Annotated in this window: 94 protein-coding genes and 3 pseudogenes; 75 read left to right on the top strand and 22 right to left on the bottom strand. The window is 68.7% G+C overall.

Going from position 1 to position 106,965, the window contains the following annotated elements:
- Window positions 1-31: 31 nt before the first annotated feature.
- The 4 genes from CF8_RS04095 to CF8_RS04110 all read right to left on the bottom strand — a co-directional run bounded on the left by CF8_RS04095 (window position 32) and on the right by CF8_RS04110 (window position 3,503).
- A complete protein-coding gene (locus CF8_RS04095) occupies window positions 32-1,039 on the bottom strand; it encodes a hypothetical protein (RefSeq protein ID WP_010831874.1) in 1,008 nt (335 codons plus the stop codon).
- Window positions 1,040-1,041: 2 nt separating this feature from the next.
- The gene (gene dapD, locus CF8_RS04100; protein WP_010831875.1) at window positions 1,042-1,974 is read right to left on the bottom strand and encodes a 2,3,4,5-tetrahydropyridine-2,6-dicarboxylate N-succinyltransferase; all 933 of its coding nucleotides are present in this window, start codon (window positions 1,972-1,974) and stop codon (window positions 1,042-1,044) included.
- A gap of 114 nt (window positions 1,975-2,088) precedes the next feature.
- A complete protein-coding gene (locus CF8_RS04105) occupies window positions 2,089-2,838 on the bottom strand; it encodes a hypothetical protein (protein ID WP_010831876.1) in 750 nt (249 codons plus the stop codon).
- Window positions 2,839-2,954: 116 nt separating this feature from the next.
- The gene (locus CF8_RS04110; protein WP_010831877.1) at window positions 2,955-3,503 is read right to left on the bottom strand and encodes a DinB family protein; all 549 of its coding nucleotides are present in this window, start codon (window positions 3,501-3,503) and stop codon (window positions 2,955-2,957) included.
- Between the two features lie 185 nt (window positions 3,504-3,688).
- Here CF8_RS04110 and CF8_RS04115 point away from each other — a divergent pair, with 185 nt between their 5' ends.
- The 4 genes and pseudogenes from CF8_RS04115 to CF8_RS22920 all read left to right on the top strand — a co-directional run.
- Complete coding sequence (locus CF8_RS04115; RefSeq protein ID WP_010831878.1) at window positions 3,689-4,267, top strand: hypothetical protein; 579 nt, start codon at window positions 3,689-3,691, stop codon at window positions 4,265-4,267.
- A gap of 229 nt (window positions 4,268-4,496) precedes the next feature.
- Complete coding sequence (ileS, locus tag CF8_RS04120; RefSeq protein WP_010831879.1) at window positions 4,497-7,673, top strand: isoleucine--tRNA ligase; 3,177 nt, start codon at window positions 4,497-4,499, stop codon at window positions 7,671-7,673.
- 119 nt (window positions 7,674-7,792) lie between these two features.
- Complete coding sequence (locus CF8_RS04125; RefSeq protein ID WP_010831880.1) at window positions 7,793-8,932, top strand: hypothetical protein; 1,140 nt, start codon at window positions 7,793-7,795, stop codon at window positions 8,930-8,932.
- A gap of 116 nt (window positions 8,933-9,048) precedes the next feature.
- A pseudogene (locus CF8_RS22920) lies at window positions 9,049-9,699 on the top strand (ABC transporter transmembrane domain-containing protein); the annotation flags it as partial.
- Between the two features lie 807 nt (window positions 9,700-10,506).
- Here CF8_RS22920 and CF8_RS04135 read toward each other — a convergent pair.
- Complete coding sequence (locus CF8_RS04135) at window positions 10,507-11,349, bottom strand: TIGR03619 family F420-dependent LLM class oxidoreductase (protein WP_036490183.1); 843 nt, start codon at window positions 11,347-11,349, stop codon at window positions 10,507-10,509.
- A gap of 84 nt (window positions 11,350-11,433) precedes the next feature.
- Here CF8_RS04135 and dapE point away from each other — a divergent pair, with 84 nt between their 5' ends.
- From dapE to CF8_RS04155, 4 genes are read left to right on the top strand one after another with little or no spacing between them, the layout of a single operon-like run.
- A complete protein-coding gene (gene dapE / locus CF8_RS04140) occupies window positions 11,434-12,504 on the top strand; it encodes a succinyl-diaminopimelate desuccinylase (protein ID WP_010831882.1) in 1,071 nt (356 codons plus the stop codon).
- Window positions 12,501-13,259, top strand: coding sequence for a TIGR00730 family Rossman fold protein (locus tag CF8_RS04145; RefSeq protein ID WP_010831883.1), 759 nt, complete (start codon window positions 12,501-12,503; stop codon window positions 13,257-13,259). Before dapE ends, CF8_RS04145 begins: the two co-directional genes overlap by 4 nt.
- A gap of 4 nt (window positions 13,260-13,263) precedes the next feature.
- Window positions 13,264-13,575, top strand: a complete 312-nt coding sequence (locus tag CF8_RS04150; RefSeq protein ID WP_010831884.1) for a DivIVA domain-containing protein — start codon at window positions 13,264-13,266, stop codon at window positions 13,573-13,575.
- Window positions 13,576-13,590: 15 nt separating this feature from the next.
- On the top strand, window positions 13,591-14,016 hold the full coding sequence (locus CF8_RS04155) for a hypothetical protein (RefSeq protein WP_010831885.1): 426 nt from the start codon (window positions 13,591-13,593) through the stop codon (window positions 14,014-14,016).
- 40 nt (window positions 14,017-14,056) lie between these two features.
- Here the strand turns inward: CF8_RS04155 and CF8_RS04160 are convergent, their stop codons facing one another.
- Together CF8_RS04160 and CF8_RS04165 are read right to left on the bottom strand one after the other, a co-directional pair.
- Window positions 14,057-14,854 carry an enoyl-CoA hydratase/isomerase family protein gene (locus tag CF8_RS04160; protein WP_010831886.1) on the bottom strand — a complete coding sequence of 266 codons (798 nt, stop codon included), beginning with the start codon at window positions 14,852-14,854 and terminating at the stop codon, window positions 14,057-14,059.
- A gap of 46 nt (window positions 14,855-14,900) precedes the next feature.
- Window positions 14,901-15,686 (bottom strand): PaaX family transcriptional regulator, encoded by a 786-nt coding sequence (locus CF8_RS04165; RefSeq protein WP_036490187.1) that lies wholly within the window; start codon window positions 15,684-15,686, stop codon window positions 14,901-14,903.
- A gap of 167 nt (window positions 15,687-15,853) precedes the next feature.
- On the opposite strand from CF8_RS04165, the gene CF8_RS21370 reads away from it, so the two are divergent.
- Genes CF8_RS21370 through CF8_RS04175 form a run of 3 tightly spaced genes read left to right on the top strand, consistent with a single transcriptional unit; the run spans window position 15,854 to window position 17,894 of the window.
- On the top strand, window positions 15,854-16,021 hold the full coding sequence (locus CF8_RS21370; protein WP_084622999.1) for a DUF3117 domain-containing protein: 168 nt from the start codon (window positions 15,854-15,856) through the stop codon (window positions 16,019-16,021).
- A gap of 2 nt (window positions 16,022-16,023) precedes the next feature.
- Window positions 16,024-17,556, top strand: a complete 1,533-nt coding sequence (locus CF8_RS04170) for a leucyl aminopeptidase family protein (RefSeq protein ID WP_010831888.1) — start codon at window positions 16,024-16,026, stop codon at window positions 17,554-17,556.
- Window positions 17,556-17,894, top strand: coding sequence for a hypothetical protein (locus CF8_RS04175; protein WP_010831889.1), 339 nt, complete (start codon window positions 17,556-17,558; stop codon window positions 17,892-17,894). The genes CF8_RS04170 and CF8_RS04175 overlap by 1 nt, the downstream gene beginning before the upstream one ends.
- Window positions 17,895-18,067: 173 nt before the next feature.
- Here CF8_RS04175 and CF8_RS04180 read toward each other — a convergent pair whose 3' ends face one another.
- Window positions 18,068-18,706 (bottom strand): O-methyltransferase, encoded by a 639-nt coding sequence (locus CF8_RS04180; protein ID WP_408635501.1) that lies wholly within the window; start codon window positions 18,704-18,706, stop codon window positions 18,068-18,070.
- A gap of 239 nt (window positions 18,707-18,945) precedes the next feature.
- On the opposite strand from CF8_RS04180, the gene sigE reads away from it, so the two are divergent.
- From sigE to CF8_RS04195, 3 genes are read left to right on the top strand one after another with little or no spacing between them, the layout of a single operon-like run.
- Window positions 18,946-19,539, top strand: coding sequence for an RNA polymerase sigma factor SigE (sigE, locus tag CF8_RS04185; protein WP_010831891.1), 594 nt, complete (start codon window positions 18,946-18,948; stop codon window positions 19,537-19,539).
- The gene (locus tag CF8_RS04190) at window positions 19,536-20,120 is read left to right on the top strand and encodes a hypothetical protein (protein ID WP_036490189.1); all 585 of its coding nucleotides are present in this window, start codon (window positions 19,536-19,538) and stop codon (window positions 20,118-20,120) included. Before sigE ends, CF8_RS04190 begins: the two co-directional genes overlap by 4 nt.
- Window positions 20,121-20,130: 10 nt before the next feature.
- Window positions 20,131-21,567 carry a S1C family serine protease gene (locus CF8_RS04195; RefSeq protein WP_010831893.1) on the top strand — a complete coding sequence of 479 codons (1,437 nt, stop codon included), beginning with the start codon at window positions 20,131-20,133 and terminating at the stop codon, window positions 21,565-21,567.
- Window positions 21,568-21,575: 8 nt separating this feature from the next.
- On the opposite strand, the gene CF8_RS04200 is transcribed toward CF8_RS04195, so the two are convergent.
- On the bottom strand, window positions 21,576-21,818 hold the full coding sequence (locus CF8_RS04200) for a helix-turn-helix domain-containing protein (RefSeq protein WP_010831894.1): 243 nt from the start codon (window positions 21,816-21,818) through the stop codon (window positions 21,576-21,578).
- A 128-nt stretch (window positions 21,819-21,946) separates the two neighbouring features.
- Here CF8_RS04200 and CF8_RS04205 point away from each other — a divergent pair, with 128 nt between their 5' ends.
- From CF8_RS04205 to CF8_RS04215, 3 genes are all read left to right on the top strand, one after another.
- On the top strand, window positions 21,947-22,618 hold the full coding sequence (locus tag CF8_RS04205; RefSeq protein WP_156887142.1) for a hypothetical protein: 672 nt from the start codon (window positions 21,947-21,949) through the stop codon (window positions 22,616-22,618).
- Window positions 22,619-22,631: 13 nt separating this feature from the next.
- The gene (locus CF8_RS04210; protein WP_010831896.1) at window positions 22,632-23,885 is read left to right on the top strand and encodes an AAA family ATPase; all 1,254 of its coding nucleotides are present in this window, start codon (window positions 22,632-22,634) and stop codon (window positions 23,883-23,885) included.
- Between the two features lie 75 nt (window positions 23,886-23,960).
- Window positions 23,961-25,226, top strand: a complete 1,266-nt coding sequence (locus tag CF8_RS04215; protein WP_010831897.1) for a calcium-binding protein — start codon at window positions 23,961-23,963, stop codon at window positions 25,224-25,226.
- Here the strand turns inward: CF8_RS04215 and CF8_RS04220 are convergent, their stop codons facing one another.
- Together CF8_RS04220 and CF8_RS04225 are read right to left on the bottom strand one after the other, a co-directional pair.
- Entirely contained in the window at window positions 25,227-26,549 is a 1,323-nt protein-coding gene (locus CF8_RS04220) for a hypothetical protein (protein ID WP_010831898.1), read from the bottom strand.
- A 1-nt stretch (window position 26,550) separates the two neighbouring features.
- Window positions 26,551-27,009, bottom strand: a complete 459-nt coding sequence (locus CF8_RS04225; protein WP_010831899.1) for a hypothetical protein — start codon at window positions 27,007-27,009, stop codon at window positions 26,551-26,553.
- Window positions 27,010-27,123: 114 nt separating this feature from the next.
- Here CF8_RS04225 and CF8_RS04230 point away from each other — a divergent pair, with 114 nt between their 5' ends.
- The 5 genes from CF8_RS04230 to CF8_RS04245 are packed head-to-tail and all read left to right on the top strand — an operon-like array spanning window position 27,124 to window position 31,944.
- Window positions 27,124-28,581 carry a WS/DGAT/MGAT family O-acyltransferase gene (locus tag CF8_RS04230; protein ID WP_010831900.1) on the top strand — a complete coding sequence of 486 codons (1,458 nt, stop codon included), beginning with the start codon at window positions 27,124-27,126 and terminating at the stop codon, window positions 28,579-28,581.
- Window positions 28,578-28,910, top strand: coding sequence for a DUF6912 family protein (locus tag CF8_RS04235; RefSeq protein ID WP_010831901.1), 333 nt, complete (start codon window positions 28,578-28,580; stop codon window positions 28,908-28,910). Before CF8_RS04230 ends, CF8_RS04235 begins: the two co-directional genes overlap by 4 nt.
- Window positions 28,911-28,919: 9 nt before the next feature.
- On the top strand, window positions 28,920-30,554 hold the full coding sequence (gene pruA / locus CF8_RS04240; protein ID WP_010831902.1) for an L-glutamate gamma-semialdehyde dehydrogenase: 1,635 nt from the start codon (window positions 28,920-28,922) through the stop codon (window positions 30,552-30,554).
- Complete coding sequence (locus CF8_RS23420) at window positions 30,551-30,682, top strand: hypothetical protein (protein ID WP_269634806.1); 132 nt, start codon at window positions 30,551-30,553, stop codon at window positions 30,680-30,682. Before pruA ends, CF8_RS23420 begins: the two co-directional genes overlap by 4 nt.
- 5 nt (window positions 30,683-30,687) lie before the next feature.
- Window positions 30,688-31,944: a hypothetical protein gene (locus tag CF8_RS04245; RefSeq protein WP_156887143.1), complete on the top strand. Its 1,257-nt coding sequence runs from the start codon at window positions 30,688-30,690 to the stop codon at window positions 31,942-31,944.
- Window positions 31,945-32,005: 61 nt separating this feature from the next.
- Here the strand turns inward: CF8_RS04245 and CF8_RS04250 are convergent, their stop codons facing one another.
- Both CF8_RS04250 and CF8_RS04255 read right to left on the bottom strand, forming a co-directional pair.
- Window positions 32,006-32,506: a DUF2505 domain-containing protein gene (locus tag CF8_RS04250; RefSeq protein WP_232211569.1), complete on the bottom strand. Its 501-nt coding sequence runs from the start codon at window positions 32,504-32,506 to the stop codon at window positions 32,006-32,008.
- Window positions 32,496-32,966, bottom strand: a complete 471-nt coding sequence (locus tag CF8_RS04255) for a DUF2505 domain-containing protein (RefSeq protein ID WP_010831905.1) — start codon at window positions 32,964-32,966, stop codon at window positions 32,496-32,498. Before CF8_RS04255 ends, CF8_RS04250 begins: the two co-directional genes overlap by 11 nt.
- 136 nt (window positions 32,967-33,102) lie before the next feature.
- On the opposite strand from CF8_RS04255, the gene CF8_RS04260 reads away from it, so the two are divergent.
- Both CF8_RS04260 and CF8_RS04265 read left to right on the top strand, forming a co-directional pair.
- Window positions 33,103-38,001 (top strand): NAD-glutamate dehydrogenase, encoded by a 4,899-nt coding sequence (locus CF8_RS04260; protein WP_010831906.1) that lies wholly within the window; start codon window positions 33,103-33,105, stop codon window positions 37,999-38,001.
- A gap of 26 nt (window positions 38,002-38,027) precedes the next feature.
- Complete coding sequence (locus CF8_RS04265) at window positions 38,028-38,933, top strand: SDR family NAD(P)-dependent oxidoreductase (protein WP_010831907.1); 906 nt, start codon at window positions 38,028-38,030, stop codon at window positions 38,931-38,933.
- A 140-nt stretch (window positions 38,934-39,073) separates the two neighbouring features.
- Here CF8_RS04265 and ku read toward each other — a convergent pair whose 3' ends face one another.
- Complete coding sequence (gene ku, locus CF8_RS04270; RefSeq protein ID WP_010831908.1) at window positions 39,074-39,982, bottom strand: non-homologous end joining protein Ku; 909 nt, start codon at window positions 39,980-39,982, stop codon at window positions 39,074-39,076.
- A 46-nt stretch (window positions 39,983-40,028) separates the two neighbouring features.
- Between ku and CF8_RS04275 the strand changes: the two genes are divergently transcribed.
- The 10 genes from CF8_RS04275 (at window position 40,029) to CF8_RS04315 (ending at window position 51,833) form a co-directional block, all read left to right on the top strand.
- A complete protein-coding gene (locus CF8_RS04275; protein WP_010831909.1) occupies window positions 40,029-41,603 on the top strand; it encodes an AMP-binding protein in 1,575 nt (524 codons plus the stop codon).
- Window positions 41,604-41,616: 13 nt separating this feature from the next.
- A complete protein-coding gene (gene ligD, locus CF8_RS04280) occupies window positions 41,617-42,552 on the top strand; it encodes a non-homologous end-joining DNA ligase (RefSeq protein WP_036490190.1) in 936 nt (311 codons plus the stop codon).
- Window positions 42,549-43,442 carry a non-homologous end-joining DNA ligase gene (ligD, locus tag CF8_RS04285; RefSeq protein WP_010831911.1) on the top strand — a complete coding sequence of 298 codons (894 nt, stop codon included), beginning with the start codon at window positions 42,549-42,551 and terminating at the stop codon, window positions 43,440-43,442. Before ligD (CF8_RS04280) ends, ligD (CF8_RS04285) begins: the two co-directional genes overlap by 4 nt.
- A 70-nt stretch (window positions 43,443-43,512) precedes the next feature.
- Window positions 43,513-44,205: a response regulator transcription factor gene (locus tag CF8_RS04290; RefSeq protein WP_010831912.1), complete on the top strand. Its 693-nt coding sequence runs from the start codon at window positions 43,513-43,515 to the stop codon at window positions 44,203-44,205.
- A gap of 138 nt (window positions 44,206-44,343) precedes the next feature.
- Window positions 44,344-44,808: a Flp pilus assembly complex ATPase component TadA gene (locus CF8_RS04295; protein WP_010831913.1), complete on the top strand. Its 465-nt coding sequence runs from the start codon at window positions 44,344-44,346 to the stop codon at window positions 44,806-44,808.
- Window positions 44,809-45,138: 330 nt separating this feature from the next.
- Window positions 45,139-45,417: a DUF4192 family protein gene (locus tag CF8_RS23425; protein WP_010831914.1), complete on the top strand. Its 279-nt coding sequence runs from the start codon at window positions 45,139-45,141 to the stop codon at window positions 45,415-45,417.
- A 35-nt stretch (window positions 45,418-45,452) separates the two neighbouring features.
- A complete protein-coding gene (locus tag CF8_RS04300) occupies window positions 45,453-46,196 on the top strand; it encodes a DUF4192 family protein (protein ID WP_332248901.1) in 744 nt (247 codons plus the stop codon).
- Between the two features lie 357 nt (window positions 46,197-46,553).
- A complete protein-coding gene (locus CF8_RS04305) occupies window positions 46,554-47,480 on the top strand; it encodes a hypothetical protein (RefSeq protein ID WP_010831916.1) in 927 nt (308 codons plus the stop codon).
- A 208-nt stretch (window positions 47,481-47,688) separates the two neighbouring features.
- The gene (locus tag CF8_RS04310) at window positions 47,689-47,871 is read left to right on the top strand and encodes a hypothetical protein (protein ID WP_156887145.1); all 183 of its coding nucleotides are present in this window, start codon (window positions 47,689-47,691) and stop codon (window positions 47,869-47,871) included.
- 230 nt (window positions 47,872-48,101) lie between these two features.
- Complete coding sequence (locus CF8_RS04315) at window positions 48,102-51,833, top strand: N-6 DNA methylase (protein WP_010831918.1); 3,732 nt, start codon at window positions 48,102-48,104, stop codon at window positions 51,831-51,833.
- Window positions 51,834-52,387: 554 nt separating this feature from the next.
- Here the strand turns inward: CF8_RS04315 and CF8_RS04320 are convergent.
- Window positions 52,388-53,656: a DUF1173 domain-containing protein gene (locus tag CF8_RS04320; RefSeq protein ID WP_084622779.1), complete on the bottom strand. Its 1,269-nt coding sequence runs from the start codon at window positions 53,654-53,656 to the stop codon at window positions 52,388-52,390.
- A gap of 365 nt (window positions 53,657-54,021) precedes the next feature.
- On the opposite strand from CF8_RS04320, the gene CF8_RS22925 reads away from it, so the two are divergent.
- The 7 genes from CF8_RS22925 (at window position 54,022) to CF8_RS04350 (ending at window position 65,070) form a co-directional block, all read left to right on the top strand.
- Window positions 54,022-54,297, top strand: a complete 276-nt coding sequence (locus CF8_RS22925) for a hypothetical protein (protein ID WP_010831920.1) — start codon at window positions 54,022-54,024, stop codon at window positions 54,295-54,297.
- Window positions 54,298-54,416: 119 nt separating this feature from the next.
- On the top strand, window positions 54,417-59,603 hold the full coding sequence (locus CF8_RS04325; RefSeq protein WP_232211570.1) for an SNF2-related protein: 5,187 nt from the start codon (window positions 54,417-54,419) through the stop codon (window positions 59,601-59,603).
- 153 nt (window positions 59,604-59,756) lie between these two features.
- Window positions 59,757-60,134, top strand: coding sequence for a hypothetical protein (locus CF8_RS04330; RefSeq protein WP_051204381.1), 378 nt, complete (start codon window positions 59,757-59,759; stop codon window positions 60,132-60,134).
- 48 nt (window positions 60,135-60,182) lie between these two features.
- Window positions 60,183-61,508 (top strand): AAA family ATPase, encoded by a 1,326-nt coding sequence (locus tag CF8_RS04335; protein ID WP_010831923.1) that lies wholly within the window; start codon window positions 60,183-60,185, stop codon window positions 61,506-61,508.
- Window positions 61,509-61,790: 282 nt separating this feature from the next.
- Window positions 61,791-63,200, top strand: coding sequence for a hypothetical protein (locus CF8_RS04340; RefSeq protein ID WP_036490197.1), 1,410 nt, complete (start codon window positions 61,791-61,793; stop codon window positions 63,198-63,200).
- A gap of 146 nt (window positions 63,201-63,346) precedes the next feature.
- Complete coding sequence (locus CF8_RS04345) at window positions 63,347-63,616, top strand: helix-turn-helix domain-containing protein (RefSeq protein WP_051204108.1); 270 nt, start codon at window positions 63,347-63,349, stop codon at window positions 63,614-63,616.
- Window positions 63,613-65,070: a type II toxin-antitoxin system HipA family toxin gene (locus tag CF8_RS04350; RefSeq protein ID WP_010831925.1), complete on the top strand. Its 1,458-nt coding sequence runs from the start codon at window positions 63,613-63,615 to the stop codon at window positions 65,068-65,070. The genes CF8_RS04345 and CF8_RS04350 overlap by 4 nt, the downstream gene beginning before the upstream one ends.
- 248 nt (window positions 65,071-65,318) lie before the next feature.
- Here the strand turns inward: CF8_RS04350 and CF8_RS21375 are convergent, their stop codons facing one another.
- Window positions 65,319-65,636 carry an ArsR family transcriptional regulator gene (locus CF8_RS21375; protein ID WP_010831926.1) on the bottom strand — a complete coding sequence of 106 codons (318 nt, stop codon included), beginning with the start codon at window positions 65,634-65,636 and terminating at the stop codon, window positions 65,319-65,321.
- A 315-nt stretch (window positions 65,637-65,951) separates the two neighbouring features.
- On the opposite strand from CF8_RS21375, the gene CF8_RS04355 reads away from it, so the two are divergent.
- The 21 genes from CF8_RS04355 to CF8_RS04455 all read left to right on the top strand — a co-directional run bounded on the left by CF8_RS04355 (window position 65,952) and on the right by CF8_RS04455 (window position 85,987).
- Entirely contained in the window at window positions 65,952-66,596 is a 645-nt protein-coding gene (locus CF8_RS04355) for a hypothetical protein (RefSeq protein ID WP_010831927.1), read from the top strand.
- A gap of 503 nt (window positions 66,597-67,099) precedes the next feature.
- Window positions 67,100-67,528, top strand: a complete 429-nt coding sequence (locus CF8_RS04360; RefSeq protein ID WP_156887146.1) for a hypothetical protein — start codon at window positions 67,100-67,102, stop codon at window positions 67,526-67,528.
- Window positions 67,529-67,539: 11 nt separating this feature from the next.
- A complete protein-coding gene (locus CF8_RS04365) occupies window positions 67,540-68,271 on the top strand; it encodes a hypothetical protein (protein ID WP_010831929.1) in 732 nt (243 codons plus the stop codon).
- Window positions 68,272-68,275: 4 nt separating this feature from the next.
- Window positions 68,276-69,043: a hypothetical protein gene (locus tag CF8_RS04370; protein WP_036490206.1), complete on the top strand. Its 768-nt coding sequence runs from the start codon at window positions 68,276-68,278 to the stop codon at window positions 69,041-69,043.
- On the top strand, window positions 69,040-70,341 hold the full coding sequence (locus CF8_RS04375) for a CpaF family protein (RefSeq protein ID WP_010831931.1): 1,302 nt from the start codon (window positions 69,040-69,042) through the stop codon (window positions 70,339-70,341). Before CF8_RS04370 ends, CF8_RS04375 begins: the two co-directional genes overlap by 4 nt.
- A gap of 7 nt (window positions 70,342-70,348) precedes the next feature.
- On the top strand, window positions 70,349-71,251 hold the full coding sequence (locus tag CF8_RS04380; protein WP_010831932.1) for a type II secretion system F family protein: 903 nt from the start codon (window positions 70,349-70,351) through the stop codon (window positions 71,249-71,251).
- Entirely contained in the window at window positions 71,248-72,147 is a 900-nt protein-coding gene (locus CF8_RS04385) for a type II secretion system F family protein (protein ID WP_010831933.1), read from the top strand. The genes CF8_RS04380 and CF8_RS04385 overlap by 4 nt, the downstream gene beginning before the upstream one ends.
- Window positions 72,148-72,256: 109 nt before the next feature.
- Entirely contained in the window at window positions 72,257-72,466 is a 210-nt protein-coding gene (locus CF8_RS04390) for a hypothetical protein (protein WP_036490209.1), read from the top strand.
- 58 nt (window positions 72,467-72,524) lie between these two features.
- Window positions 72,525-72,926 carry a TadE family protein gene (locus tag CF8_RS04395; RefSeq protein WP_036492179.1) on the top strand — a complete coding sequence of 134 codons (402 nt, stop codon included), beginning with the start codon at window positions 72,525-72,527 and terminating at the stop codon, window positions 72,924-72,926.
- Window positions 72,923-73,348: a TadE/TadG family type IV pilus assembly protein gene (locus tag CF8_RS04400; RefSeq protein ID WP_010831935.1), complete on the top strand. Its 426-nt coding sequence runs from the start codon at window positions 72,923-72,925 to the stop codon at window positions 73,346-73,348. Before CF8_RS04395 ends, CF8_RS04400 begins: the two co-directional genes overlap by 4 nt.
- Before the next feature lie 36 nt (window positions 73,349-73,384).
- Window positions 73,385-73,813 (top strand): TadE/TadG family type IV pilus assembly protein, encoded by a 429-nt coding sequence (locus CF8_RS04405; RefSeq protein ID WP_010831936.1) that lies wholly within the window; start codon window positions 73,385-73,387, stop codon window positions 73,811-73,813.
- A 72-nt stretch (window positions 73,814-73,885) separates the two neighbouring features.
- Window positions 73,886-77,029 carry a LysM peptidoglycan-binding domain-containing protein gene (locus tag CF8_RS04410; RefSeq protein WP_010831937.1) on the top strand — a complete coding sequence of 1,048 codons (3,144 nt, stop codon included), beginning with the start codon at window positions 73,886-73,888 and terminating at the stop codon, window positions 77,027-77,029.
- A gap of 620 nt (window positions 77,030-77,649) precedes the next feature.
- Window positions 77,650-78,192 carry a hypothetical protein gene (locus CF8_RS22930; RefSeq protein ID WP_232211571.1) on the top strand — a complete coding sequence of 181 codons (543 nt, stop codon included), beginning with the start codon at window positions 77,650-77,652 and terminating at the stop codon, window positions 78,190-78,192.
- Between the two features lie 76 nt (window positions 78,193-78,268).
- Window positions 78,269-78,517: a hypothetical protein gene (locus tag CF8_RS04420; protein ID WP_010831939.1), complete on the top strand. Its 249-nt coding sequence runs from the start codon at window positions 78,269-78,271 to the stop codon at window positions 78,515-78,517.
- Window positions 78,514-79,419 carry a hypothetical protein gene (locus tag CF8_RS04425; RefSeq protein ID WP_036490215.1) on the top strand — a complete coding sequence of 302 codons (906 nt, stop codon included), beginning with the start codon at window positions 78,514-78,516 and terminating at the stop codon, window positions 79,417-79,419. Before CF8_RS04420 ends, CF8_RS04425 begins: the two co-directional genes overlap by 4 nt.
- A 17-nt stretch (window positions 79,420-79,436) precedes the next feature.
- On the top strand, window positions 79,437-79,769 hold the full coding sequence (locus CF8_RS04430) for a hypothetical protein (protein WP_010831941.1): 333 nt from the start codon (window positions 79,437-79,439) through the stop codon (window positions 79,767-79,769).
- Window positions 79,770-79,780: 11 nt separating this feature from the next.
- Window positions 79,781-80,590, top strand: coding sequence for a hypothetical protein (locus CF8_RS04435; protein ID WP_010831942.1), 810 nt, complete (start codon window positions 79,781-79,783; stop codon window positions 80,588-80,590).
- Window positions 80,587-81,975 (top strand): type IV secretion system protein, encoded by a 1,389-nt coding sequence (locus tag CF8_RS04440; protein WP_232211572.1) that lies wholly within the window; start codon window positions 80,587-80,589, stop codon window positions 81,973-81,975. Before CF8_RS04435 ends, CF8_RS04440 begins: the two co-directional genes overlap by 4 nt.
- On the top strand, window positions 81,972-83,510 hold the full coding sequence (locus tag CF8_RS04445) for an SCO6880 family protein (RefSeq protein WP_010831944.1): 1,539 nt from the start codon (window positions 81,972-81,974) through the stop codon (window positions 83,508-83,510). Before CF8_RS04440 ends, CF8_RS04445 begins: the two co-directional genes overlap by 4 nt.
- Before the next feature lie 198 nt (window positions 83,511-83,708).
- Window positions 83,709-85,244, top strand: coding sequence for an ATP-binding protein (locus tag CF8_RS04450; protein ID WP_036492183.1), 1,536 nt, complete (start codon window positions 83,709-83,711; stop codon window positions 85,242-85,244).
- Between the two features lie 428 nt (window positions 85,245-85,672).
- On the top strand, window positions 85,673-85,987 hold the full coding sequence (locus CF8_RS04455; RefSeq protein WP_051204111.1) for an IclR family transcriptional regulator domain-containing protein: 315 nt from the start codon (window positions 85,673-85,675) through the stop codon (window positions 85,985-85,987).
- Window positions 85,988-86,237: 250 nt separating this feature from the next.
- Here the strand turns inward: CF8_RS04455 and istB are convergent, their stop codons facing one another.
- Both istB and istA read right to left on the bottom strand, forming a co-directional pair.
- Window positions 86,238-87,050 (bottom strand): IS21-like element helper ATPase IstB, encoded by an 813-nt coding sequence (gene istB / locus CF8_RS04460; RefSeq protein ID WP_010831946.1) that lies wholly within the window; start codon window positions 87,048-87,050, stop codon window positions 86,238-86,240.
- Window positions 87,050-88,249, bottom strand: a pseudogene (gene istA / locus CF8_RS04465) (IS21 family transposase). The gene istB and the pseudogene istA overlap by 1 nt, the downstream one beginning before the upstream one ends.
- An 18-nt stretch (window positions 88,250-88,267) precedes the next feature.
- On the opposite strand from istA, the gene CF8_RS22935 reads away from it, so the two are divergent.
- Window positions 88,268-88,903, top strand: a complete 636-nt coding sequence (locus CF8_RS22935) for a hypothetical protein (protein ID WP_232211573.1) — start codon at window positions 88,268-88,270, stop codon at window positions 88,901-88,903.
- Here CF8_RS22935 and CF8_RS04475 read toward each other — a convergent pair whose 3' ends face one another.
- Entirely contained in the window at window positions 88,904-90,733 is a 1,830-nt protein-coding gene (locus tag CF8_RS04475; RefSeq protein ID WP_010831948.1) for an AMP-binding protein, read from the bottom strand. It lies immediately after the preceding gene.
- The gene (locus tag CF8_RS04480) at window positions 90,726-91,430 is read right to left on the bottom strand and encodes an IclR family transcriptional regulator (protein ID WP_198016943.1); all 705 of its coding nucleotides are present in this window, start codon (window positions 91,428-91,430) and stop codon (window positions 90,726-90,728) included. Before CF8_RS04480 ends, CF8_RS04475 begins: the two co-directional genes overlap by 8 nt.
- A 175-nt stretch (window positions 91,431-91,605) precedes the next feature.
- On the opposite strand from CF8_RS04480, the gene CF8_RS04485 reads away from it, so the two are divergent.
- From CF8_RS04485 to CF8_RS04515, 7 genes are all read left to right on the top strand, one after another.
- Entirely contained in the window at window positions 91,606-92,457 is an 852-nt protein-coding gene (locus CF8_RS04485; RefSeq protein WP_010831950.1) for an ABC transporter ATP-binding protein, read from the top strand.
- On the top strand, window positions 92,457-94,430 hold the full coding sequence (locus CF8_RS04490) for an AMP-binding protein (RefSeq protein WP_010831951.1): 1,974 nt from the start codon (window positions 92,457-92,459) through the stop codon (window positions 94,428-94,430). Before CF8_RS04485 ends, CF8_RS04490 begins: the two co-directional genes overlap by 1 nt.
- On the top strand, window positions 94,427-95,299 hold the full coding sequence (locus tag CF8_RS04495) for a branched-chain amino acid ABC transporter permease (RefSeq protein WP_036492185.1): 873 nt from the start codon (window positions 94,427-94,429) through the stop codon (window positions 95,297-95,299). The genes CF8_RS04490 and CF8_RS04495 overlap by 4 nt, the downstream gene beginning before the upstream one ends.
- Window positions 95,300-95,393: 94 nt before the next feature.
- Window positions 95,394-96,362, top strand: coding sequence for a branched-chain amino acid ABC transporter permease (locus CF8_RS04500; RefSeq protein ID WP_198016944.1), 969 nt, complete (start codon window positions 95,394-95,396; stop codon window positions 96,360-96,362).
- 90 nt (window positions 96,363-96,452) lie between these two features.
- On the top strand, window positions 96,453-97,595 hold the full coding sequence (locus tag CF8_RS04505) for an ABC transporter substrate-binding protein (protein WP_269634814.1): 1,143 nt from the start codon (window positions 96,453-96,455) through the stop codon (window positions 97,593-97,595).
- A gap of 69 nt (window positions 97,596-97,664) precedes the next feature.
- Window positions 97,665-98,498, top strand: a complete 834-nt coding sequence (locus CF8_RS04510; protein ID WP_010831955.1) for an ABC transporter ATP-binding protein — start codon at window positions 97,665-97,667, stop codon at window positions 98,496-98,498.
- A gap of 72 nt (window positions 98,499-98,570) precedes the next feature.
- Window positions 98,571-99,716, top strand: a complete 1,146-nt coding sequence (locus CF8_RS04515; protein WP_198016946.1) for a phenylacetate--CoA ligase family protein — start codon at window positions 98,571-98,573, stop codon at window positions 99,714-99,716.
- A gap of 12 nt (window positions 99,717-99,728) precedes the next feature.
- On the opposite strand, the gene CF8_RS04520 is transcribed toward CF8_RS04515, so the two are convergent.
- Complete coding sequence (locus CF8_RS04520) at window positions 99,729-100,190, bottom strand: MaoC/PaaZ C-terminal domain-containing protein (protein ID WP_010831957.1); 462 nt, start codon at window positions 100,188-100,190, stop codon at window positions 99,729-99,731.
- Between the two features lie 143 nt (window positions 100,191-100,333).
- Between CF8_RS04520 and CF8_RS04525 the strand changes: the two genes are divergently transcribed.
- The gene (locus CF8_RS04525) at window positions 100,334-100,972 is read left to right on the top strand and encodes a TetR/AcrR family transcriptional regulator (RefSeq protein WP_010831958.1); all 639 of its coding nucleotides are present in this window, start codon (window positions 100,334-100,336) and stop codon (window positions 100,970-100,972) included.
- A 126-nt stretch (window positions 100,973-101,098) separates the two neighbouring features.
- Here CF8_RS04525 and CF8_RS23645 read toward each other — a convergent pair.
- Window positions 101,099-102,684, bottom strand: a pseudogene (locus tag CF8_RS23645) (IS1634 family transposase).
- Window positions 102,685-102,902: 218 nt separating this feature from the next.
- Between CF8_RS23645 and CF8_RS04535 the strand changes: the two are divergent.
- From CF8_RS04535 to paaI, 4 genes are read left to right on the top strand one after another with little or no spacing between them, the layout of a single operon-like run.
- On the top strand, window positions 102,903-103,346 hold the full coding sequence (locus CF8_RS04535) for a cobalamin B12-binding domain-containing protein (protein WP_036490229.1): 444 nt from the start codon (window positions 102,903-102,905) through the stop codon (window positions 103,344-103,346).
- A complete protein-coding gene (locus CF8_RS04540) occupies window positions 103,343-105,055 on the top strand; it encodes an acyl-CoA mutase large subunit family protein (protein WP_269634808.1) in 1,713 nt (570 codons plus the stop codon). Before CF8_RS04535 ends, CF8_RS04540 begins: the two co-directional genes overlap by 4 nt.
- A gap of 35 nt (window positions 105,056-105,090) precedes the next feature.
- The gene (gene meaB, locus CF8_RS04545) at window positions 105,091-106,062 is read left to right on the top strand and encodes a methylmalonyl Co-A mutase-associated GTPase MeaB (RefSeq protein ID WP_232211575.1); all 972 of its coding nucleotides are present in this window, start codon (window positions 105,091-105,093) and stop codon (window positions 106,060-106,062) included.
- Between the two features lies 1 nt (window position 106,063).
- Window positions 106,064-106,486, top strand: coding sequence for a hydroxyphenylacetyl-CoA thioesterase PaaI (gene paaI, locus CF8_RS04550; RefSeq protein ID WP_010831965.1), 423 nt, complete (start codon window positions 106,064-106,066; stop codon window positions 106,484-106,486).
- Window positions 106,487-106,965 lie beyond the last annotated feature (479 nt).

Here is a 106,965-nt window from a genome sequence, read left to right on the forward strand (position 1 = left end):
CCCGACTGACCAACGTGCCTGGACATCACAACTAGTCCATCACGTCGACGTGCACGTGGTCGCGGTGCTCGAGGATCGCCCGGTCGCCACCCGAGGACGACGGCACGTCGTAGTCGGTCCAGCCGTCGCCCGAGCGCGACCCCGCGTGCCAGATGCGGTCGTCGAAGATCAGGGTGTTGATGTCGAGCCGGTCGGCCTGCGCGACGAGGTAGGACGCGATCGCCCACCCGCGCTTGCGGTTGTCGGGGTTGACCGGTCGGACGAAGATGTCGATCGCGCGGCCCTCGTAGTGGGCCGACCCCTTCATGTGGCCGCTGGAGACGCCCTCGGGCTCGAAGCCGCCGAGGGACAGCGTGCCGAAGACCGACTCGACGTCGCGGCGCACCAGCGAGGCCCGCTCGACCAGGCCGGCGTCGTCGAGCCGGTCGCTCGCCTCGTCGGCGTCGCCGTCGGTCTCGCACCAGAAGGCGCGCGGGCTGTTGCCCGTGAGGGCGGAGGCCAGCGCCCGGGCGTCGGCCTCGTGGTCGGCGTACGCATCAGGGAAGCCGGAGCGCTGCACGGCCTGTGCGGCGACGGTGATGTCCATCGCCTCGTAGCCCGCGACCTCGACCAGCTCGTCGTAGAACGCGTTGGTGGCATAGACGGGGTCGAGGAGCTGCTCGACGGTTCCCCATCCCTGGGAGGGCCGCTGCTGGAACAGGCCGACGGAGTCGCGGTCGCCGTAGTCGATGTTGGCGATCTTCGACTCCTGGTAGGCCGTCGCGAGCGCGATGCTCGCGGCGCGGGCCGGGAGCCCTCGCTCGATGGAGATCGCGGTGATCAGGGCGGCGTTCTCCGCCTGCTCCTGGGTCAGCTCGACCGTCACCTCGCCGACCTCGGCCGTGCACCCGCTCGGCCGGATCAGGGGACCGACCCCGCGGTTGACCAGCACCCCGACGACGGCGAAGACGAGCACCCCGGCGAGGCCGACGACCACGGCCTTGCCGAGCAGGGTGAGCCGGGTCCGGGGATGGCGGGCCGGTCGGACCTGTCTGCCCATGGTCAGTTGGCGTGCAGGGCGGCGTTGAGGGCGATGCCCTCGCCCTTCCACGCGACGGCCTCGATCGCGCCGCTGATCGAGTTGCGGCGGAAGAGCACGTTGCTGGCGCCGGACAGCTCGCGCGCCTTGACGACCTTGCCGCCCTCGCCCGGGAGCGTGACCTTGGTGCCGGCCGTGACGTAGCAACCGGCCTCGACGACGCAATCGTTGCCGAGGGAGATGCCGATGCCGGCGTTGGCGCCGAGCAGGCAGCGCTCACCGATGGAAATGATCTCCTTGCCGCCGCCGGACAGGGTGCCCATGATGGAGGCGCCGCCGCCGACGTCGGAGCCGTCACCGACGAGCACGCCCGCGGAGATGCGCCCCTCGACCATCGAGGCGCCGAGGGTGCCGGCGTTGAAGTTGACGAAGCCCTCGTGCATGACGGTGGTGCCCTCCGCCAGGTGGGCGCCGAGCCGGACGCGGTCGGCGTCGGCGATCCGCACGCCGGTGGGCATGACGTAGTCGACGAGGCGCGGGAACTTGTCCACGCCGAACACGGTCACGTGCTGCCCGGAGCCCCGCAGTCGCGCCCGGGTGTCCTCGAAGCCTTCGACCGCGCACGGACCCGCGCTGGTCCACACGACGTTGGCCAGCAGCCCGAAGACGCCGTCCATCGAGATCGTGTGCGGCGTGGCGAGCCGCGTGGAGAGCAGGTGCAGCCGCAGCCACACGTCGGCGGTGTCGACCGGGGCCGCGGCCAGGTCGGCGATCTGGACCAGGCGCACCTCGCGGCGTACGGCGCGGAGCTCGTCCTCGCCCACCAGCGCGGTCAGCGAGGCGGGAGCCTCGCTGCCGTCGTGCTCACCCAGCGCGGGGGAGGGGAACCACACGTCGAGGACGGTGTCGTTGGCGTCGAGGGTCGCAAGGCCGTGGCCGTAGGCAGCAGAAGTCACGGGCAAAGCCTACGGAAGGGCAGATGGACGACTTCTTGCGGATGCACGAGAGCCGCCGCCCGGCTGGGCGACGGCTCTCGGAGCTGGTCGGGTGGACCCCGGTTCAGCGATGACTCAGGCGACGACCGTGATCGCGACGAAGTCGGAGTAGATGTAGTCCTCGTAGGAGGCGTCCGGGGTGTAGAGCAGCTGGACGTTGTGGACGCCGACGCCGAGCTCCTTGACCTCGCTCCAGAGCGTGTCGCAGACGCCGAAGTCGAACAGACCAGCGCCCTCGACCGTGTCGAAGGTCAAGAAGCTCGGGGACTGGCTGCCGCCCTTGATGTCGCCGTTGAGGTAGGCATCGACGTAGCCCTCACTGGGGTGCGAGCCCTTGAAGAGCACCTGGCCGGTGAGGACCGGGTCGGACGTGCTGCAGTTGGCCGACTGGGAGATCGTGACGGCGTTGGCGGACAGGGAGAGCGAGGAGTTGTAGACCACGACCTTGGTCGCGGCCTTGCCGACGCCCTTGACCTTGGCCTTGACCTTGTAGGAGCCGGGCGCCAGCGTCGAGGGGAGCTGGAACTTGGCCTTGCCCCGCTTGAGCTTCTTGGTCTCCTTGATGGGCTGGCCGGCGACGACGAAGGTGATCTTGCCCTTCTTCTTCACGCTCTTGGCCGTGACGATCACGCCGGCCTGGCCGAAGTGGGAGCCCGGCTTGTTCTTGGAGAGCTTGAGTCCGCTCAGCTGCATGGTCCGGGCGGCGGACGCCTCGGCCTGCCCGACCGGGGCGGCGACGGCTGCGGCGCCTGCGAAGGTCAACGCTGGGGCGGTCAGGGCGGCAGCTGCCACCGCGGTCGTAACGAGAGTGGCGAACGTGCGCACGTCTCTGCTCCTCATCTGTGAGTGGATCGTGATCCGGCATGTTCCTTCGCGGCTGCGCAAAGTGACCGGCATGCCTTGACTTCCCCGATCCGGCTCGTTGAAACCTCAGGTGGGGATCACTGCCCCGCGCGGCCGTCGATGCACTCGCGGACCAGGTCGGCGTGCCCGCAGTGGCGCGCGTACTCCTCGATCATGTGCACGACCAGGTCGCGCACCTCACTGGGCTCTCCGTGCACGTCGACGAGGGTGTCGAGGTCGGTGCGGTCGAGTACGGCGCGGGCGTGCTCGACCTCGGCCCGCCAGAGCTCCCAGGAGTCCGCCACGAGCGCGTCGTCGGCCTCGCCCGCCCAGTTGAAGCCGGCGTCCAGATCCTCGTCCTGGAAGAGCCGCGGGATCTCCATGTGGCCCTCGATGACCCGCCGGAACCAGCTCTGCTCGACGCGCGCCATGTGCCGCACGAGCCCGAGCAGCGACAGGTTCGACGGCGGCACCGAGCGGGTGCCGAGCTGGGTCGGGGTCAGGCCCTGGCACTTCAGCTCGAGGGTCGTGCGGTAGGCCTCGAGGTAGCCGACCAGGGTGGCGAGCTCGCCCCTCACCGGGCCTGCCTCCGAGCGGGGGTCCTGGTCCTGGGGGAGCCACATGCCGTCGTACCCGGGGTTCGCCATGGGGGCAGCCTGTCGCGCACGCATGGTTGACGGCAAACGGATTGGCGACACGTCCGCGTCCCAGCTGCAGGCAGTTCGCTTCCCTTCCGGCACACCTGAGCGTGAGGACACGTGCTCATCGCGCGAACTGCCTGCAGTCGGAACGCTCACACCAGGATCGATACCGCGCCGGTAGCCTGCCGCCCATGCATCCGGGGGAGTTGCTGGTTCTGTTCGGGCCTCCGGCGGTCGGCAAGATGACCGTCGGGAGGGCCGTCAGTGCCGACTCCGATTTCAGGCTCTTCCACAACCACCACACGATCGAGCCCTTGCACGAGATCTTCGGCCAGGAGCACGTGGCCTTCGCGACCCTCAACGCCGAGTTCCGCAGGCGCATCATCGAGGAGGCGGCGGCCACCGGTGTCCGGCTGGTCTTCACGACTGTCTGGAATCTCGCCGGGGAGCGCGACGCGGCCTACATCCGCGGCCTCGTCGCGCCGTTCACGGACCGAGGGTTGCCTGTCCGCTTCGTGGAGCTGTGCGCCGATCTGGCTACCCGGTTGGACCGGAATGCCGGGCCTGACAGGTTGGCCGCCAAGCCTTCGAAGCGTGACCTGGAGTGGTCCGAGGACCACATCCGCGAGCGCGAGGCAGCCTTCACCATGAACACGTCACCGGACGGCGCACTGCCCGGTCAGGGCGTGCTGGCGGACTTCCCACACCTCCGGATCGACACCACTCGGTTGAGTGCCGCCGAGGCGGCCGCGCAGATCCTCGTCAACTGATTGGCGCCACGCCGACGCATCGCCGTACGATCGAGGAACAGGCGTCTGAGCCGTCATCAGCGGCGAGCCTCCGGAAGAACAGCCCACGCACGCCGGCGTGGAGCCCACTAGAACCGGGTCAGGACTTGAGTGGCAGCGTCGGGAGACGCCGCAAGCGAGGTGGTACCGCGGTCCCTGTCGGGGATCGTCCTCGTGGGTCAATCGATCACACGAGCAGGAGTTGCCACCCATGACCTATCCCAAGGTCTCGCACACCAACGCGAAGAGCGTCCCCGGCCAGCCGGGCTTCCCCGCACTCGAGGAAGCCGTCCTGTCCTACTGGGACGCCGACGGCACCTTCCAGGCGAGCATCGATGCGCGCGACGCCGAGACCGACGGCGAGTTCGTGTTCTACGACGGCCCGCCCTTCGCCAACGGGCTGCCGCACTACGGCCACCTGCTCACCGGCTACGTCAAGGACCTGATCCCGCGCTACCAGACGATGCGCGGCAAGCGCGTCGAACGCCGCTTCGGCTGGGACACCCACGGCCTGCCCGCCGAGCTCGAGGCGATGCGCCAGCTCGGCCTCAAGACCACCGACGAGATCCACGAGCTCGGCGTCGAGAAGTTCAACGAGGCCTGCCGCGAGTCGGTGCTGAAGTACACCGGCGAGTGGCGCGACTACGTCACCCGCCAGGCGCGCTGGGTCGACTTCGAGAACGACTACAAGACCATGAACCCCGACTTCATGGAGTCGGTCATGTGGGCGTTCAAGCAGCTGCACGAGAAGGGCCTCATCTACGAGGGCTTCCGTGTCCTGCCCTACTGCTGGAACGACGAGACCCCGCTGTCCAACCACGAGCTGCGCATGGACGACGACGTCTACAAGATGCGCCAGGACCCGGCCGTCACGGTCGGTCTCCGGCTCGAGACCGGCGAGCTCGCCCTCGTGTGGACCACGACACCGTGGACCCTGCCGAGCAACCTGGCGATCATGGTGCACCCCGACATCGAGTACGTCGTGGTGCGCTCGGCCACGCCGACCGGCTCTTCCGAGCGCTACATCATCGGCGCCGAGCGGCTGGCGGCGTACAGCCGTGAGCTCCTCGAGGGCGACGGCTCGATCGAGGACCAGGTCGTCGAGCGCGTGCACGGCCGTGACCTGCTCGGTCGCAGCTACACGCCGCCGTTCAGCTACTACCTCGGCCACGAGAACGCCTTCCGCGTCGTCGAGGCCGACTTCGTCACGACCAGCGACGGCACGGGCCTCGTGCACTCCGCCGGCGCCTTCGGTGAGGACGACAAGGTCGTCACCGACCGCGAGGACATCGAGGCGGTCATGCCCGTCGGCAAGGACGGTCGCTTCACCGCGCCCGTGAGCGAGTACGCCGGCATGCTGGTCTTCGACGCCAACCTGCAGATCATCGACGACCTCAAGGGCACGACCGCCTCCGTCACGCCGGGCACCGTGCTGCTGCGCCGCGAGACCTACGACCACTCCTACCCGCACTGCTGGCGCTGCCGCGAACCCCTCATCTACAAGGGCGTCTCCTCGTGGTTCGTCGAGGTGACCAAGGTCAAGGAGCGGCTGCTGGAGCTCAACGAGGACATCCGCTGGGTGCCCGACCACATCCAGCACGGCTCGTTCGGCAAGTGGCTGGCCAACGCCCGCGACTGGTCGATCACCCGCAACCGCTTCTGGGGCTCGCCGGTCCCGGTGTGGAAGTCCGACGACGAGGCCTACCCGCGCCTGGACGTCTACGGCTCCTTCGAGGAGATCGAGCGCGACTTCGGCCGGCTGCCGGTCGACCACGCGGGCAACGCCGACCTGCACCGGCCCTTCATCGACGAGCTGACCAGGCCCAACCCGGACGACCCGACGGGGAAGTCCACGATGCGCCGCGTCACCGACGTGCTCGACGTGTGGTTCGACTCGGGCTCGATGAGCTTCGCCCAGGTGCACTACCCGTTCGAGAACGCCGACTGGTTCGAGGGCCACTTCCCCGGTGACTTCATCGTCGAGTACATCGGCCAGACCCGCGGCTGGTTCTACACGATGCACGTCCTGGCGGGCGCGATCTTCGACAAGCCCGCCTTCTCGACCTGCGTCAGCCACGGCATCGTGCTGGGCAGCGACGGGCAGAAGATGAGCAAGTCGCTGCGCAACTACCCCGACGTGCGCGAGGTCTTCGACCGCGACGGCGCCGACGCCATGCGCTGGTTCCTGATGAGCTCGCCGATCCTGCGCGGGGGCAACCTGGTCGTCACCGAGCAGGGCATCCGCGACTCGGTGCGCCAGGTGCTGATCCCGTTGTGGAACAGCTGGTACTTCTTCAGCCTCTACGCCAACGCGGAGTCCTACGACGCGTCGTACAACACCGCCAGCAGCCACCCGATGGACCGCTACATCCTCGCCAAGCTGCGTGACTACGTCGCCGCGATGACCCACGAGCTCGACAACTACGAGGTCGCGGGTGCGTGCGACTCGACGCGCTCGTTCCTCGACGTGCTCACCAACTGGTACATCCGCCGCTCGCGCGAGCGCTTCTGGAACAGCGACTCGACCGAGGCCTTCGACACGCTCTACACCGTGCTCGAGACCGTCTGTCGCGTCACCGCTCCGCTGATGCCGCTCGTCACCGAGGAGGTGTGGCGTGGGCTCACCGGTGAGCGCTCGGTGCACCTGACGGACTGGCCGATCGTGGACGACCTCCCGGCCGACGAGTCGCTCGTCGCCGCGATGGACTCGATCCGCGAGGTCTGCTCCGCCGGCTCCGCGCTGCGCAAGGGCGCCTCGCTCAGGAACCGGCTGCCGCTGGCGTCGCTGACCATCGTGGTCGCCGACCCCGACCGCCTCGCGCCCTTCACCTCGATCGTCGCCGACGAGCTCAACGTCAAGAGCGTGCGGCTCCTCGACGTCGAGACCGACGAGGCGCACGCCTACGGCGTCAAGCAGTCGCTGACGGTCAACGCCCGCGCCGCCGGCCCGCGCCTGGGCAAGGACGTCCAGCTCGCGATCAAGGGTTCGAAGTCCGGCGACTGGAGCGTCGCCGACGACGGCACCGTCACCGCCGGCGGGCTCGCGCTCGTCGAGGGGGAGTTCTCGCTGGAGACAGTCGCCGCCGACACCGGCGCCGACACCGCGACCGGTGTGCTGCCGGGTGGTGGCTTCGTCGTGCTCGACACCGCGCTCACGCCCGAGCTCGAGGCCGAGGGCGTCGCCCGTGACCTGGTCCGGGCCGTGCAGCAGGCGCGTCGCGACGCCGGCCTCGACGTCAGCGACCGGATCACCCTCACGGTGAACGGCCCCGCCGACGCGCTCGCCGCCGCTCGCACCCACGAGACCCTGCTCGCGCAGGAGACGCTGGCCACGAGCGTGTCGTATGCCGATGCGCCGGACATCGCCGTGAGCGTCACCCGCGCCTGAGTGCCCGTGCGCCGGCCGCCGCCCACCGCGGCGGCCGGCGCTGGGTCAGCGGTGCCGCATGAGGGTCTTCTCATCGGTGTCTCACCGCGACCTCATCGGGCGTTCGTAGCGTCGCGGCCATGACCTCGACAGTGGACACGACCGGCCTTGCCCGCACCGACGACACGCTGGCTCGCCCCAGCCGATCGCACGAGCTCGCCGAGCATCGCGAGCCCCTCGACCCCGCGCGGCTGCGTCGCGCGAAGGTCGCCTACACGACCCGTTTCCTCGCCGAGCACCTGCGCTCGGAGCAGGACCTGACGCTCGTCGCGGGGGCGGCCGTGCAGCCGCGGCCCGGCGACATCACGCTGGCCCGTGTGGTCGAGATCGGCCAGCACAAGCGGCTCGAGAGCCCGACGAGCCGGCGGGCCGCGCTCTTCGTCGGTGACGAGGTCGTGGTCGCCTACGGCCACCGCTACGCCCCCGACCAGTTCGAGGCCGAGGTGCCTGAGGATCTCGCCCCGGCCCACCTCGTCGCCGCCGGGGGCGTCGTCGGCCGGGTGACCGCCCAGCACGCCGCGATCGAGGACGCGACCGTCCTCCAGCCGCTCGGCCTGCTGGCCGACGAGACCGGCGTGCTCACCCTCGAACGGCTGGCCCCCTGCCGGCTGGTGGATCCTTCCAGCGAGCTCGGCCTGCCGCGCCCACGGGTCGTCGCGGTGCTCGGCACGTCGATGAACTCCGGCAAGTCCACCACCTTGGCGTGCCTGGTCCGCGGCCTCGTCGCCTCCGGCCGCCAGGTCAGCGCGGGCAAGGTCACCGGCACCGGTGCCGGCGGCGATCCGGGGATGTTCCTCGATGCGGGAGCCGCTCGGGTCCTCGACTTCACGGACTTCGGGTTCCCGTCGACGTACCGCTTGGCCCACACCCAGGTGCGCGCCCTGCTGGTCTCGATGATCGAGCACCTCAGCGAGCCCACCACCGACGTCGTCGTCCTGGAGATCGCCGACGGCGTCTACCAGCAGGAGACGGCGCGGCTCATCGGTGACCCCGTGTTCGCCGACCTGGTGGACCACGTGGTCTTCGCCGCTGCCGACTCCCTCGGCGCAGCCGCCGGGGTCAGCAGCCTGCAGGCTGCCGGCCTCGACGTCGTCGCCTGCAGCGGCGTCGTCACGGCTTCCCCGCTGGCAGCGGGGGAGGCCCGCGGCGCGCTGGGCGTCCCCGTCATCGACACCTTCGACCTGACCGATCCCGAGGCCGCTGGGCGCCTCCTGTCGTGACCCGCGAGCATGCCGCCCTACCGGCGCTCCTCGTCGGCGCCCGCCGGTCGTTGTTCGCCCGCCTGGTCGGCACCGGCCTGGCGCAGGCGGGACTGGTGGGCGTCACGGCGGTGGCGATGCCGGTCCTGCTGGCCTCGCCGGACGCCGTACGCCGCGGTGCGGCCGCCGCCGTGCTGCTGGCGGGCGCCCTGGCCCTCGGGCTGGTGCGCTCGCGCGAACGGGTGCTGGGCGAGCGGCTGGGTCAGCACTACGTCCAGGAGATCCGGGTCGGACTGGTCGCCTCCAGCCTGGTCGACGACCGGTCCTCGCTGGGCATCACCGTGGCCCGGACCACCAACGACCTCACCTCGGTGCGCAACTGGATCGCCCTCGGCATCACGCCCATCGCCGTCGGGGTGCCGCTCATCGCCGGGACCCTCGTCGCCCTCGCGATGTTGTCACCGATGCTGGCCGTCGCGGTCGCCGTCCCGATGACGGTGCTCGCGGTGGTGCTGCTGCTCCTGGCGCGCGTCTCCTACGACCGGTCGCGACGGCTGCGGCGCCAGCGTGGACGGTTGGCCGCACACGTCAGCGACACCGTCCACGCCGCCGGCTCGATCCGGGCCGGCGGTGGCCAGCGGCGCGAGCTGCGCCAGGTGGAACGCCGCGGTCACCAGGTGATGGAGGCCGCCGTGGAGCGCGCCCGGGTGGCCGGACACATCCGTGGCGCCGCGGTGGCAGCCGCTGCCGTCGCGGCGGTCGCGGTGGCGATGGTCGGCGCGTGGAGCGCCCTCCCCGGCGGCACCATCGCGACCGCGCTCACGGTCGTCGGTGTGCTCGCAGGGCCGGTCACCGACCTGGGCCGGGTGGTGGAGTACCGCCAGTCCTACCGCGCAGCCCGACGCATCCTCGCCCCTGCCCTCGTCGCCGGCAGCGTCCTGCGCCAGCCGCTGCCGCGCGGCACGGCCGGGGGGGACCCCGAGACCTCGACGCTCGAGGTGCGCGGCCTCGTCGTGCGCGGCGCGTCGTTGCCGGACCTGGACGTCGGTCCCGGTGCGACGGTGCTGGTCCGCAGCGCCGACCCGGTCCGCGTCGAGACGGCCATGCGGGCCCTGGCCGGCCTGGACGCCGAGGCCGGGCACGTCCGGGTGGCTGGTCGCTCGCTGGCGGACGTCTCGTCGGACGAGAGGCGCGCCCTGGTCGGCCATGCTGCCCGCGACCTTCCCCTGGAGCGCGGGACGCTCGCGCGCGCAGTGCGCTACCGACGCCCCGACAGCACCGAACCCATCGGTGCTGTGCTGGCCACCGTGGGTCTCGTCGAACGGGTGGCCCGGCTCCCCGACCAGGAGCGCACGACCCTGCGCCGCGGTGGTGAGCCGCTGAGCCCTGCCGAGCGGGCTCAGGTGCGCCTCGCGCGTGCGTTGTACGGCGCTCCGCCCCTGCTCGTCGTCGACCACCTCGACGCCCAGCTCGGCCGAGGTCGGGTGGAGGTGCTCCGCGAGAGCCTGCGCGCGCACGAGGGGGTGGCCGTGGTCGCCAGCGACCATCCGGAGGCATTCCTCGACGACGTCGTCATCTGGGACCTGGACTCCGGGTCAGGGGAGCCGGGAAGCCACCTTGTCCAGGTGCGCGACGACCGTGGCCTCGTCGGCGTCGGGGACGCCCCAGACCAGGTCGGTGACCCCGGCGTCGGTCCAGAGCGCGATGTCGTCGGGCGAGGGCCTGGAGACGATCAGCAGGTGGATCTGGGGTGACCCTGCCCGCCCGGCGTCGGCCCAGGCCGCGTGCAGGAGGGCGGCCGATGCGGCGACGTCGGCCGTCCGCGGCGTCGTCATCCAGCCGTCGGCGTGCGCGGCGATCCACTCGACCGTCCTCGGCCCGGCCTCTGCACCGATCACGAGCGGCACGTGGGCCTGCACCGGCTTGGGATAGGCCCACGACGGACCGAAGGACAGGAACTCGCCGTCGTACGCCGCCTCCTCCTGGGTCCAGAGGGCGCGCATCGCCTCGACGTACTCCCGCAGCACGGTCCGCCGCTTGCCCGCCGGGACGTGGTGGTCCGCGAGCTCGTCGGTGTTCCAGCCGAAGCCGGCGCCGATCGTGACCCGGCCGCCGGAGAGGTGGTCGAGGGTGGCGATCGTCTTGGCCAGCGTGATCGGGTCGGACTCGACGGGCAGTGACACCGCGGTGCCGAGGCGGATCGTCGACGTGACCGCTGCCGCGGTCGCCAGCGCGACCCACGGGTCGAGGGTGCGGAGGTAGCGATCGTCGGGCAGTGACTCGTCGCCGGTGCCGGGGTGGGCCGCGCTCCGCCGTACGGGGATGTGGGTGTGCTCCGGGACGTAGAACGTGTCGAAGCCGCGCTCCTCGGCTGCCCGGGCGCAGGCGGCCGGGGTGATGCCGCGGTCGCTGGTGAACAGGACGACTCCGTTGCGCATGGCGCAAGACTAGAACACGTTCTCCTTTGTGCGGGCTGTGCCGTTGCCGGTCGAGCCGTCGCGGCGGGCTGGTTGGATGGACGCATGCCTGTGCCCGCACCCTTCCTGGACCTCACGCTCGACGTCGTCACGCTGACCGAGCAGCTGGTCAACATCGAGTCGGTGAGCCACGCCGAGGAGGCGATCGCGGACGCGGTCGACGCCGCGCTGCAGTCGCTCCCGCACCTCACCGTCACCCGACGGGGCAACACCGTCGTGGCGCGGACCGACCTCGGCCGCGACGAGCGGGTGGTCATCGCCGGCCACCTCGACACCGTCCCGATCAACGACAACCTGCCCGCGCGCCGTGACGGCGACATCCTGCACGGCCTCGGCACCTGCGACATGAAGGGCGGCGACGCGGTGATGCTCAAGCTCGCCGCCGACGTGACCGAGCCCAACCGCGACATCACCTTCATCTTCTACGAGGCGGAGGAGGTCGACTCCGTCTACAACGGCCTGCGACTGCTCGCCGAGAGCGACCCGGAGCTGATGACGGCCGACTTCGCGATCCTGATGGAGCCGAGCAACGCGGCCGTCGAGGCGGGCTGCCAGGGCACCATGCGCGTCGACGTGCGCACGACCGGCGAGCGCTCGCACTCGGCCCGCAGCTGGAGGGGCGTCAACGCGATCCACAAGGCGGCGCCGATCCTGGCCCGGCTCAACGACTTCGTCGCCCGCCAGCCGGTGATCGACGGACTGACCTACCACGAGGGCCTCAACGCCACCGGGATCCGAGGCGGGGTCGCGGGCAACGTGATCCCCGACGAGTGCGTCGTCGAGGTCAACTTCCGCTTCGCGCCCGACCGCGACGAGGCGAACGCGGAGGCGTTCGTGCGCGACTTCTTCGAGGGCTTCGACGTCACCGTGACCGACATGGCAGCGGGTGCCCTGCCGGGGCTCGACCGGCCGGCGGCGACGGCCTTCGTCGAGGCGGTGGGCGGCCAGGTCGCGCCGAAGTTCGGCTGGACCGACGTCGCGAGGTTCACGGCCCTCGGCGTGCCGGCCGTCAACTTCGGCCCCGGTGACCCGATGTTCGCCCACAAGCAGGACGAGCACGTGCCGATGGAGCACATCACGCGCTGCGAGCAGCAGCTGAAGGAGTGGCTGGCATGAACCAACGCTTCAAGGGCCCGATCATGACGCGACGTGGCCAGGTCGAGGAGGGCTCGACCACCGATCAGCGGCTCCTCGACTCGCGCGGGCCCAGCGACTGGGTGCACACCGACCCGTGGCGAGTGCTCAGAATTCAAGCTGAGTTCGTGGAGGGCTTCGGCGCGCTCGCCGAGCTCGGCCCGGCCATCGGCGTCTTCGGCTCCGCCCGCACCAAGCCCGAGCACCGCGACTACGCCCTCGCCGAGAAGGTCGGCCGGCGGCTGGCCGAGGAGGGCTTCGCAGTCATCACCGGCGGAGGGCCGGGCACGATGGAGGCCGCCAACATGGGCGCCAGCGAGGCAGGCGGCGTCAGCGTCGGTCTCGGCATCGAGCTGCCCTTCGAGGCGGGGCTCAACCAGTGGGTCGACAAGGGCATCAACTTCCGCTACTTCTTCGCCCGTAAGACGATGTTCGTCAAGTACAGCCAGGGCTTCGTCGTCCTGCCGGGCGGGCTCGGCACCTTCGACGAGCTCTTCGAGGCACTGACCCTCGTGCAGACCCAGAAGGTCACGTCGTTCCCCGTCGTCCTCCTCGGCACCGCCTACTGGCAGGGGCTGGTCGACTGGCTGCGCGACACGGTGCTTGCGGAAGGCAAGATCAGCGCGGACGATCTGGACATGTTCACCGTCACCGACGATGTCGAGCTCGCCGTCGAGCTCATGGTCAAGGCCCGCCAGGGCACGGTCGAGACCCCCGCCCCCGAACGACCGGAGTGAGCCGATGATGTGGTTGTTCGCCGTCTTGATCGTGCTCACGATGGGCGGTGTCGCCTTGGTCGCCTCGGGTCGCACAGGCGCCCTGCCGGAGGAGTACGGCGATCGGCCGGACGTGCGCGTCCCCGCCGGCCCCCTCGTGGCCGACGACCTGCGCCGGGTGCGCTTCTCGCTCGCGTTCCGCGGCTACCGGATGAGTGAGGTCGACACCCTGCTCGAGCGCCTCGCCGACCAGCTCGAGCAGCCCTCCTCGAACGTTCCCGACACGGCTGACGAGGCAGCCGACCAGCCCTCCCATGGCGGCCGGACCCTCGACTGAGGCACACTCCCGGTCATGTTCCTCGAAGTTCTCGTCTACATCCTGACCCCGCTGGCGGCGGTCGTCGTGGTCCTGACGCGCCTGCGGCTCAGCGGTGACGGGAGCGCTGCCGGCCGGCTCCAGATCAGTCACCAGCTGCTGTTGGCGCACACGGCCGTGGGCACGCTCGCGTTGTTGTCGTGGGTGCTGTTCCTGCTGTTCGCGCCCGACAGCCTGCTCGGCGGCGCGGGCGCGGGCATCGTCGCGATCGGCCTGTGGTGGATCACCACGATCGTCGGACTGCTGATCCTGGCCCGCTGGTTGCCGGCCCGCGGCAAGCACGCCGAGGCCGCCGCGACCGACTCCTGGAGCGAGGGTCCCTGGCTCTCGGTGCTCGCCCACGTCGGGCTCCTCGTGGGCGTGCTGATCTTCACCCTCGCCTACCTCACCGCAGCCGTCTGACCCGACGGCACCCCGCTGGGTCGGCGCACCTGCACCGAGCTCAGCGGCCGTGGAAGACCGGCTTCTCCTTCGCCACGAAGGCGGCGACCGCGGCGGCGTGGTCCTCGGTGGCGCCGGTGCGGTTCATCGCCTGGCCCTCGTTGGCCAGCGAGTCGGCGAACGAGTTCTGCGAGGAGAACGCCACCGACTGGCGGATGGAGGCGAACGCGACGGTCGGCCCGGCGGCCAGCCGGGTGGCGAGCGCGCTGACGGTCTCGGCGAGCTCGGCCGCAGGCACGACCTGGTTGGCCAGGCCGAGCGTCTCCGACTCCGTCGCGGAGACCGTGCTGGGGAAGTAGAGCAGCTCCAGCGCCTTGGCCTGCCCGACGAGTCGCGGCAGGTGATAGCTCGCCCCCGTGTCGGCCGCGAGGGCGACGCCGGCGAAGGCGAAGTTGAACCCGGCCGTGTCGGCCAGGACCCGCATGTCGCAGGCGAGCGCGAGGGACGCACCAGCGCCGGCCGCGACTCCGTTGACGGCCGCGACGACCGGCTTGGGCATGGTCGCGAGTGCGGTCACGATCGGGTTGTAGTGACGCTCGACGGTCGTGAACAGCTCGTCGCTCGCGCCGCTGCGGAGCAGCTCGATGTGCTCCTTGAGGTCTTGCCCGACGCAGAAGCCACGACCCGTGCCGGTCAGCACGACGCAGCGCACCGCCTCGTCGGCGGCGACCTGCTGCACGATGTCGCGCAGCAGCTCCTTGGTGGCGATGTCGAGGCTGTTCATCGCGTCGGGCCGGTTGAGGGTGATCGTGGCGATGGCGTTCTCGACGCTCAGCAGCACGGGCTGTTCGAGGCTCATTCCCGCAGTCTGCCAGCCGGCTGGGCGGTTGATCTGCGCCGACCCGTCAGGAGGTCTTCAGGGTGCGCGCGACGAACGTGGAGGCGGCCGGTCGCAGCCGCTCGCCCTCGACCTGGAAGAACGCAGTCGCGCGGTGCCCCGGCCAGTCCGTGGGGAGCAGCTCGCTGGGCAGCCCGGGGTCGGTGAAGAGGAACTTGCGCCACTCGTGGACCAGCCGGAAGCGGGCTGCGTAGGCCGCCTCGTCCGGATCCGCGTGCGCGGCGAGGTCGGCTGCCATCCGGTCGGCCGCTTCGCGCATCCAGACGTCGTACGCCGCCGCCAGCGCCTCGAGGTCCCACGCCTGCACCGGCGCGTCGGCGGGGTCGAAGTCCTCGACCACGGCAGTGGTGGCGCTCGCGCCGACGCGGGCCAGCGTGGCCTCGAGCTCGGCGCGGGGGAAGGGGCTCACCCACACCCGGTCGGCGAGCTCTGCATAACCGAGGAACGGCAGGTCGCGCAGCACCGCGGCCCGGGTCGTGCGATCGGCGTACGGCGCCACGAAGACGAGCTGCCACGAGCCGTCCCAGGAACGTGGCTGACGCTGGTAGATCCGCGTGGCCGACTCCTCGAGCCGCCGGACCGCCTGCGTGGTGGCGGCATAGCCGCGCGCGCCCTCGACGGTGGCCGGCGCGAGCCAGCCCTGCGAGACCATCCTGGAGACGGCGGTCCGCACCGCCGGCGCAGCGATGCCGAGAGGCGCGAGCAGGCGCACCAGATCGGCCACCGCGGCCACGTGTCCGTGTGTCCCGAGGTGGTCGCCGTACACATCGAAAAGTGCAGACCTGGCGTGCATGCGAGGAGTCTGCCAGCAGTGCTCGGAGACCTGTGGTCCCCGTCACGCCCGGCATGGGGGATAATGGATTCCTAGAACGCCGTCGAGGAGGCCCCAGCCGCCTCGATTTCGCATGTGGAGCCAAAGACCGGTGATCCACTCCCGCAGAATCAGGAAGAGGTGCGCCGATGGCCGCCATGAAGCCCCGGACGGGCGACGGACCACTCGAGGTGACCAAGGAAGGACGCGGCATCGTCATGCGCGTGCCGCTCGAGGGTGGTGGCCGCCTCGTGGTCGAGCTCAACAAGGACGAGGCCGCCGCGCTCGGCGACGCACTCAAGGACGTCGTCGGCTGATCGTGGCCGCCTCGTTGAAGCTTCCCGCCCAGGTCTCCCCGCCGGAGTTCGCCCTCAGCCCGGCCCTGCCGCACCAGATCGGCGGCGCCGAGGTGTGGGCACTGCCGGTGATCCCCGCGGACGCCGAGGACGGCTCTGTCGCCCTCGGGCCGGGTGCGGAAGAGGTGGGCGAGCTGTTCGGGCTCGACCTGCTCGGTCTCCTCGAAGCCCAGAAGGCCACCGGCCGGACCGGTGAGGTGACCACGGTCCCCGTCGTCCACGACGACGTGCAGGTGCTCCTGCTGGTCGGGGTTGGGGAGCAGACGGTGACCGACTTCCGGCGCGCCGGGGCGACCCTGGCCCGCGCGACCAAGGACCGCGCCAGCGTGGCCACCTCGATCACCGCGATCGCTCCCGACGAGGGCCTCGGTGCCTTCGTCGTCGGCGCGATGCTCGGCTCGTTCGGGTTCCACTGGCGCTCGACCGGGCCCCAGGAACGACCCGTGGCGCGCATCGTCCTCGGCGGCACTGTCGACGAGGTCGCCGACGAGGAGCTCGCCCGCGCCCTGGCCGCCGGCGGTGCCGGCTGGCGCTCGCGGATGCTCGCCTCGGTGCCCTCCAACCTCAAGACGCCGGCCTGGCTGGCCGAGCAGGCCGAGGAGTTCGCCGCCGCTGCAGGTCTCGACGTCACGATCTGGGACGAGCAGCGCCTGGCCGAGGAGGGTTTCGGTGGCGTGCTCGCCGTCGGCGCCGCCTCGGTGTCGCCGCCGCGACTGATCCGTCTGGACTACTCGCCGCGAGGCGCCACGAAGAGCACGCCGACCGTGGTGCTCGTCGGCAAGGGCATCACCTTCGACACCGGCGGCCTGGACATCAAGCCCCCCTCCGGCATGTTGTCGATGAAGCGCGACATGTCCGGTGGTGCCGCGGTGCTGGCCACCATGGCCGCGCTGCGCGACGTCCAGTGCCCCGTCAAGGTGATCGGGCTCGTGCCGGCCGCCGAGAACGCCATCGGTGGTGCCGCGATGCGCCCCGGTGACGTGATCCGGCACTACGGCGGGCGCACCAGCGAGGTCAACAACACCGACGCCGAGGGTCGGCTGGTGATGGCCGATGCGATGGCCTACGCCGTGGCCGACCTTGAGCCCGACGTGCTGGTCGACATCGCCACCCTGACCGGAGCGATGAAGGTCGCCCTGGGGCAGGGCACCGGCGGCTACTTCGCCAACAACGACGCGCTGGCCGGCCGGCTCGCGGAGGCGTCCGAGTTCTCGGGCGAGCTGCTGTGGCGGATGCCGCTCGTGGCGGACTACGAGGAGCGGGTCAGCTCCAAGGTCGCCGACGGCGACAACGCCGCCGGCGGTGCAGGCGCGATCACCGCGGCCCTGTTCCTCCAGCACTTCGCGGGCGACGTCCCGTGGGCGCACATCGACTTCGCCTCCATCGCCGAGGCCCCGGAGGAGCGCTACGAGTGGACCCAGGGGCCGACCGGCTTCGGTCCGCGCCTGTTGCTGGCCTGGCTCGGCTCCGAGGCCCCACTCGAAGGGATCGTGTGATGAAGGGTCTCAGTGTCCGGTGGTCGCTCGCGACGGCCGAGGACGGTGTGGAGGAGCAGCTGTCGACGTACGTCGCGGAGAGCTCCCATGCCCGCTTCACCGGCATGGCCGGGCTCCAGTTCAAGACCTGGCGGATGGTGCCGGGTGAATGGTTCGAAGGTAGCTACGTCTTCTCCTCCGACGAGGTGCGCGCCGAGTTCCAGGCGACCTTCACCGCAGGTGCCGCCGAGTCGCCCGTCTCGCAGCTCGTCGGCTCCGGGCCGGTGCTGATCGAGCCGTGCGACATCGTCGCGATCGCCGAGGGCTGGGACGGCTTCAACGCCGCTCCCCGCGCCTGACTTCTTCTCGCTCCCGCAGCGGTGAGTGAGCCACATTCGAAGTCACTCGAATGTGGGTGTGCCACCGCCGCTCCGGGTGAGTCGTGGCGACACGTCGTACGGCGGTGGGTGAGCCACCTTTTGCTTCGCTCGAATGTGGCTGGGGCACCGCTGCACGTCAGGCTGAGTGTCCCTCAGGTCTCGGGCGTCCAGACCTTCTTCGCGACCAGCAGTCCGTCACCAACGGGCAGCAGCACGGGCACGAGCGACTCGTTCTCCGCGATCGTGCGACCCAGGTCGCGGATCGCCACGGTCTCCTCGTCGCGCTGGGCGGGGTCGGCGACCCGGTCGTGCCACAGGGCGTTGTCGAAGGCCACGACGCCGCCGGGACGCAGCAGGCGCAGGGCCTCCGCGAGGTAGGCGGGGTATTCGCGCTTGTCACCGTCGCAGAACACGATGTCGTAGTGCCCGTCGGTGAGGCGGGGGAGCACGTCGAGGCCGGCGCCGGCGATCGTGCGGGCGCGGTTGGCCGAGATGCCGGCGTCGCTGAAGGTCTCCTTGGCGAGGCGCTGGTGCTCGGCCTCGATGTCGACCGTGGTCAGCACGCCGTCGGCGCGCATGCCGCGCAGGAGCCAGAGGCCGGAGACACCGGTGCCGGTGCCGATCTCGACCACGGCACGCGCGTCCAGCACGGAGGCCAGGAAGCGCAGCGCAGCACCACCGCCGGAGCCGATCGGAGCGACCCCGACCTCCTCGGCACGGGCACGCGCAGCGGCCAGGATGTCGTCCTCCGCCACGAACTCTTCGGCGTAGGTCCAGCTCGCGGGCTTGATCGGGGTGGTGATGATGATCCTCCTGGAGACGGGACGCGCGCGTGCGCACAGCGTGGCAGCGACTCTATCGCTCCCGGCGGGGACTTCCGGGAACACACGAGCTGACCCGTCCGTTGTGCACGAAGAGTCCCAATCCTGAGCAGGCTCGCGGTGCTTTCACAGGGTCCTCTCAGACCCGGTCCCTAGGTTGAGGAGGTCAGACACTGTTCGGTCAGCAGCTCAAGCGCCAGGGGGCACCGATGATGGACCAGAGTGAAGCCACCGTCGGCGTGCCGACGTGGGACGAGGTCGTCGAGAACCACTCCGACCGCGTCTTCCGCCTCGCCTACCGCCTCACCGGCAACCGGCCCGACGCCGAGGACCTCACGCAAGAGGTCTTCATCCGGGTCTTCCGCTCGCTCGACACCTACACGCCCGGCACCTTCGAGGGCTGGCTGCACCGCATCACCACCAACCTCTTCCTCGACGGCGCCCGCCGCAAGCAGCGGATCCGCTTCGACGCCCTCTCCGACGAGCGTGCCTCGCGGTTGGAGAGCACCGACGTCGCCCCCGAGACGTCCTACGCCGACCAGCGCTTCGACGACGACATCGAGCTGGCGCTGGCGACCCTGCCGCCCGACTTCCGCGCAGCCGTCGTGCTGTGCGACGTGGAGGGCCTGACCTACGAGGAGATCGCCGAGATCCTCGACGCCAAGCTCGGCACGGTCCGCTCCCGGATCCACCGAGGCCGGGCGATGCTGCGCCGTGCGCTGGCGCACCGGGCCCCCACCGAGGGCCGCGAACGCTACGCCGGCCCCGTGCTCGGGCCCGATGTCCCGGGACATCGGTCGTGATGCACCTCGGGTCGCGCGTCAGCGCGCTCCTCGACGGCCGGCTGCCGGCAGCGGAGGAGGAGCGGGCCTGGGCCCACGTCCACGAGTGCCACCCCTGTCGTGACCTCGTCGAGCGCGAGGGCTGGATCAAGACCCGGCTCGCCGGGCTCTCCTTCTCCGACCGGGCTGCGTGCGAGGCGCCCGACGGGCTCAAGAGCTCGCTGCTCGCAGCCGCAGGCTGCGGGTCGGCGCTGGCCCCGGCGCCGTTCCCGACCGCGTCGAGCACCTTCCGCTCGCGCCATCGTTCCCTGGTCGCCATCGGCGGTGGTGCCGCCGGCGCTGCCGTCGTCGGCGTGCTCGCCCTCGGCGCCGTCAGCACTCCCCAGCTCGAGCGCAGGGCCCCCGTCAGCGATCTGTCGCGCCCGACCGAGACGTCGACGCCGGTGCTCGACGACCGGACCGGCGGCCGGACCGGTGACCGGACCAGCGACCGTGCGGCAGACCGGGCCCAGCGTGCCGAGCGGCAGCGTGCCCGGCGCCAGGAGACCGCGCCGACCGATCCCACCCCCCACGTCGTAGTGGTGCGTGAGCGCCTCGGGTGAGAATGGGCCCGTGAGCGACCAGACCTCCGGACCCAACTCGCCCGATCCAGACGCGCAGCCTGCCGTCGAGCCCGATGGCGAGCCCGACGCCGAGCCCACGCAGCCGATCACCGGAGCGGGCTGGACCTCACCGTCGCAGTCGCACCGTCCGCCGGCTCGACCGGTGGAGCCCGCGCCGGCTCCCGCGGAGCAGCTCGCCCACCAGCCGGCCCCGTCGCCGATCCCGCCCCAGCAGTCGCCGTGGGGTCCGCCGCAGGACACCGCGCAGCTCCCGGGCCAGCCCTACGGTGCCTCCGGGCCGACGACTCCGATGCAGCAGCACCGCGATGATGACCGGCCGAGGGGCCGCGTCTCCGGCTGGGTCTGGCCGGTCGTCGCGACGATGTCCCTCCTGCTCGGCCTGATGGGCGGCTTCCTCGGTGCCCTGGGCTACGACGAGTGGGAGGACAGCTCCTCGACGTACGACGACGGGCTCGACGCCGTCCAGACGCAGGACTCCGCTCCGCTGGAGGCCGACAACGGCTCGGTCCCGGCCGTGGCCCAGGCACTGCTGCCCAGCACCGTGCAGATCCTGGCCGCCTTCGAGGGTGAGGACGAGGGTGCCACCGGCTCCGGCTTCGTGCTCGACCGCGAGGGCCACATCGTCACCAACAACCACGTCGTGCAGGCGGCCGCCGAGGACGAGGGGCCGATCAAGGTGGTCGACTTCGAGGGCGTGCGCCACGACGCGACCGTTGTCGGTCGCAGCCCCGTCTACGACCTCGCGATCTTGAAGATCACCGACGCCGGCGCCCTCGAACCGGCCGCTCTCGGCTCCTCGGTGGGCCTGCGCGTGGGTGACCCCGTCGTCGCCTTCGGCTCGCCGCTCGGGCTCAGCCAGACGGTGACCTCGGGGATCGTCAGCGCCCTGGACCGGCCGGTCACCACCGGCGACGAGGACAACGTCTCGTCCTACATCAACGCCGTCCAGACCGACGCGGCGATCAACCCCGGCAACTCCGGCGGCCCGCTCGTCAACCTCGCCGGCGCGGTCGTCGGGGTCAACTCGGCCATCGCGACCACCGGTGGGGGCAGCCTCGGCGGCGGGGGCTCGGGCAACATCGGCGTCGGCTTCGCGATCCCGATCGAGCAGGTCCGCACCACGGCCGACCAGATCCTGCGCAACGGCGAGGCGCAGTACCCCGTCATCGGTGCGCAGGTGCGCACGGGCGGCGCCGAGTCGGTCGGCGCCCTCATCACCGAGGTCAACGAGGGCACGCCCGCCGAGGACGCCGGGCTGCGCAAGGACGACGTCGTGACCCAGGTCGACGGCAAGCCCGTCACCGACGGCATCGCGCTGATCGTGGCCATCCGCACCCACCAGCCGGGCGACACCATCGAGTTCACCGTCAACCGCGACGGGTCGGAGCAGGCCTTCGAGATCACCCTCGACGGCGAGGTCGGCTGAGTCGCACCTCAGCCGTCGTCGCGACCGGCTTCGCTCTCCACGAACGGGTGGGCGGTGACGAAGGTCTTCGTCTCGTCATACATCCGCTCGATGTACTTCTCCAGCTCCGAGCCCTCCACGCGCCACTGTCCGCGGCCGCCGATCTTGATCGCGGGCAGGTCGCCACGGCGCACCAGGGCATAGACCTGGGCGCTGGACGTGTTGAGCACCTCGGCCACGTCGGCCAGCGTGAGGAAGCGGGGGGAGGCCATGGCGACATGGTGCCACTCGAGACGCAGCCGGAGGTACGGCGCCTCGCGGGCTGTGGAGAACTGTTGAGCCCTGGTGCACCTGTGGACAACGACTCGTGCCGGATGGCATCTGAGGTCATGATGTGTCGGTGTCTCGGACCCACGCTGCCATCGACGTCCCCACCGCCACCCGCGCCCAGCCTCCGGGGTGGCGCGATCCTCGTCTCTGGATCGGGATCGCGATCGTCGCCGTGTCGATCATCGCCGGTGCTCGCATCCTCGGTGCGGCCGACGACTCGGTGAGCGTGTGGGCCGCCGCGCGCGACGTCGCGCCGGGCGACACGGTCGGTGTGGACGACCTGGTCTCCACGTCGGTGCGTTTCGGTGAGAGCACCGACGCCGCCCGCTATCTCCTGACCTCCTCGCCGTTGCCCGACGACCTCACCCTGGTGCGGGCCCTGGGAGAGGGCGAGCTCGTGCCGGCCGCGGCCCTCGGCTCGGGTGATGAGGCCGACACGGTGATCGTGTCGCTGGCCTTCCCGCACGAGCTGATCCCGACCAACATCGGGACTGGATCGTTGATCGAGCTCTTGGTGATCCCGGCGGACGGCGCGAGCGACGACAAGCGGGGCAGCATCGAGCCGACCACGGTGCTCTCCGACGTCGTGGTCATCGACGCTCCGTCCGCCGCGGACTCACTGGGCAGTGTCAGCCGCGGCCGCCAGCTGGTGCTGGGGATCCCGGAGACGGACTCCGACGCCCTGGCGGAGATCCTGTCGGCCAGCGAGGACGAGCGCGTTCGCGTCCTCGTGCGCGGTTGAGGGCGGCGGCGCGATGATCTGCGTCCTGATGATGGCCTCCGGGGCCGCCTGGGAGTCCGACGCCTTCGCCCGGCTGACGAGCGCCGGTGGTGTCGTGGTGCTCAAGCGCTGTGTCGACGTCGACGACCTGCTCGCCACCGCGACCAGCGGCCAGGCCGACGTCGCCGTCATCGGCCTCGACGCCCCGGGCCTCGACCCGTCGGCCGTCACCCACCTGAGGCGCTACGCCGTCCGGCCGGTCGCCGTCGCCTCGACGTCCGCCGACGACCTGGACGTCCTCGCGCGGGCCGAGCGCCTCGGCATCGCCGCCCTCGTCGCTGCCGACGACCTCGACTCGTTGCCGGAGGTCGTCTCGACCGTGGAGGACCTCGGCGACACCCAGGTCCGGGGCGGCGAGGACTTGCCGTCCGCCGTCGTCACGACACCCGCCGACGAGCACCGGGTCGTGGCCGTCTGGGGGCCGGGCGGTGCTCCGGGACGCACCACGGTGGCGGTCTCGCTGGCGGCCGAGCTCGCGCGCCGGGGCAGCCCGGCCGTGCTCGTCGACGCCGATCCCCACGGTGGGGGCGTCGCCCAGCAGCTGGGCATCCTCGACGAGGTCTCCGGCCTGCTCTCCGCGGCCAGGCTGGCCGGTGCCGGCCAGCTCGGCGACCGTTTCCTGTCCACCACGCGCGCGGTCGGTGACCAGCTCACGGTCGTCACCGGACTGCCGCGCGCCGATCGGTGGATCGAGGTCCGCGCCAGTCACCTGGAGTCCGTCGTCGACCGGGCACGCGAGCTCGGCGACGTCGTCCTCGACACCGGGTTCAGCCTCGAGGACGACCCGGGCGGCGACTTCGGCGCCCGACCGGCGCGCAACGCGATGACCCTGACCGCGTTGGGAGCCGCCGACGAGATCGTCGTCGTGGGCGCGGCCGACCCCGTCGGGCTCTCGCGCCTCGCGCGAGGGCTCGTGGAGCTGCGTGAGATCACCGGTGGAGCGCCGGTGCGGGTAGTGGTCAACCGCATGCGTTCGAGCCTGGGCTGGTCGGAGCGTGAGATCGCGGGCATGGTCGAGGGCTTCTCCCGGGTCTCCGGCCTGCACTTCCTGCCCGACGACCAGTCGGCCGTCGATCGCGCACTCGTGGCAGGCAGGTCGCTCGTCGAGGGCGGGGACGGCCAGCTGGTGCGCGCGCTCGGCGGCGTCGTCGATGCGGTGTTCCCGACGACCCTGGTCGGTCACGAGCCCCGGCGCCGCGGCGCCCGTCGCAGGCTCGCCCGAAATTGAGGTTTCCACCCCGAGAGTTGGTCCGTGGGGTCAAGATGGTGGTCCCCCCACCCTCTTGATCAAGGACCTCCCACCATGATCCGCACTCTCGGCCGCTGCGTCGCGCCCGCCCTCCTCGCCGTCTGCCTGGCAGCTCCCGCCCTGGCCGCGTCCAACGGCCCGACGAGGGGCAACGACAACATCCAGGGCACCAGCGGGCGCGACCGGATCGTCTCGCTCAGCGGCAACGACAAGATCGCCAGCCGGGGCGGCAAGGACACCGTGCTGTCGGGTCCCGGTCGCGACCGGGTCGACGCCGGTGGCGGCAGTGACATGGTCCAGGCCGGGCCCGGCAACGACACGATCGAGGGCGCCAACGGTCACGACCGCCTGGCCGGCAGCTCCGGCAACGACTCGATCTCGGGCGGCCTCGGCAACGACCGGCTGCTCGGTGCGGTCGGTCTCGACACGATCGACGGCGGCGACGGCAACGACACGATCCAGGGTCAGGGCAGCGACGACCGGCTGTTCGGCGGGTCCGGCGTGGACACGATCCTCGGCGCGGAGGGCAACGACGCCATCGACGCCGGGATCGGCGACGACGTGGTCGACGGCGGCACGGGCAGCGACAGCATCCTGGGCGGGGACGGCAACGACGACCTCGACGGCAATGGTGACCACGACAGCATCGACGGCGGGACGGGCGACGACCACCTCGCCGGTGCGTCCGGCGACGACACCATCGCCGGGGGTGAGGGCAGCGAGCACATCAACGGCGGCGACGGCAACGACGTCCTCGACGGCGGGCCCGGCGACGACGGGGTGGCGCCGGGCGCCAGCGGCACGGCCGAGATCAACGGCGGCGCGGGGAACGACCGGCTCATCGGCGGTGAGGGCAACGACAAGCTGATCGGGCTCGACGGCGACGACCACCTCGACGCGGGTCCGGGCGACGACTACTCACTCAGCGCAGGTCCCGGCAACGACACGATCATCGACGGCGCCGGCAACGACCTCTACGTGAAGGGCGACGAGGGCGATGACGTCATCTTCCTCGGCCCCGGTGCCGACAGCGCCTTCTCCGAGCAGGGCAACGACACGATCTACCTCTACGACGACGGCTTCCGCGACGAGATCTACTGCGACGACTACGACGACATCGGCACCCCGGCCGAGGGCATGAACGACCGGGTCTTCTTCGTCGGGCGTCGCGACCCCCTCGACAAGGTGGTCGGTGACCGGAACACGTGCGAGGTCGTCGAGGTCATCCAGCACCTGCCTGCTGGGTGGCCCTACGGTCCGGTCCCCGGCGCGAGTGCGCGCGCGGCGTCCAGCCCGACCGCGGAGCGCCGCCTGTTCTGATCAGGCGGCGAAGAGCAGGTAGAGCCCGCCCACGGTGAAGCCGACCATGGCGACCAGCAGCGGGAGCTGACCCGTCAGCTGGTGGCGGGCCGGGAGAAGCCGGACGGCCCGGTCGTGGGCGGCAATCACGCCGAGCACGTGGCCTGCCACGACAGCCAGCACCTTGAGCCGGGCCAGGAACGTCGGGTGGTAGGACAGCCAGCGGTTCACGGTCAGGTCAGCGGTGCCCAGCAGGTTGTCGCCCCGGCTGAGCGGGTCGCTGAGCTGGATGATCGTGGTCTGGCCGTACTCCACGAGGTAGGCGAGGTAGTGGGCGATGATGTAGCCCACGATGATCGGCACGACCGAGTGCGCGAACAGGTCGGGCAGGGCGCTTCGCCGTACGCCGTCGCCGACGCCCGTCGTCATGGTGCCGAACGCGAAGAGCAGCGCGATGCCGGCGCAGAAGGCCAGCAGCCCGAGGTTGTTGAGCAGGTCGGGGCTGATGGTCGTCGACTGGATGAACTGCACCCAGGGGCTGGAGTCCTTGAAGGAGTCGAACGCCGTGCTGCCGAACAGCACCGCCACGACCGCCACGAGCCCGGGCTTGGCCGGCAGGCTGTCGAGGTTGGCCAGGGGCGAGCGGATCAGCAGGCGGTCGTCGCGGTGGCCCCAGATCGAGAGCTTGGCGACGAGGGACGAGTAGACCTCGAAGGGATCGGCGTGCTCGTAGAACTTGTTGCCGAACAGGGCGCCGCCGATGAGCATGATCGCGAGGTAGGCCGCGCACCACAGCCGCACTGGTCCGATCTCGGTCGAGTGCGGATAGACGAGCTCGAGCCAGACGAAGGCGAACAGGCCGATCGCCGCCGGCCAGTAGCCCAGTCGCGCGGGGTAGGTGTAGAGGCCGACCGACGGGTCGCTGCCGGACGCCTTGGCGAGGAGCCAGTTGATCGTGCGGCTCGGGCTGATCGCCTTCCAGACGGGTCCGAACAGCAGCGACAGTGGCACGATCCCGACCCACACCAGGACGTAGAACACCCCGAGGAACGGGTTGATCAGGGTGTCCTGGCCGGCGATGGCGGCCCAGCCGACGTAGAGCAGGGCGAGCACGCCGAAGGCGCGCCACCCGGCACGCCACGGCGTCGAGGACGTCAGGGAGTCGAGCCACGCGGGCGCCGTACGACCGCTCGTGGCCGCGTCGTAGCGCGGCTTGCGCCAGGCGACGGCCAGCACGGTGAAGGAGACGACCAGGGCCGCGACAGCGCCGGCGATCGCCAGCTCGAGCGGGATCGGCAGGTCCTTGGCGCCGCCGATGCCGTGGGCCAGGAGCTTGTCGCCCACCTCAGCGGACTTCGAGCTGGACGATCACCAGGTCGAGCGTGTGCGACTCGACGTCGACCAGGCCCGGCTGGTCGATGGTCAACGGCAGGTCGGTGGTGCCGGCTTCGTAGCTGAGCGCCTGCTCCGGGGTGGAGTGCACGTGGATCTCGCCGGGGGCGTCGGAGGTGACCCGCAGGACGATCTCCTCGCCGACCGCGGCATCCACGCGCTCGCCGTTGGGCTCCACGGTGTCGCCGGAGACCGTGATCTCGATGACCTGCGCGGCGGGTGCCTCGGGCGACCCGGTGTCCGACGGGGTCTCGGTCGACTCCGGTGAGGTCGTCTCGCCGACCGGGCCGGTCGGGTCGGCGTCCTCGGAGCAGCCGCTCAGCACGAGGCCGAGGCCGATCGTGAGGGCCGCGGCCAGGAGGGCCGGGCGGGTGGATCGGCGGCGCCGGGTGGTCGGCATGGTGCGGGGCATGTGGACTACTCCTCGTATGACTGCGGTTCCTCTGCCACAATCCCACGCGGAGCAAGAGAGTGGTGCCCGGGGTGTGTCAGCCTGTGGTGGCCGCCACCGACACGAAGGGCACACATGAGCGAGCGTTTGCGACCCCGGGACCTGGCATTCCTGGCCACCGAGTCCTCGCGGACGCCGATGCACAACGCGACCGTCGAGATCTTCGATCCGGGCGAGTCCGGGTTCGACTACGCGCGCCTCGTGGAGCTGATCGCCGACCGCATCGCCTTCGTCCCGCGCTACCGCCAGCGCCTGCAGTGGATTCCCGGACGACTGGCGACGCCGGTGTGGGTGGACGACCCCGAGTTCGAGCTGAGCTACCACGTCCGCCGCTCGGCGCTGCCGCGTCCCGGCGGCCACGACCAGCTGCGCGAGCTCGTCGCCCGCATCGCCTCGCGTCCCCTCGACCGCTCCCGGCCGCTGTGGGAGACCTACTTCGTCGAGGGCCTCGCCGGTGGCCGGGTCGCGGTGCTCACCAAGAGCCACCAGATCCTGGTCGACGGCCGGGAGACCGTCGACATCGGCCAGGTGCTCCTCGACACCGAGCCCGACCGCCCCGAGCTCGGGCACGACGAGTGGCACCCGCGCGGTCGCCCCGACGCGCTGTCGCTCACTCTGGGCGCCATCACGGACTCGATCGAGCGTCCCTCGACCCTGGTCAAGACGGTCCAGGCCAACACCCAGTCCATCGTGCGTACGGCGAGCTCCGCCCGCCACCGCGCCAGTGACGTCGCAGGGGCGCTGGCCGGGCGCAAGCCCGTCGCCTCCTCGCCGATCAACGGGCCGCTCTCGCGGCAGCGCCGGTTCCTCATGATCCACACGCAGCTCGACGACTACAAGCGGATCAGGCGCGTCCACGGCGGCACCATCAACGACGTCATCCTCGCGACCCTGACCGGTGGCCTGCGGGGCTGGCTGATGACGCGCACCGAGTCGATGGCCGGCCTGAAGACGATCAAGGCCATCGTGCCGATGTCGGTGATCGACGACGAGCTCGAGCCGACCTCCCTCGGCACCCAGGTCGCCGGCCACCTCGTCAACCTGCCCATCTCCGAGCCGTCGCCCGTGGTGCGGCTGCACCAGGTCAGCTACAGCTTCCAGGCCCACAAGGAGACCGGGCGCGGGGTGGGCGCCGAGCGTCTCGCCGGGATCGCCGGCTTCGCACCGACGACCTTCCACGCGCTCGGCTCGCGGGTGGCGGCCGACGAGCTGCGCCGCGGCTTCCACCTCTCGGTGACCAACGTGCCGGGACCGCAGTTCCCGCTCTACGCCGGTGGCGCGACGATGCTGGAGACCTATCCCGTGCACCCGCTGCTGCCCGAGCACGCGCTGGCCGTCGGGGTGACCTCCTACAACGGCAGCGTCTTCTACGGCATCACCGCCGACCGCGACGCCCTGCCCGACGTCGACACCCTCGGCCAGTGCATCGTCGAGGCGCTCGACGAGCTGACGGAGTCCGCCAGCGAGAGCCGCCAGCGGGCGCCGCGGGGCCGGAAGAAGACCACCACTCCGACCAGGACGGACCAGTCGTGAGGGTCTACCTCCCGCTGACGCTGGCCTCCCTCGCCGAGGCCCACGACGCCGGCGTCGTGCCCGCCGACGTCGAGAAGGTCGTCGCCGAGGACGAGTCGGAGGAGGCGGAGTACGCCGCCTTGATGACCGCCGCCGACGCGTCCGCCGCGCTCGGCACCGGCTCGGGTCGGCGCGTCGTGCTCGCGGCCGACGTGGTCGATGCGGCGGGCGCCGTACCCCGCAAGAGCTGGGCAGCGGTGCACGTCGACACCGAGGACGACGCCGACCCCGACGACGACCTCGCGTGGTACGGCATCCAGGAAATTTCGGACGTGCTGGCAGGTCGCTAAGGTCGGTTCATGGATGCGATCACGTTCCCACCGGCTCCCATCAACGAGCCCAACCTGACCTACGCCCCCGGCAGCCCCGAACGGGCTGACCTGAAGGTGGAGCTCGCCCGTCTCGAGAGCAAGCAGCACACCCTGCGCGCCCACATCAACGGCAAGAAGCGCAACGGCGGCGGTGCTGAGATGAAGGTCGTGCAGCCGCACGACCACCAGCACGTGCTCGGGACCTTCAAGAACTCCACGACCAAGGACGCCGAGGCCGCGATCAAGGCCGCGTCCGCGGCCGCGTTGCCCTGGCAGCGAATGCCCTTCGACGAGAAGTGCGCGATCATGCTCAAGGCCGCCGACCTCCTCGCGGGGCCGTGGCGCCAGCGGATCAACGCCGCGACGATGCTCGGCCAGTCGAAGACCGCCTTCCAGGCGGAGATCGACTCGGCGTGCGAGCTGATCGACTTCTGGCGGTTCAACGTCCACTACGCCAAGCAGATCCTCACCGACCAGCCGATGGCCAACAGCCCGGGCATCTGGAACCGCACCGACCACCGCCCGCTCGAGGGTTTCGTCTACGCCATCACGCCGTTCAACTTCACCGCGATCGCCGGCAACCTGCCGACCGCGCCCGCGCTGATGGGCAACACCGTCATCTGGAAGCCCTCGCCGACCCAGCAGCTCGCCGCGTCGCTGACGATGGAGCTGCTCGAGGAGGCCGGCATGCCGCCGGGCGTCATCAACATGCTCCCCGGCGACGGCCTCGACGTCTCGAAGGTCGCGCTGACGCACCCCGACCTCGCCGGCATCCACTTCACCGGCTCGACGCCGACCTTCCACCGGCTCTGGAAGGGCGTGGGCGAGAACATCGACCGTTACCGCTCCTATCCGCGGATCGTCGGCGAGACCGGCGGCAAGGACTTCATCGTCGCCCACCCGTCCGCCGACCCCGACGTCGTGCGGGTCGCGATGATCCGAGGCGCGTTCGAGTTCCAGGGCCAGAAGTGCTCCGCAGCCTCTCGTGCGTACGTCGCCAGGTCGGTGTGGGCCAAGATCAAGGACCAGCTCATCGCGGAGACCGAGGGCCTGGCCATGGGCGACGTCACCGACTTCACCAACTTCATGGGCGCCGTGATCGACGAGCGTGCCTTCGCCAAGCACAAGAAGGCGATCGCGCGGGTGCGCGCCAACAAGCACCTCACGCTGATCGCCGGCGGCCAGACCGACGACTCCGTCGGCTGGTTCGTGCGACCGACGATCATCGAGTCGACCGATCCGACCGACCAGATGTTCTCGGACGAGTACTTCGGACCGATCCTGGCGGTGCACGTCTACGACGACGACAAGTTCGAGTCGGTCGTCGCGCAGATGGAGTCGTTCGCGCCCTACGCCCTGACCGGGGCGATCATCTCGCAGGACCGCGCGGCCATCGCGTGGGCACGGCGCGAGCTCCGCTTCGCGGCCGGCAACTTCTACATCAACGACAAGCCCACCGGTGCCGTGGTGGGGCAGCAGCCCTTCGGCGGTGGCCGCGCGTCGGGCACCAACGACAAGGCGGGCTCGGCGGTCAACCTGCTGCGCTGGACGTCGCCGCGCTCGATCAAGGAGACCTTCGTGCCGCCGAAGGACTACCGCTACCCCTACATGGACGCCGAGTGACCGCTCTGCACATGGGGTCGCTGCACCCCTTCGAGCAGGCGCTGACGCTGGTGCTGGCGTTCGGCCCGTTCGTGCTGCTCGGCCTCGTGGTCTGGCACCGACGACGCCACGACGGCGCGGACGGCTGACGGTCGTGCGGGCGCCTCGCCTGTACGCCGCTGTGCTGGCCGTCGCCCTCGTGGCGGCGGCCGGCTGCAGTGCTGAGGTGGACGGCGTTCCTCCCGACGGGGTGGCCCCCAGCGCGGAGCCGACGTCCGCGGCGTCGGGCTCGAAGGCCTGGGTCGCAGACGTGCGGGTGCGGCCCGACTGGATCGGGCGCGACGCGCCGTGGATCTGGGAGTACAGCGACGACGTCGTGGTGATCGCGCCGCGCGGGCTGGTCGCGCTCGACCAGGAGACGGGCGCGGAGGTGTGGCGCCTGCCGCTGGGTGGTCAGGTGTGCGGGGCGACTCCGGTGCCCTCGAAGCTCGGACTCGTGGCCGTCACCGTCGGTCGCTGCGAGCCGGCCGGCCGACCCACACGCGCCGGGATGTCGGTCCTGACCGACGAGCCGGCCACCGCGCGCCGTACGACCGTGAAGGCCGTGGACCTGGAGAGCGCCTCGGTCGTCTGGGAGCGGCCGTTTCCCGGGGCGCCGACGCTCGAGGTCGGCGGAGAGGCGCTGCTCGTCGCGGGGCGCTGCAGTGCGCGTCGCTTCGACCTCGGCACCGGAGCGCCGCTCGGCCGTCTCGCGGCCGGCTGTGACAACCAGGTGCTGGTGCGCGACGGCGTGGTCGTCGTCTCGAGCGCAGGCGGCGGGCCTCCCTGGCGCGCCGTCGAGGTCACGTCGGGGGAGACCGTCGCCGAGGTGACGGTGTCCGACCCCTACAACCCGCTCAGGATCCTGGCGGGCCAGCCGCTGACCGTGCTGGCCGCGGACACCGCCGACGGGCGGTCGGTCGTGGTCAGGCTCGAGCCCGACGGCGTGCGCGAGCTCGCCGACGTCTCCACGGAGGCGCAGGACGCCTTCGTCACCGCCACGGACGAGTCGGTCGTGCTGGCGGGGGAGGCCTGGCCCGGCGCCACCGAGCTCTCCCTGGACGACGGCTCGACCTTGGGTGGGTTCCCGGGCGTCGGCGCCGAGCGGTGGATCCCGTTCGCCCGCCTGGACGGCGGGGTGCTCGGGTTCGAGGGCACCCAGGAGGCCCTGAACGCAGGCCGCGGGAGGCTCACGCTGCGCTCGCTCCGCGACGATTCGCTCACCGAGCTCGGCTCAGAGGTGTTCCTGAACGACACCAACCTGGCTGTCGCAGCACCCAAGGCAGTCGTCATCGACGACGTCCTGCTGATGCCGAGCCACGGGAACGGCGGAGTGCTGGCCCATCGCCTCACGCTGCCTTCGGCTTCGTGACGATCCTTCGGCCCTCCTCAACCTCCGAGGGTCGGCGGTTGAGGAGGTCGCGCAGCGATCGTCACGAAACCCCGAGCCACCTCAGGCCGACCTTGTTCTCGGCGCGCAGTGCCTTGGCGAGCAGGCCGGCGATGAGGTCCTCGACCTTGCCGCCGACGAAGGGGATGTTGACCTTCACGGTGAGCGCCACAGTCTCGACCACGTCGTCACCGACCTGGGCGAGGTCGAAGGTGCCCGACATGTCGCCCGGCTTGCCGGGGATCGTCACCCGGACGTCGGCGTGGGTGTCGCTGGTCCACGTCTCCTCCTGAACGATCGCGATCTCGTCGCCGACGAGCTTGCGCGCGAAGGAAGGGATCTGCTCGGTCCCGTGGACGATCTCGACGCGGGCGGTGCTGCCGGCGCCGACGCCGTCGAGCTCGGCCGAGCTGCGCACCGCGCGCTGGTAGGTCGCGACCTCCTCGCGGAACGCCGGGTCGGCGTACATCGCGAGCACCTGCTCGATGGTGGTGCCGGGATAGGTCAGCTTCTCGGAGATGTTCTTCGACATGTCAGCGCTCACCGGCCAGCCAGGCGGTGCCGACGACGTGCTCGCCGTCCCAGCCCTCCTTGAGCTTGGTGGCGATGAGGCTCTCGAGCTTGCCGCCGACCAGCGGGATCTTGGCCTTGGCCTCGCCGTCGAAGCTGTCGAGCGTGCCGTCACCGTCGGCCGTCAGGGTGCGGACGCCGCTGATCGAGCCGGGGGTTCCCGGGATCGTGATCGAGAAGTCCGCCGAGTCGGAGCCGTTCCACGCCTCGGCCTGGATGACCCGGCTGTCGTCGCCGACGATCTTGCGGGCGAAGCCCGGCAGGTCTGTGTTGGGCTGCTGCATCTCGAGGGTGACGGTCCCGCCGTTCACGGAGACGTCGACCGAGGTCACTCCTTGGGCCAGCGCCGCCTTCTCGCGGAAGGCCGGGTCCGTGAGCATGGCGTAGACGTCGGCGACCGGCGCGTCATACCTGACTGAGTGGGTGAGCTTCATGGGCGACATCCTCACGGCAATCGCCGGTCTTGACCAGCATGTCCGTCAGCGCGTCCGTCGGCTCTTGGTCACGATGTGACCGGCCAGTACGCGCCCGTGTTGTGTGCGTCACAAGCGGGCCCCTAGGGTCGGGGGTGTGGTGAACGTCGAGGACGACAAGGCCGAGCTTCTTGACCGCGCCGAGGGAGTGGCGCTGGCCTCCCGAGGCACCGGTGGCCCGCCGCACGCGCAGGTCGGCGAGCTGCTCGGCGCCTACTACCGCCACGTCGCGCCGGAGGACCTCGCCGGCCGCAGTCCCGAGGACGTGTACGGCGCCCTCGCCTCCCACTACGCCATCGCGACGTCGCGTCCGCAGGGCACGGCGGCGGTCCGTGTCGTCACGCCCAACCCGGTCGACGTGGGCTGGTCGGCCGGCGGTCACTCGGTCGTCGAGGTCGTCACCGACGACATGCCCTTCCTCGTCGACTCGGTGACGATGGAGCTGGCCCGGCTCGACCACAACGTGCACGTCGTCATCCACCCGAGGTTCGAGGTCACCCGTGACATCACCGGCGGGCTGCAGCGCGTCGGCGCCCTCGCCGACGGCGTGGTCGAGGAGGCCGCCCCCGACTCCCTCGAGGAGTCGTGGATGCACGTCGAGATCGAGCGCGTCGTCGAGCAGGACGAGGTGGCCGAGATCGTCGACAGCCTCCAGCGCGTGCTCCGCGACGTCCGCGAGTCGGTCGAGGACTGGCGCAAGATGGCCGATCGCGCCCTCGCGGTGGTGGCCGACATCGAGGACAACCCGCCGCCGATCTCCGCCGGTGAGATCAAGCAGAGCTGCGACTTCATCCGCTGGCTGGCCGACGACCACTTCACGTTCCTCGGCTACCGCGAGTACCGCCTCGAGTCGGTGGGCGAGGGGCCCGACGAGGAGTGGGCGCTGCGCGCCGTACCCGGCACCGGGCTGGGCGTCCTGCGCGCCGACCAGGACATGTCCTCGTCGTTCGCCAAGCTGCCGGCGCTGGTGAAGGACAAGGCGCGCGAGAAGACCTTGCTGGTGCTGGCCAAGGCCAACTCCCGCGCCACGGTGCACCGCCCGGCGTGGCTCGACTACGTCGGCGTGAAGACGTTCGACGACAACGGCGAGGTCGTCGGCGAGCGCCGTTTCCTGGGGCTCTACTCGAGCGCCGCCTACACCGAGTCGGTCACCCGCATCCCGCTGCTGCGCGAGAAGACGAGCAGCATCATGCGCAAGGTCGGCTTCGACTCGCGCAGCCACGCCGGCAAGGCGCTGATGGACACGCTCGAGAACTACCCGCGCGACGAGCTCTTCCACACTCCCGCCGAGGAGCTCGCACCGACCGTCGAGGCGGTGATGTTCGCCCGCGAGCGCCGGCAGCCGCGCCTGTTCGCGCGCCGCGACACCTACGGCCGCTACGTCTCCGTGCTGATCTACCTCCCGCGCGACCGCTACAACACGACCGTGCGCGAGCGCTTCGCCGACATCCTCAAGGAGCGCCTCAACGGCGACAGCGTGGAGTTCACCGCCCGCGTCAACGAGGCCACGACCGCCCGCGTCCACTTCGTCGTCCACCCCGCGAAGGGCGAGACGATCCCCGACATCGACGTCGCCGACCTCGAGCGGCGCATGGTCGAGGCCGCGCGCTCCTGGCGCGACGACTTCACCAACGCCGTCGTCGCGGAGTACGGCGAGGAGCGGGGCTCGCGCCTGTCGCGCACGTGGTCCGCGTCGTTCCCGGAGGCCTACAAGGAGGACTTCAACCCCCGCACGGGCGCCGCCGACCTCGGCCGGCTGGAGGCCATCGAGGGCGACGAGGGCATCGACCTCGCGCTGTTCGAGCAGGTCGACGCCGGTCGCGGCGAGGCCCGGCTGAAGGTGTTCCGGGTCGGGGCGCCGCTGTCGCTGAGCGCCGTCCTGCCGATGCTCGCCTCGATGGGTGTCGAGGTCGTCGACGAGCGGCCCTACGAGCTCGCCGGGCTCGGTCGCGAGTCCTACATCTACGAGTTCGGGCTGCGCTACGGCCAGCAGCTGCCCGATACCGCCCGCCAGCTCTTCGCCGACGCGCTGCGTGCGGTGTGGGAGGGCTACAACGAGACCGACGGCTTCAACGCGCTCGTGCTCGGCGCCGGGCTCACCTGGCGCCAGGCCACGGTCCTGCGCGCCTACGCGAAGTACATGAAGCAGGGCAACTCGCCGTTCGCGCTCGACTACATCGAGGAGGCGCTGCGCAACAACGTCGACATCACCCGGCTGCTGGTGGACCTCTTCGAGGCCCGCTTCGACCCGGGCAAGAGCGACCTCGCGGGCGACGCCGAGGCGCGTACGGCGCGGATCGAGGTCGTCGAGGAGAAGCTCGCCACGGCCCTCGACGACGTGGTCAGCCTCGATCACGACCGCATCCTGCGGTCCTACCTCACCCACATCCGCGCCACCCTGCGCACGAACTACTTCCAGACGACCGCGGACGGCGCGCTGCACCCCTACATGTCCTTCAAGCTCGAGCCGTCGTCGATCCCCGACCTGCCCGAGCCGCGACCGACCTACGAGATCTTCGTCTACTCGCCCCGCGTCGAGGGAGTGCACCTGCGCTTCGGCTCCGTCGCGCGCGGTGGCCTGCGCTGGTCGGACCGTCGCGACGACTTCCGCACCGAAGTGCTGGGCCTGGTGAAGGCGCAGATGGTCAAGAACACCGTGATCGTGCCGGTGGGCGCCAAGGGCGGGTTCTTCTGCAAGCAGCTGCCCGACTCCTCCGACCGTGAGGCCTGGCTGGCCGAGGGCAAGGCCTGCTACACGACCTTCATCTCCGGCCTGCTCGACATCACCGACAACCTCGTCGACGGCCCCGAGGGCAGCACCGTCGTGCCGCCGACCGGCGTCGTGCGCCACGACGGCGACGACACCTACCTCGTGGTGGCGGCCGACAAGGGCACCGCGACCTTCTCCGACATCGCCAACGGCGTGGCCGGCGACTACGGCTTCTGGCTCGGCGACGCGTTCGCCTCGGGCGGCTCGGTGGGCTACGACCACAAGGCGATGGGCATCACCGCCCGCGGCGCCTGGGTCTCGGTCCAGCGGCACTTCCGCGAGCGCGGCATCGACTGCCAGACCGAGGACTTCACCGCGGTCGGCATCGGCGACATGTCCGGTGACGTCTTCGGCAACGGCATGCTCTGCTCCGAGCACACGCGGCTCGTCGCCGCCTTCGACCACCGCGACATCTTCATCGATCCCGACCCCGATGCCGCGGTCTCCTACGCCGAGCGCAAGCGCCTCTTCGAGCTGCCGCGCTCCTCGTGGCAGGACTACGACAAGAGCCTGATCTCCGCCGGGGGCGGTGTGTGGTCGAGGGCGTTGAAGTCCATCCCGATCTCTGCCGACGTACGCCGCGCGCTGGGCCTGGCAGACGACGTCGTCAAGCTCACGCCGGCCGAGCTGATGCGGGCCGTGCTCCTCGCGCCGGTCGACCTGCTGTGGAACGGCGGCATCGGCACCTACGTGAAGTCCGCCGAGGAGGTCAACGCCGACGCCGGCGACAAGGCCAACGACGCGATCCGCGTCAACGGCGGCGAGCTGCGCGCGAAGTGCGTGGGGGAGGGCGGCAACCTCGGCCTCACCCAGCTCGGCCGCATCGAGTACGCCCGCGAGGGCTGCGGCGGCGAGGGTGGTCGGATCAACACCGACTTCATCGACAACTCGGCGGGTGTGGACACCTCCGACCACGAGGTCAACATCAAGATCCTGCTCGACAAGGTGGTCGCCGGCGGTGACATGACCCAGAAGCAGCGCAACACGCTGCTCGCCGAGATGACCGACGAGGTCGCCGACCTGGTGCTGCGCGACAACTACGAGCAGAACCTCGCCCTGGCCAACGCCGCCGCGCACGCCGTACCCCTCCTGCACGTGCACGAGGACTGGATGAAGGAGCTCGAGCGGCGCGGGGTCCTCAACCGCGACCTCGAGGCGCTGCCGGCCTCGCGCCAGGTGAAGCGCATGCTGGAGAGTGGCCGGGGCCTGTCGATGCCCGAGCTGTCGGTGCTGCTGTCGTGGACCAAGATCGTGCTGGCCGACGAGCTGCTCGCGTCCGACCTGCCCGATGACCCCTACCTCCGCGACGACCTGCTCGCCTACTTCCCCTCCCGGATGCAGGCCGACCACGTGCCGGCCATGGAGGAACACCCGCTGCGCCGCGAGATCATCGTGACCCAGGTCGTCAACGACCTGGTCAACGGCGCCGGGATGACCTTCATCCCGCGGCTCAAGGGCGAGACCGGGGCGAGCGTCGCCGACCTGACCCGGGCCAACTTCGTCGCGCGGGAGATCTTCGGGTCGCTGGCGATGCGCCACGAGATCGCCTCCTACGACAACCAGGTGCCCGCCGAGCGGCAGACCCGGATGCGGATCGAGATGCGCACCCTCGTCGAGCGCAGCTCGCGGTGGCTGGTCAACAACCGGCGGCCCCCGCTCGACTCGGTCGCGACCGTGGACTTCTTCCAGGGCCGCGTCCAGTCCGTGATGGCGGTGCTGCCGGAGCTGATGAGCGGCCAGGAGCTCGACGACTTCATCGGTCGCCGCGACCGGCTCACCACGGCCGGGGTCCCCGACGACCTGGCGACGCGCGTCGCCGTGCTCGCTCCGGCCTATGCGCTGCTCGGCATCATCGAGACGGCCGACGAGCTCGACCTCGATCCCGTCGAGGTCGCCCGGGTGCACTTCGCGCTGGGGGAGCGGCTCGGGCTGCCGGCCCTGGTGCAGCGGATCTTCGCGCTGCCACGGGACGACCGCTGGCAGACGATGGCCAGGGCCGCGGTGCGCGACGACCTCTATGCCGTGCACCAGCAGCTCACGGCTGCCGTCATCTCCTCCACCTCGGCCGAGGATTCCGCGCCGGCGCGGGTCGCCGAGTGGGAGGACGCCGACGCCGAGCTGATCGGTCGGGCCGCGGCCACGCTGACGGAGATCTGCCGCGACGAGGCCGCCGACCTGGCCCGGCTGTCGGTGGGCCTGAGGGTGGTGCGCGGACTGCTGTCCTGACGGGAGTCCCGCCTAGAGTTGGGCGGGTGACCCTGCTGCTCCAGACCCCGCTCGCCGCGCTCTCCCGACTGCACCGGACCTTGCGGCCCGGCACCCCCAGCCCGCTGCTCGGCGCCACCGTCCTGATCACCGGCGCCTCGTCGGGGATCGGTGAGCACACGGCGTACGCCGCGGCGAGCCGTGGCGCCCACGTCCTGCTCGTGGCCCGGCGGGCCCAGGAGCTGGACCGCGTGCGGGCCGAGGTCGAGGCTCGGGGCGGTCGCGCATCGACGTACACCGTGGACCTGACCGACGGCGAGGGCGTCGACGCGCTCGTCGCGGAGGTGCTCGCTCAGCACGGTGCCGTCGACTACCTCGTCAACAACGCCGGGCGCTCGATCCGGCGCTCGCTGGAGCTGTCCTACGACCGCTTCCACGACTTCGAGCGGATGATGGCGGTCAACTTCTTCGGGCCGGTGCGGCTCACGATGGGCCTGCTGCCCGCGATGCGCGAGCAGAAGTTCGGCCACGTCGTGAACATCGTGACCTGGGGCAACCAGATCAAGGCGCCGAAGTTCGCGGCCTACATCGCAGCCAAGAGCGCGCTCGACGTCTTCGGCCGGATCATGGGGCGCGAGGCGTTCTTCGACAACGTCACCTGCACCAACGTCCGCGTCTCCCTGGTCGCGACCGACATGATCGGCCCGACGGACGCCTACAAGAACAGTCGGGCCGAGAGTCCCGAGCACTGCGCCGAGCGGATCGTGCGGGCGCTCGAGGACAGGCCGATCACCGTCGACGGCATCGTCGGCTCGGTCAGCGAGGTCTTCAACCTCGTGAGCCCGCGGCTGGCCGACTTCGTCTTCGCCGAGATGGCGCGGCGTGTCCCCGACTCCGCTGCGGCGCGCGGCGAGGTCGCAGCACAACGAGATCCCGCCCCGACCGCGTCGTAGCAGAAGCGGATGGTCCCGGACGTTCGCTGACGCGCCGTGTCCAGGACTCCAACTGCAGGCAGTTGGAGGCTCGTACGGCGTGGGCACGCTCGGCTGCGCCGTACGGCCCGCGAACTGCCTGCAGTTGAAGCCCGAGCGACCTAGCTGGCCTTCTTCGCCGCGGCCTTCTTGGCGGGAGCCTTCTTCGCGGCCTTCTTGGCCGGCGTCTTCTTCGCGGCCGGCGTCTTCTTCGCGGGCTTCTCGTCCTCGGTGTCGTCGGAGGCTGCGGGCGCCTCGCCCCGGGCCGACTTCGCGGCCGCGACCGACTTCTGCAGCGCGGCGAGCAGGTCGACGACCTCGCCGGAGGACTTGGTGGAGGTGGCGGTCTTCTTGACCTCGCCGCCCTCGATCTTCGTCTTGACCAGGGTCTCGACGGCACCGGCGTAGTCGTCCTCGAACTCCGAGGGGTCGAAGTCGCCGGCCAGGGTCTCGACGAGCATGTGGGCCATCTTGACCTCGGAGTCCTTGACGTCGCCGGGCTCGATCGTGAAGTCGGGCTGGCGGACCTCGTCGGGCCACATCATGGTCTGCAGGACGATCACGTCGTCGCGCACGCGCAGGACCGCGATCGAGGTGCGCTGGCGCAGCGCGACGGTCACGACCGCCATCCGGTCGGCATCCTGGAGCGCCTGGCGGAGCAGGGCGTAGGGCTTGGCCCCCGACTTCTCGGGCTCGAGGTAGTAGGACTTCTCGAACATCATCGGGTCGATCTGCTCGCTCGGCACGAACTTCTCGACGGCGATCTCGCGCGACGACGTGGAGGGCAGCTCGGCGAGGTCGTCATCGGTGAGGATGACCATCTCGCCGTCCTCGGTCTCATAGCCCTTGGCGATGTCGGAGTAGGGCACCTCCTCGCCGTCGATCGAGCAGACGCGCTGGTACTTGATCCGCCCGCCGTCCTTCGCATGGACCTGGCGGAACGAGACGTCGTGGGACTCGGTGGCCGAGTAGAGCTTCACCGGCACGTTCACGAGACCGAACGAGACAGAGCCCTTCCAGATGGCGCGCATGGTTCAAACCGTAGACCAGAACACGTTCTTGTAGCACCCTGAGCGCGTGACCGAGTCCGCGCCCCGACCACTCACCCTGCCCGACGTCCTCGAGGCGATGGCCGATTCGGTCGGCGACCGCACCTTCGTCGAGACCCTCGACACCGCCTACACCTACGCGCAGGTCGACGAGCGCGCCAACCGGCTCGCCCACCACCTGCTCGCTCAGGGAATCGGGCGCGGGGACCACGTCGCCGTACACGCGCACAACCGGATCGAGTGGATCGACGCCTTCTTCGGCACGCTCAAGATCGGCGCGGTGCCGATCAACATCAACTACAAGTACCTCCGCGACGAGCTCGCCCACCTCTACGACAACGCCGACTGCGTCGCGGCCGTCATCGCGCCCGAGTACGTCGAGGTCGCCGGCGACCTGCTCGCCGGGCTGAAGCACGTCCTGGTCATGGACGCGTCGTACGGCGAAGCGATGGCCGCCGCCAGCGGCGAGCGTCCCCAGGTCGACCGCTCGGACGACGACCACTACGTCATCTACACCGGCGGCACCACCGGCTCGCCCAAGGGCGTGGTCTGGCGGCAGGCCGACCTCGTCCGGGCGGCCCTCAACGCCGCGCGCTACGGCGCGCCGATCGAGTCGGTCGAGGCCCTCGCGGTGGAGGCGGCGGCCAACGAGAGCCCGATGGTGCTGATGGCCTGTGGCCCGCTGATGCACGGCGGCAGTCAGTGGATCATGGGCAACGCGCTCGTCGCCGGGCAGCAGATCGCCTACTACACGGAGCCCAACTTCGACGCCGAGCGCGTGCTCGACCTCGCCGCGAAGTCGCGCACCGTCTCGCTCGCGATGCTGGGCGATGCGATGGCCCGCCCGATCGCGGAGGCCGTGCTCGCCGAGCCGGACCGCTGGGACCTCAGCGGGCTCGCGGCGATCTCCAACGGAGCCGCACCGCTCTCGCTCGGCGTGCGCGAGGAGATCCGGGCCGCCTTCCCGGGCAAGTTCATCCTCGACTCGTACGGCGCCTCCGAGTCCGGCGCCACCGGCTCATCGTTCGACACGGGGGACGGCGACGGGTCGGCCCGCTTCGGCGTCACCGACGAGGTGCAGGTCTTCACGCCCGACCTGACGCCGGCGGCCGTGGGGGAGCGCGGCATGCTCGGGCGCTCCGGCCCGATCCCGCTCGGCTACTACAAGGACGAGAAGAAGACGGCGGCGACCTTCAAGGAGGTCGACGGCGTCCGCTGGGTCATCCCCGGCGACTTCGCCCGGCGCGAGGAGGACGGCACGGTGACCGTGCTCGGCCGGGGCTCGGTGTGCATCAACACCGGCGGCGAGAAGGTGCACCCCGAGGAGGTCGAGGCCGTGCTGCTGCGCCACGAGGGCGTCTTCGACGCGGTCGTGGTCGGCACCCCGCACGAGCGCTGGGGCCAGCAGGTCACGGCGCTGGTGCAACGGCGCGAGGGGGCAGAGCTGACCGAGGAGGACCTGATCGCGCACGCCCACGCGCTGATCGCCAACTACAAGGTGCCCAAGCAGGTCTTCTTCGTCGAGGCCGTGCCGCGCACGCCGGTCAGCAAGGTCGACTACCCGGCCGCCACCGCGCGAGCGGTGGAGCTCACGGGCTCCTGACAGACTCACCTCCATGCGTCCGATGCTCGCCACGAAGGGCACCCACGTCCCGACCGGGCCCGGCTGGTCGCACGAGGTGAAGTGGGACGGCGTGCGGATCCTCGCCGACGTCGTCGCCGGTGAGGGCGGTCGCGCGCGCCTGTTCACCCGCAACGGCAACAACGCCTCGATCGCCTGGCCCGAGATCGCGCCCAGCCCGCTCGGCGATCGCGACCTGCTCGTCGACGGCGAGATCATCGGGCTCAACGCCGACGGGCTGCCCGACTTCGGCGTCCTGCAGGAGCGGATGCACGTGCGCTCGGCGACCTCGGCGGCCCGGCTGGCCGAGCGGATCCCCGCGACCTACATGGTCTTCGACCTGTTGCGCCTCGACGGTGAGGACCTCAGCGGCCTGCCCCTGGGCGATCGCCGCGAACGGCTGGCGGGGCTCGGGCTCGACGCCTCGTGGCAGGTGCCAGCGGCGTACGACGACGGCGCGATGCTCTTCGACGCGACCCGGCAGCAGGGGCTGGAGGGGATCGTCTCCAAGCGGCTGTCCTCGCGCTACACCTTCGACGCGCGCAGCAAGGACTGGATCAAGCTGGCGCACCGGCACCGCTTCTCCTACGTCGTGGCCGGCTGGCGCCCCCAGGAGGGCACCACCGACCGGCTCGCGTCCGTGCTCGTCGGGGAGCCGACGGCCGACGGCCTGATCTACCGAGGCCGGGTCGGCAGCGGCATCGGCGGCGCCGCGTCCAAGCTGCTGTCCGAGCTGGTCAAGCCGCTCGAGGTGGGGGAGTCGCCGTTCGCCGACGAGGTTCCCCGCGAGGACGCGGCCGGCACCCACTGGGTCGAGCCGCTGGTCGTGGTGGACGTCGACTCCCACAACCGCCCGCCCGTCAAGCGCCTGCGCCAGCCGTCCTACCGCGGCGTCCGCAACGACATCGGGCCGGAGGACCTACTGACATGAACGACATCCACGTCGACGTCGACGGCCGCACGCTCAAGATCAGCAACCTCGACAAGGTGCTCTATCCGCGCACCGGCACCACCAAGGGTGAGGTGCTCAACTACTACGCCTCGATCTCCGGGGTCCTCCTCCCGCACCTCGAGGATCGCGCGGTCACCCGCATCCGCTGGCCGCACGGCGTGCAGGCGGGGAGCTTCTTCGAGAAGAACGCGCCGTCGGGCACCCCGTCGTGGGTGCGTACGGCGACGGTGCCGACCACCGGCAGCCGCGCGAGCTCGGACAGCGACACCCTGCGGTTCCCGATCTGCGACGACCTCGCGACCCTGACGTGGCTGGTCAACCTCGCCGCGCTCGAGCTGCACGTGCACCAGTGGCAGGTGACCAAGGCCGGCAAGCCACGCAAGCCCGACCGGCTCGTCATCGACCTCGACCCGGGGGAGCCGGCCGGCCTGCACGAGTGCTGCCAGGTCGCGCTCAAGGTCCGCGACGCGCTCGCCGAGCGCGACCTGTCGTGCAGTCCCGTGACCAGCGGCAGCAAGGGCCTCCACCTCTACGCCGCACTGCCCCGCAAGCTCGACAGCGACGGCACCACCGCGCTGGCCAAGGAGGTCGCCGAGGAGCTGCAGAAGGCCGACCCCGGGCTGATCACGGCGAGCATGACGAAGGCCAAGCGGCCCGGCAAGGTGTTCCTCGACTGGTCGCAGAACTCCGGCTCCAAGACCACCATCTCGCCGTACTCCATGCGCGGGCGCGAGCGCCCCACCGTGGCCACCCCCGTCACCTGGGACGAGGTCGAGCTCGGGGCGCACGACCCCCTCGGGCTGGAGCAGTTCCGCTTCGAGGAGGTCCTCGAGCGGGTGCAGGACCACGGCGACCTCTTCGACGCCTGAGGACCGATGCCGGACGCCCGGCTCCGGCGTTCAGGCTCGCTGTCACCCAATCAGCCTTATGCTCGCCGGTATGGCGCGGGTGCTGGTCGTCGAGGACGAGGAAGACATCGCATTTCCGCTCGTTCGCACGCTCGAACGAGAGGGCTACGACGTCACCTGGCTCGACTCCGGCCGCGGCGCGCTGGAGCACCTGCGGCTCGAGTCGCCCGACATCTTGATCCTCGACCTGGGGCTGCCCGACATGGACGGCCTCGACGTCTGCCGGGCCGCCCGCACCGCCGGCTTCGAGGGCGGCATCATGATCGTCACCGCCCGCGGCGGCGAGCTCGACCGCGTGGTCGGTCTGGACTTCGGGGCCGACGACTACCTCGTCAAGCCCTTCGGGCTGGCCGAGCTCCAGGCGCGGGTCCGCGCGCTGCTGCGTCGCAGCCAGTCGGGTCGTGGCGACAACCGCGTCACCACGACCGAGACCGCCTCCGGGCTCCGCGTCGACGTCGACGCCCGCCGGGTCACCATCGAGCAGGTCGAGCTCGCCCTCACGGCCAAGGAGTTCGACGTGCTCGCGCTGCTGGCCGCCAGCCGGGACAAGGTCGTCACCCGCGAGACCCTGATGAACGAGGTCTGGGACGAGAACTGGTTCGGCTCGACCAAGACGCTCGACGTGACCATCGGCCGACTGCGCAGCAAGCTCGACGAGGCCGGCGCCCGCGATCGCGTCGTGGCGATCCGTGGGGTGGGGTTCCGGCTCGAGGGCGACGGCTGAGCCCTGGTGTGACGGGTGACGCCTCGTGTGGCGTCCCCGACGCGACGTTGTCCACAGGCTGTTCTTCGCCAGTGGTGGTCTGGTCCACCCTCATTTAGCCTCTAGCCCGTAGCCGATCTCGGGACAGGGGACTACGCCATGACGCTGACGCGTCCAGACACGCACGCCGACCTCATCGAGGAGCTCGACGCGCGGGTGCGCGAGCAGGTGCGCACCGAAGGGGTCGACCCCCAGCGCGATGCACTGATCGTGCGTCGCATCGCCGAGGACGTCGTCCGCCGCCACGACGAGCGCAGCTTGACCGGTGCCGTCGTCCCGGTCGCCGATCCCGGTGCCGTCGTCGGCGAGCTGATCGCCCGGGTCTCCGGCTTCGGCGCGCTGCAGCCGTTCCTCGACGACCCCGAGGTCGAAGAGGTCTGGATCAACGACCCGAGCCGGGTCTTCATCGCCCGGCGCGGGCGGCACGAGCTGACCAACCTGATGCTGTCGGCGGCCCAGGTGCACGAGCTGATCGAGCGGATGCTGAAGTCGAGCGGTCGCCGCATCGACATCTCCCAGCCGTTCGTGGACGCGATGCTGCCCGAGGGGCACCGGCTTCCGTGACGTAACCTAACCGGCAGCATCGATTGGGACGAATTGCGACGCGGAGTCAGGATGACCGGGCGGCACATAGGAGGGCACGCTCGAGCAGCTCGCGTTAGCGAACAAGGACTCTGTGGTCCCACACGATGCTCCACTCGAATCGGCGCCGCGGCAGCCGTCGCGCTCAACCAGGCTGCGGGCGGACCATCGCGGTGGATGCCCGCCGACGCCCCCGGCCAGGCCCGGTCAACCACAGCAGCAGATCGGTAGCGCTTCACTGTCCGATCCGACGCGCTACCGGTTGCTTCTCCCGGAGAACCAGCCCTCCAAAACCTGAGCAGGTGATCGTCAATGACCAACGTTCTCAAGATCAGCTCGCACGACGAACTGATCGCGTCCATTCCCCACACGCTGGGTTTCACGCCACGGGGCATGGTGTGCCTCGCCTTCGGCGGCGGCCCCACCGCCCGCCTCGACATTCCCGAGTTCCCCGCGCAGATGGATGAGTTCCTCCAAGTTCTATCCGACGTCTACCTGCACCAGCACCACCCTCGCCGGGTCGCCCTTGTCGCGTACGGCGTGGACGGGCCCGGCTGCGTGCAGGCGTTGGCTGCTTGGGAGAGGCCCTAGTCAGCGGCGAGGGGCGCGGTCCTGACGTCGGCCCGGTGCTGTGGGTCAATGGCGAGCAATGGACAGACGTTCTCGAAGGTACCCGCGGAAGCGTCGACCCCGGTGCACGCGCTCGGATGGATGCGGAGTTCGCTCTGCTGGGCCGGGTTATGCCCGTCGCCCGGCGCGAGGATCTCGTCGCGGCGATGCAGGGCGACCCCACCGCGGTAGACCAGCTCTTGCCTGCTGCCAAGGCGCGCGTACTCGACATGGATGTGGCTGCCCGCCGGACCGAGGTCGAGTGGCTAGGCGAACGTATCGACCAATTCGGCCGCGATAGGGAGTACCTCGCCGACAGCGACGCGGCCCGGGTCCTGGCCGTGATGCACGACAGCGGTGCTCGGGACGCGGCCGAGACCCGGATGAGTCGCGAGCACGCCCCGATTCTTTCGGAGTTCTGGGGCGACCTCGTCCGCCGCGCACCGAGCGAGGTTCGCGACACGCCTGCCGCGATGTTGGTGTTGAGTTCCTACCTGGATGGGAAGGGTGCCCAGGCGTGGGTGGCGATCGATCAGGTGACTGCGAGTCACCCGCTCGCCGACCTGGTGGCGATCGCGCTCGAACGGGCCATCGATCCGCGCGAGCTGGAGCGGGCATTCCGCGCTGACCCCTCAGGTGGGCTGATGCAGCAGGCCGCGCTCCGCGACACGACCGCGCACGAGCGCCGATATGGCCACGACGCACACAACGGCCCTGGCGTCGACGGTGCCGGCCCGGAGTCGTCGGCCCCGGGCCGCTGAGAAGGACGGAGACAGGCCCGTGCAGAACACTCGCTCAGGACTGGAGAAGCGCCTCGCCCAGCGCCTCGCCGCCTCTCCCCGGCTGGCTCGACGCACCCCGGGAAGCACGAGAGTCGACTTGGTCTACCTAGACGAGGAGACCCAGGACCGCCTGGACAGCAGATTGCGCGAATAGGCCGCTGCTGCGGAGTCAAGGTTCCGGCCGCCCGCCTGTGGATAGAGACTCGCGATCCACAGGCCGAGCAACGCCGTGGCTGTGCTGTCGGTCGTTCGGTGCACACTCAGATTGGCAGTGTCGGCACGATCGGGTCGTGCCGGAGGGATGGGGATTCATGAGGGTCCCAGCCACGAGGGGACGTGAGGAACGTGCGGACGTCGACCAAGCTGATCCGCGTTGGAGTCGTCGTACCGGCAGGGCTCGCCGGGAGCTTCGTTGCGGTCATCGGCCTGGGCTTCCTGCCCGACACGGGCCTGGTGCTTGCCTTCCTTGGCACCCTGGTGGTGTCACTGGTCCTGGTGTGCGGACTGCTGGAGGCCCCTGCCACCCGGCTCTTCGGGTTCGCGCGCGGCCTTCGCCCCGGACAGCGAGCTGTGCTCGCGCCGACGCTGGCCCTGGTCGAGAAGCTGGACCTTGCCCCCGGGCGGGTGCTGGTGCGGCTGACCGACCACGACGGCCTGCCGGCGACTCCGATCGGCCGGGACACGGTGATCGTGGAGCCGTGGCTGGTGCAGAGCCTCTACCAGCGGCGTCTGACGACCGCGGATGCTGCGACCGCGATCGGGCACGCGGTAGCAAGCCAGCGGATCGGGCCTTCCCGGTTCGACCTGGCGGCACGGCTATGGGCGCTCCCCTGGACGCTCGTGATTGTCGTCATCCGGCGGATCGCCCACACCTTCTCGTGGGTACCGGCGGGCGAGCTCGCCTGGCATCTGCGGATCGTGATGGGTGTCATCGCGGTCTACCAGGGCTTCCAGCCTGGCGGAAACCCCACGCTCGGTGTCGCAACCGGGGTGCTGGTCGCGATCAGCTACATCGCTCCCGCAGCCGACCGAACCTGGCGCGCCGTGGTGGAGCGGGACGCCGACCGCATCCTGGCCCAGTGTGGACTCGCTGAACCGCTGATCCACTTCGCGCAGTGGCGCCGGGGTGCCGAGTCGATGGAGCGGGCACACCGCATCCGAGCCGCCGCGGCCGACCGACCCGCCGCACCACCGCCCGCCAAGGCACCGACGAATCAAGGAGCCGACACGCGGGTGCTGACGCACCTGACGGGCGTCACCTGAGCAGGGAGGGCTTCGTCGGCGCGGTTCAATGAGCGCAGACCAGGGACTCCGATTTCCGCGAACCTGCCACGCCCAGATCCCGCCAGCAACCTCTGAGAACCTCTGAGGTGTGACGGCGGTTGATGTAGACGTTGCTCGTTCCGAGCCTTGCCGGCGTGCGTCCGCGTCCATCCACGACGAGCAGGGAACCGAGGTCGGGGTGGGGAGCATGGACTACGCGCAGCTCAGGGACGGCCGGTGCGTCTTCAACTTTTGGATGTTCATGGATCTCGATGCCGTCGGCGACACATTCACGTTCAAGGCGGCGCAGCGCAAGCCCATGACCTGCACGCGGGTCCAGCTCGTGGCGGAGACCTTGGCCGACATCGTCGTCGACCTCGAGCTGGAGTAGCGGGAAGCCCGGGCACGCCAGCGGGGTGGGCACCGCTCGCGTCAAGACTCGCACCATCGATGAAGGAACGGGAACTGTCGCGAGCGAGTTGTGGGAATCTCACAACAGAGCGGAATCTGTCCCTTCTCGGTCGGCCGGTTCCTAGACGTGCCCCTCCGGAGGCCCGATGGCCTTGGTGGTAAATGGATTCGTGTGTGGAGACCGGTTCGGGGTCGCTAGCGTCTACCACCATGACGACCACTGCTGGCACGCCTCGTGCTGCCCTGATGGAGCGCCTGGTGAACAAGGCCGGCGGTGTCCGCAGCGAGGCCACCATCCAATCCGATGTCCGGATGTTGCTGCTCGACCCCGAGCTGGGGCTGGCTGAGGACGACCTGGATGTCCAGCTGGAGGCCCAAGTCGGCAAGGGTCGCCGGATCGACGTGGAAGTGGGCTGCACAGTCATCGAGGTCAAGAAGAGCTTGCACAGCGCGGCGGTGATCGCCCCCGCGATCGAGCAACTGGCCGGCTACGTCGAGACCCGCTCGGCTGAGATGGGCCAGCGGTACGTCGGGATCCTCACCGACGGTGAGTTGTGGATCGCGTACCACGAAGTTGACGGCAGCCTGCGCGAGGCCACCCGCCACACCGCGGTCACCGGCCCGACCGGCGTAACCGCGCTGCTGCGCTGGCTCGAAGGAGTCCTGGCCACCAAGAGCGGCGTACGCCCGAACCCGGCCGAGATCGCTGACCGGCTCGGCGCCGAGAGCTCGTCGCACGCCCTGGATTACTCCACCCTCGCGGCGCTGTACGCCGACAGCAGAGACCTACCGACCGTGGTCCTGAAACGAGATCTGTGGGCCAACCTGCTGCGTAGCGCGTTGGGTACCCAGTTCACCAACTCCGACGAGCTGTTCCTCGAACACACGCTGCTGGTCAACTCGGCCGAGATCATCGCGCACCTGGTCCTCGGCCTGCCTGCTGAGGAGTTGTCCCCGTCCACGCTGCTTTCAGGCGATCAGTTCACGATCGCGGGTCTTCACGGGGTCGTCGACCGCGACTTCTTCGACTGGGTACTTGAGGTGCCCGGGGGCGACGGCTTCGTCAGCGCTCTCGCGCGCCGCCTGGCCCGGTTCGATTGGTCTGCGGTCGAGCACGACGTCCTCAAGGTGCTCTACGAGTCCGTGATCTCGGCCGAGACCCGCAAGGCGCTGGGGGAGTACTACACCCCGGACTGGCTCGCCAACAGGGTCGTGTCCGAGGTCGTGACCGACCCACTCAACCAGCGAGTCCTCGACCCCTCATGCGGATCAGGCACGTTCGTGTTCTACGCCGTCAAGAGGTTCCTCGCAGCGGCCGACGAGACCGGTATGTCCCTCAAGGACGCGATGGCCCTGGTCTCCTCCCGAGTGATGGGCATCGACCTGCACCCGGTCGCGGTCGCCCTTGCCCGAGTCACCTACCTCCTAGCGCTGGGCCGGGACCGACTCAACGCCCCCGACCGAGGCAGTCTCTCTGTCCCGATCTACCTCGGCGACTCGCTGGGCTGGGACCAGCGAGAGGACCTCATGAGCGTCGATCACCTGGTCATTCCCACCGAGGTGGGCGACCAACTGCTGTCCGGCGAGCTCCGGTTCGGAGAGCACCTCCTGGACAACGCCGCCACCTTCGACGACCTGGTGCAGTCCCTGGTCGACGAGTCTGGCCGCGCCGCTGGCAAGGTCACCAACAAGCTGTCCGAGGGCACCATCCGCCGCCTGGCCCTGGCCGAGGCCGACCTACCCGACCTGCACGCCAACTTCATCCGCCTCAAGGAACTGCACGAGGCCCAGCGCAACCACATCTGGTCCTACTACATCCGCAACGTCGCCCGACCTGCCTGGCTGGCCCGCGGCGAGAACCGCGTCGACGTGCTCGTGGGCAACCCGCCCTGGCTCTCGTACCGGCACATGACCGAGACCATGCAGAAGCGCTTCAAGTCCCTCGCCCAGGACCGTGACTTCTGGTCCAACGAGACCACCGCCACCCACCAAGACCTCGCCGGCCTCTTCGTCGCCCGCGCCGTCGAGCGGTACCTCAAGCCCGGCGGACGGCTCGCGTTCGTGGTCCCGAACTCCGTCATCGACCGCGACTACTGGGCAGGATTCCGGGCCGGTCGCTTCGATGGCGCCAACGTTGCGTTCACCACGAGCTGGGACCTGCGCCGGATCCGACCACACCTCTTCCCCCGAGGGGCGGCCGTCATCTTCGCGACCCGCGGCCCCAAGGAAGCCCGGATGCCGGGCCACGCCCTGATCTGGACCGGCCGCGCACCTCACCGTCACGCCAGCATCGACACCGCCCACCAACTCCAGCAAGCCATGGGTGAGCTGTCGATCGGTTCCGACCCTGATCAACGCTCTCCCTATGCTGCTCGATTCAGCAACGGGGCGACGCTCTATCCGCGCCTCTTGTTCGCTGTTCAATCGGCCCTGCCGAGTGCGCTTGGGGTTCCGGCCGGACGCGTTGCTCTTGTGTCCCGACGCACGGCTACCGAGAAGAGCCCATGGAAGGACCTCCCGGATCTCGCCGGGACCGTTGAAACGGAATTCGTTTGGCCAGTGGCTCTGGGTGAGCAGGTCGTGCCCTATCGCGTGCTGCCGCCGCAGCAGTTCGTGATCCCGATGACTCCCAAGGGCGACGTGCTCGGTGTCGACTCCCCGCGGATTGATGCATACCCCGGCCTGGCGGATTGGATCCGCAAGGCGGACGCGTTGTGGGTCGAGCATCGAAGGTCGAATGTGTCGCTGGTCAACCAGATAGATCACATGAAGAAACTCAGCCAACAGGTCCCTGCGGCGCCCATTCGAGTCGCCTACGCCAAAGCGGGGATGCATGTTGCCGCGGCCATGGTCACTGATCCTCGAGTCGCCATCGACCACAAGCTCTACTGGTGCGCAACTTCTTCGGAGGCCGAGGCACGATTCCTGGTCGGAATCCTCAACGCCCCTGTGCTCACGGAGCTCGTGCGCCCCTTGATGTCGTACGGCAAGGACGAACGCGACATCGACAAGCACGTGTGGAAACTGCCGATCCCGCTGTATGACCCGAGCAGCGATCGGCACTTGAAGATCTCCCGACTGGCCGGCGAGCTCACCGACGAGATCGCCGGCATGACGTTCCGGTCCACCAACTTCGTGACCACGCGCAAGGACCTGCGCGCCCACATCACGGAGTCAAAGACCGGCCGTCAGCTCAACGCCCTGGTCGCCGAGCTGCTCGACGTCGAGCCAGCACCCGCGGTGCTCTCACCCGCTGCCGACGCCGACGGAACCAGGCTGATCCGGACAACCTCCGGCCCCATGCTCCTGCCGGGGGCCGATGTCACGGTCGACGTCGATTGCGAGTTTGACGCGGATGGCCGGGTCTACCTGTGGGGTGCTTTGGTCTCCGGGCCCGGCCAGGAACCCAGCTACACCTCGATCGGCAGCGCAGCGTCCGACGTCGACGAGCAACACCTCGCCGTCGAGTTCGGCACTTGGCTCGAAGGGCTGCTCGACCAGGTCATGGGAGAGGGACATACCGCCGCCTGGTTCCACTACGGCCAGGTCGAAGCCACTCATCTCCGCCGGCTGCTACCGACGGCGCTCGCCGAGAAGCTGCTAGATCAGGCCACCGACCTCTTGGCCGACGTGGTCCGTCCACACTTCTACGCACCGGGCGGATACGGCCTCAAACACCTCGCACCGGCCGCCGACGCGAGTTGGCGCACCGAGGGCGCCACGGGCGCCGACACCCTGACCTGGATCCAGACGGCCAGGGACGGTGACGACGGCGTCTGGCAACAGCTGGTCGACTACAACGAAGACGACACCCGCGCTACCAGGATCCTCAGGGAAGCTCTGGCCGCTGCAACCGAGGTCGGCTGGACGCTCACTCAGGCATCAGCCGACCTCACCGATTCCAGCACCCCCGACACTGACGCCACCGGTGACAATCAGTAGGGCAATGGGCGACTGGACTGGCGAGGGCTGCATCAAAGCTCCCCGTGCGGGTTCGTGGCGGGCGTAGGTTCGCCCAACCGAGGCGTCCGCACCTCCTGAGACATCACGTCGTGTAGCGCCACGCCGATTGCCGTGCGGGTCGACCACACGAAACATTCAGAAACGGTCCATTCTGGAGAGACGAGGCCAAGGGCTCCATTCAGAGCGTCTGCCTGCTACCCGTGTAGGGGACCGGTGGTAGCTGCGCCGCAGCGACGCCGAGCGGGCCGCGGCCGTCCGGACGTTCCTCAACCGACCCGCTCCGGTCTGACCCGCCCTGCCCTGCCCCTGCCCGCTACTCCCCGGTGTCCTCGCGGACCAGGTTGAGGTGCTCGCCATGGCGGTGCGCCTCTCACCGATGTCCCTTCGTTCCAGACATCCGTTTCGGCGGTGCCGAACACGACCACCGTGTTGCTTCGCTCGAGGAGGGCCGCGCTTCCTGGCGTTGGTCCGCCAGGCCTTTGATCCGGCGCCGCGTTGGGTGCGGCATCGAACCCCGGCTTGAGCAACGGCCGCTACGTGCGAAAGGACGCCGACGTTGGAAGTGCCGGCATTTCTTCGCCGAGAACCCATGTCCAGGCATTCGCGCCGGCGTGGGTGGCGATCTCGGCGACCGTGTCGCGGTCCTCGTCGTTGGTGAGGAGGAAGGCTGCGGTGGGGGTCTCGGTGTCGGTAAAGACGAGAGAGGCCATGGGCTTGTCGGGGGCTAGGTTGTAGCGCAGGGATTTGGTGAATCGTCGGCGTGCCGCGAGCGCTGTGTCGAGGAGCAGCTTGTCGGCCAGGGACTCGTACGGAAGCCAGTTGCGGTCGGTCATGACCAGTGAGACCTCTTCGGCGGTGGCGAGGCCGGCGCGGCCGACGGAGAAGGTGGCAATGACCATCAGGTGGCCCTCATCGTCGGTGTGCCAGAGCTCGAGTTCGTGACCGAACCGTCTGTTGAGGCGGGCCAGGAGGGTGTCGTCGATCATGAGCGGTGCGTCGGGCAGGTGTTTGATGACCAGCTTGTGTCCGAACCGTGCGGGGTCGATGGCTTTCAGTTCGCCGATGAGCATCATGAACTGCTGGGCGGAACCGTGCTGCTGCATCGGCGTCCACGCGGAGAGCCGGCGGGCGGTGATCTCGGTCTTCTTCTTGACGGTGAACGGCTCGGGGACGTACAACCTGGTGGCGAGTGGCTTGCCCTTGGTGAACTTCCCGCGGGCGGCCCGGCGCAGGTACCAGGACACGATGCGCCAGTTGCGTTTGTCTGCCATGCCAGGCGTCCAGGTCGCGAGGTCGGCTTCTTGCCACAGGTAATGCAGGACCGCGCGGAGAGTGAGGCGGTTGGGGTCTGAGGCGACGGAGTCGGCCACTCCCGCATCACCCACACCCGTGGGGGCGGCGCGCTCCGACTTGGACATGCGGAACCCGAGCTTGATGGCGGTCAGGCCGCTGTCGGCTTCCTCGGTGATCGCGCTGCCGAGGACCTGGCCGAGACCGGAGAGCTCTTCGGGAGGTAGGTAGGAGGCGCAGCGGTGGGCGTGCTCGAGACCGGAGTCCGGCATCCGTTTGATGAGGTACTTGTCGGGGCCGATCTTGGCGACGTACATGGCGACGCCGCCGGTTCGGCACAGGCACAGGGGCCGGACCCGGTCTGTGTGCGCGGCCGCGAGGAGCTGCTGTACGTCGGCGTTGTTGGTGTGGGTGATCCGGTGGCCGTAGAGCTCGAAGGTCTGCCGGTCGCCGGCCTGCTCACTGGTGTGCACAGCTCGGGCTGGTCCCGGGGCGCTGTGTGTGGTGCTCATGGTCGGAAAGGCAACGAGTCGCCGCGTGGATCGGACGATCGCGCCGGCCCGGCGGGTGCTCACCACAAACTTCTCTCGCCGGTGTCCGATCTGCGGGCCGGATGGGTGCCTTTCCGTGGTGAGGGCGGTGGTGAGCCGTGGCATGGGTGTCGCGGCCGGCGTCCTCACCAGCGGGTTGGAGGTGCCGGGCGTGGCGCGAGGTCGTGCGAGTGTTGCTGACTCTGATCAGCTGACGCTGTGGGATCTTGGTGAGGAGCCAGGTGATCCGGCCGATCAGGTGCCTGGCGGTATTGGTGAGGTCACCAGCGAGCGCAAGGAGCCAGCTCGCAGCTCGGTGTCGCTCGTGACGGAGGAAGGGACTCGGGATGAACCCGTACGGGGCGCGGATGCGGGAGCACTACGCGAAGCATCGGGCCACGGAGTTGGCGACGATCGCCGACCCGGAGAGCTTCTTCGAGGAACTGGGGCTGCAGATCGAGACTCAGATCGACACGTTGGCGGACCAGATCGTCGGCCCGTCGGACCCGTCGGAGGGCTATCTGGAGCGGGTGGGCCGGTTGACCGAGGCGAGGGCCTCGGCGGAGTCGGAGGTCCTCCGGGAGCACATGACTCCGGGTCTGGCGACTCCCCCGACCCCGTAAGGACCGCGACCGACTCCGTCGGGCCGATTCCTGCCAGGGAGTTGCGGCGGTTCCGGCCGGGCTCGCAACGCGACCTGGCGCCGGCGACGTCGCGGGAGCGGTTGACCGCGAACGTGGCCGTGCTGGAGCTGCTGTCCCAGCTCGACGCGGAGAATCGGCTCCCGTCCACCGATGAGCAGGCCGTGTTGGCGCGCTGGTCTGGCTGGGGGGCGCTGCCTGAGGTCTTCGACGACACCGCCAAACACACCGAGGCAGCCGCGCGGGCACGTGAGCTGCTGCAGGGTCGGGCCCGGTCGGCGGCGGCGCGTACGACGCTGAACGCGCACTACACCGACGCCGTCCTGGTCAGGGCGGTGTGGAGTGCTCTCGGTGCAGCCGGGTTCGACCAGGGCGCAGGCGGTCGGCTGCTGGAGCCGGGGTGCGGGTCGGGGACCTTCATCGGGTTCGCACCCGATCATGTCCGCGACGTGGTGGGGGTCGAGCTGGACCCCACGACCGCGCGGGTGGCCTCGCTGCTCTATCCCGCCGCGGACATCCGCGGTGAGTCGTTCGCCGAGACCCGGCTGCCGGAGGGGCAGCGGGATCTGGTGATCGGCAACGTGCCGTTCGCCGACGTCGTCCCGCATGACTCGACCTACAACCGCCTCGGGCTGAGCCTGCACAACTACTTCATCTACAAGAGCCTGCACCTAGTCAGGCCCGGTGGCGTGGTGGCGGTGCTGACGTCGCGGTGGACGATGGATGCGGCGAACCCGGCGGCTCGGGAGGCGTTCGCCGCTATGGCGGACCTGGTCACGGCCCTTCGACTGCCGAACCGGACCCACCACCAGGCGGCCGGTACCGACGTCATCACTGACCTGCTGGTCTTCCGCCGGCGGCTGGAGGGCGAGGAGCCGCTGGACCTGACACCCGGGTGGCGGCACCTGGAGCGGTTGCCGGCATTCCGGGCCGGGGCTGGACTCGAGGCTGCGCAGGTGAACCTCAACTCGCTGTTCGTGCAGCAGCCAGCTCGGGTGCTGGGTCGGCTCACGTCCCGCTCGGGCCGGTTCGGTCCCGAGGTCGAGGTCAGCCCGCCGTTGACCAGCGAGGGCCAGAGCCTGGTCGAGAAGGTCGCGGAGGATCTGGAGCGGCAGCTCACCTTCGACCTGACCAGCTACGCCGATGTGCGGCCACTGTTCACCGCTCCCCAGGCCGCACCGCGGCCAGCATCCACCCCGACAGCCACGCCGGTAGCCACCCCGTCTGGCCAGGCGCCAACGCGTACGGGGGCACCTCGCCCCCGGCGTGGTGCTGACGAGGAGCCGCTGGTGCTCCCCGGGGCGGTGGTGCGGGCCGAGGGGCACATCAACCTGGGTGAGGACGGCGGCTGGCTTCTCGTATGCTCCGGGATCCCCGAGCCGCTGGAGGTGCCGAAGTCCCAGGCGAACGAGCTGCGGTTGCTGACCGGGCTGCGCGACACGGTTGTCACGCTCCTGGAGTCCGAGGCGACCACTCCACTGCCGGGTGACTTGCCCACGGCCGTCACCCTCCCGAAGGGGCCGGGAGCCACCGGGGAGGAGCAGATGACGACGCTGCGGGAGCGGCTGAACCGGCAGTACGACGCCTACGTCGCGCGGTACGGGCCGATTAACCGGGTCACCGGCCGCAACACCGGCCGGATCGACCCGAAGACCGGGGACCCGGTGCTCGCGCAGGTGCGGCCACGCCAGGGCGGGTTCCGCGCCGATCCCCACTCCCCTGCCGTGTTCGCGCTCGAGCACTACGACTCCACGACCGGGTCGGCGCGCAAGGCCGACATCTTCACCGAGCGGGTGGTCGCGCCGCGGGTGCTCCGCACGCGTGCGGATTCCCCGGCCGATGCGGCGTCGCTGTGCCTGGACACCTACGGCGAGCTCCGCACCAGCGAGATCGCAAGGCTGCTCGGCGTCGACCAGGCGGAGGCCGCGGCCGAGCTGGAGGCGTTCGCGTTCGTCGACCCCGACACCGTCAAGCGCACTGCGGACGGCTGGAGGGCCGACTGGGTGCCGCGCGCGGAGTTCCTGTCCGGGAACGTGCGCACCCGGCTGAACCGCGTCGGGGAGGTCCTCGACCAGCTGGTCGTGGAAACGCTGGGCGATACGTCCTCGCAGCCGATGATGAGGCGTCTCCAAGCGGCCAAGGTTGCGCTGGGTGAGGTGCTGCCCGAGGACCTGGGGCCGACCGAGATCGTCGCCCAGCTCGGCGTGCCGTGGGTGCCGGCCCAGACGGTGGAGCATTTCCTCCGCGAGATGCTGGATGACCGCACCGTGGAGGTCGAGCATCCGGGCGGGTCGGTGTGGTCGGTGCGTGGCGCGCGGCACTCGGTGGCCGCCCGGAACACGTGGGGCACCGGCCGCGCGAGTGCGATCGACATCGTCCAGGCCTGTCTGGAGCAGCGACAGATCCGGGTCACCGACGAGACCCCGGACGGCCGCAGGATCCCGAACGAGACCGAGACATTCGCCGCGCAGGAGAAGGCCGAGGAGTTGCAGGAGCGGTTCGCGACCTGGCTGTGGGAGGACCCCGAGCGGTGTCAGCAGCTGGTCCGCGCCTACAACGACAAGCTGAACGCGATCGTGCTGCGCTCCTACGACGCCGCCGAGGACAAGCACTACCCGGGCATGGCCCGGGTCCAGGACGGTCGTCCGTTGCGGCTGCGGGCCCATCAGCACGCCGCGGTGGCCAGGATGGTGGCCCAACCCTCGGTGCTGTTGGCCCACGACGTCGGTGCCGGTAAGACCCTGGCCGCGGTGACCGGTGTCTCGGAGCTGCGCCGCCTGGGGCTGGTTCGCAAGCCGGCCGTCGTGGTGCCGAACCATATGCTGGAGCAGTTCTCCCGGGAGTGGCTGCAGGCCTACCCGCAGGCCCGGATCCTCACCTGTGGCACCGAGGACCTGGTCAAGGACAAACGGCGCCTGTTCGTCGCACGCGCCGCGACCGGTGAGTGGGATGCGGTCATCATGTCCAGGTCGGCGTTCGAGAGGATCCCGGTCTCCACGGACACCGAGGAGACCTACCTCGACGAGCAGCTGACACAGCTGCGGATCTGGCTCGCCGCCTCCAAGGATGGCCGCGGCCTGTCGGTGAAGCGACTGGAGGGCACCCTTGCGCGCGCCGAGGAGCGGTTGAAGGCGCTGCGCGACGTCGAACGGGACCCGGCGATCTCCTTCGAGGCCACCGGGATCGACTACCTGTGCGTGGATGAGGCGCACGGCTACAAGAACCTCCGCCTGGCCTCCAACATCCCCGGCGCGGCCGTGGACGGGTCGAACCGGGCCACCGACCTGGACTTGAAGATGTCCTACCTGCGCGGCCGCCACGGCCGGCGGGTGGCGACGTTCCTGACCGCCACCCCGATCGCCAACTCCGTGTCCGAGGCGTACACGATGCTGCGCTATCTCGCCCCCGCTGACCTCGAGGCGGCGGGGATCAGCGACTTCGACACCTGGGCGGCCACCTTCGGCCAAGTCGTCACCGACCTCGAGCTCTCTCCGTCCGGGACGGGATTCCGGATGAAGGCCCGGTTCGCGAAGTTCAACAACGTCCCCGAACTGCTGCGCCTGTGGCACCAGGTCGCCGACGTGAAGACCGCCGAGGACCTCAACCTGCCCACCCCCGACCTGGAGGGCGGTCAGCCGGAGACGGTGGTGGTCCCGCCCAGCCAGGAACTCCTCGACTTCATGGCGCTGCTGGCCAAGAGGGCCGATGCCGTCTCGTCGCGGGCCGTCGATCCGAGCGAGGACAACATGCTCAAGATCAGCGGCCACGGCCGCGCGGCCGCGCTGGACCTGCGGCTCGTCGACCACCAGATCGACGGCCTGGGGGCGTTCTTGGACCGGGAGCCGACGAAGGTCGACGCAGTCGCCGACCGGGTTGCCCAGATCTTCCACGACCACGCCGACGTCGCCTTCGGCAACGACCCCGAGCCCGGCGCGCTGCAGTTGGTGTTCTGCGACCTGGGTACGCCCAGCGGGGCGGGCTGGAACGCCTATGAGGAACTCAAGGCCCAGCTCGTCTCCCGGGGCGTCCCGACCGGGAAGGTGCGGTTCATGCACGAGGCCAACAACGACCGCGCCAAGGCGCGGCTGTTCGAGCAAGCCCGCACCGGCCACGTGTCGGTGCTGATCGGGTCGACGGAGAAGATGGGTGTGGGCACGAACGTGCAGCGCCGTGCGGTCGCGCTGCACCACGTGGACTGTCCGTGGCGGCCCGCCGACCTGGCGCAGCGCGATGGCCGCATCATGCGGCAGGGCAACCTGAACGCCTCCGTGCAGGTGTACCGCTACGTCACCGAGTCGAGCTTCGACACCTACCTGTGGCAGACCGTGGAGCGGAAGGCGAAGTTCATCAACCAGTTGATGCGTGGGCGGCTCGACGTGCGCGAGATCGAGGACATCGGCGACTCGGCGCTCTCCTACGCCGAGGTGAAGGCCCTGGCCTCCGGTGACCCGCGGATCATGGAGTTTGCCAAGGCCGAGACCGACGCGACCAAGCTGGAGCGGCTGGAACGTGCCTGGTCGGCAGCCCAGCGCAGTCTCGCGGCAACGATCCGCGAGGCCGGGCCGCGGCTGGAGCGGCTCGCGAGAGACCGTCAGCAGCTATTGGTGGCGATGCCGTTGCGGCGCGGCACCGACGGCGACTCGTTCTCGATCCGGATCAACGGTCCCGCGTACGGCAGGCGGGCCGACGCCGCACCCGCGCTGCAACGGGCACTGCTGGCCGTGCAGCCGTACCAGCGCGACGCCATTGCGCTGGGTGATGTGGGTGGCCTGCACCTGCAGGTGTCGGCGGACTCGTGGATGGGCCAGGCCCGGTACGTCGTCTCCCTCGTCGAGGTGCCGCGGGTGCACCTGCTCGTCGAGGCCGGCGACGTGCGGCAACCGAACCCCGGCCTGGTGACCCGGGTCGCGAACCTGCCCCGGCGCCTGGAACGCGTACTCGCGGACGTCGAGATGGACACGACGAAGATCACCCGCGAGGCTGCCAAAGCCCGGGCGGGCCTGATCGACGTCTTCCCGCGCGCCGGCGAGCTCGCCGAGATCCGCGAGACGCGAGACCGGCTGTCGGCCGACCTGGCCGCCGACAGCGCCGAGAAGGACACCGACGACCACGCTAGAGGGCACGACCCCTCGACCACGGCTAACGGTTCCCAGCCCAACATCCCCACCAACCCGCCACGTCAACCCGGTCAGGCGGGGCGACCCGCGATCCCGTCGCCGCCGCCTCCCCCGCGGCCGCGCCCGGATGAGGGTTCACGCCCGCCGGGCACCCCGGGGTGGTCGCGGTGAGCCGGGCCCGGGGACCAGTTCCTGTCCACAGGCCGCGCGAGACCGCTGCTTTCCACCGGAGCGGGCGCGCCGGGCGCGCTGAGCCGTCCGGTGCTGTTCCACTGGGTGGTGGGGTCGAACCCGCTGCCGACCTGTCTCGAAAGGACCACCCTGATGGCTGCTCCCACGACCGATCTCACCGGTGACGTGTGCGACCCAACCCCGGACTTCGTGTACGCGGTCTCGTTGCTCGCCGCGCTCGAAGCGACCGAACAGGACGGGCACGCGAGGGTGTTGCCGTTCCTGGGCATGGCGCGTGCCGAGCTCGTCGACTTCGGCCAGCGCCTCCCTGACCGCTTCGTGGAGATCGAGGTGACCACCCTGGGCGACGGCATGCGTGACCTTGAGGCACGCCTGACGGATATGGTGTCCGCCTCGGCGGTCCTGCAGCAGACCCTTCGGCTACAGGCGGCTCGGCGCCACGTGCGCCGGGCACTCACGGCGAGTTCATCGGCCGGCGCCACGCATCTAGCCTCGACCCTGACCGTATGAAGCCGTATGTTTGGCCAGATACATACGGCCTCATACGGAGCTGACACCATGATCGAGGACCCCTACACACCCGGTTCGGCGAGCCCGGCATATCTCAGTGGTCGGGGGCACGAACTCGCGGTCATCGACGAGCTGGCCGCGCGTGTTCGCTCTCTGGGAAGATCCGGCGGTCCGCTTCTGGCGTTCTACGGGCCGCGAGGCACGGGCAAGACCTCGCTGCTGCGGCATGCACAAGCCGAGGCCCACCGGGCCGGAATGTTCACCGCCTGGGTGACCGGCAGGGGTGACGCCTCAATGGTCGACGCGCTGGCGAAGTCGCTGAACCGCGCGGTTGGGACCGCATCGCTGGGAGAGAAGGCCAACGGCCTCCTCCACCGCATCGATCAGGTCCAGGTCGAGTTCGGACTCCCTGGCGCCAAGGTCGGAGCACAGTTCGCCTCGAAGACCAAGGCCGCTGATGTCGTCCACGACCTCCTCGAGGACACCGCTCGGTTCGCCCGCAACCACAAGCATCACGGCCTGCTGCTGTTCGTCGACGAGTTCCACGAGGCCTCGGTCGAGGACCGCAAGTCACTGCTCATCGCGCTCCAGGAGTTCGACGGCGACTCGATCAGTCCCACTCCCGTCGGGATCGTGGCAGCTGGCCTGCCCTCGATCCATGCAGCGATCACCGAAGCGGCGACGTTCGGGGAGCGGACCCGCTTCATCGAGGTCAAGGGACTGACGCCCGCCGCCGCCGCGGAGGCATTGCGTCTCCCTGCCGAGAGACTGGGCGTCGACTGGGATGATCACGCGATCGCCGCTGCGGTCGAGCTCGCACACACCTACCCCTACAAGGTGCAGATCGTCGGTTCCTGCACGTGGAACTTCGCGCGACCCGCCGCCAACTCGGTCATCACCGAGGGCCATGTTCGTGGCGCAACCGACGACATCGAAGATCGTATGGACGAGCTGTACCGGACCCGATGGGCGGCCGCGAGCCCGGCGCATCGTCGAATCCTCCAGGCCATTGCAGCCGGTGGTGGAGACACCGCCACTCGGGATCAAATCGCTGCCAGAGTCGGCAAAAGCACCAACGATCTGAGTCGGCCACGCGATGAGCTGATCGAGCGCGGTCTCATTGCACCGTCCGGCCGTGGGCAGGTGACCTACACGATCCCGGGCTTCGGCGCCTATATCCGACGTCGGATCGCCACCGAGCTTGACGATTCCCCGACCGCAGGTCGAGCGCAGCCGTTGGTTTCCCCGCCCGCCAACAGTGTGAGTGCGACGCTCCAGGCCGGTGCCCTGCGCCCCGGCAACCCGTCGCCTCCGACGCACCAATCCGACGATCAAGGCGACCAGCCGAACCGTCCCGCACCGCCGGCACCATAATCCCCTCACAGATCCCGCCGGTTCGCCCGTCTGCCTCGTCCCTCGTCCGGCGTCAAGTGTTCGATCTAGCGCGGGTTCATCTGCGCTTCCGAGCGAACCTCTGGAAAGGATTGAAACGACCAGCTCACATTGATCCGGCCTTCGGGGGGTTAGTTCGTGGGTTGGTTAGTCGCCCGTCTCGACGAGCACGTTCCGCGGCAGTGTCCGATCTGACCCGCCGGCGGTTGCTTCTCCGGGCATGGCAACGACTTGTTCCGCAAGGCACGCGGTTGGCAAGCCGCGATGACTGTCGCGACGTATGGCGAGCACGCCGAGAATGCGGCCCAAGCGCTCAATGCCCTGATCCGCGCCGACATGATCCCCGCCGACAAGCACGCGGTCGACCAACTGCTCCACTGCCGCGAGACCGTCGTCGACGCGCTCCGTCAGCGGCTCTATGACCTCGGGCAGGACAGCTGGTACCCACGTCCCGACCACTTGCGGGCCAATACCTCGAAGCCGAGCCTGGCCGGGCTGGACGCGAAGCTCGCAACCCTGGTGGACAGCATCGCCCTTGGGCTGCCCACGCTGCCCCTCGACGAGCACCGCTCCTCGTCGGAGTACCTCACGCCCGCATCAGCCGATCCGACGGTAGAGGCGTGGCGAGCGGCAGCGGTCGAGCTCCTGTCGGCCTCGCACGCACTGTCGGCTTCCGAGGAACAGTCGTGGCGCACCGACCCGGGGGCCGGCTGGTGGGTGATGCGCGATGCAGCAGTGGCGCTCGAGGCCGTCTTGGTGCTTGACTCACGCCTCGAGGAGGTCGGACTGCTGGCCGGGCATCAGCGCCCGGACTTCGCGATGGGGTTGGACGAGAAGCGCCTGGTGCTCTCCCAGACCGCTCGGGTGGCGACTTGGCATGCCACGAGCGCGAGCCCCGAGGAAGCCACCCCGAGGCTGCAGCCGCGAGCCCTGTCGACCGTGGTGCAGCCGGTCTCGATGGTGTCCACGCCCGCTGACCTGGCGGCCGCGCAACAGCGACTCGCTCGGTTTCTGCGCCCGCTCTCGGCCAATGACGTGTTCTATGCCGAGGAGCCGGAGATCACCGCCGACTCCGCACGGCAGATCACGGCGAGCCAGCTCTACCTGTGCCGGGCCTTCGCGAAGGCCTCCGACCAGTCGGCCAAGACCAGCATGTTCGGGGCGTTCTTCACCGAGCGCTCCGAGGTACTGGAGTCGTTGCAGCCCCAACTCAGCCACCTCGCCGACGTGAAGGCCGGCAAGGAGCCCAACATGCGCCGCTACTGGCAGCAGAGTGAACTCACGACCGCTGTCGCACGGATGGAGGAGCGCGGCGTCCCGATCCGGCTACACCCCCCACAGATGGCCGAGCTGGCCAAGGCAACCCACGAAGTGACCCACGATTTGGGCAAGGGGCTGCGTCGTGAACTGCTGCGCAACAACAGCAACCTGGTCGACGCCCACCCCCGCCACGCCGACGGCCCGGTCCGCGTCGGGAGGAACTCGCGGCTGGAGACCACACTGACCGACCTGGTCAACATGCCGGCTCCCAACGCGCCGGCGGCCCGGTTCAGCAACCCGCTCCAGCGGGCGGCTCTCCAGCAGGCCTTGAATCTGACGCCGTCCTCGTCCGCTCGGATGCCGATGCCGTTCCCCGCCGCTCGGGCGGCGGCGTACGGCGCCCCGGCCATCTGACCTGAAGGATGAGGCGAGCCGTGAGCGTCGACCGTACGGACGGACCGAGCCTCCCAGCAGTCACGAATGTCCACGTTCGTAGACATAGACATTTGTCTACGAACGTGGACGGTCTAGAATGTCTGCGAACGTGGACAGGAGGAGTGATGGCGGTGATCAGTGGCGCCCGACAATTGGGTGCGGCAGTACGTGCGGAACGCAAGCGGCGCGGGTGGAGTCAGCTGGTCCTGGCCGAGCATAGTTCTGTCTCTCGCGCGTGGTTGGCCCGCTTCGAGACCGGCCACCCTGCGGCGAGCTTGGAGCCGGTGTTCCGGGTGCTGAAAGCCATGGATCTGGAGCTCAGCGTGATCAAGCGGCGAGTCTCTCCCGCCGAGGACGATGTTCTGGCCGCTCTGGCGCGACAGGAACAGGGATGAGGCAGAGCGATCTGGCGGTGGTGATGTACGGCCGGGTCGTCGGCCGGATCACCCAGCCGTTCCGGTCGGCCGAGCCGGAACTCACCTACGACTCCGAGTACGTCGACCACGGCCGCACCCCCCTCTCCGTACTGATGCCAGTCGTCGACGGCTCCTACCGCGGGCTCCGGGTGCGAGCGTTCCTGGAGGGCGTGCTGCCCGAGGACCCACAAACGCGCCGGCGTTGGGCCAGCCAACTCGACGTCGAGCCAGACGACTACATCGGCTTGCTGTCGCAGATGGGGTGGGACTGCCCCGGGGCGGTGCAGTTCAGCGCCGTCTCCGAGCTCGACGACATGCTGGCTCGTGGCCGGGAGACGCAGCTGGTCTCAACCGAGGAGATCAGCGCACGGCTCCGTGATCTTCGGACTGTGGCCGAGCCCTCGTGGACGATGCCCGAGGAACACTGGTCGCTGCCGGGCCAGCAGGCAAAATTCGCCATGTCTCGGCTGAGTGACGGCTGGCACGAGGCGCACGGTTCCGCGGCGACGACACACATCCTCAAGCCGGGCATCGGCCGGCTCCACCATCAGGCGCTCGTCGAGCACGCGACCATGCGGGCGGCCCGCTCAGCTGGTCTGTTGGTGGCGCTGACCGAGTTCCGCTACTTCGGCGAAGAGCCGGCCATCGTGGTGGAGCGCTACGACCGGGTGGTGCTGGAGGACGACACCGTGGTCCGGCTGCACCAGGAGGACTTCTGCTCTGCCAGCGGTCGGCTCCCTGCGAAGAAGTACGAGGCCCATGGCGGCCCGAGCCTGGGTGACATGGCGAGGACCGTGCGGCAGAACGTGCGCGACCGGCACTCGGCGCTGCGGTCGCTCGGAGACTTCGCGGCCTTCAACTACATCTCGGGATCGCCCGACGGGCACTCGAAGAACATCTCACTACTGCTGCTGCCCGACGAGGTCCGCGTCGCTCCCCTCTACGACCTGGCAACCGGGCTCCCATACGACTCGGTGCCCGGCTTTCGAGAGGTGGCACTCAGCATCAGCGGCCGACGCAAGTTCGGGCAGGTGCTGGGCAAGCACTGGGACCGCGCAGCCCAGAGCCTCGGCATCCCGGCCGAGGAGTTCCGCGCTCGGGCGCGTCACCTCGCCGGCGGCTTCCCCGATGCCTTCTCCGACGCCCTCCTCGACGTCGGGACAGCGGAGGCCGACCATGTCCGCCAGCGCAGCTTGATGGCCATCGACCAGCACACCCAGCAGGTCCTGGCCAGGCTCAACGACCCCATCGAGCACACCACCGACCGACGGCGATCAGCCTTACCCGCCGTCGATCGCCGGTCCACCGTCCTGCAAGCCCAGCTGCTAGATGACGCCATGCGCCGCCCATCGCGGCCATCGCGGCCATCGAGGCCATCGAGGCCACGCGACAGCAAGCCGGGCGACGAACCTCCCGCAACCCCGTCGCTCTGATCCGCCCGAGACCTGCTCAAGAAGTCGAGCCGTGCCGCGTGGTCGCACTGCGCCCGCCCCTCTGGTGAGCGCCCGTTGTGCGACCGGGGAGGGTAGTAAGGGACGGTCACGTAGACAGTGCCGGGTCAACTGCTCGTAGGCGGCCAGGGCTCGGAGCCGCTGCCTGCTGAGCGCCCGCGATGGCGCGCTCGCGCCCGTCGCAGAGGTGCTTTTGAGGCTGCCGCAAAGCTTGAGTGCTGGCCCTTTCGTCAGTCTTGGGCAGCGCTGGACGGTCGACGACTAGTCGCGTAGTCAGTCCAGCGCCGACCGAGTTCTTCGACGCGTTTGCGGTTTGTCGTCCACAGCACGACTCGTCCGACGCCACGCCGTTGACCGCGGGGATGGTCGGCGACGACTAGGTCGAGGTCTTCTAGCACCGCCAGGTGACGAAGGATTCGACTGTGCTCCACCCCGACCGCATCCGCCAACTCCCGCGTGCTCATTGCCCGCGACGAAAGATGGCGCAGCATCTCGGTCCGCGCGCTATTGCCGATCGCGTTGATGATCGCCAACACCTCCTCGGGCATCGTTGGCGGCTTGGACAGTCGAGGCACGGGTCGCATTGTGCCGGACGTCTTGGTGCGACGTAGCTCCTAAAGATTGCCATAAACGCCGTTCTTGTGTCATTCTCAAGTGAGACAGCATCGGGACTCCGCCAGATACGTGCGCTGGGATGTGTCCGATCCGGCCCGCCCACGGTTGCCTTCATTAGTTAGAACGTCTGCGGCCGGAAGGACTTACAGATGAACGACTCACCAAATGCGCGAACCATGGGGGCGACCCAGGCGCACCCGAGCGTCTACTCTTTGAGCAACTGTCGCCTACTCGGGGAGGCATGGTCCATGCTTGCCACCACCCTTCGCCGCTATGCAACCGCGTGCGTCGCCCTCACTGCACTGGCCGTCTTCACGACAGCATGCGCAGGCGATAGCGACCCCGAGACCGAACCCACAAGCGGCGCCACCAGCAGCGCGACCGACAACACGTCGGAACCCACCACGGACCCGAGCCCCACGCCGGACCCCGACGCTTGGCGGGCCAAGTTCGACGCGGCCCAACTCAAGGCCTACGACACGGCCCTCCAACGTTGGGAGTCCTACGAGTCCCGCTCCGAACCTCTCTGGGCGAAGGGTGAAGCCACCCCAGCAGCCGAGAAACTGTTCAAGGAGTTCTTTCCCCATCCCATCTGGATGGACTACTGGGAGAAGCTCCAGGGCTATGAGCAGGTCAAGGTGAAGATCTCTGGCACGCCGATGATCTATTGGTCCAAGGCCAGGTCTGTGACCAAGAGCGGCAGCGGTGTGCAGATCCAGCAGTGCGTGGACTACACGCCAGTCCAGAGGACTCAGGCCGGCGAAGAAATCCCTCGGCCCGCTCCGAAGCCTCAGTTGAGGACCATCTTCCTCAGCCAACCCGATGGATATGACTGGCTCATCTACGGGATTGAGGAACTAGTGGATGGGAAGCCCAAGACATGCACGCCCTAAGGCGCGTGCTCATCGGTGCCCTGGTCGCCACGATGCTAGTTCTGCTGCCCATACCTGCACATGCGGGTGAGTATCCAAACTGCGGGGACGGCGAGACACCGTCGCCATTCCCGGAGGGTGGCGGTGTTTGCATTCCAGCCGTCGACCCGGGCGATGGCGGAGATGACGGCGGCGAGAATCCGGACGACGGCGGCACAACGCCTGGTTCGACGCCTTGTCACGACGTCAGCGGAGCCGAGATCCCGTGCTCGACCGAGAACGGGACATGGAGTTCCGCGCATCAGTGCTACGCCGGGCCACTGGTTCCTCAACCCGCAGCTGACCAGACGGAGTATTGGAAGGGCAACGATCCGAGCGAGGGCAGCATTTGGGTCTGTGCGGGCCAAGGACAGGCCCTGCCTCCGAACACCTGGTTTGTCCCCGGCGGGGAGGTGCCTCCCGACCCCGGTGAGATGGCGGAGACGATCGTTGAATCGATGCCGTTGGTTAGGCCGACGGTGAACATGGCTCCAAAGCCGCCGCTGATGACGTACGTCGGGCTCCCGACCTGGTTGTGGGTGGGCGAGGACCAGTGGAGCAACGTCACTGGTAGCGCCACGATCGGCAACACCACGGTGACTGTGGTCGCGGAGCCGATCCGGGTCACGTGGGACCTGGGCGACGGCATGGAGACGTGCACCTCGGCTGGCCGCAAGTGGCAGCAGGGGATGAGCTCGGACGAGCAGACGGACTGCTCCTACGCCTTCCAGCACGTCTCGGACTTCGAGCCCGACGGGGTCTTCAAGGTGACCGCGGTCATCTCCTACGCCGTCAACTGGACCTGCTCTGGCACGTGTCTCTCAGCTGCGGGAACGCTCGGCGAGGTGCCTGGCTTCACCAGCGAGGCGACGACCATCCAAGTCGGCGAGCGCCAGTCGGTCGTCATCCGATGAAGGGCAGAACTGTGAGCGACACGATGGCCAAGCAGGACCGCAAGGCAGCTCGGGGCATGCAGGCTCCCGCGTCAGGACTCCTGGCCGCCGGCGAGCGACGCGCCACTCAGGGTGGACGCCGTCACCGGTCCTGGGGTCTGGTGACGGTTGCGGCATTGAGCGTTCTGGGCACCGGGCTCGCGGTCGCGGCCTGGGGGCTGCACGCCGGGCAGAAGGAGTCGGTGCTCGCGATCGGGGAGCCGGTCTCCAAGGGTCAGGTGATCGCTCGCGAGGATCTGGTGACCACGTCGGTGTCGGGTGTTTCCGGGGCGATCCCTGTCGGCGAGATCAACACCGTGGTGAACCAGACCGCGGCCGTTGACCTGGTCGACGGGCAGATCCTGACCTCGGAGATGTTCGCGGCCTCCGCTGTGCCAGCCGCCGGAGAGGCCACCGTTGGGCTGGCGCTCGACCCGGCGCGGGTCCCGGGTGCGGGTCTGGACCCCGGTGACGTGGTCGACGTGATCGCAGTCCCCGGAGGTGACGCCGCCCAGAAGGACCCCGCCGCGCTGGACACACCGGAGGTGCTGGCTGCTGGTGCGAGCGTCTACAGCGTTGAGGGTGCTGCCACGGCTGGTGGTCAGGTGCTGGTGACTCTGGTCGTTGACGCGGCGGTCGCCGCCCGGATCTCGGCGTACTCCACGCAGAACCGTGTGGCGGTCGTGGAGACTGCGCCGGCGGGCGCAGAGACGACGGGGGAGTGAGGTCGTGCTGATCTCGCTTGCTTCGGTGAAAGGGGCCCCGGGTGTCACCTCGACCGCGTTGGCGCTGGCAGCGGTGTGGCCGCGACCGGTCGTGTTGCTCGAGGCCGATCCGTCCGGTGGCGACCTGGCGTACAGGTGCAAGGCAGTTCACGGCGGCCCGGTCGCTGCGAACCAGGGACTGCTGCAACTTGCGGCCGCGGTGCGGGGCGGACTTCCCGGTGCGGGGGTGGTGGTCGATGAGGCGCAGGTGCTCGGCTGTGGGGTGAACCTGGTCCAGGGCGTGACCCGGGCCGGGCAGGCCAGGGCGTTCTCCGGGCTGTGGCCCACGATCGCGTCGGCCTGCGTGGGCGCCGAGGTCGACGTCATTGCAGACCTCGGGCGGCTGGATAGGACCAGCCCTGTGCTGCCGCTGGCCGAGCACTCCACTCACTTGCTGACCGTGGCCGCGGCGACGTTGGAGTCGGTGATGCACCTGCGCGAAGACGTCCAAGACTTGATGGGGGCCTTGGCGCATGCCGGAGCGATCCCCGTCTGCCCGGTGCTGGTGGGGCCTGATGCCCGCGCGGGTCGTGACCGTTCGGACCTCGACAGCCTGTTCGACGGAGCTGGGATTGCGGTTCGGCCGACGCTGTCGTTGCCCAACGACTCGAAGGCGCTGGCCCGGCTCGAGCAGGGAGAGTCGCCCTCCGGTCGGCTCGGCCGAACACTTCTGATGCGTGGGGCCAAGACACTGGCGGCGTCGCTGGAGATGACGGAGTTGAGCTCGGCATGATGGTTGATCCAGATCTCCTGCGCATCGTTCACCGCGAGGTCGGTGACCGGCTGCACCGCGAGCAGCAGCGACGCCTTCGCAGCGGCCAGGGTGAGCTGGCTGGTGCCAATGAGCAGCAGTACACGCGCAGGCTGATCGCCGACGTCATCCGCGAGCACGCCGAGAAACTCCTGGCGGTCGGGCAGTCTCCGCTGAACCCCGAGATCGAGCAGGAGCTCGCCGAAGGTGTGCATGCTCGGATGTTCGGTGCCGGGCGCCTCGAGTCGCTGCTGAATGACGAGTCGGTCGAGGAGATTGCGATCAACGGGTACGACGAGGTCTGGGTGTCCCGGGCCGAGTCGGACGCACCCTGGGAGCGAGCTGAGGCGGTCGCGAGCAGCGACGAGGAGCTGATCGAAGTGATCCAGGGCTTGGCGGCGTACGCCGGCTTGAACTCGCGGCCCTGGGATGCCGCCAACCCCGAGCTGGACCTCACCCTGCCGGACGGGTCGCGCCTTTCAGGGGTCATGGGCGTCACCCCGCGGCCGTCGGTGTCGATCCGCCGACACCGATGGGAAAAGGCCGAACTCGCAGACCTGGTCGGCAATGACACGATCACCGATGAGGCCGCCGACTTCCTGCGCTCGATCGTCCTGGCCCGGTTCAACGTGATGATCGCCGGCGGCACCAAGAGTGGGAAGACCACCCTGCTGAGGGCGATGGCGGCCGAGATCGGGCCTGAGGAACGCATCGTCACTGTGGAGAACGCGCTCGAGCTGGGGCTGCACAAGTTCGAGGACCGGCACCCCAACTGTGTGCCGATGGAGGTGCGGCTGGCCAACTCCGAGGGCCAGGGCTATATCGGCATGGATCGCCTGGTGCGGCGCACCCTGCGCATGGCGCCCGATCGGGTCATCGTCGGTGAGGTCCTCGGACCCGAGATCGTCCAGATGCTCAACGCAATGGGTCAGGGCAACGATGGGTCGATGTCGACGATCCACGCACGCAGCTCGCGTGAGGTGTTCGAGCGGATCGCGACCTACGCCATCCAGTCCCAAGAGCGGCTCCCGCACGAGGCATCGTTTCGGCTCATCGCCGGCGGCCTGGACTACGTGGTGTTCATCAGCCGCCACCCCAAGACCGGCAGGCGGCGCCTGGACTCCATCCTTGAGGTCAACGGCTACGAAGACTCGGTGCTGGCCTCGGAGATCTTCGCCGCGGGCCCGCACGGGTCGGCGACCTGGACCGGCACCATTCCGCAGCGACTGGACTACCTGACCGCGGTCGGGTGGCAGCAGCCGAGCACCGGGGGATGGTGAGCGGGGTATGTCCCTGACGGCGTTCACTGGTCTTCTGCTCGGGCTCGCACTGGGCGGCAGCGTCCTGCTTCTGGTCGCCGCCCTGATGGGGTGGAAGCCTCCGACACGGAAGCGGGCCGGCAAGGGTCGCGCGAACGCGCTGTGGGGCAGCGCGGCCCGTCGCCGTGCGCTCATCGCGCTCGGGGTCGCGGTTCTGGTCGCGGTGCTCACCAGGTGGCCCGTAGCCGCAGGCGCGGCCGCCGCGGTGATCTACCTGTGGCCCACCATGTTCGGCGGTGGCAAGACCGCAACCGGGCAGGTCGAGCGGGTCGAGGCCCTGGCCACCTGGACCGAGTCACTGCGTGACTCCATCGCCGGGTCGGTGGGACTCGAGGACGCGATCCGGCACTCCCTAACCGCCGCGCCGCCAGTGCTCCAGCCGGCGCTCCAGCGACTCGAGGGACGCCTGCGAGTGCAGATCCCGCTCACCCAGGCGCTCGCCGCGTTCGCTGAGGAGTTCGAGGACTCCTCGGCCGACCTGGTCGTGGCGGCACTGATCCTCAACTCCAAGCTGCGCGGCCCGGGTCTGGTGGCCACCCTCACCGCCCTGGCGAGCGCGGCACGCGAGGAGGTCGACATGCGACGTCGGATCGAGGAGGGCCGCAAGAGTCTGCGCCGTACCGCGTTGATCATCGTCGGTGCCACCGCGATCTTCGCCGGCGGGATGGCGGTCTTCTCCCGCGACTACGTCGCTCCGTACTCCACGCCGTTGGGCCAGCTGATGCTCGCGGTCGTGCTCTCGGTCTTCGCCGGTGGCCTGATGTGGATCCGGTCGGCGGCGAACCTGCGCCCGCCTGAGCGGTTCCTGGTCGGTGTTGACCAGGTGGACGCGGCGTTGCAGCCGGGGCTTGCTGGAGGTGGGACCCGATGACGTTTGGACTTCTGCTCGGTGCCGCCTTGGGTTTCTCGTTGTGCCTGTTGGTGTTCGCCTTGGTGCCGCCCCGGCCGGCGTTGGCCAGCGTGGTGGGCAAATGGGAGCGGCAGCGGGCCCGCCAGGCTGCGATCGTGGAGCTCGACGTCGATGACACCAGCTGGCAGGGCCGGTTCGGGCGGTGGCTGGTCGCGCAGCTCGCGCAGCGGGGCATCATGCTCGGCAAGTTGCGCGCCGACCTCGAGCTGAGCGACTACACCCTCGAGGGGCACTTGGTCCGCAAGATGACCTACGGGCTGCTCGGGTTGCTGTTGCCGTCGATGTTGACCGTCACGATGATGGTGATCGGGGTGACCCCTCCGCTGACGGTGCCGGCGGTCGGTGGGCTCGCGCTTGGTGCGCTGTTCTTCTGGGTGCCCGACCTGTCGGTCGTCCAGGCGGCTGAGCAGCGGCGTCACGAGCTGCGTCGAGCGTTGTCGTGCTACCTCGACCTGGTGGCCATGTCGCTGGCCGGTGGCCGCGGTATTCCCGAGGCTCTGCCTACGGCGGCGCGGATCGGCACGGGATGGGCCTTCGAGCTGCTCCGCTCGACGATCGACCGCGCCCGCCTCGTTGGTGACACCCCGTGGGCGGCGCTGGCCGACCTGGGCAAGCGCACCGGCATGCAGGAACTTCAGGACCTCGGCGGGGCGTTGATGTTGGTCGCTGATGACGGCGCCAAGGTCCGCCAGTCTCTGACGGCCCGGGCTTCGACCATGCGGCGCCGCCAGCTGGCCGAGGCCGAGGGTGCCGCGGCCAAGGCGGATCAGTCCATGGAGATGGCGCAGGTGGTGCTGTTCATCGGCTTCGTGCTCTTCCTCGGGTTCCCCGCGGTCGTCGCGGTGATGGGGGTCTGAGCCATGGCCGGCGTCATGTCACACCAGACCTCGCTGGGGGACTTGCCCTCAGTGAGCAACAACGACTTCCCGGGCGCTTGGGCGTTCGGGCAAACAGAAAGGTAAGCCGATGGTTCTCAACTCTCCCGAGGTCCAACTGCTGCGCACCTACATGAGTGTGCTGGCGTCATCCCTCAGCGGCGGCCGCGAGCGTGACGAGCGCGGCGAGATCGCCCAGACCGTCATCATCGTGGCGATTCTGGCGGCGGCCGCGATCGCAATCTGCACCATCATCGTCACCAAGTTCACCAACAAGGCGAACACCATCCCGACCGAGTGACCAGCGTCCATTGACCAGGCTCTGACTTCGAGGGAGGGATTCGCGGGTGAAGCGGCAGATGAAGCGACCAGGAGACCACGACGAGCGCGGGGCAATGTCCCTGGCGCAGGTCGTCATCACCGCGCCCGCGCTGCTGTTCCTGCTCATGCTGATCGTGCAGTTCGGACTGATGTTCCACGCCCGCAACATCGCCGAGCAGGCAGCCCAAGAGGGTGCCGCCGTGGCACGTCGCTTCGATGGGACCCAGGTCCAGGGTCGCGAGAAGGCCCTCCAGCTGCTCACCGCCGTGGGGGAGGGCACCCTCAAGAACCGCGACGTCACCGCCAACCGGACTGCCGACACGGCCACGGTCACAGTCACGGGCACGGTCGTATCGGTCGTGCCGGGCTTCTCCCTTTCGGTGTCGGAGAGTGCCTCAGGGCCGGTCGAGAAATATGTCCCTCCGGTGGACAACCCATGATCCGCCTGCGTCCGGGGCGCCGGGATGAGCGTGGTGTTTCCGCGATCGAGCTGACCCTGATCGCACCCGTACTCATGGTGGTCTTGCTGTTCGTGGTCGGCCTCGGGCGGATGGCGCATGCCCGGCAGCAGATTGAGTCCGTCGCGGCCGACTCGGCTCGAGCCGCGTCGTTGGAGCGCAACACCAGCCTGTCCACACATGCCGCCGAAGTCGCCGCGGCTCAATCGTTGGGGGAGGCGGGGGTCAGCTGCACCAACCTGAAAGTGGACGTGGACTTGTCGAGCTACCAGCCCGGCGGCCGGGTCACCGTCACGGTGTCTTGCAAGACCCAGCTCGGTGACGTGGCTTTGGCCGGTTTCCCCGGCAGTCGCGTGTTCTCCGCGACCTCGGTGGTCCCGATTGAGACCTACCGCGGTGGCTGAGTCCTCGGGTTCACGATTTCTGAAAGGCAGGGAGCGATGAACGGGCGTATCGGGTGGCGGCTGGGTCGTCAACGCGACGAGCGCGGGGCAGCGACCATCTTCGTGGTCCTGTTCACCGTGGCGCTGCTCGCGGTCGCCGGCCTGGTCATCGACGGCGGATACGCACTGGGCGCCAAGCGCGCGGCGATGAACAACGCAGAGCAGGCCGCCCGGGCCGGGGCCGACGCCCTCAACCAGGGTGCTCTCCGGGACGGGCAGACCATGGTCGACCCCGGGCGGGCGGTCAACGCCGCTCAGGCCTACCTGGCGCTGGTGGGCGCGCAGGGAACCGTGGATATCGCCGGCGGTGAGGTCACTGTCACGGTCACCGGGCAGCAGGACACCAAGCTGCTCTCCGCGGTCGGGGTGGGCTCCATCCCGGTCAAGGCGACCGCAACCGCGCTATCGATCGACGCAGACGACTAACCAGCTGTCACACGGTGCCGCCTCGGCGCACCTGCCCCAAGTGACAAGCCCATTTCGGAGAGGAAGAGAAAGATGCGACTGATCAAGGCTCTGCTGGCAGGGGTCGTGCTGGCTGCGATCGTGGTCGGACCGCCCTGGGCACTGCTTCGCTACATCGGCAACCCCTGGCCGGCCGAGGGAGTCTCGCTGTCCGCGCCGCTGACCGACGGCGCGATCATCGGACTCCTTGCCGTCATCGTCTGGATCCTGTGGGCCCAGCTGATGGCGTGCATCCTCGTCGAGGCGACCGCCGCCCTCACCGACGACAGAATCCAACTGCGCGCGCCCTTCACACTCGGCGTCCAGCAGCACTTGGCGCGCCGGCTCATCACCGCGGTGGTCGTCGCCACCGTGGCCACACCCGTCGCGGCCGCAGCCGTGGCCGCTCCAAGTGCCGGAGCAGCTTCACCGGCACCCGCCGCTATGTCCGCCGGCGTCGGTTCCGCGGACGAGAGGCAGACCGATCAGCAGGACCGAGCGACCAATACCCAGAAGCCGGGTGTCCCGGCAGCCGTGGTGACGGTGATGCGCCTGGATTCGTTGTGGTCGATCGCCGAACGGCACCTCGGCGACGGAGATCGGTGGCCCGAGATTGCAGCCCTCAACGAGGGCCGCACCATGAATGACGGCAGCCGATTCGTCGCCGCCGACCACATCAAGCCCGGTTGGGAGCTGCGCGTCCCCGGTGGACCAACCATCGAGGAGGAGCCGGCGATAGCGCACGAGGTCACCGTCACCAAGGGCCACACACTCTCAGAGATCGCCCTCGACGAACTCGGAGACGCCCAGGCCTACCCGAAGCTCTTCGAGGCCAGCAAGAACATCGACCAGCCTGGGGGAGCGCACCTGACAGACCCCGACCTGATCCAGCCTGGCTGGACGATCATGGTCCCCGGACGCGAAGGTGTCGTCGACGAGGGCGCCAACCATTTCGACGCGGACAGTTCGCGCCCGCGAACAGACGGACGGGACTCCTTCACGCCCTTCCCACGCATCGTTCCCGAGCCGACGGTGTCGACCGATGACCCCGGCAGGTCGGAAGAAGCCGGGGAGGCGTCTTCGGCTCACGAAGTAGCAGACGAGGACGGGCACACCCTCCTGAGGGCGCTACTCGCCACCGCTGCCTGTCTCTCGGTGGGGGCGCTGGGGTTGATCATGACGAACCGGCGCCGACAGTTCCGTCGTCGCCGAATTGGGCGAACGATCGCCTCGACCCCGCAGGAGGTCGTGGAGGTGGAGCAGGCGATCGTCGAGCACGGGTCCGAGGCGCAGGAGGATGTGACCTTCCTCGACCGTGCGTTGCGGCACGTCGCGGGGTCGTGCAAGGTGGCGGGCCAGCCGCTTCCCCAGTTGGGTGCCGCCGTGCTGGGCGAGGAGGACCTGACGCTGTTGTTCACCCACCCCGCCAGCTGCGAGGTGCCGGAGGGCTGGACGGCGACGGATGACGCCCGCGCGTGGATGCTGCCACGCTGGACCATCCTCGAGAAGGACCTGGAGACCCAGCCGGCTCCATACCCGGCGCTGGTGAGCATCGGGCAGGACGAGGGCGACCGCACCTGGCTGCTCGACCTGGAAACGCTGGGCATGTGCGGGATCGGGGGCGAGCCGCAGCAAGTCGCCGACCTGACCCGGTTCATGGTCGCCGAACTGGCCGTAAATGCGTGGTCGGAGGGCAGCGAAGTTCTGCTGGCCGACCAGTTCGGCGCCGAGACCATCGGGCTCAACCCCGCCCGGCTCCGTCAGGTGCAGCGGGGCGATGCCCTCGCCCGCGCCGCTGTGCTCGCCGGTGAGATGAGCGAAGTCGAGCAGAACCTGGACGCCGACGTGTTGACCAGGCGCCGCGATGGGCTGCTCCTGGACACCACCAACCCCGTGGTGGTCGTGGTGGCGTCTCGACCCGAGGGCGCGTTCGCCGCCGACATCGGGGCCCGGGACCGGTCCCGGGTCGTGATCGTGCACGGCGACGAGGAATCCCCCGCAGTCGAGCTGGCCGGCGACGGGATGGCGTTCCTGCCGATGTGGGGGATCAGCGTCAAGGCCTTCACGCTGCCGGCCTCCGAGGCGGGTGCCATGGCGGCTCTGCTGGCCTCTACCCGCAACTTCGAGGACGAGCCGGTTCCGGCCACGCAATCCGACGATGGACCGCTGGGTAAGTACGCCCGGGCCGACGGGTCCCTGCGCGAGGAGTACACCGAGCCGCGGCACACCGAGGGCGACGACCCCTCATCGATGTTGCCCGACGCCGACGCGGTCTACCTGTCCGCCGCAGCGACGACCGCGGGGGATCTCGCTGCGGCCGCGCCGAGTGTCCCGGAGGCGACCCGCGCCGAGCTCGCCACCCTCGACCCGACGCTGGACCAAGACGTCGCGGACTGGTTCGACGAGTCCTCCCCGCGGCCCAAGGTGCACCTGCTGGGACCGGTCGAAGTGACCGCGCTCAACGGGGGCGACCCCACGTCGATCGACAACCTCGGGGGAACGATCTCCTTCATCGCCTACCTGGCTTGTCAGGACCACGGCGTGACGGGAGAGCGGGCTGCCGCGGCGTGCGGGTGGAAGACCCAGAAGACGGTTCAGAACCGGGCCACCAACGCCCGCTTCCTGCTCGGCACCCGACCCGACGGAAGCGACTGGCTGCCCGACGCGAGCATGAGCGCCGGGGCCCGCCGGGGGACGAGCCCGACCTACGAGCTCGTCCGGGGCGTCGGCGGGGTGCTCAACAGCGCCGACCTGTTCGTTCGGCTGCGCCACCGGGCCGAACGTCGAGGTGATGTCGGCGGGTGCGAAGAGGACCTGGTGACTGCCCTGTCGTTGGTCACCGGTGCCCCGTTCGAGGCCGCCACCGAGCACCGGTTCAAATGGCTCTTCAAGCCGGGGCAGCAACGGCACGACGAGATCCTGGTCGGGGCCGTCCACGACACGGCCCACCTGCTGGCCACTCGAGCAGTCGCCGGGGGTCGCACCGACCTGGTCCGGATCGCTTGCACTGCAGCCAGGAACGCCAGCCCGCACAGCGACATCGCTTGGCTCGATCAGGCCGCGGCCACCGAGGCAGATTCGGGCCGCGACGCCGCTGGAGAACTCGTGCGTGATCTAGTCCTCGATCGTTTCGACGAGGACCTCCCGCCCCGTTCGGAGGCCATCGTGGAGCAGCGTGAGTGGGGGGCCACGGGTTAACCCGAGAAGTCCCAGACGACGGTTCGGCCCTGTCTCACCACCGGCGGTGAGGCGGGGCCGAACCCATTTCGAACGGGCCACACCAGCCTGTCGGCAGAACTTTCTGAACTTTCTTCCCGCGGCCTCGGGTTGGCGCCGACACCGTCTCTGACCTGCGCGTTTGGTTTTGGTGAGCGGGTTTGGTGAGCGGCCCGCCAGGCATCCGGGGGAGTGGTGACCGGCGTTGGTGAGCGAGGTGGTGAGGGGTCGGGCCTGCAGTAGGCGCGTCCTGATCGCCTACTCGGAGGACCGCCATGTCGGCCAGTCACCCAGCCCGCGAAGTCACCATCGGCGCCACGTCCCTGACCCCCGCCCCTGCCCCGCCATGCAGCGGTGGCCAGCACCAGCGCCGCAAAGCCCAAAGCGCGTTGGCCGCCTCGGTCATGAGCACCTTGGAGGGTTCCGGGAAGTGGGCTGAATGGCAGTCCGTCGAGCCGCGGCTTGCCGGGTTCGCCAGCCTTGAGGAAGCACGTGAGGGATGGCGCCGCCGCGACGAGCGCTGCTACCAGGTCGTGGCCGGCTTGACCGCCCTCGGGTCACGGCGCGGCGGTGACGATGACGACGCCGCCCTCGCTGTGGCCGTGCTGCTCGAGGAGGGCGTGAACCGGGTCGCGATGACCCTGAGCGACGTGTGCGAGCTCGTCGACGTCAACACCACAGTGTGGGAAGAGGTCAAGGCAGCCGAGCCGAGTTTGGGCACGCACGCGGCCCGGTACATGCTGCAGCGCGCTCGGCAACGGTTGACTCGCCCGGCAGCAGGAATGGTCGCTCGAGTTCAGGCCACGTCCTTGGACCAACGGCTCGGGTGGGACAGGCCCGCCACCGCCTTCGGTGAAGACCAGGACCGCGATCTGCTGCTGGCTGTTCCCGAGGTCGAGGACCCTGTCGAGGATCTTGCCGACCTGCTGACATGGGCGAGGGAGATCGGTGTCATCGCCAGCGAGGAGATCGATCTGCTCGTCGAGCTGCTGGCCGCGGAGAACGACGGGATGGCCCGCGAGGAGGCGCAGCGGGCTGTCGGCGAGCGCCACGGTGTGGCCATGCGGACGATCAGGCGACGCCGGGACCGCACCGCGGCTCGTCTGCGGGATGCGGCCCCCCAGTACTTGGCGGCCATCGCCTGAAGCATGCGTCCCACGTTCACGGGACTTCATGCCGCTCCCTGTCCGATCCGGACAGGGAGCGGTTGCTTTTCCAGTCATGAGCGAGCAGGCACACAACGCAGTCAGCGTCTCCGAGCCGACCCCTGCGGTCGTCGCGCAGTTGCTGGACGTGGTGGCCGACCACAGTGTCGATCACGCACTGTCCGACATGGAGCAGGTGATTGCGCGTCTGCGGGCCGAGGCCGAGGCGGCGGCGGCGGCACGCGAAGTGCTCCGCAACACCCCCGCCACGGTTCTGCGTGAGGCACTGCGGCTGCGGGCCGTCCGGATCGAGACAGCCCGATGAGCACCCGCACCGCGCCCCGGTACTCCACCCGCGAGCTTCAGGCCGCGGCCGCCGCGCTGGCGGCCGGCCGGTTCACCCCTACGACCTCCCGTATTGAGACGACGGCCGCAGCCGCCGAGGAGTGCACACACCCGGTGCGTGACGCCGTCGAGGGAAGCATCGTTGCTACGCGACTCCCGATAGCCACATCGACCGCGTCAACTGGTTCGGCGCCCCTGGTGCGGGTCCGGGCCGCCAACGCTGGCGCGGGCGCCTCCACGATCGCCCTCGCGCTCGCCGACGTCGCAGACGTCGCCGGTATCCGTACACGGGTGCTGGATGCAGCGGCCCCCGCGTGGTCAGGGCTGCTGGGCGCCACGGTCACCGAGCTGGGCGCGGCCGAAGGCTGGCGCCGTGGCCGACGGGGCGACGGCGTACTTCTCGACCGGGTCGAAGAGTCGATACGCGTCCCCGCGGAGGTGCCCAGCCCGCGGACGGTCGACGGCGTCGACCTGACCGTGTTGGACGCCGGCTGGTCGATGCGTGAGCTAGCCGCCGCGACCGACGCGTGGGTTGCCACGACTCTCGCGCAGGTCGAGGTCCTGGTGACCCGCCCGCACGGGCTGGCGCTGAGCCAGATCGAGGCGGCGCTGGCGCACCTCGAGGACCAGCTCGCCGGCGACCAGGTCGTCGTCGTGGTCGTGGGCGCCAGCCGCTGGAGCGACCGCGAGTTCGCGACCGCCGGACGTCTGCTGCGCACAGCCCACCAGCAGGACGCCGTTCTGTTCGCGCCGCTCCTACCCGCCAAGGCGCTGCCGGGTCTGGGACCCGACCCGCTACCCAAGCAGCTCACAAGCCCCTCCCAGCGCCTGCTGGAACGGATCACCACCATCACCGGCCCGCTCACGGCGAACCGGACCTGAAAGTAGAGGAGAGACACATGATCATCCACGCCATCTCCGAGGTCGCCATCCAGATGGTGACGCTCACCGGCGCTATCCACGCAGAAGGCGTTGGCAACGTGTGCGCCGCCCCGCCTGCCGGTGTCGAGCCGTACGTGAAGGACATTCTCGGCTGGGTGAAGTACGGCGTCATCGCGATCATCATCGGCGCCGGGTTCGCCTCCGTCGGAGCAATGATCGTGGGCAAGATGGGCTCGATGGGACGCGCCGCACAGGTCGGTGCCTCCGGCCTCTTCTGGAGCGTCCTTGGTGCGGTCGCGTTCGTCGTGATCTACGGCATCTTGAACGGCATCGTCGGGAACGGCTGCTGACCATGCTCAAAATGCCACGGTTCAACTTCGAGACTGCAGTCATCGACCCACAAACTGAGTGGACGCGCCGCCGGCTGCAGATCATGCTTGGCGGCGGCGTGGCCGTCGTGCTCGCGGTTCTCGCGGGCGGAGTGTGGTCGGTGGCCAGCATCGTGACCGGAGGGTCGGACGCCGTCGACAGCTCGAACGGCGCGACGCAGTCCGCTCAGGACCAGTTGGCAAGCAAGCAGCTCCCAGTCGCGCCGCTGGAGGCCGCACAGCCCGGCAGCCTGTCGTCAGGGGAAACCGGCACGCTGGAGATTCCGGCACCGATGGAGGTGGGGGAGGTGGGGGTCGCGACCGGCTTCCCGCACACCCCGGAAGGTGCGCTGGCCCAGCTCGCCGCGATCGACTCGACCGCCCTGACCTCCGCGTCGGTGCGTGTGGCCCAGGACGTCATCGCGCAGTGGGCCGCCCCGGGAGGTCCGAGTGCCGAGAGCTGGACGGGAGTCCTGGCGGTGGCCGCGCTGCTGGAGTCGGCCGGCATGTCCTCGGACGCACAGAACAGCATCACGATCGCGGTTGAGCCGAAGATGGGCTACATCAAAGGCACAGTCGGCGACGACTTCGTCGTTCCGTGCATCGACTTCATCGTCACCGCCACCATCGCGGCAGGCCAGCCGCAGCAGGTCGCGGCCGCCGATTGCCAGCGCATGGTGTGGCAGAACGATCGGTGGGTGATCGGGCCAGGTGAGGAGCCGGCTCCGGCTCCGTCGCTGTGGCCCGGCTCTCAGGCCTCCTTCGACGCCGGGTATCAGTGGCTGGAGGTGCCCCAATCATGAACGAACCCATGATGACTCAGGCAGTCGCGAGCACCGTCGTGAGCACGGTTTCGAACGTGGTCGCGATGTTCACTCTCAATCCGTTGGAGTGGCTCGGCGGCAAGGCCAAGGAGACGTTGGCGGACGGGTTCACTTCAATGATGATGGGCCTGTGGTCGGCCGCCATGTGGCTCCTGCAGACGGCCTTCAACCTGATCGATGACTTCATCCCCAACGTCGCGGACCCGGACCTGGGGAAGCTGTACTCGGTCACCTTGTGGATCTCGCTCGCTATCGCCCTGGTGATTGCGTTCGGTCAGATCGGCTTGGCGGTGCTGCGACAAGACGGCCGGGGCTTCGGCACCCTCGCGGCGGGCCTGGTCCAGTACGGCCTGGTGGTGGCGTGCTGGGTCGGGGTGTCTGCCGGACTCATCGTCGCCTGCTCCGGGCTCTCGCAGGCGATCTTGAAGACACTGCTCGGTGTGGACAGCTTCTCCGGCTATGCGGCCGGCGATGGGTTCGTCGACACGGTGTCGGGCACTGTCCAGGCAGCAACGTTGGGGGTGTGTGCGCTGTTCGTGGTCATTCCCGCGGCCTTCGGCAACATCATCATCATGTTGGTGCGCTCCACCGCTCTGCTGATTCTGACCGCGACGTTGCCCATCACCGCGGCGGGCGCGATGTCCGATGGATCCAAGTCGTGGATGTGGAAGTCGATCCGCTGGTTCCTGGCGTGCTGCCTGATGGATCCAATGCTGGCCCTCGTGCTCGGGATTGGGACCCAGTTCGCCTGGGCGGGGTTGCCGGATGGGGCAGCCGCCGATGGGTCTTCGAGTGCCGAGAACATCGGCATGTCGGTGGTCGGGTCGCTGATTCTGCTGGTGGCTTGCTTCATGCCCATGGTGTTGTTCCGGTTGCTGGCCTTTGTCGATCCGGGCACGGCCTCGGGTGCCTCGTTCCGTTCGACGATGAACGCGAACGGCGGTGTGGCTGGCTTGCTGCGTGGCAAGAGTGGGCAAGTTGGCGGTGTCGATGCGGGGTCGGGGTCGGCTGCCGCTAGCCAGACTGCTCCCGACGGGCGCACCACCGGCGAGGCGGGCGCCGAGGCCGAGACCGCCACGAGGTGGCAGTCCTCAAAGATCGGCAAGACGGCCGCCGTCGTCGCGGCTGGCATGGAAAGGACCGGGCAGGTCGCCCAGGCCGGTGCCGGGATGGGGGTCGATGTGCTCGGCCAGTCCGGCATCGGCAACCAGGGCTACTACGACACCAGCCACAGCCCGAGGAGTCCCCAGGCGCGCGGGCCCGGCCCTCAGGGTGGGGTGTCGGGCCGCAACGGAAAGGGTGTCGCGAACGACTCCCCGCCCGAGGTCCAAGCAACTGTCGACGAAAGGGAGATCTACACATGAGCGTCTACGGAGCATCGGCGACACGGGACCGGGAGGCCTGGCTCTTCGGCCTCACCGGCCCCCAGTTCTTCATGGTTCTCGCCGCAGGTTTCCCCACCTGGATGGCGATGGCCGCGGGGCAGTGGCTCGCCCTGGTGCTAGTCGTCCCGCTGTGGGCGCTGGCCGGGCTGTTGATCTGCCTCCCGGTCCGGGGCTGGTCTGCCTTCCAGTGGATCGGGGTGCTGGTCCGGCACCTGGCCGGGGCAGCCTTCGGTTGGTCACGGTTCCAGTCCAAGGCAGCCGCCGGTGACCTCGATCTCGGCGACGCAGAAAACGGTGGGGATGAGGGGGACGCGGGCGAGGCGGACCTGCCCGGCATCCTTGCCAGCATCCAGATCCACGACGGACCACCGATGACCGGGCAGACCGGCCGGCCGGCGATCATCCAGGACCACGCGGCCCGGACGTGGGCGGCGACCGCGCGCATCGTCCACCCTGGTATCGGGATGAGCGACGATGCGGACCGGTTCCGGATGGGTGCCGGGTTGACCGAGCTGATGGAGGCTGCGACCGCGGGCAACCAGATCGACTTGGTCGTGGTGCAGGTGCGTACCGTCCCCGACGATGGCACTGAGCGAGACGAGTGGGTGCGTCACAATGCCCGAACCGACGAGCCGGAAGTCTCGGCACAGGTCAACGCCCAACTGGAGGCAATGACCGCCGGGGCGGCAGTGCGCCGGGAAGGGTTCGTGACCGTGGTGGTCCGTGAGGACGTCATCAACAAGGACGCCAAGCGCGCCGGACGGGGCGTGATCGGCCGCGCCCGAATCCTGTACTCGGTGCTTGCCGAGGTCGAGGCGCGGCTGACCGGTTCGATCGGCTGCACCCGGGTGAACTGGCTCGACACGTCCGAACTCGCCGCGGCGATCCGCACCGGATTTGAGCCGGGCGATGCGCCTGCGCTCGCCGACGCGGCGATCCACCACGGCGATGACCCGTCGATCGCGGCCGGTGTCCCGGTCGCGGCTGCGGGCCCGACCAACGCCTCGACCGCGTTGCGTTCCTACCGGCATGGGGAGTGGGAGTCGGTCTCCTCCACCATCCTGTTGCCCCGCAAGGGTGCCCGGATGGGTGCTCTGGCGCGGGTGCTGGTGCCGTCCCAGCCCGGTGAGCGGCGCGCGCTGACGGTGTTTTACCGGCCGGTCTCGCAGCAGTCCGCGGACCGATCCACCGGACGGGCGCAGATGTCGGCGGTGATGGCCGGGACGCTGCGTGAGAAGGCCGGCAAGGTCGAGCGGGCCAAGGACCGTCAGTCGGTCGGCAAACTGCACGAACGCGACGAGAAGCTCGAGCTGGGCCGCTCGCTGGTCAAGGTGTCCTCCGCGGTCTCGATCACGGTGCCGTCCGGATGGAACGTGCAGGACTTCGGCCGCCGTCTCGATGCGTCGATCCGCATCAGCGGCTTCACACCGCTCCCTCTGGACGGGGCACACGACTCGGCCTTCGCCGTGTCCACGATCCCGTTGGGAGCAGGCCTGCCCAAGAAGCGCCGCTAACCCGAGCCGCGATTCGGCTCCAGCCTGAAACAGCCCGACCCTCAGATGTCCGATCTGGCGGCCGGGCTGTTGCTTCTCCAGGCATCGGAGCACCAACCGGACCCCGTTGAAGGGAATGCCTGTCATGTCTGCGCGATCGAGGAACCGTCCGGCCCTGAGCGTGCGCACGTCGAGCCACACGATGGGGGAGTTGTGAGCATGACCGCGACCCGGACCCGCTCACGTGGCGGCACCAAGAAGGACCGGCCGGCGTCGCGGACGATCGATGACCTCCTGTCGGACTTCGGAACGACGATGCCGCGCAAGGCGGCCCCGGCGTCGGCGCCGCCGGCCGAGAAACTGTTCCCCGGATCGGTCAAGCACAACGGTGTACGGCGGATGGGCCACGGCTGGGCTCCCACGCTGCCCCCGCTGGCCGGCTACCAGATAACGTCGGAGGAGACCCCGGTCCTGTGGCCGCTGATCTCCGGCGACGGGCTGCCGCCGTGGGGTGCGGAGTTGGGCTACGACGTGCTCTCGGGCGGCAAGTTCTACTGCGACCCGATGGGCTGGGTCCTCGACGACGCGATCCCGGTCACCAACCCCAACATCTTCATCTTCGGCAAGCCGGGGCGCGGTAAATCCGCGATCGTCAAGGCGTTCATGCTCCGGATGATCCGCTACGGCTACCGGTCCCTGGTACTTGGTGACGTCAAGGACGAGTACGAGGATTTGGCGCGGTTCCTGGGCGTCGACCCGTTCCGCATCGGACCCGGTCTTGCTGGCCGGATCAACCCCCTCGACTTCGGCCCACTCGGGGTGGACTGGGAGAACCAGACCCGTGAGGAACAGCACCGTAGCGCCACCGTGATCTTCAACCGCTGGCTGTTCTTGATCCGGGGCCTAATCGGCTCCCAGGGGGTGAGGTTCACCCCGACCGAGGAACGAGTGATCAATAGGGTGCTGCGTCATCTGACCGGCTGGTCGACCAGGGCATCGCGGCTCAAACCGGTGACCATCCCTCAGGTGTGGGCGGCACTCGACTCACCCGCCGACGACCTGGTCGCGGACTGTCGCTACTCCTCCCGGCAGGACTTCTACGACGGCACACGTCCGTTGCGCGACGCCTTGGGTGCACTGTGCGAGGGCTCGCTGCAGGGCATGTTCGACACCGAGTCCACCTACCGCCCCGACTGGCGTGCACCGATCCAAACACTGTCCCTGCGCTCCCTGCACGAGACCGGTAACAAGGTCGCCGTCGGCATCGCGTTGATGTGCCTCAACTCCTGGGGCCAGGGGATGCGCGAGATGGCCTCCGCAGGGGATCGGCGGATCGTGCTGCGAGACGAGGCGTGGCTGCAGACCCGACTTTCATTGGACGCGGTGCTGGCGCTGGACGCCAACCTGCGTCTCTCGCGTACCGAGGGCGACATCCAGATCGTGACCTACCACAAACCGTCCGACCCGCTCTCGGCCGGCGATCAGGGCAGCCAGGCCGCCCAGATCGCCAAGGACCTGCTCAACCTCTCCGACATTCGCATCCTGATGGGCCAAGACGAGTCGGTCGCCGACGAGCTCGGCCGGCTGATGGGGCTCTCGGAGATGCAGCAGGCAGTCATCACCAACTGGGCGATGCAGGAGAAGGGCCGAGCCCTGTGGATGGTCGGCGACCAGCGATACAAGGTGCAGACGCTGCTCACGCCGCTCGAGAGGCGGCTCACGTACACGAACGACGCGATCGCGACAGCCAGTTAGAAGTTCGCGTGAATATTGACGGTTTCGCCGGGAACCTGAGCATGTGCCAGGCCGTAGGTGTCGTTGGGGCGCTCAGGTTGCCACGAACATGGTCGCGCCCGCGCCAGAGGTTCCGGAAGGCGCTCCCCAGTCCCGGCGACGACCTCCGGACGCGTCTTCCGGGACGCTGGAATGGTGGTGCATCCGCTGATCAGCCGTGAACCCGGGGTTCGCTATCCGGGCAGGTCGGCTACCTGTCCGAAGGCTCCATGGCCAAGCTCTACGAGGCCAGCAATACTGAGCCCGTCGCCGCCATCGAGAGCAGCGACGTGTAGGCACCGAGGATCACCTCAAAGCCCACCACCCCGCAGGGCTCTGTCCTTCAGTTCGCCGCGGTGACGAGACCGTCTGTCTGCTGAGCGAGGAGGGTAGCTTCGCGCTGCGCTCCCATGTGCTCCACGAGGGCATCCGCCGTTGACATCCCGCTCGGGGTGGCGTCGGCCGGACTGGCCATCTTGTCCCACCTCCCGGAACGTGAGCTCGAGGCGTACCTGGCGCGGGCCGAGCTCGAGGAATCGTGGGGGGAGGCGCACGGCGACGGGCCGTTGCGAGCGCGGGTCGCGGAGACGCGGCAGGCGGGGTACGCGACGAATTCGGGCCTCGTCGTCGAAGGAAGCTGGGGAATGGCGTCGGCCGTGTTCGATCGCTCCAGCGCTCCAGCGCTCCAGCGCTCCAGCGCTCCGGCGCTCCGGCGTGGGCGCTGAGCCTGACGGGAGTCGAGTCACGCTTCCGCGAGGGTCGGCGACAAGAGCTCGGTCAGCTCCTGCTCGAGACCAGGCGCACGTGCTCACGCAGAGGCTGACCTCGTGACACCGGAGGTCGTCCAATGCCGGGTGAGCGATGCGACCGGTGCTACGCGATGTGATGACAGCACGGTAGGCTTCTGACACTGTCAGCGCTCGTCGAAAGTTCGGCCGGTTCTGCTCTTTGAAAGTTGGGCCACTTCGGTGTTGGTCACTGTGCCGTGTTCTCGGCTCTGGCGGAGGGCAGCGTGTCGATGCCACTGTCCTTGAGCCGGTAGGAGCTGCCTTTGAGGGTGAGGACGTCTGCGTGGTGGACGATCCGGTCGATCATCGCGGCGGCGACGACCTGGTCACCGAACACGTCGCCCCAGCGGGCGAAGGGCAGGTTCGATGTGAGGATCAGCGAGGCGTGTTCGTAGCGGCTGGTGACGAGTTGGAAGAACAGGTTCGCGGCGTCTTGCTCGAACGGGATGTAGCCGACCTCGTCGACCACGATGAGTCCGTAGCGGCGTAGCCGTGCGAGCTCGTGACTCAGCCGGCCGGTGGTGTGGGCGCTCTGGAGTCGGGTGACCCATTCGGTCGCGGTCGCGAACAGGACCCGGTGCCCGACGTGGGCTGCTCTGATCCCGAGCCCGATCGCGAGGTGGGTCTTCCCGGTCCCGGGCGGGCCGAGGAGCACGAGGTTCTGGGCGGCGTCGATGAACGTTGCGGTTCCTAGGTGCGCGATCGTGTCGCGCTTGAGTGCGGGCTGGTGGTCGAGGTTGAAGTCCTCGAGCGACTTGCGGCCCGGGAACCCCGCGGCCCGGATCCGGAGCTCGGCACCTGATCCTTCGCGGGCTGAGACCTCCCGCGACAGCACGGCAGCGAGGTACTCCTCGTGGGTCCACGACGCGTCGCGGGCCTGATCAGCCAGCCTGGCCGCAGCCTCACGGATCCGTGGTGCCTTCAGCGCCCGGGAGAGGTACTCGATCTGCTTGGCCGTCTCTTTCGCGACCGCCGCTGAGGTGGTGGGCTTCGTGGCCATCAGGCGACCTGCCCATCAGCGTCGACGTGAGTGTCGAGGTCGACACCGAATGCGGTGTCGTAGTCGGCCAGGTCCCGCAGCAGCGCGTCGGACGCGACGACGGGTGGGGCCAGGATCGCTTGGCGCAGCCGCCGTGCGGTAGCGACGTGGTCGGGATCTGTGATCGTCTGGGCGGTGGCCCAACACCGCCGGTGGTTTGCGACGGCGCGGCCATCGCAGGTCACGGTGACCGTGTCCAGGTCCGCGTGGACCTCGACCATCCTGCCGATCACGACCGTAGTAGTCACGCGGGAGCCGGACCCGGGCCCTGAAACCGGTCGCTGGCGGCATCGGTGGCAGGGCCAGCATCGCGGCCCGGTCCAGGCCGATCCGCTCGACCGGACGGGCACCCAAACGGCGCACGATGCGTCCGTTCGCGAGCGGGAGCCACTGGCCGAGTTGGGTGTTGAAGTCCGCCGGGCTGGTGAAGGCCCGCCCGGGCAGGAACGATGTTTCCAGGTACCCGTTGGCGCGTTCGACGATGCCCTTGGACTCGGGGTCGAACGGTCTGAACTGCACCATCCTGGTGGCCAGGGTGCCGCAGAACCCGGTCACGCCTTCGGCGTAGCGGTTGCGACGCCCGATGCCTGCCTCGTTGTCCCAGATCAGTCGCTGCGGGACCGCGCCGAGCTGGCTCGACATCAGTTCCCACATCCCGCCGAGCAGGTCGCCGGTGGTTCGCGAGGGCAGCATCATCGCGGTGATGAACCGGGAGTAGGACGACACGATCACCAGCACCGGTGGGGTCGCGCGCTGCCCCGGCCCCAGCGCGATCTTGACCGGCGGGAACCACAGGTCGCACTGGGCCTGGTCCCCGGGGCGGTACTCCAAACGATCGGCCGGGTCGCGCGGTGCGTAGTCGACCCGCAGGCCCGCGACCCTTTGCGGAACCACGACGGCGAGCCCTCCCAGCCGACCCGCTCGGCGATCACCGTGGCCGGCATCGCGGGGAAGTCCTTCAACAGCTCCCGCACCCGCGGCTCGTAGGCGTCGAAACGCGAAGCCACCGGTGGCCGCACGTACCGCGGTGGCCGCTGCGCGACCGCCGCCCTGGCAACGGTGTCGCGCGCGATCCCCAGATGCTTCGCGATCGCCCTGATCGACAACTGCTCCTGCGCATGCAGCCGCCGCATCTCAGCCCAGTCCTCCACTGTCATCACCCAATCCATCGTGGTCGGGTGGCCTACTTTTCGAAGAGCGCTACTGGCCTAGTTGTCGAGGAGCGTCGACAGACACGTAGCGAAGGGATGCAGCATGCAGGCGATGGATTCGACGGCAGCACCCGCATCGCGCGAAGCGTCCCGAGTGCTGGCTGCGGCACACGCCGAGTTCGCTGCTCGTGGACCGGTTCACGGGCGGATAGACGGATCATCTCCGCTTCGTGGGTCAGTGCCACGTCGATTCGGGAGCAGTTCGGCACCGAGGAGCACTTGTTCACGGCTGTCGCGCAAAGGGCCCTCGGGATCTCTGACTTCTCGGAGCCTCTCCCACCAGAGCACCTGCAGGCGCAGATTCGCGCACTGATGGATCGCTTCGTCGATGACCCTCAGGTCTTCAGTCTCGCGATGTGGCTCAGCACGAGGGGGTCCGGCGCTTCTTCTCAGAGGAGTGCTGCTCCGGCGACATCTCGCGGCGAGACCCCCGAAGACGTGACCCCCACCTACCTGGCGCTTGTGAGCGTCATGAGCGCCCTGGCCTTCGCGCGTGTGGTGGCGACGAATCCGTCGGGCCTTCACTGGTCGGCGTCAGACCTCGACGTGTCTGCACTGCGGCGTTGCCGGGCAGCCATAGAGAAGGACGCCGCGCGCAGCTGATCAGGTCCAGTCCACACCTGCCGTCGCCACGACCTGGGTCCACGCGAGGAGGTCAGATGCCCCGCTCTGGGTCGAGGCGGTGGCGATCGCGGCGAGCGCCTCGCGCCTCTGCCGTCGCGACAGCTCATCGCCGAATCGGTCCAGCACCAGGATTCGTCGCGGCCTCGCGAGCCCGCCGAGGGTCTCGCGAAGGTCGTCGAGGAGGCCGCGGGTCACAGTCTCCAACGGACCGACGGCGGACGTCTCGCGGTCAAGTGTGACGACGGCCAGGATCGAGGGCGGTGCCGCGGGATGCCGGACCTCGAACACGTCCGCCGCGTGGACGTAGGGATGACTCTCGAGAGCTTCTCGGATCTCGGTGAGGGAGACCAGGTAGCCAGACACCGACACGACCTCGTCGAGCCTCCCCAGGAACTCGATGTTGCCGTCCGCGTCATAGGTTGCCTGGTCACCTGTCGCGTACCTTCCGGGGAAACGATTCCAGTGCTCGTCGATCACCTGTTGGGCCTCCGCACCGTGCACGCCGATCACGGTGCCCGCCCACGGCGACGTCAGGACGACCTCGCCCTTCGTCGCCGGCCCAACCGATGCGCCGTCCACGTCGACGATCACGAGCCCCGGGTCAGGCAGTCCGTCGGGAGCAACGGGTCGATCGAACCGCACCACTCCACCAAGCTGGACCTGGCCCCACCCGTCGGCCACCTCGATCCGACCTTGGCCGACGTCATCGGCGAACCACCGGAGCACTGCCTTGTCGGCTCGCTCTCCGATGGTCGCGACATGTCGAAGTGAGGTGACATCGGGTACCCGAGTCGTCGACGCGGTCCAGTCCCGGAGCAGGCGGGCGGTCGAGGGAGACATGAGCCAGGACTCGACTCCGTAGCGTTGGACGATGTCCCAGGCTCGGCCATGGTCCGGCGTATCGAGGGCACCTTCGAAGAGCACCGTCTCTCCACCCCAGAACAGTGGCCCGAGGATTCCTGAGGACTGTGCCGCGATCCATGGTGCGTCCCCGGCGATCCAGGTAGGCCCGTCCTGTCCGGCGCTCGACCGGTGGATCATCGCCGACATCAGCAGGAGGCGCGCCGAGCCGTGGGTGATCGACACGGGGTCGCCTCGGCGGTTGGCGAGAGCCTCGACGTACAGCGGATGCTCGGCCGGGAGGGATGCTGGTGATGAGTCCTCTTGCTGAGCGCCAGGTCGGGATTCGGTGGTCAGGTCATGGAACCAGCGGTCTCCCTCGAACCACGCGACATCTTGGCCCGTGCGGCGAATGACGATGGTGAGCTCGACGCCCGGAACTGCCGCCAGGGCCTCGTCCACTCGAGACTTCAGCGGGAGGATCGAGCCGCGGCGCCATGCGCCGTCCTGGGTGAACAGGAACCGGGGCTCGAAGTCACGGATACGTTCCGCCAGTGCCTCGACGGGCAGAGGTGTGGGGATGACGCTGTAGATGGCGCCGATACGAGCGCACGCGAGCATGATGCTCGCCGTTTCCGGCAGCCATGCCAGGTGCAGTGCGACCCGATCACCCTGGGCCAGCCCCGCGGCGCGAAGCGCTCGGGTCAGCGTCTCGACGCGAGTGTGCAGCTCTCCGTACGTGATCGTCATGCGATCGCCCGGCTCGCCCTCCCAGTGGATCGCTGGCCGTGTGGACCGCACCGGAAGGTGGCGATCCAGACAGTTCGACGAGACGTTCAGCTCACCGTCGACGAACCAGCGATCGAACGGCGCGTCGGCGATCCGCAGAGTCGTCCAGGGGCGGGTCCAGTCAGCGCGTCGCGACGCGCCTTCCCACGTGGCCTGGGCATTGGTTGGGCTGTCATCCATGGCCGAGGGTCCTTCCGGCCGCCGAGGCAGTCTCCGTCAGGTGCTTGCTGAACAGCGTGATGGTGGCCTGATCTGCCGGTGCGGTCAGGCTCGCGGCGAGTGCGGCACAGACCGTGCCTGAACCGTCGAAGACCGGTACCGCGATCTCCGGGTTGGCGCTCACCGTTCCGTCGACCACGAGGAAAGGGCTCTCGGACCACTCTTTTCGCGCCTCCGGGGGAAGAGGGCGGGTCGGCGAGTCGGACCGCGAGACTGCCCGCGCCCAGTCCTCGTCGGAGCTGCGGGACGCCAGCACGCGGCCCGCGGCGGTCGCGAGAGCCGGCTCGGTTCGGTGCGAGCCTCGGAACACGCCGGTCGTCGTGCTGTCGACACGGTCCACGTAGACGACTGAGCCACGCACGAGGATGCCGACGTGGATCGTCGCGTTGATCTCGTTGCGCAGAGGCACGAGGTACGGACTGAGCGCACCGATGATGGGAAGCCGAGCCAGGTACCGCTGCGACAGCCTGGCGAGCTCAGGCCCCAGGCCGTATCTCGAAGTGCGCTCCTGTTGCTCGATGAGCTGCGCGAGGACCAGCGACCGCAAGAGTCGGTGGACCGTCGGCAGCGACAGGCCCGACAGCTCTGCCAGCTCGCTCAGCTGCCGGTACGCAGGCCCCTCACTCATCAGATCGAGCAGAAGCATGGCATTGCGCACCGTGCCTAGTGTTCCCCGGATGTCTGCATCGCTGGATTTGTCCACCATGCGTATCACGCCCCCTCGACTCTGCGCCATACCTGACGATAACAGGAATCCAATCTTTTGAGAATAACTATTGCTTTTCACATAGAGGAAAATTATGGTCACTGTGATCCCAACCACAAGGAGTCGCATGTCCGTCACCAGGGCCTACAGACATCGGCTCAACTCGAGCAACGTGCCGCCGGGGGAGACCCTCGTCGCCGTTGAAGGGCTCTCGCTGCGATTCGGCGGTGTGAGCGCACTGGACGATGTCTCCCTGACAGTTCGCCAGGGCAGCATCCACGCCATCATCGGCCCGAACGGCGCCGGCAAGTCGAGCTTGCTGAACTGCATCAGTGGGCTCTACAAGCCACAAGAGGGCGCCATCACGATGCACGTCGCGGACTCATCGGGCGCCCGTCGGGCTCATTCTCTCGTGGGCATGCCCCCCCACCGAGTCGCCAGGATCGGGGTGGCCAGGTCGTTCCAGAACATCGAGCTCTTCATCCACCTGACGGTCCTCGAGAACCTGATGCTGGGACGGCACATCCACATGCGCCACGGAGTTCTGACGTCGATGGCCTGGTTCGGTCCGGCTCGGCGGCAGGAGATCAGGCACCGCGAGCTGGTCGAAGAAGTGATCGACATGCTCAGCCTGCAGCCCTACCGGCACAAGCCGGTCGGCTCGTTGTCGTACGGCATCCAGAAGCGGGTCGAGCTGGGGAGGGCCTTGTGCATCCAGCCGGCCGTCCTGCTGCTGGACGAGCCGATGGCCGGGATGAACAGCGAGGAGAAGGAGGACATCGCCCGCTACATCCTCGACGTTCATGAGCTTGCTGGGGTCACGGTCATCCTGATCGAGCACGACATGGGTGTCGTGATGGACATCTCGGATCGCATCAGCGTCCTGGACTTCGGCCGGCTCATCGCCGACGGCACGCCGAAAGAGATCGAGGTCGATGCCGCCGTCATCGATGCGTACCTGGGATCGGAAGGCAGCTGATGAGCTCAGGAGAGACCTTCCCGACGCTTCTGCACAAGTGCGCGGCCGAGCGTCCCAAGGACGTGGCGATGCAGGAGAAGCGCTACGGGATTTGGCAGCCCATCACCTGGCAGGAGTACGAGCAGCGCGTCGGCGACTTCGCACACGGGCTCGCGAGCCTGGGTGTCGAGCGAGGGGACGTCGTGGCGGTCCTCGGCGACAACCGGCCGGAGTGGCTCATCGCTGAGCTCGCGGCTCAGTCGATCGGTGCGGCGATCGTCGGAATCTTCCCGACGAGCATCAACGAGGAGATCGAGCACATCCTGAACCGTGCGGACGTGCGAGTGGTGGTCGCAGAGGACCAGGAACAGGTCGACAAGCTGCTCCGACTCGATGCTGCAGCCAGCGTGCGCGTCGACAGCATCATCTACTACGACCCGCACGGTCTCGAGTCCTACGACGATCCGCGCCTTCGGCTGTTCACGGACGTCGAGAGCAGCGGCGCGGAGTGGGGCGCTCTCCACCCGACCTGGCTGTCCGAACGAGTGGCGAAGATCGATCCCGACGACCTCGCGATCATCTGCACGACATCGGGCACGACCTCACGACCCAAGCTGGGAAAGCTGACTCACCGCAACCTCCTGTCGATGGCTCAGAGTCTTGCCGAGGTGGACCCGATCTCCACGAAGGATCGCTACGTCTCCTTCCTGCCGTTCGCATGGGTCGGTGAGCAGATGTTGGCGGTGGCCTGCGGGATGTCCTTCGGGCTAACGGTCTCGTTCCCCGAGAGCGCCGCGACCCAGCGCGAGGACCTCAGGGAGATCGGCCCGGACCTCATGTTCAGCCCGCCGCGCATCTGGGAGTCGATGCTCTCAGACGTCCAGGTCCGCATCGACGAGGCCGGATGGTTGAAGCGAGCGGTCTTCGGGTGGGGCTATGACGTGGGCGACAGGGTGGCAGGAGACATCGCTGCTGGCCGAAAGATCGGTTTTGTGCAGCGACTGCGGTTGGCCTTGGCCAACGGGGTGGCGCTCCGTCCGGTCCGAGACCAGCTCGGACTGTCCAGGCTGCGCCACGGCTACACGGGTGGCGCTCCGCTCGGACCTGACGCCTTCCGATTCTTCCACGCCATCGGCGTCAACATCAAGCAGATCTACGGGCAGAGCGAGATCTGCGGGATCGCCGTGCTGCATCGCGATAACGACATCGCCTTCGACTCCGTGGGGGTTCCGCTCCCCGGCACGGAGATGAGGTTCAGCGACTCCGGCGAGATCCAGCTCCGTTCGTCGGCCGTGTTCGGGGGCTACCTCGGTGATCGCGACGCGACGTCCGCAGCCCTCGACGCGGATGGCTGGCTGAAGACGGGTGATGCCGGATACCTCAACGAGTCCGGTCACCTGGTCGTCATCGATCGCGTCAAGGACGTCCTGGTGTCGCGGGACGGAACTCAGTTCTCGAGTGCGTTCATCGAGAACAAGATCAAGTTCTCGCCCTATGTCGAGGAAGCCGTTGCGTTCGGAGGGGCGGCTGACTCGCTCGGCAGCCACGAGGACGTCACCGCGCTGATCACCCTTGATCAGGCGACCGTGGGCGCCTGGGCCGAGCATGAGCATCTCAGCTACACGACGTACAGCGACCTGGTCCAGAAGCCGGAGGTCTACGACGTGATCGCCGAAGAGATCTTCAGGACGAACGAAGAGCTGCGTGACGCCATCAAGGTGCGCCGTTTCGTGCTCTTGCACAAGCAGTTCGACCCGGATGACGACGAGATCACCAGGACCCGGAAGGTCAAGCGATCGGTCATCAGCCAACGCTATGCCCAGATCATCGAGTCACTGAGCAACGGAGATGACGACGTGCAGGTATCGAGTGCCATCACCTACCAAGACGGCACGACTGTCGAGAAGAACATCGCCCTGAGAATCTTCGACCTCTCGACCTTCGCGCCCAAGGAGGGCCTGGACCGCCGGGCCGTGTGGAGTGGACGCCGATGAGCACCTTCACGAACCTGTTGATCTACGGCCTGGCAGACGGGGCCATCCTGGCCTTGGCTGCGCTCGGATTCGTCCTGATCTACAAGGCGACGGGCGTGATCAACTTCGCGCAGGGTGAGTTCCTCCTCATCGGGGCGTACATGTTCTATTCGGCGTTCGTCCTCTTAGGTCTGCCGTTCACGTTCGCGATCCTCATCGCTGCCGTGGGAGCCGTGCTCCTCGCGCTCGTCGTCGAGCGGCTCGTTCTGCGACCGCTCATCGGAGAAAACCCGATCAGCGTCATCATGGTGACGATCGGGCTGTCGCTCTTCCTGAAAGCCTGCGTGCAGATGCTGTTCGGCACTGCTGTCCGGGAGATGCCCGCGATCCTGCCGACCAATCCGGTCGCCGTCTTCGGTGGGCAAGTACCCCTGAATCGGCTCCTCGTGATCGCCATCGCCGCCGTCGTCCTGACCGGCTTCACCTCCTTCTTCAGGTACTCCTCACACGGAGTCGCGATGCGAGCGGTCGCGGACGACCAGCAAGCCGCGATGACGGTCGGGATCTCGGTGCGCCGGATCTTCGCCCTCGCGTGGGCCCTCGCAGCTGTCAGCGCGCTGATAGCCGGCGTGCTGGTCGCGGACGTAGGAGCGGTCGACGGCAGGATCGCCGCCTTCGGCCTGCTCGTGTTCCCTGTCGTCATCCTCGGTGGGCTGGACTCAGTCCCCGGAACGGTCGTAGGAGGTCTGGCGATCGGCGTCCTGAAGCAGATGGTGTCCGGATATGCCGATCCAGGTCTCGCGGAGGTCATTCCCTATGTCGTGCTCGTCGCGATCTTGATGGTCAAGCCGTACGGCATCTTCGGCGAGTCCCGAATCGAAAGGGTCTGATCGCATGGCAACCGCAACTGGTCTCTATCACCGCTCATACCGCAAGGAGCTGGCGCTCCGGCACACCCGAGCGGAGTACGCACGCCTCGGCCTGGTGATCATCGGTCTCGTCGCCCTTCCCTACGTCGTCAACGGCTACTGGCTGGGGATCGTGAACACCGTCCTCATCGCGGTCGTCGGTGCAGTTGGCCTGAACATCCTGACGGGCTTCACGGGTCAGATCTCCCTCGGTCAGGGCGGCTTCCTTGCTGTGGGCGCGTACTCGTCGGCGATCTTCAGCTCGCGAGGGGGGATGCCCGTCGTGCTGAGCATCGTTCTCGCCGTGCTTCTCACCGCGGCGGTGGGTGCCTTCTTCGGTCTTCCCGCTCTTCGGCTCAAGGGCCTTTACCTGGCCATCGCCACTCTCGCCTCGCAGGAGATCATCGTCTTCATCGCCCGTCGGTGGAGCTGGCTGACCGAGGGAAAGGGATTCATCTCGGTCGACCGCCTCTCCATCGGCGGGTTCCAGATCGACCGGGTGGCGTTCGAGTTCCAGTGGTACTGGATCTTGCTGGTGGTGGCGGTCCTCGCCACGTTGGCGGCACGGAACCTCTTCCGCACCGGTCTCGGTCGTGCCTTCATGGCGATTCGCGACCAGGACATCGCCGCGGAGGCGATCGGGGTGAACCTGACGAGGATGAAGGTCACGGCCTTCGCCCTGTCGAGCGGTTTCGTCGGACTGGCGGGGGCGCTCACGGCTCACTACACCGAAACCGTCACGTGGGAGCGTTTTACCCTTGACGTCTCCATCACCTACCTCGCGATGATCCTGGTCGGTGGGCTAGGGAGCATCGCCGGCGCTGTCTACGGCGCAGTGTTCATCAGCCTCCTGCCGCCGCTGCTGACGGAGCTGAGCGACAGCGTGAAGGGCAGTCTGCCGTTCATCGCGGATCAGCTGCCCGCGATCAAGAACGCGATGTTCGGTCTCATCATCATTCTCTTCCTCATCTTCGAGCCTCGGGGTCTCGATCGGATATGGCAACGGGTCAAGGACTACTTCCGGTTCTGGCCTTTCAGATACTAGCTCGCCGTTGGCGAGTCGAAAACAACAGAAGGAGCGATCAGAATGCGCGCAAGAAACTGGGTCATCGTTGCCGGAGTTTCAGCGGTCCTTATGGCGTTGTCGGCCTGCGGGGGGCCCAGCTCCTCCAGCGATGACGGAGGCGCCATCAAGGTGGGCATCATGGCGGACCTGACCGGGGCAACCGCTGACATCGGAACGCCCTACAACAAAGGAATGCTCGGGTACATCGACTGGCGGAACAAGCAGGGCGGGATCGAGGGTCGCAAGATCGAGGCGGACTCGAATGACTTCACCTATGAGGTGCCCAAGGCTGAGCAGCTGTACAAGAAGTACGTGTCGGAGGGCTCTCTGGTGATCCAGGGCTGGGGCACAGGTGACACGGAGGCGCTGACCGCGAAGGTCGGTGCGGACGAGCTGCCGTTCATGTCGGGCTCACTGGCAGAGCCGCTGACCGATCCGGAGGAGTCGCCGTACAACTTCGTCAACATCGCTACCTATTCCGACCAGATGCGAGTCGCCCTCGACTGGATCGCGGAGGACTCAGGTGGAGACGGCAAGGTTGCCGTGTTCCACAACGACTCTCCGTTCGGCACGGCTCCGCTGAAGGACGGTGAGGACTGGATCAAGGACAAGGACTATGGCCTGTCCTACAAGTCCTACGCCATGCCGGCATCGTCGAACTACGTCGGACTCGTGTCGCAGGCGGAGTCGCAGGGTGCCGAGTACATCGTCATCCAGAACGTCTCCAGCCCGTCCGCCCAGGTTGCCAAGGACGTCAAGGCCAAGGGTTCCGACATGAAGGTCGTCTGCCTCAACTGGTGCTCTGACGAGCTGTTCCTGAAGACGGCAGGCAATGAGGCGACGGAGGGCGTGATCATGGTGACGCCGGTCGCGCCGCCGAACTCGGGGAAGCCCGGCCTCGATGACCCGGCTGCCTATCTCGAGAGCAAGGGTGACTCGCTCGACGAGGAGGGTCTTCACTACCTCCAGGGCTGGTACACGATGCACGTCATGGCCGAGGGCATCGAGGAAGCGATCAAGAACGGTGGCGAGCTCGACGGTCCGGCCATCCGCGAGGCTCTGGAGACCATGGGCCCCGTCGACACGGGCGGCGTCTTCGCCACGGTGGAGTTCTCGGAGACGTCGCACCGTGGTTCCACGTCCTCGTCGATCTTCGAGGTCAAGGACGGCGAGATGGTGTCGCTCCAGGACGACGTCGAGCCCAAGAACTAAGAGGTGTGAGAGCGCCGGTCCCGGCGCTCTCACACCTTCCCGACAACAGCTGAGGTGCGCATGAGTGCAATGACGATCCCCGCGATGCCTTCTTCACCGAAGACGTCCGACAACATGCTCGAGGTGCGAAACGTCGAGGTCATCTACGACGAGGTCATTCTCGTTCTCCGTGGCCTGTCGATCGAGGTTCCCACGGGATCCATCGTGGCCCTCCTGGGCTCGAACGGCGCCGGCAAGTCCACGACGCTGAAGGCGCTGGCAGGACTGCTCGACTCCGAGCACGGCGAGGTGACAGACGGGACGATCCGCATGGAGGATCGAGAGATCTCACGCCTCGACCCGGCCGCCCGAGTAGGACTGGGCATGAGCCTGTGCATGGAAGGTCGGCACGTGTTCAGCCATCTGACAGTCGCGGACAACCTGACCGCCGGCGCCTACTCGCGCACTCGGCAGCAAAAGAAAGAAGCCGAGGACCTCGTGTACTCCTTCTTCCCTCGACTTCATGATCTCCGCACCCGTGTCGCCGGGTACCTTTCCGGGGGCGAGCAGCAGATGCTGGCCATCGGTCGGGCCATGATGGCGGGTCCGCGACTGCTCATGCTGGACGAGCCCTCACTGGGACTGGCGCCGCTGCTGGTCAAGGACATCTTCGACCACATTAAGCGGCTCAACGAAGAGCTCGGACTCACCGTGCTTGTCGTCGAGCAGAACGCCAAGCGCGCCCTGGACATCGCCGATCACGGATACATCATGGAGCAGGGTCGCATCGTCCTCGAGGGATCCGCTGACGAGCTGAAGGCCAACCCGGACGTCAAGGAGTTCTATCTGGGCCTGGGCGACGAAGGTGCCCGCAAGAGCTACCGGGACGTCAAGCACTACAAGCGTCGCAAGCGATGGTTGTAGGGACGGGAGGCCATGATGAATAGCATTCACCAGACCTACCTGGACCAGTTCGCCGACCGCATCGAAGCGCTCGTGAGCAGCGCTCACCGGCTGGATCCGATCGCACGCCGGCTGAAGGACGCGGGTCTTCGACCCGAGTCCGTCCGAGACTACGCCGGGCTGATCGCCCTGCCGGTGCAGTCGAAGGATGAGGTGCGACTGGCGCAGCTCGCCGACCCGCCGTTCGGTGGCCTGCTGTCGGCGGAGGCTCGCCCGCGGCGAATCTTCCAGTCACCCGGACCTTTGTACGAACCTCAGCTCGACGGGGACGACCCGTGGCGATGGGGACAAGCCCTGGCTGCGATCGGCATCGGGTCCCGAGACGTCGTGATGAACTGCTTCGGGTATCACCTGTCGCCCGCGGGAGTGATGTTCGACGAGGCGTGTGGCTCGGTCGGGGCGGGGGTGGTGCCCGGCGGGATCGGATCAGCAGAGCTCCAGGCGAGAGCGGTGCACGACCTCCCACTGACGGCGTACGTGGGTCTGCCGAGCTACCTGAAGGTCCTCATCGACAGCTTCAAGTCTGCCGATCTCGACCCTCAACGGTGGGAGATCCATCGCGCCGTCGTGTCGGCAGAACCCCTGCCAGACACGTTGCGGGAAGAGCTGAAGGCGGCGGTCCCTCACGTCATCTCCGCCTATGGAACGGCCGAAGCCGGGCTGATCGGCTACGAAGATGCGCCGGGAGCAGGGCTGATCATCCCCGAGGGGGTCCTCGTCGAGATCTGTGATCCCATCTCTGGCGAGCCGGTGTACGACAGGGAGGGCCAGATCGTCGTGACGCTCTTCCGCCAGGACTACCCAATGATTCGATTCGGCACAGGGGACATATCCGCCTGGGTCACAGGTACGGATGGCACCCTGCGTCTCGCGGGCGTCCTCGGTCGGGTCGGTGACGGCATCAAGGTCCGCGGAATGTTCTTGCAGCCAGACCAAGCCTACCGGTACATCGCGGGACGACCCGGCGTCGGTCAATTCCGCCTAGTCGTGGACAGGGTCGACCATCGCGACTCGCTGACCGTCGAAGTCGTCCTGGAGGACGGCGCCGACGAGCGCACGACGCTCAACGATGTGCGATCCAGGGTTCGCGACGGACTCAGGTTCGCGTGCGACGTGGTCGCGGTGCCCAGTCTCGCCGAGTCCTCCGGGTCGATCGTCGATCACCGCGACTGGAAGTGAAGGACAGCCGACTCACGCGCTCCCTTCGGTTCGGCGTTGCATCGAGATGACAAGAGTCATGGTGAACACAGTGTGTTCGTCATCGTCCAGCAGCAGGCCGTCGAGGACCACGTCCGCGCTTCGGGGGGACCTGTGCGCTACCTCGGCCACACTCAGTGATCCCGAGAGCTTCACGCCCGGACGCACGGGCTTGACGAAGACCACGTCGCGGAAGGACCGTCCGGCCAGGAGTGCCCAGTGGCTGAACTGCTGATCGACACACATCCGCTGGAAAAGGGCGATGGTCTGCACACCACTGGCGACGAGGCCGCCGAACTTGCTGCTCTCCGCTGCCCTCGGGTCGACATGGAATGCAAGCGGGTCCCATAGACGCCCGAACTCGACGATCTCCGTCACGGTGAGTGCTCTCGCGCCCAGGGCGAAGGTCTCACCCAGACGCAGGTCCTCTGCGAAGATGCTGGGGGGAGCGGGCATCACAGCTCTCCTCGGCGCGACGTGGCGGGTGGAACGGCCCGGGCTGACCGGCTCTGCCGGTCGGCACGGGAGCGCGCGAATGAAGCGGGCCGCGGTGTAGCCTCGGACCGCACGAGACGTCGGCCCCGACAGGATGAACCGGTATGACGAGTTCGAGAGAGAAGGCCGCTGAAGCCGGGTCGGAGGTGAAGCGACCGACGGCGCGGGAGCGCAAGGTCGAGGAGCGGCGCGAGCGGATCGCTCAGCTCGCGAGTCAGGGAATTCTGCGCATCGGCTACGAGGGCCTGTCGGTCAACGTTCTCGCCGAGGAGGCCGGCCTGAGTGTGGGCGGGCTGTACCGCTACATCTCGCAGAAGTCCGACCTCCTGGTGATGGCCTGTGAGGACATCTACGGAGGGCTGCTGGAACGGATCCACGAGGCTGCCTCGGCGAACGGACCGGCGGAGGCCCGTCTGCGGGGTGCGCTGGCCGAGTACTTCGACGCGTGTGTGGTCAGCCGGGACCAGATCCTGCTGATGTACCGGGAGTACCGGCACCTTCCGCCGGATGCGCAGTCCCGGTTCCGCGAGAAGGAGACGTCGATCAGTCGCGCCTTCAAGGACATCGTCGATGGCGGGGTCGCCGAAGGTGTCTTCGACTGCCCCAGCTCCGACGTCCTCGCTCTCGACATCATCGTGACGGGACACCTGCCAGCTCTGAAGGGCTGGGCGGTCAAGGACCTCCCCGGATCCGACCTCACGGAGAAGCAGGTCGACTTCATCATGCGGAGCCTGCGCGTCTGACGCGTGGCTCGGCTTCCTCACCACTGGAACAATGTTCGGCGGACCATTGACGGACTCATGAGTAGATCCTACTATGTGAGCAAGCACTTGCTCATTTTTAGGCCTGACTCGTGTCACCGGGGTGTGTCACTGAGCGTTGATCCCGAGTGCGTCGAGGATCGCCGCGGTGACAGGCGTGATCGGGTCCTCGGCGACGTGTTCGTGGCCGGCGATGCGGACGGTGATCTGCTGGATCGGTCGCAGGGTCTGGACGATCTTCTTGATGCTCAGCCCGGTGGCGTTCTGTAGGTGGCGGGCGATCGCGAGGGCGGCGAACACGATCGTGAGGTGGGCCTCGATTGCCTCGCGGGTGTGGTGAAACATCGGCCGGGCGGCCAGGTCGGTCTATGACATCCTGAAGGGCTGCTCGACGTGCCACAGGTCGTGGTAGCTCGCGATCACCTCGCCCGCTGGCATCAGGCCGGCCTCGATGTTGGTGACGTAGCCCTTCAACCCCACGAGGTCGCGTGCCCTGGCCAGTGAGGTTTCGTCGAGCTCGTTGGCGCCGTTGCGGGTCTTGACGAACCGTGGTGTCCTGGCGGCCTTCTCCCCGGCCACGACGGCACGGGCCTTGTTCTCCTGCAACGTGAGCGTCGCGTTGTCGCGCACCGCTCGCTTCCGCGAGTAGGCCCACACCGCGCGCCACGACTTCGCATGCACGGCCCGATCCCAGATGGGCTCGGCCCGACGCATGGGGTCGCTGCTCTTCACCGCGGTGCCGCGCTCGTCGCGTGGGGTGATGGTGTCGATGACCTGCCCGTCGGTGAACGCGGTGCCGTGCCAGCGGAAGTGGGACTCCAGGTCCTTCGGTGCCTTGGTGACCCGGGAGCCGACGATGAACCGCAACCCAGCCTCGGCCAGATCACGCAAGTTGCTCGAGGACAACATCCCGGCGTCGGCGACCACGACCATGTCCGCGATGCCGTGGCGCTCGGCGAACTGCTTGACGATCGGGATGATCGTGAGTGTCTCGGCCTTGTTGCCCTCGAAGCAGCCGATCTCGAGCGGGGGAACCCGTGCCGGTCCACGAGCAGGCCCACGACGATTTGAGGGTCTACGCGGCGTTCCTTGCTGTAGCCGACCTTACGTAGCTCGTCTTCCTTCTCTGCTTCGAAGTACAGCGTGGTCACGTCGTAGAGCACCAAGCTCACGTCGCCGTGAGTCATCGCGTGGCTGAAGCAGGCCGTAGCGATCTGGGCGCGGTAGTCACGCTGGGTGGCTCGTTGCAGGGTCCGGAACATCGTGCGCAGCGACGCCGCCGCAACACCGATCTCCTTCAGCACCCGCACCGAGTCGGCCTTCGAGGTCGGCTCGATGATCCGCGCCAGCACGAGTTGAGCGAAGGCCTCATCGTCGATGGCGTCGAACCCGAGCCGGGCGTAGGCCTCGGTGAGGACCCGCCACAACAGCGCCGAGCGCTTGCTCGTGATCAGGCCAGGCCGCTGCGGCACGCCCTCATCCTCAAGCCCGACGACCTCGAGGTCGAGGTCGAGGTCGAGGGTCCCCTGCCCTTCGTGCAAACGCCGGCGCGCCTGGGCCATGAGCACCGCCAACTCGGCGTCGGTGCGGGCCGTGCCGACATGCTCGAGGACGACGTCGCGGCCGTCACGGCGCTCAGCAAGCTGGCCCACCGTGCTGCCCGACCGGCCCGGAGACTTCCGCACCAACACCACCGGACCCTACCGACCCCGGGGTGTGTCAATCAGCGACGCCGTAACGCGCTCACCTACGAAAACGCCGACACAGTCACCGATCCGCGGTCAAGTGGCACGAGTCAGGCGGCTTCCTCACCACTGGAACAATGTTCGGCGGACCATTGACGGACTCATGAGTAGATCCTACTATGTGAGCAAGCACTTGCTCACTTTTAGGCTTCGTCAGGAGAAGGTTGATGGATGACAGAGTGGTAGATCGAATTCGGGTACTCGTCACCAAGATCGGCCTGGACGGCCACGATCGCGGCGCGCGAATCGTCGCATCCTTCCTTCGTGACGCGGGCTTCGAGGTGATCTACACGCCTCCGTGGCAGGAGCTCACGGACGTGGTCCAGCTGGCCATGCAGGAGGACGTTGACGTCATCGGCATCTCGACCCTCGCCACCGATCACCTGATCGTGCCCGACCTGATGGAGGCCCTGCGTGACGCGTCGATGGGGCATGTCGGTGTGGTCGTCGGGGGGATCGTGCCCGAGGTCGAGCACCAGATGCTCTTCGACTCGGGCGTCGACAGCGTGCTCGGACCCGGAGCGTCGCGGGACGACATCGTCGGCGCGGTTGCGGCGCTGGGTGAACGTATCCTCGCCAAGAAGTCCAGCGTGAAGGAGTTCCAGTCATGAGCAGTGCTATGGACGACGTGGTGGGGCCCGCCCTGGACCGGGAGCAGCCCATGCTGCCCGGATTCGAAGCCGATCAGGCGGAGTGGAAGCTCGCGTACGACGCGCAGATCGGGGTCGACAAGTCGGTCCGGAACCGGTCTGGCATCGAGATCGCGGCCCTCTACACGCCCGAGGACTGGTCCGCGGACCGGTACGTGCAGGATGTGGGATTCCCCGGGCAAGGGCCCTTCACCCGTGGGATCTATCCCACGATGCACCGCAAGCGTACGTGGACGCAGCGTCAGCTGATCGGTCTGGGAACACCGGACGACTACAACGAGCGTGTGCGCAAGATCCTCGACCTCGGCAGCACGGCGATCAGCCTGCTGCCATGCAACTCTGCCTTCCGAGGAGTCGACTGTGATCAGGTCCCACTCCCGCTGCTGGGCACCTGTGGAACCGTCATCAACACGACTGATCACATGGACAGGGCGCTGGAGGGCGTGGCGCTCGACAGCATCTCGACGGCCATGAATGACCCGACCCCGTTCACGCTGCTGGCCTTCGTGCTCGGCACGGCCAAGCGTCGCGGCATCCCGTTCGACAAGATCACCGGCACGTCGAACCAGTCCGACTACATCTCTCACTACGTGGCCAACCACATGTTCTACCGGCTCTCGCAGCCCGGAGCACGCCGGTTGCTCGTCGACCACATCGAGTTTTGCCGGGAAAAGGTCCCGAACTGGAACCCGGTCTCCGTGGTCGGTCAGCACATGCAGCAGGCCGGAGCGACTCCGGCCGAGACGATGGGCTTCACGCTGTCCACGGCCATCCAGTACGCCGAGGACTGCATGGCGCGCGGGATGGATCCGGACTCCGTGCTCCCACGCTTCACCTTCTTCTTCGACGTGTCGATCTCGTTCTTCGAGGAGATCGCGAAGTTCCGCGCCGGCCGTCGCATCTGGGCGCGGATCGCCAAGGAGAGGTTGGGAGCGAAGGACCCTCGATCGTGGCGCTTCAAGTTCCACGGACAAACGTCCGGCGTCGACCTGACAGCCCAGCAGCCCCTCAACAACGTGGCTCGAGTCGCAGTTCAGGCGGCTGCCGGCATCTTCTCCGGACTGCAGTCGATGCACACGGACGCATACGACGAGGCCATCACCTGCCCGACGGAGGACTCGGCCCGCATCGCCGTCGCCACGCAGAACATCCTGCGGGAGGAGGCGCACCTGTGCGACGTGATCGATCCTCTCGGCGGCTCCTTCTACATCGAGGCCCTGACCAATCAGATGGAGGAGGACATCCTGCGAGTCATGGGCATCGTCGAGTCGGCCGGCGGGATGTACGAGGCTGTCGGATCGGGACTCGTCCAGCGCATGATCGGCGACTCCGCCCTGGCCGCGCAGATGAGGATCGAGAACGGTGAGGAAAAGGTCGTCGGCGTGAACTGCTACCAGACAGATGACGACGGTGTCGATCAGCCTCCTCCCTATCGCCCCGACCAGTCGCGGATGAAGGAGCACGTCGAGTCGTTCAAGCAGTTCAAGCGCGATCGGAGCCAGGCCGAGGTGGACAAGGCCATCATCGGACTGCGCCGGTCTGCCAGCGCCGAGCGAGAGAACGTCTTCGAGAAGGTCGTCGACGCGGCGACGGCAGGTGTCACCCACGGCGAGATCGTGGCGACGCTTCGCGAAGAGCTGGGCTTCGGTCAGCCGCTTCTCATCACATGACGTCGACGAGTGGGGTTGCGGAGATTACCCAGTCAGTGGGTCTCGGCAAGCTTCTCAACGGTGACATGGGCGCACTGGCAAGGGCACTGACACTGCTGGAGCGTTCGGGCGCCGAGTCGAGCGCACTCGCGCGAGACCTCCGTCGTCACACCGGGCGCGCGTTCGTCATCGGTTTCAGCGGGCCCCCTGGTGCGGGCAAGTCCACCCTCATCAATGCGTACATCGGGTTCCTCCGAGACCGGGGCGAGCGGGTGGCGGTTCTCGCGGTGGATCCTTCGAGCCCGATATCCGGGGGCGCCCTGTTGGGCGATCGTGTGCGCATGGGCGTCCACACCGCGGACGACGGGGTGTTCGTCAGGTCGGTCGCCTCGCGAGGACACCTGGGGGGCCTCTCCCTGGCTGTGCCCATGATGCTGGACGCACTCGACGCGGCGGGTTGGTCGAACATCATCATCGAGACGGTCGGCTCGGGTCAGTCCGAGACGGAGATCGCCGAGTTCTCTGACGTGCGTGTCGTGCTCAGCGCGCCCGGACTGGGTGATGACGTTCAGGCGCTCAAGGCCGGTCTGCTGGAGATCGCGGATGTGCTGGTCGTCAACAAGAGCGACCTTCCCTTCGCCGATCGTACCAATAGCCAGCTTCGCCGGATGCTCAAACTGCGGGACCCTGACCGCGGAGCTCCGGCCGTCGTGAGCACCGTGGCCGCTGAGGGCCGAGGGCTCGAAGACCTGCACGAGGCGATCACGGCCAAGAGGGCGGAGTTCCGGGACAGGAGTGACGAGGAGCGATTGGCGGCCCGACTTGACGGGTTCGTGACCAGGTCGGTCATGGCTGAGTTCGCCTCGCGCCTGTCGTCAATCGATCGCGAGACCCGTGATGAGCTGGACTTGGCACTCCGGTCCGGACAGCTGTCACTCGACGAGATCGTCTCGACGCTCATCCTGAGGAGCGCGAGCCTCCCGTCGACCATCTCCCGCTCGGATCGGTCCCCGGCCGCAGATGCCTGACATGCCGTCGGACACCGTTGCAGCAGGGGCGTCAAGCCTCGGCCATGACCCCGCTGCCGCCCACCTGGGGATCGAGATCCGCGAGCTGAGCGAGGGGTTCGCCAAGGTCGTCGGCACGGTTCCGTCGTTCATGCTGAACGGACTGGGCACGTGCCACGGGGGATACCTGTTCTTCATCGCCGACACGGCGTTCGGGGCCGCCTGCAACGAGGGCCAACCCGTGACGATGGCGGCGGAGGCGAGCATCGTCTTCGCACGACCTGCCCAAGCGGGCGACCAGCTGACGGCGACCGCCCGGCTCAGGTCGCGGTTCGGACGAAACTCGATCTACGACGCGTCGGTCGTCAACCGCGATGGTGAGCTGATCGCTGAGTTTCGGGGTCGATGCGTCACGTTGCGCTCGAGGGTGTCCGAGCGGAGTTGATCGCCGGCAGACCGGGCATCGCCCCGTGATGCTCTGCATCTGGCGCGGTTGCTCAAGTTTGGCGAGATCGTCGAGGTCACCATCCCCGGTGTTGAACAGGAAGCGGCAAGGGACTTGGTGCGTGGCCGAGAGGACGCCCGCGCAGATGTCATGCGGGCCCGCCCTCGGGTTTCCAAACTGTTGTTGCGGCACGGGATCCGCTGTCGGTACGTCCGGATGAGTGAGCACAGCGGCAACCGTCGTCGTGGGGTGGACCGTGTCATGGCACGCCCGCTGGCTAGCGCGATGGTGAGCCGGTCGGGGGCGCGCTGGGTCCAGATGGCGGGTCGCGTCGCTGTTGCGATTGTTGGAGGAGGTATCGCTGCAGGGTGGTCATGTCCGGGGGAGATCCGCCGTCCGTCGGTTCGTGGCCGCTTGTCCCCGCGGTGGGCCATTGGGAGCTATATGGCGTCGGCAGGCTGCTGGCGTGGCCCAGGTCG

This window comes from Nocardioides sp. CF8 (genome assembly GCF_000389985.1).
Taxonomy (GTDB): domain Bacteria; phylum Actinomycetota; class Actinomycetes; order Propionibacteriales; family Nocardioidaceae; genus Nocardioides; species Nocardioides allogilvus.

Bases quoted from the DNA above. Each gene is read 5' to 3' on its own strand.
- CF8_RS04450 (WP_036492183.1), top strand. From the start codon at position 83,709: ATGACCGCGACCCGGACCCGCTCACGTGGCGGCACCAAGAAGGACCGG.
- CF8_RS04330 (WP_051204381.1), top strand. From the start codon at position 59,757: ATGGCTGCTCCCACGACCGATCTCACCGGTGACGTGTGCGACCCAACC.
- CF8_RS04360 (WP_156887146.1), top strand. From the start codon at position 67,100: ATGGCTCCAAAGCCGCCGCTGATGACGTACGTCGGGCTCCCGACCTGG.
- CF8_RS04175 (WP_010831889.1), top strand. From the start codon at position 17,556: ATGAAGGGTCTCAGTGTCCGGTGGTCGCTCGCGACGGCCGAGGACGGT.
- CF8_RS04340 (WP_036490197.1), top strand. From the start codon at position 61,791: ATGACTGTCGCGACGTATGGCGAGCACGCCGAGAATGCGGCCCAAGCG.
- CF8_RS04505 (WP_269634814.1), top strand. From the start codon at position 96,453: ATGGCGTTGTCGGCCTGCGGGGGGCCCAGCTCCTCCAGCGATGACGGA.
- CF8_RS04160 (WP_010831886.1), bottom strand. From the start codon at position 14,854: ATGAGCCTCGAACAGCCCGTGCTGCTGAGCGTCGAGAACGCCATCGCC.
- pruA (WP_010831902.1), top strand. From the start codon at position 28,920: ATGGATGCGATCACGTTCCCACCGGCTCCCATCAACGAGCCCAACCTG.
- CF8_RS04475 (WP_010831948.1), bottom strand. From the start codon at position 90,733: ATGGATGACAGCCCAACCAATGCCCAGGCCACGTGGGAAGGCGCGTCG.
- CF8_RS04115 (WP_010831878.1), top strand. From the start codon at position 3,689: ATGCATCCGGGGGAGTTGCTGGTTCTGTTCGGGCCTCCGGCGGTCGGC.
- CF8_RS04315 (WP_010831918.1), top strand. From the start codon at position 48,102: ATGACGACCACTGCTGGCACGCCTCGTGCTGCCCTGATGGAGCGCCTG.
- CF8_RS04380 (WP_010831932.1), top strand. From the start codon at position 70,349: ATGTCCCTGACGGCGTTCACTGGTCTTCTGCTCGGGCTCGCACTGGGC.
- CF8_RS04490 (WP_010831951.1), top strand. From the start codon at position 92,457: ATGAGCTCAGGAGAGACCTTCCCGACGCTTCTGCACAAGTGCGCGGCC.
- CF8_RS04345 (WP_051204108.1), top strand. From the start codon at position 63,347: ATGGCGGTGATCAGTGGCGCCCGACAATTGGGTGCGGCAGTACGTGCG.
- CF8_RS04485 (WP_010831950.1), top strand. From the start codon at position 91,606: ATGTCCGTCACCAGGGCCTACAGACATCGGCTCAACTCGAGCAACGTG.
- paaI (WP_010831965.1), top strand. From the start codon at position 106,064: ATGCCGTCGGACACCGTTGCAGCAGGGGCGTCAAGCCTCGGCCATGAC.
- CF8_RS04520 (WP_010831957.1), bottom strand. From the start codon at position 100,190: ATGCCCGCTCCCCCCAGCATCTTCGCAGAGGACCTGCGTCTGGGTGAG.
- CF8_RS04435 (WP_010831942.1), top strand. From the start codon at position 79,781: ATGCCACGGTTCAACTTCGAGACTGCAGTCATCGACCCACAAACTGAG.
- CF8_RS04375 (WP_010831931.1), top strand. From the start codon at position 69,040: ATGATGGTTGATCCAGATCTCCTGCGCATCGTTCACCGCGAGGTCGGT.
- CF8_RS04445 (WP_010831944.1), top strand. From the start codon at position 81,972: ATGAGCGTCTACGGAGCATCGGCGACACGGGACCGGGAGGCCTGGCTC.
- CF8_RS04295 (WP_010831913.1), top strand. From the start codon at position 44,344: ATGACGCTGACGCGTCCAGACACGCACGCCGACCTCATCGAGGAGCTC.
- CF8_RS04540 (WP_269634808.1), top strand. From the start codon at position 103,343: ATGAGCAGTGCTATGGACGACGTGGTGGGGCCCGCCCTGGACCGGGAG.
- CF8_RS04350 (WP_010831925.1), top strand. From the start codon at position 63,613: ATGAGGCAGAGCGATCTGGCGGTGGTGATGTACGGCCGGGTCGTCGGC.
- CF8_RS04310 (WP_156887145.1), top strand. From the start codon at position 47,689: ATGGACTACGCGCAGCTCAGGGACGGCCGGTGCGTCTTCAACTTTTGG.
- CF8_RS04155 (WP_010831885.1), top strand. From the start codon at position 13,591: ATGTTCCTCGAAGTTCTCGTCTACATCCTGACCCCGCTGGCGGCGGTC.
- CF8_RS04150 (WP_010831884.1), top strand. From the start codon at position 13,264: ATGATGTGGTTGTTCGCCGTCTTGATCGTGCTCACGATGGGCGGTGTC.
- CF8_RS04525 (WP_010831958.1), top strand. From the start codon at position 100,334: ATGACGAGTTCGAGAGAGAAGGCCGCTGAAGCCGGGTCGGAGGTGAAG.
- CF8_RS04135 (WP_036490183.1), bottom strand. From the start codon at position 11,349: ATGCGCAACGGAGTCGTCCTGTTCACCAGCGACCGCGGCATCACCCCG.
- CF8_RS04390 (WP_036490209.1), top strand. From the start codon at position 72,257: ATGGTTCTCAACTCTCCCGAGGTCCAACTGCTGCGCACCTACATGAGT.
- CF8_RS04425 (WP_036490215.1), top strand. From the start codon at position 78,514: ATGAGCACCCGCACCGCGCCCCGGTACTCCACCCGCGAGCTTCAGGCC.
- CF8_RS04385 (WP_010831933.1), top strand. From the start codon at position 71,248: ATGACGTTTGGACTTCTGCTCGGTGCCGCCTTGGGTTTCTCGTTGTGC.
- CF8_RS04405 (WP_010831936.1), top strand. From the start codon at position 73,385: ATGAACGGGCGTATCGGGTGGCGGCTGGGTCGTCAACGCGACGAGCGC.
- CF8_RS23425 (WP_010831914.1), top strand. From the start codon at position 45,139: ATGACCAACGTTCTCAAGATCAGCTCGCACGACGAACTGATCGCGTCC.
- CF8_RS04455 (WP_051204111.1), top strand. From the start codon at position 85,673: ATGTGCTCCACGAGGGCATCCGCCGTTGACATCCCGCTCGGGGTGGCG.
- CF8_RS21375 (WP_010831926.1), bottom strand. From the start codon at position 65,636: ATGCCCGAGGAGGTGTTGGCGATCATCAACGCGATCGGCAATAGCGCG.
- CF8_RS04320 (WP_084622779.1), bottom strand. From the start codon at position 53,656: ATGAGCACCACACACAGCGCCCCGGGACCAGCCCGAGCTGTGCACACC.
- istB (WP_010831946.1), bottom strand. From the start codon at position 87,050: ATGGCCACGAAGCCCACCACCTCAGCGGCGGTCGCGAAAGAGACGGCC.
- CF8_RS04200 (WP_010831894.1), bottom strand. From the start codon at position 21,818: ATGGCCTCCCCCCGCTTCCTCACGCTGGCCGACGTGGCCGAGGTGCTC.
- ku (WP_010831908.1), bottom strand. From the start codon at position 39,982: ATGCGCGCCATCTGGAAGGGCTCTGTCTCGTTCGGTCTCGTGAACGTG.
- CF8_RS04395 (WP_036492179.1), top strand. From the start codon at position 72,525: ATGAAGCGACCAGGAGACCACGACGAGCGCGGGGCAATGTCCCTGGCG.
- CF8_RS04225 (WP_010831899.1), bottom strand. From the start codon at position 27,009: ATGCCCCGCACCATGCCGACCACCCGGCGCCGCCGATCCACCCGCCCG.
- CF8_RS04125 (WP_010831880.1), top strand. From the start codon at position 7,793: ATGACCTCGACAGTGGACACGACCGGCCTTGCCCGCACCGACGACACG.
- CF8_RS22925 (WP_010831920.1), top strand. From the start codon at position 54,022: ATGAACCCGTACGGGGCGCGGATGCGGGAGCACTACGCGAAGCATCGG.
- ligD (WP_010831911.1), top strand. From the start codon at position 42,549: ATGAACGACATCCACGTCGACGTCGACGGCCGCACGCTCAAGATCAGC.
- CF8_RS21370 (WP_084622999.1), top strand. From the start codon at position 15,854: ATGGCCGCCATGAAGCCCCGGACGGGCGACGGACCACTCGAGGTGACC.
- CF8_RS04215 (WP_010831897.1), top strand. From the start codon at position 23,961: ATGATCCGCACTCTCGGCCGCTGCGTCGCGCCCGCCCTCCTCGCCGTC.
- CF8_RS04165 (WP_036490187.1), bottom strand. From the start codon at position 15,686: ATGCACGCCAGGTCTGCACTTTTCGATGTGTACGGCGACCACCTCGGG.
- CF8_RS04495 (WP_036492185.1), top strand. From the start codon at position 94,427: ATGAGCACCTTCACGAACCTGTTGATCTACGGCCTGGCAGACGGGGCC.
- CF8_RS04410 (WP_010831937.1), top strand. From the start codon at position 73,886: ATGCGACTGATCAAGGCTCTGCTGGCAGGGGTCGTGCTGGCTGCGATC.
- ligD (WP_036490190.1), top strand. From the start codon at position 41,617: ATGCGTCCGATGCTCGCCACGAAGGGCACCCACGTCCCGACCGGGCCC.
- CF8_RS04290 (WP_010831912.1), top strand. From the start codon at position 43,513: ATGGCGCGGGTGCTGGTCGTCGAGGACGAGGAAGACATCGCATTTCCG.
- CF8_RS04095 (WP_010831874.1), bottom strand. From the start codon at position 1,039: ATGGGCAGACAGGTCCGACCGGCCCGCCATCCCCGGACCCGGCTCACC.
- CF8_RS04420 (WP_010831939.1), top strand. From the start codon at position 78,269: ATGAGCGAGCAGGCACACAACGCAGTCAGCGTCTCCGAGCCGACCCCT.
- CF8_RS04355 (WP_010831927.1), top strand. From the start codon at position 65,952: ATGCTTGCCACCACCCTTCGCCGCTATGCAACCGCGTGCGTCGCCCTC.
- ileS (WP_010831879.1), top strand. From the start codon at position 4,497: ATGACCTATCCCAAGGTCTCGCACACCAACGCGAAGAGCGTCCCCGGC.
- CF8_RS04510 (WP_010831955.1), top strand. From the start codon at position 97,665: ATGACGATCCCCGCGATGCCTTCTTCACCGAAGACGTCCGACAACATG.
- CF8_RS04440 (WP_232211572.1), top strand. From the start codon at position 80,587: ATGAACGAACCCATGATGACTCAGGCAGTCGCGAGCACCGTCGTGAGC.
- CF8_RS04335 (WP_010831923.1), top strand. From the start codon at position 60,183: ATGATCGAGGACCCCTACACACCCGGTTCGGCGAGCCCGGCATATCTC.
- CF8_RS04145 (WP_010831883.1), top strand. From the start codon at position 12,501: ATGAACCAACGCTTCAAGGGCCCGATCATGACGCGACGTGGCCAGGTC.
- CF8_RS04400 (WP_010831935.1), top strand. From the start codon at position 72,923: ATGATCCGCCTGCGTCCGGGGCGCCGGGATGAGCGTGGTGTTTCCGCG.
- CF8_RS04255 (WP_010831905.1), bottom strand. From the start codon at position 32,966: ATGAAGCTCACCCACTCAGTCAGGTATGACGCGCCGGTCGCCGACGTC.
- CF8_RS04535 (WP_036490229.1), top strand. From the start codon at position 102,903: ATGGATGACAGAGTGGTAGATCGAATTCGGGTACTCGTCACCAAGATC.
- CF8_RS04230 (WP_010831900.1), top strand. From the start codon at position 27,124: ATGAGCGAGCGTTTGCGACCCCGGGACCTGGCATTCCTGGCCACCGAG.
- dapE (WP_010831882.1), top strand. From the start codon at position 11,434: ATGCCTGTGCCCGCACCCTTCCTGGACCTCACGCTCGACGTCGTCACG.
- CF8_RS04110 (WP_010831877.1), bottom strand. From the start codon at position 3,503: ATGGCGAACCCCGGGTACGACGGCATGTGGCTCCCCCAGGACCAGGAC.
- sigE (WP_010831891.1), top strand. From the start codon at position 18,946: ATGATGGACCAGAGTGAAGCCACCGTCGGCGTGCCGACGTGGGACGAG.
- CF8_RS04210 (WP_010831896.1), top strand. From the start codon at position 22,632: ATGATCTGCGTCCTGATGATGGCCTCCGGGGCCGCCTGGGAGTCCGAC.
- CF8_RS04430 (WP_010831941.1), top strand. From the start codon at position 79,437: ATGATCATCCACGCCATCTCCGAGGTCGCCATCCAGATGGTGACGCTC.